At 66.5% G+C, this 106,145-nt stretch carries 99 protein-coding genes, 1 tRNA gene and 1 riboswitch; of the genes, 51 read left to right on the top strand and 49 right to left on the bottom strand.

All coding sequences use genetic code 11. The features are described from left to right. On the top strand, positions 1-338 hold a 338-nt coding region (locus LI953_RS09335), incomplete at its 5' end, for a YidB family protein (RefSeq protein ID WP_227075803.1). A 66-nt stretch (positions 339-404) separates the two neighbouring features. Here LI953_RS09335 and LI953_RS09330 read toward each other — a convergent pair. From LI953_RS09330 to LI953_RS09290, 9 genes are all read right to left on the bottom strand, one after another. Further along, positions 405-767, bottom strand: a complete 363-nt coding sequence (locus tag LI953_RS09330; protein WP_227075802.1) for a hypothetical protein — start codon at positions 765-767, stop codon at positions 405-407. Then, positions 767-1,396 (bottom strand): cytochrome c oxidase subunit 3, encoded by a 630-nt coding sequence (locus LI953_RS09325; RefSeq protein ID WP_227075801.1) that lies wholly within the window; start codon positions 1,394-1,396, stop codon positions 767-769. The genes LI953_RS09330 and LI953_RS09325 overlap by 1 nt, the downstream gene beginning before the upstream one ends. Next, positions 1,396-3,462: a cbb3-type cytochrome c oxidase subunit I gene (locus LI953_RS09320; RefSeq protein WP_227075800.1), complete on the bottom strand. Its 2,067-nt coding sequence runs from the start codon at positions 3,460-3,462 to the stop codon at positions 1,396-1,398. Before LI953_RS09320 ends, LI953_RS09325 begins: the two co-directional genes overlap by 1 nt. A 15-nt stretch (positions 3,463-3,477) precedes the next feature. Further along, entirely contained in the window at positions 3,478-4,419 is a 942-nt protein-coding gene (locus LI953_RS09315) for a cytochrome c oxidase subunit II (protein ID WP_227075799.1), read from the bottom strand. A gap of 236 nt (positions 4,420-4,655) precedes the next feature. After that, on the bottom strand, positions 4,656-5,468 hold the full coding sequence (locus LI953_RS09310) for a DUF2189 domain-containing protein (protein ID WP_227075798.1): 813 nt from the start codon (positions 5,466-5,468) through the stop codon (positions 4,656-4,658). A 157-nt stretch (positions 5,469-5,625) separates the two neighbouring features. Beyond that, on the bottom strand, positions 5,626-6,888 hold the full coding sequence (locus LI953_RS09305; protein ID WP_227075797.1) for a DUF4010 domain-containing protein: 1,263 nt from the start codon (positions 6,886-6,888) through the stop codon (positions 5,626-5,628). After that, positions 6,885-8,063 carry a cystathionine beta-lyase gene (metC, locus tag LI953_RS09300; protein WP_227075796.1) on the bottom strand — a complete coding sequence of 393 codons (1,179 nt, stop codon included), beginning with the start codon at positions 8,061-8,063 and terminating at the stop codon, positions 6,885-6,887. Before metC ends, LI953_RS09305 begins: the two co-directional genes overlap by 4 nt. After that, the gene (sseA, locus tag LI953_RS09295) at positions 8,064-8,897 is read right to left on the bottom strand and encodes a 3-mercaptopyruvate sulfurtransferase (protein ID WP_227075795.1); all 834 of its coding nucleotides are present in this window, start codon (positions 8,895-8,897) and stop codon (positions 8,064-8,066) included. It abuts the gene before it with no gap. After that, positions 8,894-9,772, bottom strand: a complete 879-nt coding sequence (locus LI953_RS09290) for a helix-turn-helix domain-containing protein (protein ID WP_227075794.1) — start codon at positions 9,770-9,772, stop codon at positions 8,894-8,896. The genes sseA and LI953_RS09290 overlap by 4 nt, the downstream gene beginning before the upstream one ends. 199 nt (positions 9,773-9,971) lie before the next feature. On the opposite strand from LI953_RS09290, the gene LI953_RS09285 reads away from it, so the two are divergent. Beyond that, on the top strand, positions 9,972-11,012 hold the full coding sequence (locus tag LI953_RS09285; protein WP_227075793.1) for an AI-2E family transporter: 1,041 nt from the start codon (positions 9,972-9,974) through the stop codon (positions 11,010-11,012). Between the two features lie 36 nt (positions 11,013-11,048). Next, complete coding sequence (locus LI953_RS09280; RefSeq protein ID WP_227075792.1) at positions 11,049-11,447, top strand: YraN family protein; 399 nt, start codon at positions 11,049-11,051, stop codon at positions 11,445-11,447. Here LI953_RS09280 and LI953_RS09275 read toward each other — a convergent pair. Continuing rightward, the gene (locus LI953_RS09275; RefSeq protein ID WP_227075791.1) at positions 11,442-12,824 is read right to left on the bottom strand and encodes a dipeptidase; all 1,383 of its coding nucleotides are present in this window, start codon (positions 12,822-12,824) and stop codon (positions 11,442-11,444) included. The genes LI953_RS09280 and LI953_RS09275 overlap by 6 nt on opposite strands. A 76-nt stretch (positions 12,825-12,900) precedes the next feature. Between LI953_RS09275 and cysS the strand changes: the two genes are divergently transcribed. Together cysS and LI953_RS09265 are read left to right on the top strand one after the other, a co-directional pair. Next, a complete protein-coding gene (gene cysS / locus LI953_RS09270) occupies positions 12,901-14,247 on the top strand; it encodes a cysteine--tRNA ligase (protein ID WP_227075790.1) in 1,347 nt (448 codons plus the stop codon). Next, on the top strand, positions 14,247-15,014 hold the full coding sequence (locus tag LI953_RS09265) for an RNA methyltransferase (RefSeq protein ID WP_227075789.1): 768 nt from the start codon (positions 14,247-14,249) through the stop codon (positions 15,012-15,014). Before cysS ends, LI953_RS09265 begins: the two co-directional genes overlap by 1 nt. Positions 15,015-15,067: 53 nt before the next feature. On the opposite strand, the gene LI953_RS09260 is transcribed toward LI953_RS09265, so the two are convergent. The 6 genes from LI953_RS09260 to carA form a co-directional block, all read right to left on the bottom strand. Beyond that, positions 15,068-16,264, bottom strand: a complete 1,197-nt coding sequence (locus tag LI953_RS09260) for a threonine ammonia-lyase (RefSeq protein WP_227075788.1) — start codon at positions 16,262-16,264, stop codon at positions 15,068-15,070. A gap of 6 nt (positions 16,265-16,270) precedes the next feature. After that, the gene (gene greA, locus LI953_RS09255) at positions 16,271-16,744 is read right to left on the bottom strand and encodes a transcription elongation factor GreA (RefSeq protein ID WP_227075787.1); all 474 of its coding nucleotides are present in this window, start codon (positions 16,742-16,744) and stop codon (positions 16,271-16,273) included. An 82-nt stretch (positions 16,745-16,826) separates the two neighbouring features. Then, on the bottom strand, positions 16,827-20,069 hold the full coding sequence (gene carB, locus LI953_RS09250; RefSeq protein ID WP_227075786.1) for a carbamoyl-phosphate synthase large subunit: 3,243 nt from the start codon (positions 20,067-20,069) through the stop codon (positions 16,827-16,829). A gap of 9 nt (positions 20,070-20,078) precedes the next feature. Then, positions 20,079-20,381 (bottom strand): nucleotidyltransferase domain-containing protein, encoded by a 303-nt coding sequence (locus LI953_RS09245; protein ID WP_227075785.1) that lies wholly within the window; start codon positions 20,379-20,381, stop codon positions 20,079-20,081. Then, a complete protein-coding gene (locus LI953_RS09240) occupies positions 20,378-20,764 on the bottom strand; it encodes an HI0074 family nucleotidyltransferase substrate-binding subunit (protein WP_227075784.1) in 387 nt (128 codons plus the stop codon). Before LI953_RS09240 ends, LI953_RS09245 begins: the two co-directional genes overlap by 4 nt. Positions 20,765-20,769: 5 nt before the next feature. Next, complete coding sequence (gene carA / locus LI953_RS09235; protein ID WP_227075783.1) at positions 20,770-22,095, bottom strand: glutamine-hydrolyzing carbamoyl-phosphate synthase small subunit; 1,326 nt, start codon at positions 22,093-22,095, stop codon at positions 20,770-20,772. Between the two features lie 79 nt (positions 22,096-22,174). Here carA and LI953_RS09230 point away from each other — a divergent pair, with 79 nt between their 5' ends. The 7 genes from LI953_RS09230 to moaA all read left to right on the top strand — a co-directional run bounded on the left by LI953_RS09230 (position 22,175) and on the right by moaA (position 28,844). Beyond that, the gene (locus LI953_RS09230; RefSeq protein WP_227075782.1) at positions 22,175-22,633 is read left to right on the top strand and encodes a GatB/YqeY domain-containing protein; all 459 of its coding nucleotides are present in this window, start codon (positions 22,175-22,177) and stop codon (positions 22,631-22,633) included. Between the two features lie 3 nt (positions 22,634-22,636). Next, complete coding sequence (dnaG, locus tag LI953_RS09225) at positions 22,637-24,457, top strand: DNA primase (protein WP_227075781.1); 1,821 nt, start codon at positions 22,637-22,639, stop codon at positions 24,455-24,457. Positions 24,458-24,538: 81 nt separating this feature from the next. After that, positions 24,539-26,443, top strand: coding sequence for an RNA polymerase sigma factor RpoD (rpoD, locus tag LI953_RS09220; protein WP_227075780.1), 1,905 nt, complete (start codon positions 24,539-24,541; stop codon positions 26,441-26,443). After that, the gene (locus LI953_RS09215) at positions 26,443-27,039 is read left to right on the top strand and encodes a GNAT family N-acetyltransferase (RefSeq protein ID WP_227075779.1); all 597 of its coding nucleotides are present in this window, start codon (positions 26,443-26,445) and stop codon (positions 27,037-27,039) included. The genes rpoD and LI953_RS09215 overlap by 1 nt, the downstream gene beginning before the upstream one ends. Next, the gene (locus LI953_RS09210; RefSeq protein ID WP_227075778.1) at positions 27,036-27,671 is read left to right on the top strand and encodes an RluA family pseudouridine synthase; all 636 of its coding nucleotides are present in this window, start codon (positions 27,036-27,038) and stop codon (positions 27,669-27,671) included. The genes LI953_RS09215 and LI953_RS09210 overlap by 4 nt, the downstream gene beginning before the upstream one ends. After that, complete coding sequence (locus LI953_RS09205; protein WP_227075777.1) at positions 27,658-27,843, top strand: DUF3553 domain-containing protein; 186 nt, start codon at positions 27,658-27,660, stop codon at positions 27,841-27,843. Before LI953_RS09210 ends, LI953_RS09205 begins: the two co-directional genes overlap by 14 nt. Positions 27,844-27,872: 29 nt before the next feature. Beyond that, positions 27,873-28,844 (top strand): GTP 3',8-cyclase MoaA, encoded by a 972-nt coding sequence (gene moaA, locus LI953_RS09200; RefSeq protein ID WP_227075776.1) that lies wholly within the window; start codon positions 27,873-27,875, stop codon positions 28,842-28,844. On the opposite strand, the gene LI953_RS09195 is transcribed toward moaA, so the two are convergent. Further along, on the bottom strand, positions 28,841-29,443 hold the full coding sequence (locus tag LI953_RS09195) for a TetR/AcrR family transcriptional regulator (RefSeq protein WP_227075775.1): 603 nt from the start codon (positions 29,441-29,443) through the stop codon (positions 28,841-28,843). The genes moaA and LI953_RS09195 overlap by 4 nt on opposite strands. 160 nt (positions 29,444-29,603) lie before the next feature. Here LI953_RS09195 and LI953_RS09190 point away from each other — a divergent pair, with 160 nt between their 5' ends. The 4 genes from LI953_RS09190 to radC all read left to right on the top strand — a co-directional run bounded on the left by LI953_RS09190 (position 29,604) and on the right by radC (position 36,201). Beyond that, positions 29,604-31,100, top strand: coding sequence for an efflux transporter outer membrane subunit (locus tag LI953_RS09190; protein ID WP_227075774.1), 1,497 nt, complete (start codon positions 29,604-29,606; stop codon positions 31,098-31,100). Positions 31,101-31,113: 13 nt separating this feature from the next. Beyond that, a complete protein-coding gene (locus LI953_RS09185; RefSeq protein ID WP_227075773.1) occupies positions 31,114-32,256 on the top strand; it encodes an efflux RND transporter periplasmic adaptor subunit in 1,143 nt (380 codons plus the stop codon). 5 nt (positions 32,257-32,261) lie between these two features. After that, the gene (locus tag LI953_RS09180) at positions 32,262-35,330 is read left to right on the top strand and encodes an efflux RND transporter permease subunit (RefSeq protein ID WP_227075772.1); all 3,069 of its coding nucleotides are present in this window, start codon (positions 32,262-32,264) and stop codon (positions 35,328-35,330) included. Positions 35,331-35,445: 115 nt separating this feature from the next. Next, entirely contained in the window at positions 35,446-36,201 is a 756-nt protein-coding gene (gene radC, locus LI953_RS09175; RefSeq protein ID WP_227075771.1) for a DNA repair protein RadC, read from the top strand. Here radC and LI953_RS09170 read toward each other — a convergent pair. Next, complete coding sequence (locus tag LI953_RS09170; RefSeq protein WP_227075770.1) at positions 36,196-36,972, bottom strand: methyltransferase domain-containing protein; 777 nt, start codon at positions 36,970-36,972, stop codon at positions 36,196-36,198. The two genes, radC and LI953_RS09170, sit on opposite strands and share 6 nt — an antisense overlap. Here LI953_RS09170 and LI953_RS09165 point away from each other — a divergent pair, their 5' ends adjacent. Genes LI953_RS09165 through hpnK form a run of 4 tightly spaced genes read left to right on the top strand, consistent with a single transcriptional unit; the run spans position 36,973 to position 39,221 of the window. Next, positions 36,973-37,707, top strand: coding sequence for a ComF family protein (locus LI953_RS09165; protein ID WP_227075769.1), 735 nt, complete (start codon positions 36,973-36,975; stop codon positions 37,705-37,707). It begins immediately after the preceding gene. 26 nt (positions 37,708-37,733) lie between these two features. Next, positions 37,734-37,991: a glutaredoxin 3 gene (grxC, locus tag LI953_RS09160; protein ID WP_227075768.1), complete on the top strand. Its 258-nt coding sequence runs from the start codon at positions 37,734-37,736 to the stop codon at positions 37,989-37,991. Then, positions 37,988-38,440: a DUF1178 family protein gene (locus tag LI953_RS09155; RefSeq protein ID WP_227075767.1), complete on the top strand. Its 453-nt coding sequence runs from the start codon at positions 37,988-37,990 to the stop codon at positions 38,438-38,440. The genes grxC and LI953_RS09155 overlap by 4 nt, the downstream gene beginning before the upstream one ends. Next, positions 38,430-39,221 (top strand): hopanoid biosynthesis-associated protein HpnK, encoded by a 792-nt coding sequence (gene hpnK, locus LI953_RS09150; protein ID WP_227075766.1) that lies wholly within the window; start codon positions 38,430-38,432, stop codon positions 39,219-39,221. Before LI953_RS09155 ends, hpnK begins: the two co-directional genes overlap by 11 nt. On the opposite strand, the gene LI953_RS09145 is transcribed toward hpnK, so the two are convergent. The 13 genes from LI953_RS09145 to LI953_RS09085 all read right to left on the bottom strand — a co-directional run bounded on the left by LI953_RS09145 (position 39,160) and on the right by LI953_RS09085 (position 51,140). Continuing rightward, positions 39,160-40,392 carry a glycosyltransferase family 87 protein gene (locus tag LI953_RS09145; protein WP_227075765.1) on the bottom strand — a complete coding sequence of 411 codons (1,233 nt, stop codon included), beginning with the start codon at positions 40,390-40,392 and terminating at the stop codon, positions 39,160-39,162. The two genes, hpnK and LI953_RS09145, sit on opposite strands and share 62 nt — an antisense overlap. Before the next feature lie 96 nt (positions 40,393-40,488). Continuing rightward, positions 40,489-40,974, bottom strand: a complete 486-nt coding sequence (rpsI, locus tag LI953_RS09140) for a 30S ribosomal protein S9 (RefSeq protein ID WP_227075764.1) — start codon at positions 40,972-40,974, stop codon at positions 40,489-40,491. Positions 40,975-40,977: 3 nt separating this feature from the next. Then, positions 40,978-41,442, bottom strand: a complete 465-nt coding sequence (gene rplM, locus LI953_RS09135; protein ID WP_227075763.1) for a 50S ribosomal protein L13 — start codon at positions 41,440-41,442, stop codon at positions 40,978-40,980. Positions 41,443-41,497: 55 nt separating this feature from the next. After that, on the bottom strand, positions 41,498-42,415 hold the full coding sequence (locus LI953_RS09130) for an NAD-dependent epimerase/dehydratase family protein (RefSeq protein WP_227075762.1): 918 nt from the start codon (positions 42,413-42,415) through the stop codon (positions 41,498-41,500). 4 nt (positions 42,416-42,419) lie between these two features. After that, positions 42,420-42,845, bottom strand: coding sequence for a hypothetical protein (locus LI953_RS09125; protein ID WP_227075761.1), 426 nt, complete (start codon positions 42,843-42,845; stop codon positions 42,420-42,422). A 24-nt stretch (positions 42,846-42,869) separates the two neighbouring features. After that, complete coding sequence (gene purH / locus LI953_RS09120) at positions 42,870-44,426, bottom strand: bifunctional phosphoribosylaminoimidazolecarboxamide formyltransferase/IMP cyclohydrolase (protein ID WP_227075760.1); 1,557 nt, start codon at positions 44,424-44,426, stop codon at positions 42,870-42,872. A 28-nt stretch (positions 44,427-44,454) separates the two neighbouring features. Next, positions 44,455-44,534: riboswitch (ZMP/ZTP riboswitch) on the bottom strand. Between the two features lie 114 nt (positions 44,535-44,648). Continuing rightward, positions 44,649-45,134, bottom strand: coding sequence for a CreA family protein (locus tag LI953_RS09115; protein WP_227075759.1), 486 nt, complete (start codon positions 45,132-45,134; stop codon positions 44,649-44,651). Further along, on the bottom strand, positions 45,131-46,270 hold the full coding sequence (locus LI953_RS09110; RefSeq protein WP_227075758.1) for a glycosyltransferase family 4 protein: 1,140 nt from the start codon (positions 46,268-46,270) through the stop codon (positions 45,131-45,133). The genes LI953_RS09115 and LI953_RS09110 overlap by 4 nt, the downstream gene beginning before the upstream one ends. Further along, the gene (gene galE, locus LI953_RS09105; RefSeq protein WP_227075757.1) at positions 46,271-47,284 is read right to left on the bottom strand and encodes a UDP-glucose 4-epimerase GalE; all 1,014 of its coding nucleotides are present in this window, start codon (positions 47,282-47,284) and stop codon (positions 46,271-46,273) included. A gap of 1 nt (position 47,285) precedes the next feature. Further along, positions 47,286-48,893 (bottom strand): heparinase II/III family protein, encoded by a 1,608-nt coding sequence (locus tag LI953_RS09100; protein WP_227075756.1) that lies wholly within the window; start codon positions 48,891-48,893, stop codon positions 47,286-47,288. Beyond that, positions 48,890-49,594: a ribulose-phosphate 3-epimerase gene (gene rpe, locus LI953_RS09095; protein ID WP_227075755.1), complete on the bottom strand. Its 705-nt coding sequence runs from the start codon at positions 49,592-49,594 to the stop codon at positions 48,890-48,892. The genes LI953_RS09100 and rpe overlap by 4 nt, the downstream gene beginning before the upstream one ends. A 48-nt stretch (positions 49,595-49,642) precedes the next feature. Then, positions 49,643-50,947, bottom strand: a complete 1,305-nt coding sequence (locus tag LI953_RS09090; protein WP_227075754.1) for a transcription antitermination factor NusB — start codon at positions 50,945-50,947, stop codon at positions 49,643-49,645. A gap of 117 nt (positions 50,948-51,064) precedes the next feature. Then, positions 51,065-51,140, bottom strand: a tRNA-Ala gene (locus tag LI953_RS09085). Positions 51,141-51,267: 127 nt separating this feature from the next. Between LI953_RS09085 and LI953_RS09080 the strand changes: the two genes are divergently transcribed. From LI953_RS09080 to LI953_RS09070, 3 genes are all read left to right on the top strand, one after another. Then, positions 51,268-51,576 (top strand): YggT family protein, encoded by a 309-nt coding sequence (locus tag LI953_RS09080; RefSeq protein WP_227075753.1) that lies wholly within the window; start codon positions 51,268-51,270, stop codon positions 51,574-51,576. Positions 51,577-51,640: 64 nt separating this feature from the next. Beyond that, on the top strand, positions 51,641-54,214 hold the full coding sequence (locus tag LI953_RS09075) for an MMPL family transporter (protein WP_227075752.1): 2,574 nt from the start codon (positions 51,641-51,643) through the stop codon (positions 54,212-54,214). After that, the gene (locus LI953_RS09070; RefSeq protein WP_227075751.1) at positions 54,198-54,404 is read left to right on the top strand and encodes a ribbon-helix-helix domain-containing protein; all 207 of its coding nucleotides are present in this window, start codon (positions 54,198-54,200) and stop codon (positions 54,402-54,404) included. The genes LI953_RS09075 and LI953_RS09070 overlap by 17 nt, the downstream gene beginning before the upstream one ends. Here the strand turns inward: LI953_RS09070 and pheT are convergent. Both pheT and pheS read right to left on the bottom strand, forming a co-directional pair. Further along, a complete protein-coding gene (gene pheT / locus LI953_RS09065) occupies positions 54,401-56,857 on the bottom strand; it encodes a phenylalanine--tRNA ligase subunit beta (protein ID WP_227075750.1) in 2,457 nt (818 codons plus the stop codon). The two genes, LI953_RS09070 and pheT, sit on opposite strands and share 4 nt — an antisense overlap. 3 nt (positions 56,858-56,860) lie before the next feature. Next, entirely contained in the window at positions 56,861-57,928 is a 1,068-nt protein-coding gene (pheS, locus tag LI953_RS09060) for a phenylalanine--tRNA ligase subunit alpha (protein WP_227075805.1), read from the bottom strand. 318 nt (positions 57,929-58,246) lie between these two features. Here pheS and LI953_RS09055 point away from each other — a divergent pair, with 318 nt between their 5' ends. The 5 genes from LI953_RS09055 to bfr all read left to right on the top strand — a co-directional run bounded on the left by LI953_RS09055 (position 58,247) and on the right by bfr (position 63,492). Then, positions 58,247-58,744: an OmpA family protein gene (locus tag LI953_RS09055; protein WP_227075749.1), complete on the top strand. Its 498-nt coding sequence runs from the start codon at positions 58,247-58,249 to the stop codon at positions 58,742-58,744. Positions 58,745-58,879: 135 nt separating this feature from the next. Continuing rightward, positions 58,880-59,767 (top strand): tol-pal system YbgF family protein, encoded by an 888-nt coding sequence (locus LI953_RS09050; protein ID WP_227075748.1) that lies wholly within the window; start codon positions 58,880-58,882, stop codon positions 59,765-59,767. After that, positions 59,758-60,912: a tRNA lysidine(34) synthetase TilS gene (gene tilS / locus LI953_RS09045; RefSeq protein ID WP_227075747.1), complete on the top strand. Its 1,155-nt coding sequence runs from the start codon at positions 59,758-59,760 to the stop codon at positions 60,910-60,912. Before LI953_RS09050 ends, tilS begins: the two co-directional genes overlap by 10 nt. A gap of 115 nt (positions 60,913-61,027) precedes the next feature. After that, positions 61,028-62,935: an ATP-dependent zinc metalloprotease FtsH gene (ftsH, locus tag LI953_RS09040; protein ID WP_227075746.1), complete on the top strand. Its 1,908-nt coding sequence runs from the start codon at positions 61,028-61,030 to the stop codon at positions 62,933-62,935. A 68-nt stretch (positions 62,936-63,003) separates the two neighbouring features. Then, on the top strand, positions 63,004-63,492 hold the full coding sequence (bfr, locus tag LI953_RS09035) for a bacterioferritin (protein WP_227075745.1): 489 nt from the start codon (positions 63,004-63,006) through the stop codon (positions 63,490-63,492). 2 nt (positions 63,493-63,494) lie between these two features. On the opposite strand, the gene panB is transcribed toward bfr, so the two are convergent. The 4 genes from panB to LI953_RS09015 are packed head-to-tail and all read right to left on the bottom strand — an operon-like array spanning position 63,495 to position 66,761. Then, positions 63,495-64,277 carry a 3-methyl-2-oxobutanoate hydroxymethyltransferase gene (gene panB / locus LI953_RS09030; protein ID WP_227075744.1) on the bottom strand — a complete coding sequence of 261 codons (783 nt, stop codon included), beginning with the start codon at positions 64,275-64,277 and terminating at the stop codon, positions 63,495-63,497. Continuing rightward, on the bottom strand, positions 64,274-64,744 hold the full coding sequence (locus tag LI953_RS09025; RefSeq protein WP_227075743.1) for a CinA family protein: 471 nt from the start codon (positions 64,742-64,744) through the stop codon (positions 64,274-64,276). Before LI953_RS09025 ends, panB begins: the two co-directional genes overlap by 4 nt. Further along, the gene (locus LI953_RS09020) at positions 64,741-65,187 is read right to left on the bottom strand and encodes a phosphatidylglycerophosphatase A (protein ID WP_227075742.1); all 447 of its coding nucleotides are present in this window, start codon (positions 65,185-65,187) and stop codon (positions 64,741-64,743) included. Before LI953_RS09020 ends, LI953_RS09025 begins: the two co-directional genes overlap by 4 nt. Continuing rightward, a complete protein-coding gene (locus tag LI953_RS09015) occupies positions 65,184-66,761 on the bottom strand; it encodes a lytic transglycosylase domain-containing protein (RefSeq protein ID WP_227075741.1) in 1,578 nt (525 codons plus the stop codon). Before LI953_RS09015 ends, LI953_RS09020 begins: the two co-directional genes overlap by 4 nt. A 95-nt stretch (positions 66,762-66,856) precedes the next feature. On the opposite strand from LI953_RS09015, the gene dapA reads away from it, so the two are divergent. After that, positions 66,857-67,735, top strand: coding sequence for a 4-hydroxy-tetrahydrodipicolinate synthase (gene dapA, locus LI953_RS09010; RefSeq protein WP_227075740.1), 879 nt, complete (start codon positions 66,857-66,859; stop codon positions 67,733-67,735). A 38-nt stretch (positions 67,736-67,773) separates the two neighbouring features. Beyond that, complete coding sequence (gene smpB / locus LI953_RS09005; RefSeq protein ID WP_227075804.1) at positions 67,774-68,214, top strand: SsrA-binding protein SmpB; 441 nt, start codon at positions 67,774-67,776, stop codon at positions 68,212-68,214. Here the strand turns inward: smpB and LI953_RS09000 are convergent, their stop codons facing one another. Both LI953_RS09000 and LI953_RS08995 read right to left on the bottom strand, forming a co-directional pair. Further along, positions 68,215-68,847, bottom strand: coding sequence for a uracil-DNA glycosylase (locus tag LI953_RS09000; RefSeq protein WP_227075739.1), 633 nt, complete (start codon positions 68,845-68,847; stop codon positions 68,215-68,217). After that, positions 68,844-69,416 (bottom strand): NYN domain-containing protein, encoded by a 573-nt coding sequence (locus LI953_RS08995; RefSeq protein WP_227075738.1) that lies wholly within the window; start codon positions 69,414-69,416, stop codon positions 68,844-68,846. The genes LI953_RS09000 and LI953_RS08995 overlap by 4 nt, the downstream gene beginning before the upstream one ends. 122 nt (positions 69,417-69,538) lie before the next feature. Between LI953_RS08995 and folK the strand changes: the two genes are divergently transcribed. The 6 genes from folK to LI953_RS08965 all read left to right on the top strand — a co-directional run bounded on the left by folK (position 69,539) and on the right by LI953_RS08965 (position 75,214). Beyond that, complete coding sequence (folK, locus tag LI953_RS08990) at positions 69,539-70,042, top strand: 2-amino-4-hydroxy-6-hydroxymethyldihydropteridine diphosphokinase (RefSeq protein ID WP_227075737.1); 504 nt, start codon at positions 69,539-69,541, stop codon at positions 70,040-70,042. Between the two features lie 75 nt (positions 70,043-70,117). After that, positions 70,118-70,531, top strand: a complete 414-nt coding sequence (rpoZ, locus tag LI953_RS08985) for a DNA-directed RNA polymerase subunit omega (protein WP_227075736.1) — start codon at positions 70,118-70,120, stop codon at positions 70,529-70,531. A gap of 5 nt (positions 70,532-70,536) precedes the next feature. After that, on the top strand, positions 70,537-72,798 hold the full coding sequence (locus LI953_RS08980) for a bifunctional (p)ppGpp synthetase/guanosine-3',5'-bis(diphosphate) 3'-pyrophosphohydrolase (protein ID WP_255643120.1): 2,262 nt from the start codon (positions 70,537-70,539) through the stop codon (positions 72,796-72,798). Beyond that, positions 72,795-73,205, top strand: a complete 411-nt coding sequence (gene acpS / locus LI953_RS08975) for a holo-ACP synthase (RefSeq protein WP_227075734.1) — start codon at positions 72,795-72,797, stop codon at positions 73,203-73,205. Before LI953_RS08980 ends, acpS begins: the two co-directional genes overlap by 4 nt. Before the next feature lie 64 nt (positions 73,206-73,269). Continuing rightward, positions 73,270-74,550: a diguanylate cyclase gene (locus LI953_RS08970; protein ID WP_227075733.1), complete on the top strand. Its 1,281-nt coding sequence runs from the start codon at positions 73,270-73,272 to the stop codon at positions 74,548-74,550. Between the two features lie 31 nt (positions 74,551-74,581). Continuing rightward, a complete protein-coding gene (locus tag LI953_RS08965) occupies positions 74,582-75,214 on the top strand; it encodes a flavin reductase family protein (RefSeq protein ID WP_227075732.1) in 633 nt (210 codons plus the stop codon). Positions 75,215-75,224: 10 nt separating this feature from the next. On the opposite strand, the gene LI953_RS08960 is transcribed toward LI953_RS08965, so the two are convergent. Then, positions 75,225-75,473, bottom strand: coding sequence for a DUF3297 family protein (locus tag LI953_RS08960; protein ID WP_227075731.1), 249 nt, complete (start codon positions 75,471-75,473; stop codon positions 75,225-75,227). Then, on the bottom strand, positions 75,470-76,741 hold the full coding sequence (locus tag LI953_RS08955; RefSeq protein ID WP_227075730.1) for a D-alanyl-D-alanine carboxypeptidase family protein: 1,272 nt from the start codon (positions 76,739-76,741) through the stop codon (positions 75,470-75,472). Before LI953_RS08955 ends, LI953_RS08960 begins: the two co-directional genes overlap by 4 nt. A gap of 130 nt (positions 76,742-76,871) precedes the next feature. Between LI953_RS08955 and lepB (LI953_RS08950) the strand changes: the two genes are divergently transcribed. From lepB (LI953_RS08950) to pnp, 12 genes are all read left to right on the top strand, one after another. Beyond that, positions 76,872-77,483, top strand: a complete 612-nt coding sequence (lepB, locus tag LI953_RS08950; protein WP_227075729.1) for a signal peptidase I — start codon at positions 76,872-76,874, stop codon at positions 77,481-77,483. Positions 77,484-77,552: 69 nt separating this feature from the next. Further along, on the top strand, positions 77,553-78,305 hold the full coding sequence (gene lepB / locus LI953_RS08945; RefSeq protein WP_227075728.1) for a signal peptidase I: 753 nt from the start codon (positions 77,553-77,555) through the stop codon (positions 78,303-78,305). Positions 78,306-78,310: 5 nt separating this feature from the next. After that, the gene (gene rnc / locus LI953_RS08940) at positions 78,311-78,973 is read left to right on the top strand and encodes a ribonuclease III (protein ID WP_370635780.1); all 663 of its coding nucleotides are present in this window, start codon (positions 78,311-78,313) and stop codon (positions 78,971-78,973) included. Next, positions 78,970-79,863, top strand: a complete 894-nt coding sequence (era, locus tag LI953_RS08935; RefSeq protein WP_227075726.1) for a GTPase Era — start codon at positions 78,970-78,972, stop codon at positions 79,861-79,863. The genes rnc and era overlap by 4 nt, the downstream gene beginning before the upstream one ends. Before the next feature lie 49 nt (positions 79,864-79,912). Continuing rightward, complete coding sequence (locus LI953_RS08930; protein WP_227075725.1) at positions 79,913-81,511, top strand: hypothetical protein; 1,599 nt, start codon at positions 79,913-79,915, stop codon at positions 81,509-81,511. Further along, complete coding sequence (locus LI953_RS08925; protein WP_227075724.1) at positions 81,508-83,151, top strand: hypothetical protein; 1,644 nt, start codon at positions 81,508-81,510, stop codon at positions 83,149-83,151. The genes LI953_RS08930 and LI953_RS08925 overlap by 4 nt, the downstream gene beginning before the upstream one ends. Continuing rightward, on the top strand, positions 83,144-84,415 hold the full coding sequence (locus LI953_RS08920; protein ID WP_227075723.1) for a hypothetical protein: 1,272 nt from the start codon (positions 83,144-83,146) through the stop codon (positions 84,413-84,415). The genes LI953_RS08925 and LI953_RS08920 overlap by 8 nt, the downstream gene beginning before the upstream one ends. Continuing rightward, positions 84,412-85,359 carry a glycosyltransferase family 2 protein gene (locus LI953_RS08915; protein WP_227075722.1) on the top strand — a complete coding sequence of 316 codons (948 nt, stop codon included), beginning with the start codon at positions 84,412-84,414 and terminating at the stop codon, positions 85,357-85,359. The genes LI953_RS08920 and LI953_RS08915 overlap by 4 nt, the downstream gene beginning before the upstream one ends. Before the next feature lie 32 nt (positions 85,360-85,391). Continuing rightward, a complete protein-coding gene (locus tag LI953_RS08910; RefSeq protein WP_227075721.1) occupies positions 85,392-86,222 on the top strand; it encodes a carbon-nitrogen hydrolase family protein in 831 nt (276 codons plus the stop codon). 3 nt (positions 86,223-86,225) lie between these two features. Beyond that, on the top strand, positions 86,226-86,984 hold the full coding sequence (locus LI953_RS08905) for an NAD kinase (RefSeq protein ID WP_227075720.1): 759 nt from the start codon (positions 86,226-86,228) through the stop codon (positions 86,982-86,984). A 42-nt stretch (positions 86,985-87,026) separates the two neighbouring features. Next, positions 87,027-87,497 (top strand): xanthine phosphoribosyltransferase, encoded by a 471-nt coding sequence (gpt, locus tag LI953_RS08900; RefSeq protein WP_227075719.1) that lies wholly within the window; start codon positions 87,027-87,029, stop codon positions 87,495-87,497. A gap of 278 nt (positions 87,498-87,775) precedes the next feature. Further along, positions 87,776-89,932 carry a polyribonucleotide nucleotidyltransferase gene (gene pnp, locus LI953_RS08895; protein ID WP_227075718.1) on the top strand — a complete coding sequence of 719 codons (2,157 nt, stop codon included), beginning with the start codon at positions 87,776-87,778 and terminating at the stop codon, positions 89,930-89,932. A gap of 100 nt (positions 89,933-90,032) precedes the next feature. Here the strand turns inward: pnp and LI953_RS08890 are convergent, their stop codons facing one another. The 6 genes from LI953_RS08890 to LI953_RS08865 form a co-directional block, all read right to left on the bottom strand. Continuing rightward, on the bottom strand, positions 90,033-91,325 hold the full coding sequence (locus LI953_RS08890) for a glycosyltransferase (RefSeq protein ID WP_227075717.1): 1,293 nt from the start codon (positions 91,323-91,325) through the stop codon (positions 90,033-90,035). 16 nt (positions 91,326-91,341) lie between these two features. Further along, positions 91,342-92,238 (bottom strand): hypothetical protein, encoded by an 897-nt coding sequence (locus LI953_RS08885; RefSeq protein WP_227075716.1) that lies wholly within the window; start codon positions 92,236-92,238, stop codon positions 91,342-91,344. A 106-nt stretch (positions 92,239-92,344) separates the two neighbouring features. Then, positions 92,345-95,071 (bottom strand): glycosyltransferase, encoded by a 2,727-nt coding sequence (locus tag LI953_RS08880; protein ID WP_227075715.1) that lies wholly within the window; start codon positions 95,069-95,071, stop codon positions 92,345-92,347. Next, positions 95,068-96,816 carry a tetratricopeptide repeat protein gene (locus LI953_RS08875; protein WP_227075714.1) on the bottom strand — a complete coding sequence of 583 codons (1,749 nt, stop codon included), beginning with the start codon at positions 96,814-96,816 and terminating at the stop codon, positions 95,068-95,070. The genes LI953_RS08880 and LI953_RS08875 overlap by 4 nt, the downstream gene beginning before the upstream one ends. 5 nt (positions 96,817-96,821) lie before the next feature. Continuing rightward, positions 96,822-98,231, bottom strand: coding sequence for an HlyD family type I secretion periplasmic adaptor subunit (locus LI953_RS08870; protein ID WP_227075713.1), 1,410 nt, complete (start codon positions 98,229-98,231; stop codon positions 96,822-96,824). Continuing rightward, a complete protein-coding gene (locus LI953_RS08865) occupies positions 98,194-100,350 on the bottom strand; it encodes a peptidase domain-containing ABC transporter (protein WP_370635781.1) in 2,157 nt (718 codons plus the stop codon). The genes LI953_RS08870 and LI953_RS08865 overlap by 38 nt, the downstream gene beginning before the upstream one ends. A 345-nt stretch (positions 100,351-100,695) precedes the next feature. Between LI953_RS08865 and LI953_RS08860 the strand changes: the two genes are divergently transcribed. Next, entirely contained in the window at positions 100,696-101,187 is a 492-nt protein-coding gene (locus LI953_RS08860) for a GNAT family N-acetyltransferase (protein WP_227075711.1), read from the top strand. Between the two features lie 37 nt (positions 101,188-101,224). On the opposite strand, the gene LI953_RS08855 is transcribed toward LI953_RS08860, so the two are convergent. Both LI953_RS08855 and LI953_RS08850 read right to left on the bottom strand, forming a co-directional pair. Next, entirely contained in the window at positions 101,225-102,391 is a 1,167-nt protein-coding gene (locus tag LI953_RS08855) for an iron-containing alcohol dehydrogenase (protein WP_227075709.1), read from the bottom strand. A gap of 4 nt (positions 102,392-102,395) precedes the next feature. Continuing rightward, entirely contained in the window at positions 102,396-103,757 is a 1,362-nt protein-coding gene (locus LI953_RS08850) for a glutamine synthetase family protein (protein WP_227075707.1), read from the bottom strand. Between the two features lie 145 nt (positions 103,758-103,902). On the opposite strand from LI953_RS08850, the gene LI953_RS08845 reads away from it, so the two are divergent. Both LI953_RS08845 and kdsA read left to right on the top strand, forming a co-directional pair. Then, entirely contained in the window at positions 103,903-105,447 is a 1,545-nt protein-coding gene (locus LI953_RS08845; RefSeq protein ID WP_227075705.1) for an amino acid permease, read from the top strand. A 114-nt stretch (positions 105,448-105,561) separates the two neighbouring features. After that, on the top strand, positions 105,562-106,145 hold a 584-nt coding region (gene kdsA / locus LI953_RS08840), incomplete at its 3' end, for a 3-deoxy-8-phosphooctulonate synthase (RefSeq protein ID WP_227075703.1).

The following is a 106,145-nucleotide window of genomic DNA, read 5'->3' as shown; positions in this document are numbered from 1 at the left end:
ATCTGATCCATAGCGCGCTGGGGGCTGAGGCGGGGCAGCTGGCGGGGCCGTTGCTGCAAACGCTGGAGGAACAGGGCATGGGCGGCCTGGACGGGCTGACGGCGCAGTTTGAGCAGAGCGGGTTTGGCCAGCATATCGCCGCCTGGACCGGCGGCCAGGGGCTGCCGATCGATGCCGGCACAGTGCAGCAGGTGCTGGGGATGCCGGCGGTGCAGGCGGTGGCGGCGAAGCTGGGCATCGACCCGCAGCAGGCCAGCCAGCTCATCGCCCAGCATTTACCGGCCATCACCCAGCATCTGGCGCAGAATGCGCCGCAGGATGGCGGTGCCGCGAGCTGAGCGCCGGGCATAAAAAACGCGGCCCCTTGCGGGGCCGCGCGATCGTTTCCGCCGTGGCGGAGGGCCTTACATGGCCATCGAGTTCATGATCGCCGGGTCCGGCATGGTGCGGTTGTAGAGCGAGGCGAAGGCCCATACCGTGATGCCGATCATGATGATGAACAGCGGCACGGTGAGGATCAGCGAGACGCTCTTCCAGATCTGGGCACGCGAGATGTCGAGCCCGAAGAACAGGGCCGCCTGGGTGAGCAGGCTGAACAGCAGTGCCCCGGCCAGGATCTCCAGCAATTCCACCACCGGCGGTTTGCCAAGGGCTTCGACATAGGCGAAGTACATCGCCGCGCCCGAGGCAATAAAGCCGAGAACGTAGCGCAGGACCGAGCCCTGACGGACTTCGGGATGCGCGAGCGGGTCGTTGTGAGCGGCCATTAGTGGGCACCTCCGAACAGGTAGACGTAGATATAAACCACAACCCAGACCGAGGCCTGGAACTGCCAGAACATGCGCAGGTTCAGCAGCCGGGCCACGACGTTTTCGGTGAAGCCGAACACGCCGATCTGCACCAGCATCACCAGCATCCAGAGAATGCCGAAGCCCATGTGCAGGGCGTGGGTGACGATGAGGGTGAAGAAGCAGGAGAGATAGCCGCTGCGCGCGAAGCCATTGCCCGCGGCGCTCAGCGCCGCGAGATCGCCCATCCCGATGCCGAGAAACAGCACCGCGAGCAGGATGGCGCCGACCATGCCCAGGCCGACCCCCAGCTTGTTGCCGCGCTTCAGCGCGACGGTGGCGAGGCTGTAGGACAGCACGCTGCCCAGCACCAGGAAGGTCTGCACCAGCCCCTTGGAGGCGCTGAGGAACTGGTTCCCCAGTGGCCCGCCGGCCGCGTTGAGCGGGTTGTCGAGCACCGCGTAGCAGGCGACGACCGCCGCGATGATCAGCGCGTCGCTGAGCAGATACAGCCAGAACCCATAGGTGCGGGCCGAGATGTTGTCATGCGCGTCGGCGCTGGCGTTCCACAGCACCACATCGGCGCCGGCTTGAGTATGGCTAGCCATTAATGAGCCTCCACCTGCCCGCCCACCGGCAGGACTTTGGATTGTTCAGCAATCAGGCTGACCGTGTGGAGCTTGCGCTCCATCTCCGCGATGGTGTCGGCGGAGAGCACGTAGCCCTCGTTCTTGTCGAAGGAGCGGATGATGACCAGCAGGATCACCGCCAGCAGCGAAGCCCCGGCCAGCCACCAGATGCGCCACACCAGCGCAAAGGTGCAGACGAAGCTGAGCATGCCGATGATGAAGGGCAGGCCCGAGCTGCTGGGCATGTGGATCGGCACATAGCGCTCCGGCTGCGCCTTCTCCAACCCATTGGCGCGGCGCCAAGCGAGCTCATCCAGCGCGTGCACCTGCGGGGTGACCGCGAAGTTATAGAACGGTACCGGCGTATGGGTGAGCCATTCCAGCGAACGGGCCGTGCCCCAAGGGTCTTGCCCGGCCGGCTCACGCTTGACGAGCGAGACGACCAGCATGGCGAGGAAGCAGAACAGCGACACGAAGTACATGCCCATGCCCGTGACCTCGGCCAGCATCAGCGGGCGCAGCGAGGTATCGAACAAATAGTCAAGGCGGCGGGTTTCGCCATCCAGCCCGGCCTGGAACATCGGGATGAACACCAGCACGCTGGCGAGCACGAAGGTCCAGAAGAACCACTGGCCCAGGGTTTCGTTCAGCTTGAAGCCAAACACCTTCGGCCACCAATAGGTGACGGCGGCGAAGATGCCCGCGCCGATGACCAGCACCATGCAGTGGAAATGCGCGACCACGAACACGGAGTCATGCACCGTGTAGTCGACCACCGAGGCGGAGAGCATCATGCCGGTGATGCCGCCAAGCAGCAGCAGCACGATGGCGGTGATCGCCCACAGCATCGGCGTGGCCAGCGTGATGCGTCCGCGATACATGGTGAAGATCCAGTTGAACGCTTTCACGCCCGTCGGGATGCCCACGATCATGGTGGCGGCGGAGAAGAAGCCGATCAGGTTCGGTCCCATGCCCATGGTGAAGAAATGGTGCGCCCACACCACCCAGCCCACGCCCGCGATGCCGAGCGAGGCGGCGATCATGGTCGGGTAGCCGAACAGCGCCTTGCTGGAGAAGGTGGACACGATCTCCGAGATCAGGCCGAAGGCGGGCAGCATCAGGAAGTAAACTTCCGGATGGCCCCAGGTCCAGAACAGGTTGATGTAGAGCATGTAGTTGCCGCCCATGCCGGCGGTGAAGAAATGCGTGCCGACGTAGCGGTCCAGCCCCAGCATGCACAGCGCCGCGGTGAGCACGGGGAAGGCGGTGAGGCCGATGATGGCGGTCGCCATCGTCGCCCAGGTGAATACCGGAACGCGGAACCAGCCCATGCCGGGGGCGCGCATCTTCACGATCGTGGCGATCATGTTGATGGAGTTGAACGTGGTGCCGAGTGAGGACACCTGCAGCGCCCACATCCAGTAATCGACGCCAACGCCCGGGTTGGAGGACATTTCGGCGAATGGCATCAGCCCGACCCAGGTGGCGTTGGAGAACTCGCCAACGAACAGCGAGATCATGCACAGCAGCGCGCCCGCCACGGTCAGCCACAGACTCACCGCGTTGAGGTAGGGGAAGGCCATGTCGCGCGCGCCCACCTGCAGCGGCACGATCACGTTGCCCAAACCGGTGAGCAGCGGCGTGGCGGCGAAGATCAGCATGATCGTGCCATGCGCGGAGTAAATCTGGTCGAAGTGATAAGGCGGCAGATAGCCATGCGCGGCGCCCAGATAGCCGGGGCTGTTGGGGCCGATGGCGATGGCCTGCTGGGTGCGGATCATCACGCCGTCGATGAAGCCGCGAAACAGCATCACCAGGCCGAGGATGATATACATCACGCCGATGCGCTTATGGTCGACGGAGCACAGCCACTCGCGCCAGATGTAACCCACCTTCTTGAAGTACAGTACACTGCCGACAACCACGAGGCCAACAATGGCCGCGATGGCGAAGGTGAAGATGAGGATGGGATTGGTGTAGGGGATGGCCTCAAGGCTCAAGCGCCCGAGCAGGGGCGTCCAGGGGCCGTCAACAGCAACTTGCACGATACAAATCCTTCCTTATTTGGCGGCGGTGGAGGCCGGGGCCTCGCCTTCATTGGAGGCGACGCTCTTGGTCAGCGAGTCGGGAACCGGATAGGTCTTGCCGTTCATCGCGTCCATCACGACCTTGCCGAAGATGCCGGTATCGGCGACGGAGAAATAAGACGGGGTAGCCCCGTAATTCACCTGGGCGGGCGCGATCTTTTGCGTGAACACGCCATAGGTGAGCTGGTCGGGGTTGGCTTGCACGCTCTTCACCCAGGCATCGAAATCGCTCTGCGCGACGATGCGGGTCTTGAACTGCATCCAAGAGAAACCGGCGCCCGAGAAATCGGTGGAGAAGCCGGTGAATTCGGCCGGATGGTCGATCTCGAATGCGTCCTTGCTGATCATCGCGGGCATCACGTCAACCATCGGCGCGACCTGCGGGATGTAGAAGCCGTTCATCACGTCGGTCGAGGTCATGGTCAGGTTGATGCGCCGGCCGGCGGGCACCACCAGATCGTCGATCGTGGCGATCTTCTGGTCGGGGTAGATGAACACCCACTGCCAGTCGGTGGTGATGACCTGCACGTTGATCGGCGGCTGCGCGGCGCCGGGGGCGCTGGCCAGGGCCGGCGCGGTCCAGGGGTCGATGCGGTAAATGGCGGAGACGGACATATAGGCTAGCACCACCACCATGCCGAGCGGGATCACCCAGGCCAGGATCTCGATGGGGGCGGAGAAATGCCAGTCCGGTGTGTACTTGGCGTTGCGCGTGTGATGGTAGCGCAGCGGGAAAATGATCGTCATCAGCAGCGTTGGCACGATGATGAGCAGCATGATGCCGGTGATCCACAGCGTGTAGTGGAACTCCAGCCCACCCATTACGCCGTCGGGGTGGAACAGACGGATATTATCCGTCGAGCAGCCGGCTAGTGCCAGCGGGGCCAATAAGCCGAGTTGTCGCCAGTGTCTCAATTACTTATCCTCCCCCAGATCGATCACCCGGGATAATGCACTCACCAGAAACCACTTCCCCCGCTCGGCCATTGGCAACTCTTTTTGTTTTTCATACAGGCTGCTCGGACCATAGCCGGGCCGGGGATAAGATGATTTTTCGCGCCGCGCAATAGCGTGACGGGCATGGCAAAACCCCGGGGTGGCGGGCCTCCCCGGGGCGTGACAAGCGACTTATATAAAAACGAGCGTGCGCGTTATGCGACCAGGCGGCGGTAGATGTGCCAAGTCGCGTGACCCAGCACGGGCATCACCACCGACAACCCGAGAAGCGCCGGCACGGTGCCCGCCGCCATCAGCGTGGCCACCACGAAGCCCCAGGCCAGCACCACCACCGGGTTGCGGATCACGGCGCGGGCGGAGACAGTGATCGCCTGCCAGGTGCTCACGTCCTGGTCCAGCGCCAGGGGAAAGGACACGAGGCCGATGCACAGGGTCACCAGGGCGAAGGCGGCGCCGGTGAGGTAGCCGAGCACGATCATCTCCCATCCCGCTGCGGTGGTGAACACGCGGACGAAGAATTCCAGCCCGCGGGCCGGGCCGGTTTGCCCGAGCGTGTGTGTGTAAACCACGCCCGCCACCGCCAGCCAGGCCAGAAACAGCACGATGCAGAGCAGGCCGAGCGACTGGATGGTGTTGAGGCGCGAGGAGTCGAACACCGCGGCGGCCTGCTCGGCCGAGGCGACGCCGCTGCGCTCGCGCTCGCGCGAGAGCGCGACGAACCAGAGCGTGACCATCGGCCCGAGCAGCGCCAGGCCCGCGCAGACCGGGAACAGGAAGGGCAGCAGATTGGGTGCGGCGGTGACGGCGCCGAGCATGATCGCCGCCACCGGCAGCAGCACGGCCAGCACCATCACCTCGGTGCGGCAGGCCCGCCAATCGGCGATGCCGAGGCGCAGCGCCTCCCACAGATCGTTGAAATGGATCTGCCGGATCTCGAATTCGCGGCGGGCGGCGGGGCCGCTCGTGGTGAGGAGGGTGGAATCGCCGGCACTTGGAACTGCGTTCATCTGTCTTCCCCTTTGCTGCGTCGTCCATATCGCCCGTGCGCGGCAGCCGTGGCGGGCGAAAATATTATTGTTATGAACGAACTATAGTGCGGCTTTTGGGGGGTTGCCAGCGCCAATTCCGGTCCGGCATGAAAAATCTTGCCACCTGACAGGCGGGTCAGACCAGCGCCCAGGCCAGGGTGAGCAGGGCCGTGACCGTCAGCCAGGCGGCGGCGGGCAGCATGCGGCGGCTGCGCGAGAAACCCAGCGCGTAGCCGGCTTTGAGCAGGTTGTTGCTGGCGCTGGCGATCAGCACCGCCGCCACTACGGCCGGTTGGCCAACCTGAAACTTGCCGTCGAGCAACGAGAAGATGAACGGGTCGATATCGGAAAATCCAACCGCGAAGCTGAGTGCATGCAGGCCGGAGGCGCCGAAATGCTGGGTGACGAAATTGGTCACCGCCGCGAAAAACAGGAACAGGACGGCGAACAGGAAGGCAACCTGAAGATCGAGCGGGTTGGCGCTGACGGTCTGATGCGCGAGTGTGGTCCCGCCATTGGCCCGCCAGGCGAGCAGCAGCCCCACCAGCACCGAGGCCGCGAACAGCAGGCCGAAGGGCAGGGCGAGGGCGAGGGCGGCGTCGAGATGGCCAAGCAGCACGATCACGGCGAGCAGGCGGGCATACATCATGGCCGTGGCCAGCACCACCGCCGCGGGGGCATAAGCCGAGGCGCCGGGCAGGCCGCGCACCGCCCGCGCCAGCACCACCGTGGCGGCGGTGGAGGAATACAGCCCGCCCAGAATGCCCGTGAGCAGCGCGCCCGCGCGGGGAAAGACGTAGCGATGCGCGAGATAACCAAGATAAGAGATGCCGGAGATGACCAGCACGGTCATCCACACTTTGGTGTAGGTAATGCCGGCGAGATCCGGGACCTCGGCATCGGGCAGCAGCGGGTAGATGAGCCCGGCCAGGATGAAGAATTTGGCGAGCGTCACGCCTTCTTCGGCGGGGAAGGCGTCGGAGAGGCGGCGGATCTGCTCCTGTTCGCCCAGGGAGAGTAGGATCAGGATGACCAGCGCCGCCAGCAGCGCCAGCGGCGCCACCAGCACCACCGGGCCGAGCGAATAGGCCATCACCCCGATCACCGTCGGCAGCAGCGAGGAATCGCCGGCCTTGAGGCGTTTGCGGTAGTCATAAAGCAGCATCAGGCTCAGCCCGCCGAGCCCGATGCAGAAGGGCAGCACCGGCGCGATGATCCACAGGCTGAAGCCCAGCGCGGCCAGCAGGGTGACGGTACGGGTGGTGCCGAAACCCAGCGCCTCGGGCTTGAGATTGCCGGAATCGCGCCGCCGGTAGGCGTGCAGTTCCAGCCCGATGATGAAGGCGAGCCCGATGGTGCCCAGGAACGCCGACAGCTCGGGCGGGATGGCCGCGCTCATGCGCCCCGCAACGCCGCGAGGCCCTGGTCGAGATCGGCGATCAGGTCGTCCACATTCTCCAGCCCAATCTGGAAGCGCGCGAGCGGGCCCTCGAACACGCCGGTGCCCTCGGAGCGGCGGATGGCGCCGGTGGTGGGCAGCACCAGGCTTTCATAACCGCCCCAGCTGGCGCCGATGCCGAAATGCTGCAGGGCATCGACCATGCGCACCACGTCCTCGGGCGTGAAGCGCGGCTGGAAGACGACGCCAAACAGCCCGCTGGCGCCGGTGAAGTCGCGCCGGAAGATCTCATGCCCAGGGCAGGAAGGCAGCGCCGGGTGCAGCACGCGCGCCACCTCGGGGCGGGCAGCGAACCACGCGGCCACGCGCAACCCCGCCGCCTCTTGCGCCTTGAGCCGCACATGCAGCGTGCGCAGCCCGCGCAGGGCCAGCCAGCAATCATCGGGGCTGGCGTAATTGCCCAGCTCCAGCGCGCCCAGGCGCAGCCAGCGCCAATCCTCCTCGCTGTTCACCGTCACCGCGCCGAGGATGATGTCGGAATGCCCGCCAGGATATTTGGTCAGCGCCTGGATGGAGACATCGACGCCGTGACTGAAGGGCTGGAAGTGGTGAATGCCCCAGGTGTTATCGAGAAACACCTTGGCGCCGCGGGTATGGGCGAGTTTGGCCAGGGCCGGGATGTCCTGCACCTCGAAGGTATGGCTGCCGGGGCTCTCGGTGAATAGCACGCGGGTGTTGGGGCGGAACATCGGCGCGAGGGCCGGGGGCGTGAGCATCGGGTCGTAATAGCTGGTCTCAACGCCGTAGCGGCGCAACGTGCCGTCGCAGAAGGAGCGGGTGGGGCCGTACACCGAATCGGGCACCAGCAGATGATCCCCGGCCTTGAGATAGGCGAGCAGCGGCACGGTGATGGCCGACAGCCCCGAGCCGGTGACCTGGGTATGGAGGCCGCCCTCGATCTCGGCGATCGCGGCCTCAAGCGCGAAATGCGTCTCATTGCCGTAGAGGCCGTAGATCTCGACCGGCTCCAGCACACGCGGGCCGGTGGCGCGCTTGGCCGCCATGTCCGGGTAGAGCACGGTGGAGCCGCGCACCAGCTTGGGGTTGACGAAGCCGTAGGATTTCACCGGCTTGCGCCCGGCCTGTGCCAGCGCGGTTTCGATCTTTCTGACCATTTATACCTCGACCGGGGTATCGTCGCGCGATCCCCATTCAGCCCAAGAGCCATCATAAATCGCGGCCTCGGGCAAGCCCGCCAGGGTCAGCCCCAGCGCCAGCACGCAGGCGGTGACGCCCGAGCCGCAGGAGGCGACGGGCTGGCTGGCAGCGGTGATGCCGAGCCCGGCGAAGATGCCGCGGAGCTTGGCGGGAGGCAGGAATTTGCCGTCGCGCAGCAGGGCGGCGAAGGGCAGGGAGAGCGAGCCGGGGATGTGCCCGCCGCGCATCCCCGCGCGCGGCTCGGGCACGGCGGCGGCGAAGCGCGCGGCGGAGCGGGCGTCCAGCACCAGTTCCTCGCGCGTGAGCAGATTGCGTTTCATGTCGTCCAGCGCCCGCACCATTCCGGCGCGATAGCGGGCGGTGAAATGGCCCGACGCGGGGGCTTCCGGCTCGCCATGCGCCACCACGCCGCCCGCCGCCATCCAGGCCGGCAGCCCGCCATTGAGCACCTGCACCTTGTCATGGCCAAACACGCGGAACATCCACCACAGGCGCGGGGCGGAGAAGATGCCACGCTGGTCGTATACCACCACCCGGCTGCCGGAGCTGACGCCCAGTTTTTCCATCGCCGCGGCGAACTCGCCGGGGATCGGCAGCATGTGCGGCAGGCCGGAGCTGTGGTCGCAGACCTCGTCGAGATCGAAGAAGCGCGCGCCGGGGATATGCATGGTGGCGAAGATGCTGCGCGCGTTCTCGGCCTCGTTCGGCAGGTAATAGGTGGCGTCCAGCACCACCACGCCCGGCCGGCCGAGCAGCTTTTTCAGCGCCGCCGGGGTGATGAGGGGCGTCACCCGCGCGCCGCCGCGACCAGGGCGCGCAGGCGCTCGGCCGCCGCCGCGCCCTTCACCGCCTCGCGCCAGGCGAGTTCGGCGACGCGCTGATGCGCGGCCACGGCGTCTTCGGCATTGGTGATCATGGCCACGCCCGATTGCGCGCTAGGTAGAGCGTCAGCCGGGAAGGGGTTGATCGCCAGGGTGGCGCGGTCGCGCGCGCGCAGCAGGGTGAAGGCGCCATTGGGCTCGCCCTCGGCCATCAGCCCGAGTTGCAGGCCGATCGGCTCGCTCTCCATCAGATTGGCCATCGTCTCGATCTCGCGCAGCGCCATCTCGCGCGCGGCGACGCGCAGCCGGTCGCTCACCTTGGCCTGGGGGCAGATGCCGTCGGCCAGGAATTTCTGAATCGCCGCAGCGGTGAGGATGGCGATGATCGAGGGCTTGCGCGATGCATACATCTGCTTGCGCGCGATCATCACGTTCATCAGCTGCTCGGCGCTGGCGCGCGCGGCCATGCGGTCGGCGCCCATGGCGTCGGCGTGTTCCTCCAGCATCTGCGCCATCAGGGCGTCGTAATGCTCGGAGGTGATGAGATAACAAAGCGGCCCATGCACCTGCAGGATCTGGTCGGAGGTTTCCTCGATCTGGCGCAGGCGCTCGGCGTAGCCGACAGGCTTGCTGTAATATTCGACGCCGATGCCGAGCAGGGTGAGCGGCGAGATCTTTAGCAGCTCCGCCAGGCGGTTCACGGTGTCGAGCTTGATCACCTCGCCCTTTTCATACCGGTAGAGGGCGGCGCGGGAGACGCCGAGCCGGGCCGAAATCTCCTCCGCCTTGAGGCCCGACTCCATGCGGTAGGCGCGCAATTGCTGGCCGATTTCGTTAAAGCGCATCCTCGTCATCCTTGCTGGCGCGGCGGTTAGCCGCGGGGAAATCCATATTTCGGGACAATTTCTCAGAAATCCGTCCAATTTACAAATGAAAATCATACATGCCGGAATGTCGCGTAAAGGCGAGCCGTCTCCGGCGGGTGAGAATTGTCCCAGAGGTGCCGGGCTTGCGGGGCGCCTGAGGCTCGTGCATCAACCGCGCATGAGAGCTGACAGGATCATCCTGCTTACCCTGGCGATCGCGCTTGGCCTTGGCTGCCTGCTCATCCTGCTGCCCTTTGTGCCGGCGATGCTGTGGGCGGGGATCCTCGTTTACTGTTTATGGCCGCTATATGCTTGGTTTTGCCGTTTCGTGCGGCCCGGCATCGCGGCATTCGTGATCACGCTGGTGGTGGCGCTGATGGTGCTGGTGCCGCTGGTGCATCTGGCCCTGCTGGCGGCGCGCGAGGTGCGGCAGAGCGAGCATTGGGTGCAGGCGGTGATCCAGAACGGGCTGCCGCCGGCGCCGGCATTCTTCCAGCACATCCCGCTCATCGGCGGGCTGCTGACGGATTTCTGGAACAACTCGGCCGATGATCTGGGCGGCGCGGCGAGCACGCTGCAGCCAGTCCTGGGCACGCTCGCGCATTCGGGGCTAAAGCTGGTGCTGCGCGCGACGCATGGGCTGGTTGGCACCGTGGTGGCGCTGTGCTTCGCGTATCTATTCTTTCTCTCGGGCGAGGCCATCGTGTCGCGCATCCGGCTGCTGCTGGTGCGGTTGATCAATGAGAGCCGGACCGATGAGTTGCTGACCCTGGTGGCGGGAACGGTGCGCGGCGTGGTGTTTGGCATCGTCGGTACGGCGCTGTTCCAGGGTGTGCTGTATGCGGTGGGGTTCGAGGTGGCGCGCGCCCCGCAACCCTTGCTGCTGGCGGCGCTGGCGGGGCTGATCTCGATCGTGCCGGCGGGGGCGGTGGTGGTTTATGTGCCGCTCAGCCTCTACCTGCTGGGCGTTGGGCATCCGCTGGTCGCGCTGCTGCTCGCGGCTTATTGCTTCATCGTGGTCGGCGGGGCGGATTCGATCCTGCGCCCCTGGCTGATCGCGCGCGGCGCCTCGCTCTCTTACGCGGTGACGCTGATCGGCGTGCTCGGCGGCGCGATCACCTTCGGCGCGCTGGGGATCTTCCTGGGGCCGGTGCTGCTGGCGCTGGGGCTGGCCCTGGCCGAGGAATTTGCCGGGCAGCCGCGCGGCGCATGGCGGTAGCAACATTTTAACGAATTTTTGATGAAAGATCGGGGTATGAGATCCGCGCCGCTGGCTCCGAATCTATCTCCGGTTAAGGGGCTCGCGCGTCGCCGGGCGGCCCAGGCGCTGGGGTGCGGCGCCGAGGATCTGGTCGCTGAGCGCCTGGTGGCAAAGGGCTACCAAATCCTGGCACGGCGGCTGCGGACGAAGGCCGGGGAGATCGATCTCGTCGCCGCTAATGCCGGGCGCTTGTTGTTTGTTGAGGTGAAGGCGCGGGCGAGTTTCACCGAGGCGGCTTATGCTGTCTCCGCCCGCCAGCAGGCGCGTCTATTGGCCGCCGCCGAATTGGCGCTGGCGCTGCACCCGGATTGGGCGCGCGAGGAGACGCGGTTCGACGTGGCGCTGATCGCGGCGGGCGGCGTGGAGATGATCGAGGACGCGCTCCGCTTATAGCTGGCCGGCGAAGGCCGCGAGCATGCGCGCATGGGCGCGGGTGCCGCGGTGGAAGCAGGCCAGTTCGAATTTCTCGTTGGGGGAGTGGATGCAATCGTCATCCAGCCCGAACCCGGCGAGCAGCGTATCCAGCCCCAGATGTGTCTTGAACGCCTCCACCACCGGGATCGACGCGCCGCACCCGGCCAGCGCCGCCGGCTTGCCGAATTCGGCGGCCAGCGCCGCCTGGGCCGCACGCAGGAACGGGGCGTCCGGGCTCAGGCTGAAGCCCGGCGCGGCACCGCCACGGGTGAACTCCACCCGCGCATCCGGGGGCAGCCGGCTCGTCACGAAATATTCGAAATTCTCCAGCACCTTCTGCGGGTCCTGCCCGGCGACGAGGCGGAAGGTGAGTTTGGCCGTGGCATGGGCGGGGATGACCGTTTTGCTGCCCTCGCCCTGATAACCGCCATAAATGCCGTTCAGCTCCGCCGTCGGCCGTGCCCAGAGCTGCGCCAGGGGGAGCTGATCAGCCTCGCCCGCCGGGGCTGAGAGGCCGACATCGCCGAGGAACGCGGCCGGATCGAACCCCAGCCCGGCCCAATTCTCGGCCTGCGCGGCGGAGACCGGGGCGATGCCGTCATAAAAGCCGGCGATCTGGATGCGGCCTTGTGCATCCTTGAGCTGGCCAAGGATATCGACCAGCGCCTGGATCGGGTTGAGGGCGATGCCGCCGAACAAGCCGGAATGCAGGTCGCGCTTGGGCCCGTGCAGCCGGACATCGATCGCCGCCAGCCCGCGCAGCGAGGTGGTGATGGCCGGGGTGGTGAAATTCCACATATTCGTGTCGGCGACGTAAACGAAATCAGCCGCCAGGGCCGCGCGCTCATTGTTCAGCAGTTCGGCCAGCGAAGGGCTGCCGTTTTCCTCCTCGCCCTCCAGCAGCACGGTAAGGCGCGCCGGCAACCTGCCATTCACCGCCAGATGCGCGCGCACGGCTTCGAGGAAGCTGATCACCTGGCCCTTATCGTCCACCGCGCCGCGGGCGACGATGCGCTTGCCGCGCGGGCCGTCCACCAGCTGCGGGTCGAACGGGGCGGAATTCCACAATTCCAGCGGGTCGGCGGGCTGCACGTCGTAATGGCCGTAGAACAGCACATGCGGGGCCTCCGGCCCGGCGCCGTGATGGGTGGCGATCACGCCCGGCAGGCCTGAGGTCTCGCTCAGCCGCGCGGCGAAGCCCATCTCCGCTAGCAGATCGCGCGCCCATTCGGCGGCCTTGCGGCAATCGCCCTGGTGCGCGGGCTGGGCGCTGATGCTGGGGATGCGCAGGAAGGCGAACAGCCGCGCCAGAGAGTTGTCGAGCTGGGCGTCTACGGTGTCGAGAATCTTTTGCATGCGGGTATTTGGGCCGTGGCGGCGGAAAATTGCAACATGGCTTGATTTACCCCTCAAACAGGCCAAAAGAGCCGCCATGACCCAGTTGACGCTCTACAATACCCGGACCCGGACCAAGGAGGTCTTCACCCCGCTCGATCCCACCAATGTGCGGGCCTATCTGTGCGGGCCCACCGTGTATGACCGGGCGCATATCGGCAATGCGCGCAATGTGATGATTTTCGACGTGCTGATCCGCCTGCTGCGGCGGCTATATCCGCGCGTCACCTACGTACGCAACATCACGGACATTGACGACAAGATCAACGCCCGCGCCAAGGAGCGCGGCCTGCCGATCGAGCAGGTCACGGAAGGGCCGATCCGCTGGTATCACGAGGACATGGCGGCGCTTTATGCCCTGCCGCCGGATATCGAGCCGCGCGCGACGGAGCATCTGGGCGAGATCATCGAGATCATCCAGCGCCTGATCGCCAATGGCCATGCCTATGTGGCGGATGGGCATGTGCTGTTCTCCGTCCCTTCCGACCCGGATTACGGCAAATTCTCCGGCCGCACGCCCGATGAGCTGATCGCCGGGGCGCGGGTGGATGTGGCGCCGTATAAACGCGATGCGGGGGATTTCGTGCTGTGGAAGCCCTCCACGCCCGATCTGCCGGGCTGGGACAGCCCGTGGGGGCGCGGGCGGCCGGGCTGGCACATCGAATGCTCGGCGATGAGCTGGAAGCATCTGGGTGCGGATTTCGACATTCATGGCGGCGGCGATGATCTGATCTTTCCGCATCACGAGAACGAGATCGCGCAATCATGCTGCGCCTTTCCCGGCTCGCACTTCGCCCGGACCTGGGTGCATAACCGGATGCTGCTGGTGAACGGCGAGAAGATGAGCAAATCGCTCGGCAATTTCCTGTTCCTGCATGACGTGCTGGATAAGGCCCCCGGCGAGGCGGTGCGGTTGATGTTGATGCGCGCGCATTATCGCTCGACGCTGGATTTCTCCGATGCCGGGCTGGCCGAGGCGCGCAAGGAGCTGGACCGCTTCTACCGTGCGCTGGAGCGGCACCCCGGCGTGGCGGCGGCGCAGCAGACGCCCGATTGCGTGCTGGAGCCGCTGCTCGATGACCTCAACACCCCCGGCGCGCTGGCGGGCATGCACGGCCTGGCCGATGCCGCGCTGGCTGGCGATGCCAATGCCGCTGCGGCGCTGCGTGCGGCGGGGCAGGTGATGGGATTGTTGAACGTGACGCCGGAGGAGTGGTTCGCCGGAGAGATTCCCGCCGAGGTGAACGCGCTGGCGGCACAGCGGGTCGCGGCGCGCAAGCGCAAGGATTTCGCTGAATCCGATAGGCTGCGCGAGGCGATCTCGGCGCTGGGCTATGCCGTGGAGGATGGCCCTGGCGGCACTTATAAACTGCGGAAATCGTAATGACCGGGCGTAGTGGCGGGGCAGAACTCGCCCCCATCGAGCCATCGCCGGTGGTGATTCTGGTGCGGCCCCAAATGGCCGAGAATATCGGCGCGGTGGCGCGGGCCATGGGCAATGGCGGGCTGTTTCATCTGCGCATCGTGGCGCCGCGCGATGGCTGGCCGCTGCACCGTGCCTGGATCACCGGCTCGGGCGCGCATCGCATCCTCGACAATGCCCAGGTCTTCGGCACGGTGGCCGAGGCGGTGGCCGATCTGCACCGCGTGTTCGCCACCTGTCCGCGTCCGCGCCATATCATCAAACCAGTGCTCACCGCGCGTGGCGGTGCTGTGGAAATCGTGGCCGCGGGGCAGCGGGGTTTGAAAACCGGCGTGTTGTTTGGGCCGGAGCGCACCGGGCTTGACAATGACGACATCGCCAATGCGGACAGCCTAATCCGTTACGATCTCAACCCGGATTTCATGTCGCTCAATCTGGCGCAGGCGGTGATGGTGTTCGGCTATGAATGGTGGCTGGCGCGCATGCCCGAACAGCCGCCGCGCGAGTTGCAGGTGAACGAAACCGCGCCCGCGACCAAGGGCGAGCTAGACAATTTCATGGCGCATCTGGTGCGCGCCTGCGATGAGAGCGGGTTTTTACGCAATGAGCAGAAGCGGCCGGGCATGGTCCGCAATCTGCGGCATTTCTTCACGCGCGGCGAGGTGACGCGCCAGGAGCTGAACACCCTGCACGGAATCATCTCCGAGCTGGGCAGGCGGCGCGGATAAGTTATAAACGTTTTGGGTGCGGCTTTTCAAAAAGCTGCACCCAAAAAAACTTTTTAAAGTCTTCTCAGCGTGAACACCTCGGCGAGCGAGGCTTCGATGGCGGCGCCATGATTAGGGTCGCGCGCCTCGATCATGATCTCCAACTGCGCATCCTGCACATGCGGGCTGGAGAACAGGCGGTGATGCGAAACCTCCAGGATATTGCCACCGAGCGCGCCGATGCGCGTCGCCACCTCGGCCAACATGCCGGGGCGGTCGGGCATCTCGATGACTAGGCGCAGGATGCGGCCGTCGCGCAGCAAATGGCGCATGAGCGTGTTGGAGAGCGTGCGCAGATCGATATTGCCGCCGCAGATCGAGATGCCGATTTTCTTGCCCTTGAACCGCTCGGGGAAGGAGAGCAGCGCCGCCAGTCCGGCCGCGCCTGCGCCTTCCGTCACCTGCTTGGCGCTTTCAACGAAGGTGGCGATGGCGCGCTCGATGGCGTATTCGGCCACCACCATCACCGGCACGTTCAGCGCCTTCAGGATCGCCAGCGGCATCTGGCCGATATCGCGCACGGCGATGCCCTCGGCGATGGTCGGGCCGCCGACATGGATTGTCTCGCCCGCCAGGGCCTGGGAGAAAGCAGCGTAATTCTCGACCTCAACGCCCAGCACTTCGCATTGCGGGCGCAGATGCCGCGCCACCACGGCGGTGCCCGCGATCAGCCCGCCGCCGCCCGTGGCCTGCACGATCATATCGAGATCGGGCTGGTCCTCGAACATCTCCAGCGCCATGGTGGCCTGGCCCGCGATCACGCCGGGGTCGTCATAAGGGTGCAAGAAGAACAGGCCTTCCTCCTCCTCCAGCCGGTGCGCCTCGGCGGCGGCTTCAGCCAGGGTCTCACCATGTAGCACCACATTGGCGCCCCAGGCGGCGGTGCGCGTCACCTTGGTTGCGGGGGTGTGGCGGGGCATTACGATGCTGGCCTTGATGCCAGCGAGCTGGGCGTGGCGGGCCACGGCCTGGGCATGGTTGCCGGCAGACATCGCCACCACCCCGGCCTTGCGCTCCTCGGGGCTCAGCAGGGCGATGCGGTTGGCCGCGCCGCGCTCCTTGAAGGCGCCGGTGGCCTGCAGATGGTCGTATTTAATATACACCTCCGCGCCGGTCAGGCGGGAAATCCCGTCCGCGCGCAGGAAAGGCGTGCGCAGCACCGCCCCCTGGATCCGCTTGGCCGCGGCCTGGACGTCGTCGAAGGTGATCATGATGATTTAACCGTAAGTGATCTTGAGGATTTCGTAGGATTTGTCGCCGCCCGGGGCGGGCACGGAGACAGTCTCGCCGACGCGCTTGGAGATCAGCGCCTTGGCCAGCGGCGAGGTGATGGACAGGCGCGCGCGCTTGATGTCCGCCTCATGCATGCCGACGATCTGGTAGGTGACCTCCAGCTCCGTGTCCTCGTCCACCAGCAAAATGGTGGCGCCGAACTTCACCGTGTCGCCCGAAAGGCTCGCAGGGTCGATGACTTCGGCCGCCGAGGTAATCTCCTCCAGCTCGGAAATTCGCCCCTCGATGAAGGATTGGCGTTCACGCGCGGCGTGGTACTCGGCGTTTTCCGAGAGATCGCCATGGGCGCGGGCCTCGGCGATGGCACGGATGATCGCCGGGCGCTCCACCGCCTTCAGGTGCCGCAATTCATCTTCGAGTGCCGCGAGACCAGCCGCGGTCATGGGGAATTTCTGCACTTTTTCTCCTCAAGGGCCGAGGCCCCCGATGGGCTTGGGGGTAAACAGGGGAAACCCTGCCGGCGGTTAAGCCGGCAGGGCCTTAGAAAGGCTTGGCAAAGTACGACTGAAGCGGCGCGACTTCAAGAGTACCCGCGATCATCGCCGCGATGGCATGGGCGGTGGCCCGGGCGGCGGCGATGGTGGTGAAATTGGGGACACCATGAGTCAGCGCCGAGCGGCGGATGTCGAAGCTGTCGGCCACTGATTGCGCGCCATGCGCGGTGTTGATCACCAGCTGGATCTCGCCCGAGCGGATGGCGTCCACGCAATGCGGGCGGCCTTCCAGCACTTTGTTCACGCGCTTCACCGGAATCCCGGCCTCGGCGATGCATTTGGCGGTGCCCGAGGTGGCCATGATGGAGAAGCCCAACTCCGCCAGCCGCCGCGCCACCGGCACGATGGCCGCCTTGTCGCTGTCCTTCACCGAGACGAAGGCCGTGCCCTTGAGCGGCAGCGAGACGCCTGCGCCCGCCTGCGCCTTGGCGAAGGCGCGGGCGAAATTCGTGTCCAGCCCCATCACCTCGCCGGTCGATTTCATTTCAGGCCCGAGCAGCGTGTCCACGTTCGGGAAGCGCGCGAAGGGGAACACCGCCTCCTTCACCGCGACATGCGGGAGGGAAACGGAATCATCGAGCTTGAAGCTGGCGAGCTTCGCCCCGGCCATGACCAGCGCGCCCAGCTTGGCCACCGGCACGCCAGTCGCCTTGGCGACGAAAGGCACGGTGCGCGAGGCGCGCGGGTTCACCTCAAGCACGTAGATGGTGTCGTTCTGGATGGCGTATTGCACGTTCATCAGCCCGACCACGCCGAGCGCCTTGGCCATGGCCACGGTCTCGGCGCGCAGCTCGGCCACGATGGCGGGGGAGAGCGAATAGGGCGGGATGGAGCAGGCGGAATCGCCGGAATGGATGCCGGCTTCCTCGATATGCTCCATCACCCCGGCGACATAAACGGTCTCGCCGTCGCAGATGCAGTCCACATCGACCTCGCTCGCCTCGTTGAGGTAGCGGTCGATCAGCACCGGGTTGTCGCCGGAGACGCGCACGGCCTCACGGATGTAGCGGGTCAGCCCGGCGCGGTCATACACGATCTCCATCGCGCGTCCGCCCAGCACGTAAGACGGGCGGATGATGACCGGGTAGCCGATGCGCTCGGCGATCGCCTCGGCCTGTTCGGCGGAGCGGGCGATGCCGTTATCCGGCTGGCGCAACCCGAGGCGCTTGAGCAGGGCCTGGAAGCGCTCGCGGTCTTCCGCGACGTCGATGGCGTCGGCCGAGGTGCCGAGGATGGGGATGTCCGCCGCCTCCAGCGCCAGGGAGAGCTTGAGCGGCGTCTGCCCGCCATATTGCACGATGCAGCCGAGCAGCGTGCCTTTCTCCTGCTCCTTCTTCAGCAGCGAGATCACGTCCTCGGCGAAGAGCGGCTCGAAATAGAGCCGGTCGGAGGTGTCGTAATCGGTGGAGACGGTCTCCGGGTTGCAGTTGACCATGATGGTCTCATACCCGGCATCACGCAGCGCATAGGCGGCATGGACGCAGCAATAATCGAACTCGATGCCCTGGCCGATGCGGTTCGGCCCGCCGCCGAGAATGACGACCTTCTGGCGGTCGGACACATCCGCCTCGTCCAGCGGCTGGCCATAGGCGCCTTCGTAAGTGGAATACATATACGAGGTGGCGGAGGCGAATTCGCCGGCGCAGGTGTCGATGCGCTTATACACCGGCGTGACGCCGAGCTTGAGCCGCGCGGCGGTCACGGCGCTTTCCTTCTGCCCGGTCAGCTCCGCGAGGCGCTTATCGGCGAAGCCCATCGCCTTGAGGCGGCGCAGCCCGTGCGCGTCGCGCGGCAGGCCATGCGTCTTCACCTCGCGCTCGGCCTCGATGATGTCCTGCATCTGGCGCAGATACCAGGGGTCGAACTTGCAGGTGGCGTGGATTTCCTCAACCGTCAGCCCGGCGCGCAGAGCCTGCGCGGCAATCAGCAGACGGTCAGGGCGCGGGGTGGAGAGGGCGGCGCGGAACGCATCCGCCGTGCCATCGCCCGGCGGGGGGATTTCATCGAGGCCGGAGAGCCCTGTCTCCAGCGAGCGCAAGCCCTTTTGCAGCGCCTCGGCGAAGTTGCGGCCGATCGCCATCGCCTCGCCCACCGATTTCATCGAGGTGCTCAGCAGCGCCGGGGTGCCGGGGAATTTCTCGAAGGTGAAGCGCGGGATCTTGATCACCACGTAATCGATCACCGGCTCGAAGGAGGCGGGGGTGGATTTGGTGATGTCGTTCTGCAACTCGTCCAGCGTGTAGCCGACGGCGAGCTTGGCCGCGATCTTCGCGATCGGGAAGCCGGTGGCCTTGGAGGCGAGCGCCGAGGAGCGCGACACGCGCGGGTTCATCTCGATCACGACCAAGCGGCCATCCACCGGATTGATGCCGAACTGCACGTTGGAGCCGCCAGTATCCACGCCGATGCGGCGCAGACACGCGATGGAGGCGTCGCGCATGATCTGGAATTCTTTGTCGGTGAGCGTCAGCGCCGGGGCCACGGTCACGCTGTCGCCGGTGTGCACGCCCATCGGGTCGATATTCTCGATGGAGCAGACGATGATGCAGTTGTCAGCGGAATCGCGGACCACCTCGAATTCATACTCTTTCCAGCCGAGCACCGATTCTTCGACCAGCACCTCGTTGGTGGGCGAGGCCTCGATGCCGCCCAGGCAGATCTCGAAGAATTCCTCGCGGTTATAGGCGATGCCGCCGCCCGTGCCGCCGAGCGTGAAGCTGGGGCGGATGACGGCGGGCAGGCCGACAAGCTCCAGCGCCGCCGTGGCTTCCTCGCGGTTATGCGCGATCGCCGAGCGCGGGCCCATCACGCCGATCTCGGCCATCGCGTCGCGGAATTTCAGCCGGTCCTCGGCGCGGTCGATCACCTCGGCCTTGGCGCCGATCAACTCCACCCCGTGTTTGTCCAGCGTGCCGGATTTCGCCAGCGCCATCGCCGTGTTCAGTGCCGTTTGCCCGCCCATGGTCGGCAGCAGCGCGTCCGGCTTCTCCTTGATGATGATCTTCTCGACCATCTCCGGGGTGATCGGCTCGATATAGGTCGCATCCGCCAGCGACGGATCGGTCATGATCGTCGCCGGGTTGGAGTTGACGAGAATGACGCGGTAGCCCTCCTCGCGCAGCGCCTTGCAGGCCTGGGCGCCGGAATAGTCGAACTCGCAGGCCTGGCCGATGACGATCGGCCCGGCGCCGATGATCATGATGCTCTTGATGTCTGTGCGTTTGGGCATGGGGTGTCCTTATTCGAAGCCGGGAAACGGGATTTTATGCGCGTCGATGAGCGCGCGGAATTCATCGGAAATGTTGTGCAGATCTACAAGATCGACGTTGAACGGCAGCGCCGCCTCGTCCAGTGCCGCGGCCAGCTGCGCCTTGGCGGAGGAGGACAGAGGCGCGCCCGCGTCAATCGCGAGGTCGAGGTCTGAACCGCGCCGCGCGCCGCCTTTGGCACGTGAGCCGAAGGCCCAGATTTTGGCGCCGGGCAGATGGGCGCGCAAAATATCCCGCGCCAGAGCCAGCTCTTTTGGATCCGCCTGGATCACGATTGCCGCGCCTCGATTTGCGTGGCCAGAAAGACAGCAGCCTTGGCAAAGCCGGGAAGTTTCGCGATCACGGCGAGGGCCCTGTCTTCGTTATAGGCGCGGCTTGTGGCGTTGCGGGCGTCGCGGAAATCCGCCCAGACGTCCCAGCTTTCAGCCAGCAAGCTGCGATCATAGCCAAGCCGGATGAGCTGCGGAAAAGACAGCTCCGCCACGCTGTGCGGCTCCGTCGCCTCCAAATGGCGGCGCAGGGTTTTGTAGGCGAGCTCGTAGGAATACTCGAAACGCTGGATACAGGCGTCGCGGATGAATTTGTCCTCCGGCGCGCGCGCAAGCGCCGCCAGCGCTTCATCGAGCGTGGCCAAGGCGCGGCGCAGAGAGGACAAATCGATCAACCCAGCATCTCAACGAAGCGTGTGAACAGATAGGCGCTGTCGGACGGGCCGGGGCTGGCCTCGGGGTGGTATTGCACCGAGAATACGCGCTTGGCCTTGCAGGCGATGCCTTCGTTCGAGCCGTCGAACAGCGAGACATGCGTGACCTCGACACCCGCGGGCAGCGAATTTTCATCCACCGCGAAGCCGTGGTTCTGCGAGGTGATCTCGACCTTGCCAGTGGTCAGGTCCTTCACCGGCTGGTTGGCGCCCCGATGCCCGCGCTCCAGCTTGTAGGTCTTGCCGCCCAGCGCCGTGGCCAGAAGCTGGTGGCCGAGGCAGATGCCGAAAATCGGCACGCCCGCCGCCATCACGCCCTGGATGGCGGGCACGGCATACACCGCTGTCGCCGCCGGGTCGCCGGGGCCGTTGGAGAGGAACACGCCGTCGGGCTTGTGGCGCAGAATATCCTCGGCGCTGGCGGTGGCGGGCACCACCGTCACCTTGCACCCGGCCGAGGCCAGGCTGCGCAGGATGTTGCGCTTGGCGCCGTAATCCACGGCGACGATTTTTTTCACCGTCTCCGGCGTCGAATAGCCATGCTCCCAGCTCCAGGTGCCGCCGGTCCACTCATAGCTTTGCGTGCAGGAGACGTCCTTGGCCAAGTCCAGCCCCTCCAGCCCGCTCCAGGCGGCGGCGGTGGCGGCGAGGGATTTCAGGTCGAACCGGCCGTCCTCGGGGAAGGCCAGCACGGCATTGGGGGCGCCGAGATCGCGGATGCGCAGGGTGAGCGCGCGCGTATCCACCCCGGCGATGCCGGGAATGCCCATCTGGCGCAGCCAGGCGCCGAGATCGGCGGTGGCGCGGTAATTGGACGGCGCGGTGAAATCCTCCTTCACCACCAGCCCGCGGGCGAAGATGCGCGCGGCCTCCATATCCTCGCCATTGGTGCCGACATTGCCGATATGCGGGAAGGTGAAGGTGATGATCTGCCCGGCATAGGAGGGGTCGGTCAGCGTCTCCTGATAGCCGGTGAGGCCGGTGTTGAAGCACAGCTCGGAGGGCAGGCTGACCCCGTGCGCGCCAAAGCCACGGCCCCAGAACACGCTGCCATCGGCCAGCACCAGCGCGGCGGTGGCGCCGGGCGGCACCTCGCTCTCGGCGGGGGCGGAGAAATCCTCCAGGCTCAGCCCGGTGGCGGCCATGATCGCGGGCCAGTGGCGGGGCGGAATGGCCCCGGCGCTGCGCCATTTGCGCACGGCTTCGGCGGAGACGCCGGTGAGGGTTGCGGCGGCGTCCGAGCCACCCAGGCGGCGGAGGATTTCATCGATGGGCATTTGCATATATTATAGATAGCGGATTTTCCCTCCGGCCTCAACGACCTTCGGTGAGGCCGGAAATTTTTTCCGGAGAGTAGTAGAGATGAGCATTCGTGAAACCCTGACCGCCGCCGTGAAGGCCTCCATGCTGGCCCGCGACGCGGAGCGGACCTCCGCCCTGCGCATGATCCAGGCGAAGCTGAAGGATACCGACATCGCCGCCCGGCCCAAGGGGGTGGAGCAGGTCGCGGACGACGAAATCCTCGCCATGCTGCGCTCGATGATTAAGTCGCGCCGGGATTCGGTGACGCTCTACCGCCAGGGCGGGCGCGAGGAACTGGCCGCCAAGGAGGAGCAGGAGATCGCCGTGATCTCCGAATTCCTGCCGCAGACGCTGGAAGGCGAGGCGCTGGAGGCGGCCGTGAAGGAGGCGATCGCCGCCACCGGCGCGGCCTCGGTGAAGGATATGGGCAAGGTGGTGGGCGCGCTGAAGGCCAAGCATGGCGCGGCGCTCGACATGGCCGTGGCCTCGGCCGCGGTGAAGACGGCGCTGGCGGGCTGAGCCTTGGCGCTACCGGCGAATTTCCTCGACGAGCTGCGCGCGCGCGTCCCGATCCGCACGGTGATCGGGCGCACGGTCAAGCTCACCCGCTCCAGCCGGGACTGGAAGGGCTGTTGCCCCTTCCATGGGGAAAAGACGCCGTCCTTCTATGTATATGACGACCATTACCACTGCTTCGGCTGCGGCGCGCATGGCGATGTCATCACCTTCGTGATGAAGAGCACCGGCGCCGGGTTCATGGAGACGGTGGAAGAGCTCGCCCGGCAGGCGGGGCTGGAGGTGCCAAAGCCGACGCCGCAGGCGGCCGAGGCCGAGCAGCGCCGGGCCGGGCTCTCCGAGGTGCTGGAGGCGGCGGCACGGCAATACCAGCTCTGGCTCTCCGGCCCCGAGGGGCGGGCGGCGCTGGAGTATCTGCGCGGGCGCGGGCTGAGCGACGACACCATCCGCAAATTCGGCCTTGGCTGGTCCGGCGAGGGGCGGGGCGCGCTGGCGGCCGCCTTGCGCGGGCAGAACATCAAACCCGACCAGCTGATCGAGGCTGGGCTGATGAAGCAGGCCGAGCGCGGCCCGGTGGACATGTTCTTCGCGCGGGTGATGTTCCCGATCCGCGACAAGCGGGGCGCGATGATCAGCTTCGGCGGCCGGATCATGGGCGATGGCCAGCCGAAATACGTCAACGGCCCGGAAACGGCGGTCTTCGCCAAGCGCCGCGCGCTATACGGCCTGAATTTCGCCCGCGAGGCGGTGCGCAAGGGCGCGCGGCTGATCGTCGTGGAAGGCTATATGGATGTCATCGCCCTGGCGCAGGCGGGGTTTGGCGGGGCGGTGGCGCCGCTGGGCACGGCACTGACCGAGGAGCATCTGGAGGAACTTTGGAAGCTCTCGCCCGAGCCGGTGATCTGTTTTGACGGCGACGCCGCCGGGCAGCGCGCGGCGCTGCGCACGGTGGAGCTGGCGCTGGCGCATCTCAGCCCCGAGCGCTCGCTGCGCCTGCTGCGCCTGCCACCCAAGGACGACCCGGACAGCCTGATCCGCCGTGGCGGGGCGGCGGCCTTCCAGGCGGCGCTGGCGCAGGCGGAGCCGCTCTCCGAGGCGCTCTATGGCATGCTGACGGCCGCGCATCGTCCGCCCAACACGCCAGAGGGGCGCGCGGCGTTTCTGCACCGGCTGGACGAACTGGCCGGGCTGATCCCCGACAAGACCCTGGCCGGCGAATACCGCCAGCATCTGCGCGGGCGCTATTATGGCGAGCGCCGCCAAGCCCGGCCGCAGACAGCGTTCCGCCCCGGCCAGCCGGGCCGGCTGGCGCCGCCGCCCGTGAAGCTACCGCCGCGCCCGGCGCCCGACGCCTCGGCGGCTGATCTGCGCCGGGCGCGGCTGATGCTGGCGACGCTGCTGCGCCACCCGGTCCTGATCCACGATGTAGAGGAAGCCTTCGCCCATGTGCCGTTGCCGCCCGGCGACGAAGCGCTGCGCCACGCCCTGCACGGCTTCGCCGCCCAGGCCCGGCATCTTGACTCGGAGAATCTGTTAACCCATTTGGAAAGCCTCGGCCTGGCCGGGCAGGCGCGGGCGCTGTTGGCGCAAGCCGCGTCGGAATATCGCCTGGCCCCGGATGCCAGCCCGGCGGAAGCCGCGCAGTCTTGGTGGAGTTGGTATAGCCTGATGGATTTCAGTATCGACATGTTGCGGGCGCAGCGTGACGAGGCCCAGGCCTTCTGGCTGGCCCATCCCGAGGATCAGGCCGCCTGCGCGCGGCTGATGAAGTATAACGAATTACTGGCCGCGGCGCGTGCCGGAGAGACGGGAATCCCCGATTCCTGACCCTGGAAATGGTGGGCTTATTGCCTACCTGTCGAGTTGTAAAATATACGAGCCGCTTATCCCCCGGAGTACTGCCTGACCATGGCAATCAAGCCTGCGAACACCGCCGAGACCGCCGCCCCCGATACCGAAGCCGACGCCAATGTGCTGGACACCCAGTCCGCCGCCGTCAAGCGTCTGATCGCCAAGGGCAAGGAGCGCGGCTACATCACTTTTGATGAGCTCAACGCCGTTCTGCCCGCCGAGCAGAACTCCTCGGAGCAGATCGAGGACATCATGGCGATGCTCAACGAGATGGGCATCCAGGTGGTGGAATCCGAGGAGGGCGAGGAGGCCGAGGCCGCCATCGCGCCGAAGGAGGAGTTGGCCGAGGACGAGGAACAAGCTGGCAACATCTCCGAGAGCGCGGTCTCGCGCACCGACGACCCGGTGCGCATGTATCTGCGCGAGATGGGTTCGGTGGAGCTGCTCTCGCGCGAGGGTGAGATCGCCATCGCCAAGCGCATCGAGGCCGGGCGGGACATGATGATCCGCGGGCTTTGCGAAAGCCCGCTCACCTTCCGCGCCATCATCGCCTGGCATGAGGCGCTCAACAATGGCCGCGTGCTGCTGCGTGACGTGATCGACCTTGAGGCCATGCAGGCCGGGGGCGAGGTGGTCGAGGGTGATTTCGAGGCTAACGAGGAGATGGAGGAGGACGAGGAGGGCGAAGGCGCCGGCATGTCCCTCTCCGCCCTGGAGGAGAAGCTGAAGCCGGAGATCTTCCAGCATTTCGAGGAAATCGAGAAGCTCTACGAGAAGCTGGCCAAGCTGCAGACCAAGCGCCTGGAGAACCTGACCGCGGGCGGCGATGTGAACTCGCGCTCCGAGAAGACCTATGAAAAGCTGCGCGACGAGCTGGTGGCCAAGGTCGAGCAGATCCGCCTGCATAATAACCGCATCGAGGAGCTGGTGGCCCAGCTCAAGGTGCTCAACCAGCGCCTCAACGGGCTGGAGGGCCAGTTGCTGCGCCTGGCCGAGAGCAACAAGGTGACGCGCGACGAGTTTCTGCAGCATTATCGCGGCCGCGAGATGGACCCGAACTGGATCGCCTATGTCGCCGAGCTGCCGGGCAAGGGCTGGCGGGAGTTCGCCAAGAAGCACGAGGGCCAAGCCAATGAGCTGCGCGCGCAGATCGGCAAGGTCGCGGCTGAGGCCGGGCTGCCGATCGAGGAATTCCGCCGGGTTTACACCACCGTCTCGCGCGGCGAGCGTGACAGCACCCGCGCCAAGAAGGAGATGATCGAGGCCAATCTGCGCCTGGTGATCTCCATCGCCAAAAAATACACCAATCGCGGCCTGCAATTCCTGGACCTGATCCAGGAGGGCAATATCGGCCTGATGAAGGCGGTGGATAAGTTTGAATACCGCCGCGGCTATAAATTCTCGACCTACGCCACCTGGTGGATCCGCCAGGCGATCACCCGCTCGATCGCCGATCAGGCCCGCACCATCCGCATCCCGGTGCATATGATCGAGACGATCAACAAGCTGGTCCGCACCAGCCGCCAAATGCTGCACGAGATCGGCCGCGAGCCGACGCCGGAGGAACTGGCGGAGAAGCTCGGCATGCCGCTGGAGAAGGTGCGCAAGGTGCTGAAGATCGCCAAGGAGCCGATCTCGCTGGAGACCCCGATCGGCGACGAGGAGGACAGCCATCTCGGCGATTTCATCGAGGACAAGGCCGCCATCATCCCGCTCGACGCCGCGGTGCAGGCCAATCTGCGCGAGGCGGCGACGCGCGTGCTCTCCTCGCTCACCCCGCGCGAGGAGCGCGTGCTGCGCATGCGCTTCGGCATCGGCATGAACACCGACCACACGCTCGAAGAGGTCGGCCAACAGTTCAACGTGACCCGCGAGCGTATCCGCCAAATCGAGGCCAAGGCCCTGCGCAAGCTCAAGCACCCGAGCCGCAGCCGCAAGCTGCGCAGCTTCCTGGACGATTGATGGACGACGTGTTGTCCTACGCCCGCCCATTGCCGGGCGAGGCGACGGAGCGCGCGGTGGTGACCGTGGTGTTCCTGCGCATGCTGCGCGCGCCCGAGCGCCCGCCGGCCATTTTGCCGCCAGGGGTGACGCTGACGCGCGAGCGGCTTTCCGTGGCGCAATACCGCGCGTTGTATAACGATGTCGGCGGGCCGTGGCTGTGGTGGATGCGCCGGATGATGCCCGATGACATGCTGGCGCGGCATTTGGCCAGCCCGCAGGTGAGCACCTATGTGCTGCGCGTCAATGGCGAGGAGGCCGGGTTTTTCGAGACCGATGCCGGGTATTGGCCCTTCGTCAATCTCAACTATTTCGGGCTGAAGCCGGGTTTTGTCGGGCACGGGCTGGGGCGCAAATTCCTCGACGCGGCGGTGGATTCGGTGTTCCGTGGCGCCGCCGGGCTGGCGGGGATGACGGTGAATACCTGCTCGGCCGACCATCCGCGCGCGCTGCCCGCCTATCTCGCCGCCGGGTTTACCGAATACCGCCGCGTGCGCGAGGAGTGGGATATTCCGGTACGGCTCGGGCTGAAAGTGCCCGCGCATCTGCGCGGATGAACATCCTCTACCAGGACCGCCGCGCCCTGGTGATCGACAAGCCCGCCGGCTTGCCCGTGCATCCGGGCCGGGCGGGCGGGGCGAGCGTGGAGGATGAGTTCCCGCGCTGGCGCCAGGGCAAACAGGGGCCGTGGCTTGCGCACCGGCTGGATACCGACACGGCGGGGTGCCTCGTCATCGCGCTGAAAAAGAGCTTTCTGCTGGAGGCACAGGCCTTGTTCGCCGCCGGGCGGGTGGAAAAGATCTATTGGGCCGTGGTGGCGGGCGTGCCGGGCGTGCGCGCGGGCGTTATCGAGCAGCCCCTGGCCAAGTATACCCAGGGCCGCGCCTGGAAGATGGCGCCTGACCAGGCGGGCGAGAAGGCGGTGACGGAATACCGCGTGCGGGGCGATGACGGCGCCGTGGCGCTGGTCGAGTTCCGCCCCAAAACCGGGCGCACGCACCAGATCCGCGCCCATGCCGCCGCGCTGGGGCACCCGATCATCGGGGATGCCGTGTACGGCGGCGGGGTAGGGCGGCTACATCTGCTGGCGCGGCATATCCGGCTGCCGCTGGATGCGCCGGTGGAGGCCACCGCGCCCATCCCCGCGCATATGCACGAAAAAGTGGAGGCTTGCGGTGGAGCGCTCTGAATTCGCGCCCGGCGATTATGTGCGTCTGCCCGCGCGGCCCGATTGGGGGCTGGGCCAGGTGCAGAGCGCGATCGGCACCCGGGTGACGGTGATGTTCGAACATGCCGGCAAGGTGCTGGTGGATACCGGCGTCGCCCTACTGGTGCCGGCGGATGATGAAGAGGACTTGTAACGCCGGGTATTCCATCCGACCTTAAGGGCATGATCGACCCTTTTGGCCGTAAAGTCAGCTATCTGCGCGTTTCGGTGACGGATCGCTGCGATTTCCGCTGTGTGTATTGCATGGGGGAGGATATGACCTTCCTGCCCAAGGCCGAGCTGCTGAGCCTGGAGGAGCTGGAGCGGGTCTGCGCCGCGTTCATCCGCCTGGGCGTGCGCAAGATCCGTCTCACCGGCGGCGAGCCTCTGGTGCGGCGCGATGTGATGGACCTGATCAGGTCGCTCGGTCGCCGGCTGGGCGAGGGGCTGGAGGAGCTGACGCTGACCACCAATGGCTCGCAGCTGGCCCAGCACGCCAGCGGGCTGGCGGCGGCTGGGGTGAAGCGCATCAATGTCAGCCTCGATACGCTGGACCCCGATAAATTCGCCGCGCTCACCCGGCGCGGGTCGCTCGCGCAGGTGCTGACGGGGATCGACGCCGCGGCCGCGGCCGGGCTGCATATCAAGATCAACATGGTGGCGCTGCGCGGACGCAATGATGACGAGTTCGACGCCATGCTGGCATGGTGCGGGGCGCGCGGTTTCGATCTGTGCCTGATCGAGACCATGCCGATGGGTGAGGTGGAATACCGCGCCGTGACGCATTTGCCGCTGGCCGAGGTGCGCGCCGGGCTGGCCCGGCGCTGGACGCTGCTGCCCAGTACCTACGCCACCGGCGGCCCGGCGCGCTATGTGCAGGTGGCCGAGACGGGGCAGCGCCTGGGCTTCATCACCCCGCTCAGCCATAATTTCTGCGAGGCCTGCAACCGCGTGCGCATGACCTGCACCGGGCGGCTCTATATGTGTCTGGGGCAGGAGGATGCGGCGGATCTGCGCGCGCCGCTGCGCGCCGGAGGTGATGACGCGGCGCTGGAAGCCGCGATCCTGGCGGCGATCGCGCGCAAGCCGAAGGGGCATGATTTTGTCATTACCCGCACGGCGACGGCGCGCCATATGTCCGTGACAGGCGGTTAAGTGCCGGCGCGGCAGCACCCGGCGCAGAAGATATCCACCGCCCGGCGCACCCGCGCTTCCAGCGCCTGCCGGCCAGGCGGCGCGCGGAAGCCGATGAGCGCGCCGAGATGGAACTCCCCGATCGCCATGCCGAACAGCATGGCCGATAATTCCTTGGCCTCGGCGGGGGCGATACGGCTGCTGAGCGGCAGGCCGATGAGGCAGGATTCCAGCTTGTGCTGCGCCTTGCGCACCCGGTTGCGCAGAAATATCCGGCCGAAATCGGGGCTGTGCGTATATTCCGCCATGATCAGCCGCAGCATCGCGATCTGCGACGGCGCGAGCAGAAAGCGCGCCAGGCAGAGCAGATTGGCGACGAGAATATCCTTGGTCGTCCAGCCCGGTTCGGGGGCGGGGAATTGCAGCAGGGATTGGTGATGCGCGAGCAGGGCGGCGAACAGTTCGGTCTTGGAGGCGATCAAGGCATAGACGGTTTTTTTCGACATGCCAGCGGCCTTCGCCACTTCGTCCATGGTGGCGGCGTGATAGCCCTTGGCCAAAAACACGCTCTCCGCCGCCTCAAGCAGCGCTAAAACGCGCGGATCGGCCCCGGCATCCACATTTTGTTTTGCCGGTGTTAATTTTGTTTTTTTAATGGGATGCTGACCCGCCATGCCCTCTTATGCGGTGATGATTGGAAACTTTCAAGTTTTTGTTACGGCGAAATACGCCGCCGGAGTTGTGCTTGACGGCCCCTGGAAAGCCCGGTAGCTCGAAACCATGAAACCACAGAGTTTCCGCAGGGGGCTGATATATGCGGCGCTGTCGCTGGCGCTGCCGGGCTGCGCCGTGGGGCCGGATTATCATACCCCCAAGGCGCCTGACGCGCCGCTCACCCCATCGCCTTTGCCCGCCACCACGGCGGATGCCGGCGGTGTGGCGCAGCATTTCGCCGTTGGGGCGGATATCGCCGGGGATTGGTGGACACTCTATCATAGCCCGCAGCTGAACACGCTGATCGCGCAGGCGCTGGCCAACAACCCCAGCCTTGCCGCGGCGCAGGCGACGCTGTTGCAGGCCGAGGAAAATCTGCGCGCCGATGAAGGGGTGCTGGTGCCGTCCGTCTCCGGTTCGCTGGGCGCGCAGCGCAATCAGGGGTCCACGGCGGCGGGCGCGGCCTTTGGTAGCACACGCGCCAAGCCTTATGCGCCCTACACGCTCTATAACGCCTCGCTCTCCGTGTCTTATGCGCTCGACCTCTGGGGCGGGGCGCGGCGCACGGTGGAGGGCGCCGCGGCGCAGGCGGATTATCAGCGCAACCAGCTGGAGGCCGCGTATCTCACGCTCACCGCCAACATCGTCACCGCGGCGGTGAATCTCGCCTCGTTGAGTGCGCAGATCGACGCCACCAACCAGGTGATCGCCGCCGAGCGGCAATTATTGTCGATATTGCAGACCCAGGTGAGCCTGGGCGGGGCGGCGCAGGCGCAGGTGTTGCAGCAGCAGGCGCAGCTGGCCCAGGCCGAGGCGGCGCTGCCGCCGTTGCAATCGCAATACGCCCAGGCGCAGAACCAGCTCGCGGCTTATACCGGGACGTTGCCGGGCAATTTCCAGCCGCAGGATTTCACGCTGGCCAGCCTGACACTACCCGCCGATCTGCCGGTGAGCGTGCCCTCGGCGCTGGTGGCGCAGCGGCCCGATATCCGCGCCGCCGCCGCGCAGCTGCATGCCGCCACCGCCAATGTCGGCGTCGCCGATGCCAACATGCTGCCGCAGATCACGCTTTCGGCCCAGATTGGGCACGAATCGATCACCACCGGGGCGCTGTTCACGCCGCAGACGCTGCTATGGAACATCGTCGCCGGGCTGACCCAGCCGATCTTCCAGGGCGGGCAGCTCACGGCCCAGCGCAAGGCGGCGATCGCCGCGCTGCGCGCCGCCGGGGCGCAGTATCAGGCCACGGTGATCACCGCCTTCCAAAATGTGGCGGATGTGCTGGCGGCGCTGCAATATGACGCGATCGAGCAGCAATCGGCCGACGCCGCCGCCAGCGCCGCGGCGCAAAGCCTGAGTGTGACCGAGGCGCAGTATCAGCTGGGCGGGCAGCCTTTCACCGCCGTGCTCAGCGCCCAGACCGTTTATCAAAATGCCCTGCAAACCCAAGCCAAGGCCCGGGCCGCGCGCCTGGCCAACACCGCCGCGCTGTATCAGGCGCTCGGCGGCGGCTGGTGGCACCGCCAGGATGTGGCGCGCGAATGCTGCGGCGTGATTCCATGAGGACCAAGCCAGGATGAGCAAGCCCAACGTCAAATTCCGCATGGCCGTGATGCTGGCCGGGCTCGCCGTGCTGTTTGGCCTGGTGTTCGGCTATGGCGCGCTGCGCGGCTATTTCATCGCGCAATTTCTCAAATCCTACGCCAATCAGGTGCAGACCGTCGCCACCATCACCGCGGCGCCGAGCCCCTGGCAGCCGCAGTTACAATCGGTGGGCAGCCTCACCGCCTTCAATGGCGCGGCGCTCTCGGCCGAGATCGGCGGCATCGTCGATACCATCGATTTCGACTCCGGCGCCGATGTGAAGAAGGGGCAGTTGCTGCTCACGCTGCGCCCCAATAACGACCCTGCCGTGCTGGCCCAGCTTCAGGCCAACGCGCAGCTCGCGGCGCTCACCTATGCGCGCGACCAGAAGCAATTCGCGGCCAATGCCGTCTCGCGCGCCCAGCTCGACTCGGACCGCGCTAATCTCGACGCCGCGCGGGCGCAGGTTGCGGCGCAGCAGGCGCTGATGGCGGAGAAGCAGATCCGCGCCCCGTTCTCCGGGCGGCTGGGTATCCGGCAGGTGGATGTCGGCCAATATCTGTCACCCGGCACTGCGATCGTGACGCTGGAGCAGCTCAATCCGCTTTATGTCGATTTCTACCTGCCGCAGCAGGCGCTGGCGCAGGTGCAGGTGGGGCAGCGCGTGGATGTGAGCGTGGACGCTTATCCAGGCCAGGATTTCACCGGCACGATCAGCGCGATCGGCGCCAGTATCGACCAGGCGACGCGCAGCGTGGCGGTGCGCGCCACCATCACCAACGATAAATTGCAGCTGCGCCCGGGCATGTTCGCCAGCCTCAACATCTCGGTCGGCACGCCGGCGGAGTACATCACCCTGCCGCAGACCGCGATCGCCTATAATTCCTATGGTGACACCGTGTTCCTCGTGCGCCACGGCAAGGATGCCAACGGCAAGCCGACGCTGGTGGCGGATCAGGTGTTCGTGCAGCTCGGCGCCACGCGGGGCGATCAGGTGCAGGTGCTTTCGGGGCTGCAGCCGGGCGATGTGGTGGTCACCGCCGGGCAGATGAAACTGCGCAAGGGCGTTTTGGTGGCCATCAACAACACCATTCAGCCAGCCAATGACGCCAATCCGGCGCCGCCGAACGAGTAAGCCGGATGAAACGCTTCACCGATCTGTTCATCGCGCGGCCGGTGCTGTCCATCGCGGTCAGCATCTTGGTGCTGGTGCTCGGCCTGCGCGCGCTGCTCTCGCTGCCGGTGCAGGAATTCCCGCAGACCGAAAACGCGACCATCACCATCACCACCACTTACCCTGGCGCTTCGCCGGATGTGGTGGCCGGATTTGTCACCACGCCGCTGGAGCAGGCCGTCAGCCAGGTCAATGGCATCGACTACATGACCTCGGAGAGCCGCAGCAGCACCAGCACCATCACCATCAACCTGATTCTCAACTACGACGCCGACAAGGCGCTCACCGAGATCAGCGCGCAGGTGAATTCGGTGCTCAGCCAGTTCCCCAGCGGCGTGCAGCAGCCGGTGATCACGGTGCAGATCGGGCAGACCTTCGACGCGGTGTATGTCGGGTTTGAGAGCGATGTGCTTTCAGGCAATCAGATCACCGATTATGTGACGCGCGTCGTGCAGCCCCAATTTCAGGCCGTGCCCGGCGTGCAGACCGCCGAGGTGCTGGGCGCGCAGAATTACGCCATGCGCGTCTGGCTGAACCCGGACAAGCTAGCCGCCTATAACCTCACCGCCAGCGATGTATGGAACGCGCTCTCGGCCAACGACTTCATTGCGCCCATCGGCAACACCAAGGGGCAAATGACGGAGGTGACGCTGAGCGCGGATACTGGCCTGCACAATGTCGACCAATTCCGCAATCTCATCATCCGCCAGCAGAATGGCGCGATCATCCGGCTCAAGGATGTCGCCACCGTCGAACTCGGCTCGGATGATTACGACCTCAATGTCACGATGCGGAACAAGGCTGGTGTGTTCATGGGCATCAAGGTCGCGCCGTCGGCGAACCTGCTCAAGGTCATTGCCGGTGTGCATCGGGTGTTTCCGAAGATTCAGGCCAATCTGCCGACCGGCCTGCGGGCGACGATCGGGTTTGACTCGACGGATTTCGTTTACGCCTCGATCCATGAGGTGGTCGCCGCGCTGCTGGAGGCGCTGGTGATCGTCACCTTCGTGGTCTTCGCCTTTCTGGGCTCGCCGCGCTCGGTGCTCATCCCGGTGGTCGCCATTCCGCTGTCGCTGATCGGCGCCTTCGCCATCATGGCGCTGCTCGGCTTTTCCATCAATCTGCTCACATTGCTCGCGCTGGTGCTAGCCATTGGCCTGGTGGTGGATGACGCGATTATCGTGGTGGAGAACGTTAACCGGCATCTGGCGATGGGGCAGGGGGCGATGACCGCCGCCCGCGTTGCCGCGGCCGAATTGGGCGGGCCGATCATCGCGATGACCGCGGTGCTGATCGCCGTGTACGTGCCGATTGGCTTTCAGAGCGGCCTGACCGGCGCGCTGTTCACCGAATTCGCCTTCACTCTGGCCGGGTCCGTCACCGTTTCGGCGCTGATCGCGCTGACGCTGACGCCGATGCTCAGCTCGCGCTTTCTCAAGCCCCTCGACCGCGATGGGCATGATTGGGAGGCGCGGCTGATCACCTTCATCGACAACCGGATGGAGGAGGTGCATCACCTCTACACCCGCATGCTGCACGCCAGCCTGGAAACCGTGCCGGTCACCATCACCTTTGCTGGGGTCATCCTGGTCAGCATTTTCTTCCTGGCCAAGGGGGCGTCGAGCGAGTTGGCGCCGCAGGAGGATCAGGGCAATACCTTCGTGTTCGCGACCCCCGCGCCGGACGCGACAGCCACGCAAACCGCGATGTGGGACCATGAGGTCAGCCGCATCCTGATGCAGGACAACAAGGACGATTTGGAGCTGACATTCCATTTCGCCTTACCCGGCACCGACATTACCGGCGAGGTGCTCAAACCCTGGGGGAAGCGCAAACATAACGCCAACCAATTGCAGACCATGTTCCAAAACCAGCTGAATGCCGGGGTGGCGGGCGAGCAGGTGGTGGTTGGCCAGCCGCCGCCGCTACCGGGCAGCGAGGGGCTGCCGGTGCAATTCGTTATCAAATCCACCGATGATTTCTCGCGCATCAACCCGGTCTCGCAGGCGCTGCTGGCGGCGGCGCTGAAGAGCGGCAAGTTCATCTTCCTGCAAAGCGACCTCAAGATCGACCAGCCGCAGGCCAACATCATCATCGACCGCGACAAGGCCGCCGCGCTGGGCCTCAATATGAGCCAGGTGGGCGCGGTGCTGGCCGAGGCGCTGGGCGGCGGTTATGTCAATTATTTCAGCCTCGATGGCCGCTCCTACAAGGTGATCCCGCAGATGGAGCGGGCCGCGCGGCTCAACGTGGCGCAGCTCAATAATTATTACGTGACCTCCGCGAATGGCATCAACGTGCCGCTCTCGGCCATCGCCACCATCCAGACCAGCGTGATTCCGGAAGCCATCAACCATTTCCAGCAGCAGAATTCGGCCACGCTGCAAGGCGTGCCCGCGCCGGGCGTGACCCAGGCGACGGCGCTGAAGACTTTGCAAACCCTCGCCGCCAAGCTGCTGCCGCCTGGCGACACGGTCGATTATGGCGGGCAGTCGCGCCAATACGTGCAGACCTCCAGCGCCTTCGTGTTCACTTTCGTGTTCGCGATCATCATCATCTTCCTGGCGCTGGCGGCGCTGTTCAATTCGTTCCGCGACCCGCTGATCATCCTCGTCTCGGTGCCGATGTCGATCGCCGGGGCGCTGATCTTCATCTATCTCGGCCTCGGCGGGCTGACGCTGAACATTTACACCGAAGTCGGGCTGGTGACGCTGATGGGGCTGGTCTCCAAGCACGGCATCCTGATGACCGAGGTGGCCAACGAGGCGCGGCTCGGCGGCATGGAAAAACGTGCCGCCATCGAATACGCCGCCAATATCCGATTGCGCCCGATCCTGATGACCACCGCCGCCATGGTGCTCGGCGTGCTGCCGCTGATCTTCGCCTCCGGGGCGGGGGCGGCCTCGCGCTATGCGATGGGCATGGTGATCGCCACCGGGCTGTCGATTGGCACGATGTTCACGCTGTTCGTGGTTCCGGCGGTGTATATGCTGCTTTCCAGCGAGCATCACGCGGAGGCAGCACCGGACTCGTAACGGATTGATCTGACACGGTTTGGTAACGTCTGCCCCCCTGGGCCTGACGCCCCAGCGGTATGATTGTGCTATTAAGCTTCCCTTAAACCAGAAGTCGTGGCACGTTTGGCGTGTCATGGCGAAAAAACTTGCAACGCCCGGTTTTGCCGATGTCTCACTACTCGAGACATTGTCGCCCGAAATCCGCCCCGGCAAGCCGGCGGTGGGGGTCGAGGGGCATCGCGCCCGGCTGCGCGCGCGGTTTCTCGCCGGCGGGCCGGAGGCTGTGGCTGAGCACGAACTGATTGAGATGGTCCTGTTTCTCGCCTTGCCCCGGCGGGACACCAAGCCCATCGCCCGCGCGCTGCTCGCCCGGTTTGGCTCCTACGCCAATGCCATCTCCGCCTCGGTGGCTGACCTGCTCACGGTGGAGGGGCTGGGCGAGGCCGGGGTGTCGGCGCTGAAGATCGTGCAGGCTTCGGCCCAGCGTCTGGCCAAGGCCGAGGTGCTGTACCGCCCGGTGCTGAGCAATTGGGACCGGCTGATGGAATATCTGCAGGCGGTGCTGGCGCGCGAAAAGGTCGAGCAGTTCCGCGTCCTGTTCCTCGACAACCGCAACCGGCTGCTGGCCGATGAGCAGCAGGCCCAGGGCACGGTGAACCACACCCCGGTCTATCCGCGCGAGCTCGTGAAGCGCGCGCTGGAGCTGCACGCCACCGCCATCATTCTGGTGCATAACCACCCGAGCGGCGATCCCTCGCCCTCGGATGACGACGTGATGATGACCCGCGAGATCAAACAGGCCGCCTCGGCGCTGTCGATCGTGCTGCATGACCATATCATCGTCGGCAATGGGCGGTGGCTCAGTTTCCGCAAGGCGGGGTATTTATGATGCCCAGCCGGTCAGGATCGCCATGCGCAGCACCGCTTTAGTCCGCCCGTCCTGCACCGGCAGCGCGGCGAGCGCGGCCGGGAACAGCGCCCGTGGCGGGCAGCGCCGCGCGCGCGCCAGCAGCGCGTTGGCCTCGCCGGCGTTGCGCAGCTCGTGCAGCAGGTCGAGCGGGTTGGCGTATAGCAGCTCGATCTCCTCGGCATCCGCCACCGGATGCGCGAACCCGGCGCGTTGCAGCAGCCCGGCACAGTCGCGCAACTCGGGGAAGGGGGAGACACGCGGGCTGACGCCGCCAGTCAATGCCTCCTCGGCCTCCAGCAGCGCCTCGCGCAGCGTTTGCAGCGTGCCTAGCACCGGCATGCTGGCCAGCAGCAGCCCGTCGGGCTTTAGCGCGCGCTTCAATTGGATGAGCGCGCCGGGCAGGTCGTCCAGCCAATGCAGCGCCAGATGCGCCACCACCAGATCATACGCCTCGGCGGGCAGGTCGAAATCATCCGGTCCGGCCAGCATCAGCGGCATCCCGCCCGCCCGCGCCGCCATCTCGGGGGCGAAATCGGCGGAAGCCACCTCGATCCCGCGCGCGGCCAATGCCGGGGCGATGGCGCCGCGCCCGCCGAAATCCAGCGCCGTGGCGAAGCGTCGGCTGGTGTCGTCCAGCCGGTCGAGCAGCCGCTCGCCCAGATCCTCCAGCACCGGCAGCAGCGGGGCGATCCGCCCGGCGGCGCGTGCGCGGTGCATCCGCATGGCCTCGAAGTCGAATATGGGTTGCAAATGAAACCTCTCTTACGTTGGGTTCTGGATAGCCTGCTGCCGCCTTCCTGTCTCGCCTGCGAGACGCCCGTGGAGAAAGACGGGCAGTTCTGCCTCAACTGCTTCAAGGCGGCGAATTTCGTGACCGCCCCGATGTGCCGTGTTTGCGGCGTGCCAATGCCCTATGACATGGCGGATTTATGCGTGCATTGCGCGGCGAATCCGCCCGCCTTCACCGAGGCGCGCGCCGCCCTGCGCTACGATGAAACCGCCCGGAAACTGATCCTGCCGCTGAAATACGCCGACCATACGGAGGCGGTGAGCGGGCTGGCGACGCTGATGCGCCGCCCCGGCGAGGCGATGTTGCAGGCGGCGAATCTGCTGGTGCCGGTGCCGCTGCACCCCGCGCGGTTGCGCCAGCGCCGCTTCAACCAAGCCGCGCTGCTGGCCATCGCCCTGGGGCGGCTCACCGGCCGGCCATTAAGCGTGGACGCGCTGCAGCGCACCCGGCCGACGCAGCAACTGGAAGGGCTGGGCGCAGCCCAGCGGCGCGAGGAGGTGGCGGGCGCCTTCGCCGTCCGCGCCGGAGCGGGGCTGGCTGGCAAGCGCGTGGTGCTGATCGACGATGTGATGACCTCCGGCGCCACCGCCGATGCCTGCGCGCGCGCGCTGCTCGACGCGGGGGCGAAGCAGGTCGATGTGCTGACTGCGGCGCGCGTGGCTGACCAGCGTTTGGACGAGGCGGGCCTTGCATAGTTCGTGACCTCGGCTATTTGACGGAAATGGCCGAAATCGAAATCTACACCCAGCCCTATTGTCCCTATTGCGCCCGCGCCCTCGCGGTGTTGAGCGCGAAACACGCCAGCGTGCGCGAGATCGATGCCCCGCGCGGCACGCCCGAGCGCGAGGAAGCGATCCGCCGCTCCGGCGGGCGAACCACGGTGCCACAGATCTTCATCAATGGCGCGCATATCGGCGGCTGCGACGATCTGCTGGCGCTGGAGCGGGCCGGCAAGCTGGACCCGCTGCTGGTGTCATGATCCACTACCAGCTCCGCTGCGCCGCTGGGCACGAATTCGACGGCTGGTTCAAAGACAGCGCCGGGTTCGACAACCAGATCGAGGCCGGCCTGGTCGTCTGCCCGCATTGCGGCAGCGCCGAGGTCGGGCGGGCGCTGATGACACCGGGGATTCCACGCAAGAGCCGCCCCGAGCCGGACGTGCTGCCGCCGGAGCCGGTGGTCTCACCGGCGGCGGGCGGGCTGATCCCCGACTCGGTGCGCGTCGCGCTGCACAAGCTGCGTGAAGAAGTCGAGAAGCATTGCGATTATGTCGGCACGGATTTTGCCGAGGAGGCGCGGCGCATCCATAACGGCGAGACCGAAGCGCGCGGCATTTATGGCGAAAGCACCGACGAGGAAGCCGAAGCCCTGGCCGAGGATGGCATCGCCTTTGCGCGCATCCCCTGGGTGCCGCGCAGTGACAGTTAACGAGGTCGTTTTCTCCGCCGATGATTTCGGGCTGACGGAGCGTGTGAACGAGGCGGTGGAGCTGGCCCACCGCAATGGGCGGCTGACCCAGGCCTCACTGATGGTGGCCGCGCCTGCTGCGGCCGACGCCGTGCGCCGGGCCCGTGCGCTGCCGGGGCTGAGGGTGGGGCTGCATCTGGTGCTGGTGGACGGCGATTCGCTGCTGGGGCACGCGAAACTGCCTGACATCACCGGGCCGGATGGGCGCTTCTCCACCAACCAGGCGGCCCTGGGCGTGCGCTATTTTTTCTCGCCCGCCGCCCGCCGCCAGCTGCGCGCCGAGATCGAGGCGCAGTTCGCCGCCTTTGCCGCGACAGGGCTGGATCTGCACCATGCCGACGCGCATAAGCATTTCCTGCTGCACCCTACCATTGCCGGCATGATGATCGCGGTGGGACGCAAATACGGCCTGAAACGCCTGCGCGTGCCCGCCGAGCCGCCCGCTGTGATGGCGGCGCTGGGCGAGACCGTGAGGCTGGCCGACCGCGTGCTCTACGCCTGGACCAAGCTGCTGCGCTGGCAAGCGCGGGGGCTGGAGGTGCCGGATCAGGTCTTCGGGATCAAATGGTCAGGGCACATGACGCGCGCGCGGGTGGAGCGGTTACTAGCGGCGCTGCCGCCAGGACGCACGGAAATCTACACCCACCCCGCCACCGCGCGGGATGAAACACTGACCCGCCTCATGCCGGATTATGAGCATGTGGCGGAGTATGAGGCGCTGTTAGTTCCTGCCACCCAATGATGGCGCCCAAAACGGCGGCCACGGGCATGAAGATATGCTGGGTCAGGCCAGCGACGGTTGCGGAATGGCCGGCAAAAAGCCACAGCATCGCATAAAGCGGTTGGCGGCTCGGAGACGCGGTCAGACAAAGCGCGGCCATCCCTACGGAGAAACCAACCAGGTCATAAAGATACCCATAGGGTACAAGCAGGACGGTGAGCGCCAGGGTGACTGCCATGCGTGGAATTTCGGGTCGGCCGGGCACCCGCCAAAGCTGCCACAGCGCCAAGCTGGCGCAGAGCGAGCTGATGGCCTGAAGGGCGCTGGCCATTCGCACGCCTGCACCGAAGCTGCGGGCCATATAGAATGTTGTGCTGCCGGCTTCCGGGAAGATTCGTCCGAACGGAGAGGCCACAAGGCTCGATGAATTTTGCGGGCTATGGCTCAGGAACCAAATCCATCCATGCAGACCGAATAGTGGCAGGGTCGCTAGAGCCAAAGCGCCGAAGCCGGCGGCGGCGGTTATCAGCATTACTCGGGCGCGTGGCTGGACCAACGCGAAAATCATGGAGATGCCGATTTGTGGCTTGATGCTCAGCATGGCGGTTACCAACCCGGCCGCTTTCGGGGCTTTATCCGCCAGAAGCAAAGCGCTCGCGATCAAGCCTCCGGTGAGGGTTCCATTCTCTCCTTCGACGAGATCGATCATCGCGGCGGGGCCCGCCAAGCCCAAGATAATGGCTGGCCAAGCTAAGCCCGCACGACGGAGCAATGTGGCGGAGATGGCAAAATACAGCGCCCGCCAGACCCAAAAGCTAATGGGCAATGGCAGGGCGGCGTAAGACAGGGCGAGCAGACCCATTGTTGGCGGATAGAGCCAAGTGAGGTGGAAAAACGGAGTCTGGCTGGAGATTGGCATGTGCAGCGTGTGCGTCAGCCAAGGCGATGGCGGCCCAGCGATGCCAAGAGCGGCTGCAGCATGGTGCAGCGCTGCGTTGCCGGAGAACCAGAACATGGCGAAGAAGGCTTCGGGCAGTAGGTGGTGTTGATCCCAGATCCGCGAGGGATTGCTGGCCAACCGACCAGTGTAATTCATCCAGGATATCGCGGCGAAAAGCACGTAGAGCAGCACTGCGCCGCTCACCCAAAGGCTAAGAAATAGTTGCTTCGCCAGGCTCCCGTATTTCTTCATGCCGCCTCGTTTCCCATTGCACTTCCGATTTGTACAGTAGCCGAGGTGGCGAGGACCAATAAAAAACCCCGGCTTTCGCCGGGGTTTTCCGTAAGCTTAGCGCTTGGAGAACTGGAAGGAGCGGCGGGCCTTCGGCTTGCCGTACTTCTTACGCTCGACCATACGCGGGTCGCGGGTGAGGAACCCGGCGGCCTTCAGGATCGGGCGCAGCTCCGGTTCGTAGAGCTGCAGCGCGCGGGAGATGCCGTGGCGCACGGCGCCGGCCTGGCCGGAGAGGCCGCCACCGGTGACGGTGCAGTACACGTCGAACTGGTTGTAGCGGTCAGCCACCAGGAAGGGCTGAGTGATCAGCATGCGCAGCACCGGGCGGGCGAAGTAGACCGGAGCCTTCTTGCCGTTGATGGTGATCTCGCCCTTGCCCGGCTTCACCCACACGCGGGCGATGGCGTTCTTGCGGCGGCCGGTGGCGTAGGAGCGGCCGAGCGCGTCGCGCTTGGGCTCACGCTTGGCGGCGGCTTCCGGGGCAGCGGTACCGGCGGTCAGGTCCTTCAGACCGGCAAAAGCATTAGTGGTCTCGGACATGAATTAGGCCCTCTTGTTCTTCGGGTTCAGCGCGGCGACATCCAGCGCCTTCGGCTGCTGCGCGGCGTGCGGGTGCTCAGGCCCGGCATAGACATGCAGGTTCTTCATCTGCTGGCGCTGCAGCGGGCCGCGCGTGATCATGCGCTCAATGGCCTTCTCCACCACGGTCTGCGGGTTCTTGCCTTCCAGGCGCTCCTTGATGGAACGGCCCTTGATGCCGCCGGCATAGCCGGTGTGGTAATAGAAGACGCTGTCCTGCATCTTCTTGCCGGTCAGCTTCACCTTGTCGGCGTTGACGATGATGATGTTGTCGCCGCAATCGACATGCGGGGTGAAGGTGGGCTTGTGCTTGCCGCGCAGGCGGGTCGCCACGATGGCGGCCAGGCGGCCCAGGATCAGGCCTTCGGCGTCGATCAGGACCCAGTCCTTCTTCACGTCCGCCGGTTTGATGGAAAGCGTGGTTTTCATAAATTGCACCCAAATAACTCAGTGGGCGGGCTTATGCGGATTTGCGCCCGGAACGTCAAGGGGTTTTGTGTGTGGTAATATCATACCGTGCGGTGGCGCGCAGCGTTTCCGCCAGGGATTTCGCCGGGTTCCAGCCAAGTTCCAGCGCCGCGCGCGGCACCACGCGGAAGTTTCCGGCCAGCGACTCCCACATCGCGCCGCGCCCGAACAGCCGCGCCGCCAGTTCCAGCAGCGCCGGCGGAAAGGGGAACAGGCGGGCGGGCCGGCCCAATCCTTCCGCCAGGGCGCGGATCAGCGCGGGGGTGGAGATCGCCTGCGGATGCGCGGCCAGGGCCAGGGCGGGCGGGGTGTTGGCAAGCAGCACCAGCTCCACCAGCCGGGCCAGATCGTCGCGGGCGATGAAGCTGCGGGCGTTGTTGATGGAGCGGAAGGGCAGCGGCGCCCCGAGGCGCAACAGGCGCAGCAGCAGCTTAATATTCCCCGGGCAGCCGGGACCGATGATTGCCGCCGGGCGCAGGATGCTGAGCCGCTCCCCTAGAATCGCGCGCAGCCGCGCCTCCGCCGCGAGCTTGCTCTCGGCGTAAGGCTCGGCTGGGGCGGGGGGTGTGGCGTCGTCGGCAAGGCCCGGCAGCGCCCGTCCGAGCACGCCGATGCTGGAGATCAGCACGAAGCGCGGCACGCCGGCGGCGAGAGCCGCTTTCGCCAATGTCTCGGCGGCCAGCACATTGTTGCGGAAAAACGCCGCCGCCGTGGCGTGGCGGGCATGTGCCAGCCCGGCGGCATGCACCACGGCGTCCATGCCCGCGAGGTTGGGGGCCTGCGCGGCGAGGTCGCCGGTTAGCCAGGGGGTTACGCCGTCAGGCAGCGTGGCGGGGCGGCGCAGCCCGCCCCAAACCTCATGCCCCCGCGCCACCAGATGCCGGGCGATGCCGCTGCCGGCATAGCCCGCCGCCCCGGTGACGAGAACGCGCATGCGCTCAGTCGAGCCGCGGCTCGGTCCGGCGCGGGCGCGGCTGGTGCTGCGGCTGCGGCGTTGGCGTCAGCCGCTCGCGGAAGGCTTGCGGGGTGGGGATCGGCGCGCGGCGCGGCGCGGGTTCCTCAGGCTCCGGCGGTGGTGGCGCGGCCGGGCGCCCGCGCTTCAGCCGCCCGAAATCCGGCACGTCCTCATACGGTTCCAGGTTGCGCGCGGCCGGGGGCAGGGCGCCGGACATCCGCATGCCAAGCATACGGATATCGTCTTGCAGTGTGTCGACCTGCGCCTCCAGCGCCTCCAGCCGCGATTTCAGCCCGAACACGCTGAACGGCATCAGCAGGAAGGCCAGTGCCCAGAGCAGCGCCGGCAGGGCGAGCAGCAGCAGCGCCCAGCTTGGCAGCCAATCCGGCAAGGTAAAGGGCGGGTTCATCCTGCGTATCCTATCACGGCGCGCTTAGTGGCGGAAATGGCGCATATTGGTGAACACCATGGCGATCCCGGCCTTGTCGGCGGCGTCGATCACCTCCTGGTCGCGGATCGAGCCGCCCGGCTGGATCACGCAGCTCGCCCCGGCCGCGATCGCCGCCTCCAGCCCGTCGGCGAAGGGGAAGAACGCGTCGGAAGCCACGGCGCAGCCGGTGAAGTCGAGATTCGCCGCCTTGCCGCGCCAGGCGGCGATGCGCGCCGAGTCGACGCGGTTCATCTGCCCGGCGCCAACCCCCAGCGTCGCCTGGTTCTTGGCGTACACGATGGCGTTGGACTTCACATGCTTGCCGACGCGGAAGGCGAACAGCATGTCCTCGATCTCCGCAGCCGTCGGGGCGCGGCGGGTGACGACCTTGAGCTGCTCGGCGGTGATGCGCCCGGCATCGCGGGTTTGTAGCAGGAAGCCCCCAGCCAGCGACTTGAAGGTGATCCCCGCCTCGGTGGCCGAGGGCAGGCCGCCCGTGGTGAGCAGGCGCAGATTCTTCTTGGCGCCCAGCAGCGCCTTGGCGGCGTCGGTGGCCTCGGGCGCGATGATCACCTCGGTGAAGATGCTGGCGATCTTGGTGGCCGTCTCCTCATCCAGCGTGCGGTTCAGCGCCACGATGCCGCCAAAGGCGGAGACCGGGTCGCAGGCCAGGGCGGCATCCCAGGCTGCGGCGGTGCTGGCGGCGCTGGCCACGCCGCAGGGGTTGGCGTGCTTCACGATCACCACGGTCGGGGCGTCGAACTCGGCCACGCACTCAAAGGCGGCGTCGGTGTCGTTGTAATTATTGTAGGAGAGTTCCTTGCCCTGGTGCTGGGTGGCGGTGGCCACGCCGAACCGCGCCGGGCTGGAGGTATAGAACGCCGCGCTTTGATGCGGGTTTTCGCCGTAGCGCAGATCCTGCTTCTTGGTGCCGGAGAAGGAGAATTTGTCCGGGTATTCCACGCCGTTTTGCTTGGCGAACCAGGCCGAGATGGCGCCATCATAGGCGGCGGTGCGGGCATAGGCGGCGGCGGCGAGGCCGCGGCGGGTGGCGAGCGTGGTGCCGCCATGGGCCGCCAGCTCCTCCAGCACCTGGGCGTAATGCTGCGGCTCGGTCAGCACCGTCACGCTGTCATGGTTTTTGGCGGCGGAGCGGATCATCGCCGGGCCGCCAATATCGATATTCTCGATGCAATCCTCAAACGCCGCGCCGCGCGCCACCGTCGCCTCGAAGGGGTATAGGTTCACCGCCACCAGGTCGATCGGGGCGATGTTATGCTCGGCCATCTGCGCCACATGCGCCGGGTCGTTGCGCTTGCCCAGAATGCCGCCATGCACCTGCGGCACCAGCGTCTTCACCCGCCCCTCCAGGATCTCGGGGAAGCCGGTATGCTCGGAGACTTCCATCACCGGCACGCCCGCCTCGCGCAGCGCCTTGGCCGAGCCGCCGGTGGAGAGGATCTTCACCCCATGCGCCTCCAGCGCGCGGCCAAACTCGATGAGGCCGGTCTTGTCGGAAACGGAGATCAGGGCGGTGCGGATTTTGACGATGTCAGACACGAGGGGCGGCTCCGGTGTTGTTCAACCAAGGGAATGCCCAGGCGCGCGGCGGTAATGCTCCGCGCTCCCCGAGGGTACCCCTCTCTAACGCCAGTCACGCGGAATGCGCCGGGGTTTAGGACGGAAATGAGAGGGCGGCAAGGCGGGGCGGCGGTTACGAAACGGAGAGTTTCGCTGGCGCGCGCCTTGCCACAACCATCGGCGCCTGGCCTTGGGCGAGGCTTAATTGCCCGCCGGCACGGCGGAGACGGCATTGGCCGGCGAGCCGTGCAGCACCCGCGTGCTGATGAGCACATAAACGAGCGTGTTGGTCTGGCGGTCGACCATGCGGGTGATGATGAAGTGCTTGAACAGTAGCGAGGCGGAGATCGCGCCCATTTCCTCCTGCTCAGGCAGATCGGCGGGCAGGCTCACCGGCCCATGCGCCACGCAGTTGAGCGCGAACTGGCTCGGATCCTCGGCCACGCCGACACCGCCCGCCACGCCGCCCGTCTGCGCGAAGGACGCGTAGCAGGAGACATTCGCCACTTTCGGGTCGTCGAAACGCTGCACCAGCACTTTGTCATTGGGGCCGAGCAGGCGGAAATTCGTGCTCACCGCGCCGATCTGGTCGCCATGGCGACCGCTGAACGGGCCGAACACAAACAGCACGAACAAGATCAGTGCCAGGGCGATCGCGGCGGCCAGGGTGGAGAGGAGGGTTTTCATGCGGCACTCCGTGCGGGAACCAGGGTTTCATACACCTTCAGCGTGGCGGCGCAGATGCGGGCGTCGGAATAATTTTCCTCCACCCGCCGCCGTCCGGCCGCGCCCAGCCGCGCGCGCAGGGCCGGGTCGTCGATCAGCCGGGCCAGCGCGGCGGCCAGGGCCAGCGGATCGCGTGGCGGAACCAGAAAGCCGGTCTCGCCATCCACCACCGCCTCGCGGCAACCGGGAATATCGGTGGCCGCCACCGGGCGGCCGGCGGCCATCGCTTCCAGCACCGCCTTGGGCAGGCCCTCGCGATAGGTCGAGGGCAGGCAGAATATATGCGCGCCGGCGAGCAGGGCGGGCATGTCGGCCACCGGGCCGAGCCAGGTCACGATCCCCTCTTCCGCCCAGCCGCGCAGTTCGGCCTCGGTGTGGCTGTCCGGGTTGCCCGCATCCGGCGCCCCGGCCAGCAGGAATTGCGCCCGCCCGCGTAGCGCCCGCGCCGCCGCCACGAAATCGGCCACCCCCTTTTCGCGGATCATGCGCGCCGCCAGCACCACCCGTACCGGGCCGGAGGGCTCGGGGGTGGGGGCGAAGTGATCCGTATCCACTCCGGCGCCGGGGATGACCAGCGTTTTATCCGCCGCCACCAACCTCGTGCCGACCAGCGCCTCACGGTCATCGGGGTTCTCGAAGATCACCACACCGCGCGGCGGCGCCAGCGTGGCGCGCAGGGCGAGCCGCACCGCCGGGCGCAGCGCGCGGGCCAGCAGGCGGCGCGAGGAGAACACGAAGCCCAGCCCGATCGGCGCGTTGACGATGCTTTTCACCCCCGCCAGCCGCGCCGCCAGCCCGCCGAGGATGATCGGCTTGAGCGCGACGTGATGCGTGAGGTCCGGCTTGAGCCGCCGGTAGAGCCGGGCGAGCTGCCAAGACGCGGCGAGTTCCTTGAACGGGTTGAGGCGGCGGCGGTCGAAATCGGCGGGATGAAATTCGATGCCCGAGGCCTCGATCCGCCGCGCCGCCTCGCTCTCGCGCGCCACCAGCACCACGCGCCAGCCCGCTGCCCGTGCGGCCAGCCCCCGCGCCCAGAAATGCGAGGCGAAGAACCAATCCTCCATCAGCACGAAGACGAGGGTGCGAGGAGCGCGCATTCAGAGGTCGTTGATGCCGTCGCGCCTGGCCTGCCAGCGCCACGCGTCGCGGCACATATCCTCGACATTCAGCTTCGCCTGCCAGCCAAAGAGCCGCGCGGCCAGTGCCGGGTTGGCGTAGTAGCTGGCGACATCGCCGGGGCGGCGCGGGGCGAAGACGAGCGGGATCGCGCGCCTGGTGGCGCGCTCGAAAGCGTGGACCAGTTGCAGCACCGAAATGCCGTCGCCCGTGCCGAGATTGACCGTGACCGAGACATCCTGCGCGCAGATATGCTCCAGCGCCAGGGCATGGGCCTCGGCGAGATCCACCACATGGATATAGTCACGCACGCCGGTGCCGTCGGGGGTGTCGTAATCATTGCCGAACACGTTGAGATGCGGGCGCTGGCCGGTGGCCACCTGTGTCACATAGGGCATCAGGTTGTTGGGCACGCCGCGCGGGGTCTCGCCGATCATGGCGCTGGGATGCGCGCCGACCGGGTTGAAATAGCGCAGATTGGCCGCGCCCGTGAGCTTGCCGGTGCGGGCGAGGTCGCGGATCAGATCCTCCATCACCAGCTTGGTGCGGCCATAGATGTTCTCCACCCGCGTCGGCGCGTCCTCGGAGATGGGCGAGGACTCGGGCTGCCCGTATACGGTGGCCGAGGAGGAAAACACGATGCGCTCCACGCCGCATTCCTGCATGGCCTGCAACAGGCGGATCGTGCCGATGATGTTCATGTCGTAATACAGCAGCGGGTCGGCCTCGGACTCCCCCACCGCCTTCAGCGCGGCGAAATGGATCACCGCCTCCACCGGGTGCGCGCGCAGCGCCGCCGTCACCGCCGCGCTGTCGCGGATATCGGCCTCGATGACGGGCATGTTCTGGCCGGTGAGGCGTTCCAGCCGGGCGGGTACATCGCGCTCGGCATTGGCGAAATTGTCGAGGATCACCACCTCATGCCCGCGCGCGGCCAGGGCGGCGGCGGTGTGCGAGCCGATATAGCCGGCGCCGCCGGTCAGCAATACGCGCATCTCAAACCCTCGTGAGACTCCATTTGACGTGCTGCGGCCCGTCCTGATGCCCGGCGAGCACGATCTGCTCCGCCCGGCGCGGCTCGGCCTGGCCGAAATACACGCTTTCCTCGATGCGGATCGGCACACCCTCGGCCCGCAGGCGCAGCCCCAGCCCGCTCGGCGTGCGCAGCAGTACGGCCTCGTTATCCTGTTGCAGGCTGGCGGTGACGCTGGGATGCAGGTGGAAGCGGATGGTGAAGGGCTGCGCCGCCTTCGCCTCGATCAGATCCTCGCCCAGCAGCTCGTCGCCGGTTTCGGCCAGCACCAGGCGGCGGTGATGGATGGCGCCGAACAGCTTGCCCCAGCCGTCGTGATTGGCCTCGATGCAATGCACCCCGCCGAAATCCTGCCGTACCGCATGCACATGCGCGGGGCGGCGGCCCAGCCCGGTCTCGCGTAGCTCGGCCGAGGAGACATCGGCGATGGTCAGGGTGGAATGTGCCGCCGTGCCGCGCAGCGCCGCCTGCCATTCGCCGGCCAGGGCCGGGGCGGCGCCGCAATTCACGATGATCCGCTCCTTGCCGTAAGAGAATTCAAACCCCAGCGTGCCGGCATGGGCGAAACGGTCCAGCCCCGGCGCGGCGGGCGGCCCGGCATCGATGAACAGCAGCGCCTTGGCGGCGGCGATGCGGTATAGCCCGCAGGCGGAGAGCGGCGCCAGCGCCCCGCGCGCCCGCCCGGCCTGGGCCAAGACCAGGTCGATGAGGCTCGGCAATTCCTCCTTGGCGCCGTTAAACAGCGTCAGCCCGCCATCACCGTGGCGCAGGCTGCGCATGGCCGCTGCGGCGCGCTCAATGGCGCCGAGCAGCTCCGCCGGGGGCGGCACATTGGCCACCTGCAGCAATGCGCGCAGCTCCGTGAGGTCCTGCAACGCGGCCAGATGCGCGGCCGGGCTGCGCTCGGCATGGCAGCCATCGGCGAAGAATTGCCGCGCCAGCTCGGGGCCGAGGAATTTCAGCACGCGCGGCAGATAGGGCGCGTGCTCGGGCATGGCGATGGCGGCGGCGGCCAGCCCCTTGAGCGCGGTCAGCGCCCGCTGGTCCAGCACTTCCGGCGGCAGCATGGCCGAGAGGCTGCGCGCATCCTGCACTAGCCGGTGCATCAGCCGCTGGCGGAAATCGTCATCGGCCGAGGCGGCGAAGAAATCGTAATGCCCGAGCCAGGCGGCGAGGCGCGCGCCGATCGCATCCGGCGCGTTGCCCTGCGGGTCGAGCGGGTAGGTATCCATGAAATCGGAGACCAGGGCGCGGGCGCGCGAGCGGGCGGCGTCGGTGCCGAGGGCGCGCAGGTCGCGTAGCCAGGTGAAGCCGTGCAGATGCGCGCGCATCAGCACCGTGGCGTTGGCGGCGGCGAAAATCTCCGGCGGCATGGCCAGCACGGCGCCGCCGAATTCCACCTCCGCCTTCACCAGCCGCGCGCCACGGCGCGGATCGCCGGGCCAGGGGTCGCGCAGACTCAGCGCCGGGGCGTCCGGCGCGTGGGTGGTGCGCAGGTTTTGCAGCCGCGAGAGCAGGCCGCGCGCCTGCCGCCCCAAACTGCCGCTAGGGCGCTTTCCGCCTTGGCTCATCCGCCGCTGGCCAGCTGAGTTGGGGTCACGCGGCTTCCGGCGGCGCGCAAGGCGGTGATGGCGCCGGCGTAATCCGGCGCGCCATAAACGGCGGTGCCGGCGATCAGGCAATCCGCCCCGGCCCGAAGCACTAGCGGCGCGGTCTTGGGCGTGATGCCGCCATCGATCTGCAGGATGATGTCGCGCCCGCTATCGTCGATCATCTCGCGCAGCCGGGTGATCTTGGTGAGTTGCGACTCCAGGAAGGCCTGCCCGCCAAAGCCCGGGTTCACCGTCATCACCATGATGATGTCGGTGAGGTCGAGCACATTCTCCACCGCTTGCACCGGCGTCGCCGGGTTGAGCACCACGCCGGCCTTTTTGCCGAGCGAACGGATGAGTTGCAGCGTGCGGTGCAGATGCGGCCCGGATTCGGGGTGCACGGAGATGTTGTCCGCCCCCGCTTCGGCGAAGGCGGCGATATACGGATCCGCCGGGGCGATCATCAGATGCACGTCCATCGGCAGGCTGGTATGCGCGCGCAGGGCCTTCACCACCAGCGGGCCGAAGGTGATGTTGGGCACGAAATGCCCGTCCATCACGTCGAGATGCAGCCAGTCGGCCCCGGCCTGTTCGACGGCGCGGGTTTCCTCGCCCAGCCGGGCGAAATCGGCGGCCAGCAGGGACGGGGCGATGAGCGGACGATTCGCGGCGTTATTCATGCCTTGTGTTGTAGCTTCGCCCGGGGGTTGACCACAAGCGCAGCCGGACTAACGGAAATCCTCGCTCAGTTCGCCCAGCATGCAGGGCGGTGAGGCGTATTCAACCGATTCGTTGTCGCCCTGCGGGAAGGGCTTGATCAGCCGGGCGATGAAAAACCCGTCCATACCGCCTTTTTCGGGCCATAGACCGGGATGTGTGCGCACATCGCCCTCGGGCGTGACAGCCTCGGGCAGCTCCGGCAGGGTGAGCGCGGCGCGGCGCAGGCCGAGGCGGGCGCAGGCGGCGTCGACGCGTGCCGCGCCTTCCTCGGGTTGCAGCGAGCACACGGCGTAGATCAGCCGCCCGCCGGGGGCGAGCATCTCGGCGGCGGCGTCGAGCAGCTTGTCCTGTAGCGCGGTCACGGTCGCGAAATCCATGGGCTTGCGCAGATGCAGCAGCTCCGGGTGGCGGCGCACGGTGCCGGTGGCGCTGCACGGGGCGTCGAGCAGGATGGCGGGGAATTGTTCCTCCGGGCGCCATCTGGTGGCGTCGGCGAGCACCGTTTCGGCGGCGAGGTTCAGGCGGCTGAGATTGCCCTTCAACGTCGCCATGCGGCTCTTGTCGCGCTCCACGGCGGTAACGCGCGCGCCCAGCGCGGCGAGTTGCGCCGTCTTGCCGCCGGGCGCGGCACAGAGGTCGAGCACGCGCTCGCCGGGGCGGGGGGCGAGCAGCCGCGCGGGCAGGGTGGCGGCGGCGTCCTGCACCCAGATTTTGCCCTCCGCGAAGCCGGGAAGCGTCATGACCGGCGTGCCGACCGGGAAGCGGTAGGAACCGGTGGGCAGCGCCTCGCCGCCCTCGGGCGTGAAGCCGGGCAGGGCCGAGACATCGAGCGGCGCCTCATGCGCGTGCGCCCCGGCGATTACCCGCGCCTCCTTGCCCCAGGCGGCCCAGGCCCAGGCCGGGGTGTCCAGGCGCGGCATGTCCAGCTCGTCCAGCACAGCCGGGCCTTGCGCCACCACCTTGCGCAGCACCGCGTTGATCAGCCCGGCGAAGGGCTCCAGCTTGTGGCTGCGCGCCAGCGCCACGGCGGTGCCCACGGCGGCGTGCGGCGGGGTCTCCAGAAACAGGAACGCCGCCGCGCCCAGGCGCAGCATATTGCGCACGGCGGGCGGCGGCTCGCGGCGCAGAAAGGGGGAGAGCACCTCATCCAGCGTGCCGGCATGGCGCAGCACGCAGGCGGCCAGGCGGTGCGCGGCGGCGCGGTCGCGCGGCTCGATGGCGGGCAGGGCGTCGAGCGCGGCGTCCAGCGGCGTGTGGCGCGTGAGCACGGCCTGCAACAGGGCGAAGGCGGCGTCTCTGGTGGGGTCTGACATGGGGCGTTCCGTGAATTCGACTTTGGCGGCTTTGTTCTGCGCGCCATGGCGCTCGCGCCGCAAGTGGAGATCACCCGCCGCCAAACAAACCGCCGCGATTTTAGAGGGAAGGGGACCTGGTGGAGCTGAGGGGAATCGAACCCCTGACCTCGTCATTGCGAACGACGCGCTCTACCAACTGAGCTACAGCCCCGGCCGTGAACACCGGTTCATGGTCCGTGTGGGGGCGCGATGTGACGCATCTCGAACCAGAAGTCAACATTGCCAGCGCCATGTTCCGCCGGTACTTACGGGCGGCGCGCATTTTTTTGAGGTAAACCATGATTTCCGCGATTTTCTGGCTGGCGGGTGAACTCATCCATCTGATGATCCTCGCCATCATCGCCGCCGCGGTGATGAGCATGCTGATCGCTTTCGGCGTGGCGAATCCGCGCAACCAGATCGTCTACACCGTGGCGGATTTCCTCAACCGCCTGACCGAGCCGGTGCTGCGGCCGATTCGTCGCATCCTGCCCTACTTTGGCAATATCGACATCTCGCCCCTGGTCGCGATCCTGCTTCTGCAGGCGCTGCAGATGGTGCTGGCCGATGTCTATGGGCGGCTGGTACTCTCGGGCATGGCGTTTTAGCCGCCAGCCCCCATCTCGAGTGGCGTAAAGGGAGAAGCCGGTTTTGCAATTGATCGTCGCCACCGTGAGTGCGGTCAGACGCCATGCCCTGCTGGTGGTGCTGGGCTATCTGCTGCTGGCCGGGCTGGGCGGGTGGTATAGCGCCACGCATCTGGGCCTCGACACCGACACCGATAATCTCTTCGCGCGGTCGCTGCCCTGGCGGCAGGCCGATATCGAGGAGGCCAAGAACTTCCCGCAATTCGACAAGCTGATCGTGGCCGTGGTGCGGGCCAAGACGCCGGAGGAGGCGACCGAGACCGCCGCCGCGCTGAACGCGGCGCTCAACGCCGACAAGACGAATTTCATCGATTCGAGCTATCCTGGCGGCTCTGATTTCTTCGCTCGCGAGGGCTTGCTGCTGCTGCCCACGCCTGATCTCGCCTCGCTGCTTGGCGCCATCGTTTCGGCGCAGCCCTTTCTGGGCCAGCTGGCGGCTGATCCGTCGGCGCGCGGCCTGTTCACCGGGCTGGGGCTGATCGCCCAGGGCGTGCAGGCGGGTACCGATATCTCGCCCTATAATGGCGCCTTGGCCGGGGTGGAGCGCAACCTGCAAGCCGCCGCCGCCGGGCAGCCCGTCCCGCTCTCCTGGCAGGCGCTTATCATGCATGGCACGCCCGCCCAGAGTGACGCCGAGTTTGTGCTCGCGCATCCCCGGCTCGACCAGGGCAGCCTGCAGCCGGGCGGCGTGGCCACCGCGGCGCTGGTCAAGATCGCCTCTAGCCTGCCGGACGTGAAAGCCGGGCGCGCGACGGTGGATTACACGGGGCAGATCCCGCTCTCGGATGAGCAATTCGCCTCGCTCACGAAGGGTATGCTGCTGGGCGGTATCATCTCGGTGGCGCTGATCACGTTATGGCTCTACCTCGCCCTGCGGCAATGGAAGCTGATCGTGCCGGTGCTGCTCACCCTGCTGCTCGGGCTGGTACTCACCATCAGCTTCGCCGCCGTGTTCGTGCGGGTGATGAACCTGATCTCGGTGGCCTTCGCCATCTTGTTCATCGGCCTCGCGGTGGATTTCGGCATCCAATACTGCGTGCGCCTGCGTGACATCCGGCACAACACGCCGGACCCGGACATCGCCGTGCCCGAGACCGCGCGCCAGGCCGGGGCGCAGATCGCGCTCGCCGCGGCGGCCACGGCCTGCGGCTTCTTCGCCTTTGCGCCCACCGATTTCGTTGGGGTGGCGGAGCTGGGCGAGATCGCCGGGGCGGGCATGTTCATCGCCTTCTTCTGCACCATCACCTTCTTGCCGGCCTTGCTGCGCCTGCTGCGTCCGCCTGCCGAGCCGGCCTCGGTCTGGCTGCCCGGCGGCGCGGTGATGGACCAAATTCTCCTCCAGCGCCGGCGCGTGGTGGTGGCGCTGTGCCTGCTGGCCGGGCTGGCGGGCGGCTTCGCGATTCCCCTGGTTGGCTTCGACGCCAACCCGCTCGACACCAAGGACCCGAACACCGAGAGCATGCGGACCATTCACCGCCTGCTGGCCGACCCGGCGACCAACCCGTTCTACGCCGACGCGCTGGCCCCGAATCTCGACGCGGCGCGGGCGCTGGCGAAGAGGCTGGGGGCGCTGCCCGAGGTGGCGCAGGTACTCTCGGGCGGCACCTTCGTGCCCGAGGACCAGGACGCGAAACTGGCCATGCTGGCCCAGGCTCAGACGATCCTGGCGCCCACGCTGCTCGCCGCCGCCAGCCCGCCCCAGGCGGTCACCGCCGATGACATCCGCGCCGCCGCCGCCAAAACGCATGATGCAATCATGGGTGTGGCCGCCAAGCTGCCCAAGGACTCGCCGCTGCTCGGCATCGCCGCGGCGCTGGGCGAGCTTCAGGGCGCCAGCGATGCGCGGGTGATGGCGATGAACGCGGCGCTGACCCGTTTCCTGCCGCTGGAGCTGACGCGCCTTGGCCAGAGCCTGAGCGCGCAACCGATCACGGAGCGGACCCTGCCGCCCGAGATCGCCCGCGACTGGTTTCTGCCCGATGGGCGCGTGCGGGTGGAGGCGCTGCCCTCGGCGGCGGCGCAGACGACCAAGGGGCTCAAACGCTTCGTCAAGGCCGTGCAGGCCATCGCCCCCAACGCGGGCGGTCCGGCGATCTCGACCATGGCCACGGCGGCGACGATCCTTGGCGCCTTCCGCACCGCCGCGCTGCTGGCCTTCGCCGCGATCGCCTTCATCCTGATCGTCGTCTTCCGCAATATCCGTGACACCGCGCTGGTGCTGGCCACGCTGGCGCTCTCGGCGCTGCTCACCGCGCTCTTCGCCTGGGTCGCGGGGCTGCACATCAACTACGCCAACATCATCGCGCTGCCGCTGCTGCAGGGCGTGGGCGTGTCGTTCAACGTGTATTTCGTGATGAATTTCCGCGCCGGAATACGCCGGTTCCTGAACTCCTCCACCGCGCATGCGGTCCTGTTCTCGGCGCTCACTACCGGCACGGCGTTTGGCTCGCTCGCCTTCTCGGGCGACCGCGGCACGGCCAGCATGGGCGAATTGCTGCTGCTCAGCCTGCTGGCGGTGCTGATCGCGACCTTCGTGTTCCTGCCCGCGATGCTCTATGTGCTTGAGGAAGACGCCGGCGAAAATGCTGGAGAAACGTAGTTTCGCGCTCTCCGGCCATCGCACCTCGGTGGCGCTGGAGCCGGAGTTCTGGGCGGTGTTGGAAGAGATCGCCGGGCGCGAGGGCGTGGCGCTCTCGGGCCTGGTCACCCGGCTGGATGCCGCGCGCGCCGAGGGCCAGCCCTTGGCCTCGGCGCTGCGTGTGTTCGCGTTGCGGGGCGCGCGGGGTTAACCGCGCAGCGTGCCACCCGCCTTCTTGCCCACCTCGGCCACGATTTTGGCGCAGACGGCCTCAATCTCGGCATCGGTCAGGCTCTTCTCCGCCGGTTGCAGCGTCACCGCGATCGCCAGCGACACCATGCCCTCCGGCACGCCCTTGCCCTGGTAGCGGTCGAACAGCGCCACACCGGAGATGAGGTTGCGCTCGGCGCCCTTGGCGGCGCGCAGCACGGTCTCGGCCGGGGTGGTCTCGGGCACCAGGAAGGCGAAGTCGCGCCGCAGCGGCTGGAAGGGCGGCAGGGCGGGGGCGGCTTTCTTGCGCTTCTTCGGCTCGGGAATGGCGTCGAGCAAAATCTCGAACGCCACGCTGCCCAGCGGCAGGTCGAGCTTGGCGCACAGGCTGGGGTGCAGCGTGCCGAAGCGGGCCAGCACGGTCTTCGGCCCCTGCATCAGCGCGCCCGACTGGCCGGGGTGGTAATAATCCGGCCCGCCCGCGCTGGTGGTCACCGCGTCCAGCGGCACGCCGAGCGCGGCCAGCACGGCCAGGGCGTCGGCCTTGGCGTCCAGCGCGTCATAGCGCCGGGCGGGGGCGAGGGCTGAGAGCGGGGTCTCGCCCACGCGCAGCCCGGCCGCCACCAGGGCCTGGGAGCGGTCGGCGGCATAGGCTGGGCCGATCTCGAACAGCCCGAACGCGCCAAAGCCGCGCGCCACATTGCGCGCCCCGGCTTGGCAGAGCGTGACCAGCGGGGTGGGGCGCATCTGGTTCAGGTCAGCCGCGATCGGGTTGGCCAGACGCAGGCTCTCCGGCGTATCGCCAAACAGCGCGCAGGCGGCGTCGTCGGTGAAGGAGAATGTCACGCAATCCAGCATCCCGCGCGCCGCCAATACGCGCCGAGCCAGCGCCGTGCGCGCCTGTTTGGCAGTGAGGATGGGCGCGGGGACAACCGCCGCGTTGGGCAGGGAGAGGGCGGGGATGGCGTCCAGCCCTTTCAGGCGCAGCACCTCCTCGATCAGATCCACCTCCGGCTCGATCTCGGCCGCGCCCTCGGCCGCGGCTTGCGCGCCGGGCAGGTCGGGCGCCTGGTCCAGCGCCTGGGGCTGCGCCACGTCGTTGCGCCAGCTCGGCACCGCCACGGTCACGGAATGCTCGTCCTGCGCCTGCACGGCGAAGCCCAGCCGCTCCAGCGACGACACCGCCTCGCTGGCCGTGATCTCCGAGCCGCCGAAGCTGCGGATGCGCTCAAAGCGCAGCCTGGCCTCGCGGGTCCATTCCGGCCGCGCGCCCGCCTCGGTCACGCCGCTGGCGGTGCCGCCGCAGAGTTGCAGCACCATCGCGGTGGCGGCGTCGAGGAACTCAGGCAGGGCTTGGCTGTCGATACCGCGCTCGAAGCGCTGGCGGGCATCGGAGAAGATGCCGCTGCGCTGGCCGGTCTGCGCGATCTTCACGCGGTCGAACAGCGCGCATTCGATGAACACCTCGGTGGTGGCATCGTCGCAGCCCGTGCCCTCGCCGCCGGTGATCCCGGCGAGGGATTGCGCCCCCGCGGCGTCGGCGATCACGCAATCCTCGGCGCCGGGGCGGATCTCCTTGCCGTGCAGGCCGGGGAACACATCGCCCTCCTGGCCGCGCCGCAGGGTCAGGGTGTTGCTAGAAAGTTTTTTAATATCAAATACATGCAGAGGTCGGCCAAGGTCGTAGGTGAAGAAATTGGTGATATCGACCAGGGTGTTGATCGGGCGCAACCCGATGGATTCCAGCCGTTGCTGCAGCCAAGCGGGGCTGGGGCCGTTTTTCACGCCGCGCACGGTGCGGCCCAGGACCCAGGGACAGGCCTCGGGGAACTCGTTTTTCCAGACGATGGCGGAGGCGCCCTCGGCCTGGATCGCGGGCGCGGTGAATGGTTTCAGCCGCCCCAGCCCGGCGGCGGCGAGGTCGCGCGCGATGCCGCGCACGGCCAGCGCGTCGCCCCGGTTGGGGGTGATGGCGATCTCGATCACCGGCTCATCCAGCCCGGCCCATTGCGCGAAATGCGCGCCCACCGGGGCGTCGGCGGGAAGTTCGATAATGCCGTCGGCATCGCCCTCCAGCCCCAGCTCGCGGTAGCTGGTCAGCATGCCCTCGGATTTCTGGCCGCGGATCTCGCCCACCTTGATGGTGATGCCGCTGCCCGGCACATAGGCGCCCGGCGGGGCCATCACCACTTTCAGTCCGGTGCGGGCATTCGGCGCGCCGCAGACGATGCTGCGCTCATCCCCGCCCGCATTCACGCGGCAGACGCGCAGCTTGTCGGCGTTCGGGTGCGGCACGGCCTCCACGATCTCGGCGATCACGAAGGGTTTCAGCGTCTCCGCCTTGTTCTCCACCCCTTCCACCTCCAGCCCGATGGCCGAAAGCGCGGTGGTGATCTCGTCGAGAGAGGCGTCGGTATCGAGCCAGGTCTTCAACCAGGAAAGAGAAAATTTCATGCCTTAAATCCCCTCATGCAGGCTGGCGGGGGTGAGCGGAGAGAAACCGTAATGGCGCAGCCAGCGCACATCGCTTTCATAAAACAAGCGCAGATCATTGATGCCGTGCTTGAGCATGGTGATGCGCTCCAGCCCGACGCCAAAGGCGAAGCCCTGATATTTGCGCGGGTCGATGCCGCAATTGGCGAGCACGTTGGGGTGCACCATGCCGGAGCCGCCGATCTCCAGCCAATCCGTGCCGCCGCCGATCTCGCCGGTCTTCCGGCTCCAGCCGATATCCACCTCCATCGAGGGCTCGGTGAAGGGGAAATAAGAGGCGCGCAGGCGCACCGGCAGGTTCGGCACACCGAAGAAAGCCGATAGGAAGTCCGACAGACAGCCCTTGAGATGGGCAAGCGTGATGCCCTCCTCGATCACCAGCCCCTCGCATTGGTGGAACATCGGGCTGTGTGTGGCGTCATGATCGGCGCGGAAGGTGCGGCCGGGCACGATGATGCGGATCGGCGGGCGCTCGTTCAGCATCGTGCGGATCTGCACCGGCGAGGTATGGGTGCGCAGCACGGCCGGGCGTTCGTTCGGCTGGGCGGTTAGGTAAAACGTGTCCATCATCGCCCGCGCCGGGTGATGCGCGGGGATGTTGAGGGCGGAGAAATTGTTCCAGTCGCTCTCGATATCCGGCCCGTCCTTGATGGCGAAGCCCATGGCGCCGAAAATCGCGGCGATCTCCTCGGTCGTGCGGCTGAGCGGGTGGATCGCGCCTTGCGGCTCCGGGCGCGGGGGCTGCGTCACGTCGATGCGTTCGGCGGCGAGTCTGGCGGCCAGGGCGGCTTCGTCGAGCGTCGCGCGGCGCGCGGAAATCGCGTCGGTGATCTGCGTTTTCAGCAGGTTAATCTGGGTGCCGGCGGCCTTCCGGGCCTCGGGATCCATGCCGCCGAGCGATTTTAACAGAGTTGTCACGGAGCCGTTTTTGCCCAGCAGGGAGACGCGCAGGGCCTCGAGTCCCTCGGCGTCGGCGGTGCCGATCTCGCGCAGCGCGCCATCCAGCAAACTCTTCAAATCATCGCCTAACATCTGCATTCATCCCAGTTTCCGCGCTCAGGGCAGACAGCGGCGCGGGGCAAATGTCAAGCGCCTGGGCGCGGCCTTGGCGGCGCAGTAGCGCCCCCCTACAGCTTCGTAAGGTGTTACATAATCTCAACAGCCTACCAGAAAATTCGGCTTTGCAGGAAAAGCGCATGAACACGTTGAAAATGCATGATCATCCCGCTTGACCCTTGGCGCCGGAGAAGAGTATGGCCGATGCGGTGAGCGCAACCAAACCGGCTGCGCGGCCTCATCACTCGACTAAATCGCTCGTATTTCCTCTTCGGACAGGGATAGGTTAATCTCATGAAACTCAAAGCTCTGGGCGCTTTCGCCGGCCTCGCCCTGCTGGCAGCCTGCTCCTCCAATAACGCCAACACTGCCGCGACCGGCGGCACTGGCGCCGAGGCTACTGGGCCGGCTCCCGGCAGCGAGCAGGACCTGGTCGCCAACGTTGGCGATCGCGTGTTCTTCGCGTTCGACAAGTCCAACCTGAGCAGCGATGCCCAGGCCACGCTGGGCAAGCAGGCCGCTTGGCTGCAGAAGTACCCCTCCGTGAACGTGCTGGTGGCGGGTAACGCCGACGAGCGCGGCACCGAGACCTACAACCTGGCTCTGGCCAAGCGCCGTGCCGACCATGCCCGCGACGACCTGGTCGCCCAGGGCGTGGCCGCTTCCCGCATCCAGACCATCTCCTATGGTAAGGACTGCCCGGTTGCCGCTGGTAACGACGAGGCTTCCTACCAGCAGAACCGTAACGCCATCACCTCCGTGGTTGGCTTCAACCCGCAGAACTGCAAGTAATCTTCAGCCGCCTTCCGGCGTAAGCCGGAGCGCGTGAAAATTACCGCCGGCGGTGCCCATATGGGGGCCGCCGGTTTTGTTTTTGGGGGGTAGCGGTTATACCGGGGCAAATTGCTCTTCATTGGTGGAATATCCATGCGCCATAAACTTCTCGCCCTTGCCACTCTCGCCGCGCTGGCGCCGCTCGCGCCGGCGCTGGCCCAGCCCATGATTCAGAGCCAGGAAGGCATTGCCCTGCAAAATGAGATCGACCAGTTGCAGGCGCAGGTGCAGCAGTTGCAGTCGAGCGGCGGCGGTAATGGCAGCTCCGCGCTGGGCGGCAACGCGGCCCCGCCGCCGCCCGCCTATAGCGGCGGTGGTGGCGGCAACGGCGGCTCCAGCCAGGGGCTGGTGGCCAATCTGCTCAACCAGGTTCAGCAATTGCAGCAGCAGGTGCAGGATCTGAGCGGTCGGGTGGACCAGTTGCAGAACCAGGTGAACACCCAGCACGACGCCACCGAGAAGGAAATCGGCGACCTCAAATTCCAGATGGGCGGCGCCGGGGGCGCGGCTGGGGCCACCACCGCGCCGCAAGCGGGTGGCCCGCAGACGCTGAGCGCCCCCGCCGCGCCGGCAACCCCGCCCGCGGCCGCGCCGTCCTCCCCGCGCGACGCGCTAAAGGCGGCGGAACAGGCCTATGCGAGCAAGAATTACGCCGCCGCGCAAAGCCTCGCCCAGGGTATCGTAACGCAGAACAAGCAGGCGCCCGAGGCTTACCGCGCGCAATATCTGGTCGCGCAATCTCTGGCGGCGCAAGGCAAGCCGCAGGACGCGGCGATCGCCTTCGACAACACCTACAACATGAACCGCAACGGCAGCTACGCGCCGCAATCGCTGTTCGGTCTCGCCAGCTCGCTCTCCTCGATTGGCCAGAACGAGGCGGCCTGTGACACGCTGGCCTCGCTCAACAGCAATTTCCCCACCCCGCCGGCGGGGATGAAGCCGCGCATCGACGCGCTCAGCAAACACGCCGGTTGCCAGTAAGGGCGGCGTTCAACGCGGCGCTGGCGCGGCTGGGGCCGTTTGGCGCGGCGCCGCGCTTGGCGGTGGCGGTGTCGGGCGGCGCCGACAGCACCGCCCTGGCGCTGCTGACCCAGGAATTCTGCGCCGTCCAGGGCGGGCGCCTGCTGGCGCTGATCGTCGATCATGGGCTGCGGGCCGAGTCGGCGGCCGAGGCAGCGCTCACCGCGAGCCGCCTGAGCGCGCGCGGGATCGCCTGCAAAATTCTCACCCTCGCGGGCTTGCCGCGCGGCGCGGGGCTGCAACGCGCGGCGCGCGAGGCGCGTTACGCCGCGCTGGCGCGAGCGGCGTTTGATGCCGGGTATCTGCATTTGCTGCTCGGACATCACGCCGCCGACCAGGAGGAGACCGTGGCGATGCGCGCGGCGCGCGGGCAGGGCGGGCTCGAGGGCATGAGCGCCTGGAGCGCGCGCGAGCAGGTCCTGCTATTGCGTCCGCTGCTGGGCATCCGCCCCGCCGAATTGCGCGATTATCTGCGCCGGCAGGGGATGGCGTGGGTCGAGGACCCGTCCAACCAGGCGGAAAAATTCGAGCGCGTACGCATCCGCCAAGCCGGGCTGGGGCAGGCCCCGGCGGATCCTGCGGCGCGGGTAGCGCGTGAGCAGGCGGCGGCGGCCTTCCTGGCCCGCCATGCGCTGCTGCGGCCCGAGGGGTTCGCCGTGCTGGATGCCGCCGCAGCGCCGCCCGCCGCGCTGGCGGCGCTGATCCGCAGCCTTGGCGGCGCGCTCTATCCGCCGCGCCAGGCCAATTTGGCGACGCTGGCGGCGCGGCTGCGCCCGGCCACGCTGGGCGGGGTGCGCATCGCCCCGGCAGGGCGGCTCGGCCCCGGCTGGCTGCTGGCGCGCGAAGCCGCCGCCTGCGCCCCGCCCGTGGCGGCCGGGCCCGGTGCGCGCTGGGATGGCCGCTTCATCCTGCGCGACGCCGCGCCGGGCATGAGATTGGGCGCGCTGGGGGCGGAGGCGGCGATGTTCCGCGGCTATCGTGGCCTGCCGAGCCTCGTGTTGCGCGCCATGCCTGCCCTGCGCGGCGGCGGCGGTCACATTCTGTTTCCCGCCCCGGTCTGGTTTTCGCCACAACTGCCGGTTACGGCTTATCCATTCGCTGCATGAGGGCATTTTATTTTTGCACATATGGGAAAACGGTGCAGAATGCATATCTAGCGGCAATGAACGGCGCCGCTTTGGCCGCGTGGCCGCGTAAGCAAGGAAGAATGGACTAGTCTAGATGAACAATCTGGGTCGAAATATCGCGCTTTGGGTGGTCGTCGCCCTGATTCTCGTGGTGCTGTTCAATGTGTTGCAGCCCTCCAACGAATCGCCCAACACCTCGCAGATCGCTTATTCCAGCTTCCTGGACGAGGTGAACAATGCCCAGGTGGCGAAGGTCACCATCACGGGCCAGGACATTACCGGCACGACCAAGGACGGCAACAGCTTCGAGACTTATGCGCCGCAAGATCCGAATTTGGTGTCCAAGCTGGTCTCGGCGGGCGTGAATGTGACCGCCAAGCCCGAGGATTCCGGCAACCCGTATGTGCGGATGCTGATCTCCTGGCTGCCGATCCTGGTGATGATCGGGGCGTGGATTTTCTTCATGCGCCAGATGCAGGGCGGCGGCGGCCGGGCCATGGGCTTTGGCAAATCCCGCGCCCGGCTGCTCACCGAGAAGCAGGGGCGCGTGACGTTTGAGGATGTCGCGGGCATCGACGAAGCCAAGGGCGAGCTGCAGGAGATCGTCGAGTTCCTGCGCGACCCGCAGAAATTCCAGCGCCTGGGCGGCAAGATCCCCAAGGGGTGCCTGCTCGTCGGCCCGCCCGGCACGGGTAAGACGCTGTTGGCCCGCGCCATCGCGGGTGAGGCGAACGTGCCATTCTTCACCATCTCCGGCTCCGATTTCGTCGAGATGTTCGTCGGCGTTGGCGCCAGCCGCGTGCGCGACATGTTCGAGCAGGGCAAGAAGAACGCGCCCTGCATCATCTTCATCGACGAGATCGACGCCGTGGGCCGCCATCGCGGCGCGGGCCTGGGCGGCGGCAATGATGAGCGCGAGCAGACGCTGAACCAGATGCTGGTGGAGATGGATGGGTTCGAGTCCAATGAGGGCGTGATCCTGATCGCCGCGACCAACCGGCCGGATGTGCTGGACCCGGCGCTGCTGCGCCCCGGCCGCTTCGACCGCCAGGTGGTGGTGCCGAATCCGGACGTGGTCGGGCGTGAGAAGATCTTGCGCGTGCATATGCGCAAGGTGCCGCTGGCCTCGGATGTCGACCCCAAGACCATCGCCCGCGGCACGCCGGGCTTCTCGGGCGCCGATCTCGCCAATCTGGTGAACGAGGCGGCGCTGCTCGCCGCGCGCATCGGCAAGCGCGTGGTCGCCATGGCCGAGTTCGAGGCCGCGAAGGACAAGGTGCTGATGGGCGCGGAGCGGCGCTCGTTGGTGATGTCCGACGCCGAGAAGACGATGACCGCCTATCACGAGGGCGGGCATGCGATCTGCTCGATCTCGCTGCCGGAATGCGACCCGGTTCATAAGGCCACGATCATTCCGCGCGGGCGGGCGCTGGGCATGGTGATGAGCCTGCCCGAGGGCGACCGCTACTCGGTGAGCAAGCTCAAGCTGCTGCAACAGCTGATCATGGCGATGGGCGGGCGCGCGGCCGAGGAGCTGGTGTTCGGGCCCGACAAGGTCTCCAACGGCGCTTCGGGCGACATCAAGATGGCCACCGACACCGCCCGGCGCATGATCACCGAGTGGGGCATGTCCGAGAAACTCGGCATGGTCGCTTATGGCGATAATGGGCAGGAGGTGTTCCTGGGTCATTCGGTGACGCAGAACAAGAACGTCTCGGAGGCGACCTCGCGCGAGATCGACAACGAGGTGCGCGCCTTCGTCGACCACGCCTATGCCGAGGCCAAGCGCATCCTCACCGAGCGGCGCGATGACCTGGAAGCCCTGGCCAAAGGGCTGCTGGAATATGAGACGCTCTCGGGTGACGAGATCCAGATGGTGCTGCGTGGCGAGAAGATCGTGCGCAAGGTGGTGGACGAACCCGCCGCCGACGGGCGCCGCAGCTCGGTGCCGACCGCGACACCCAAGGCGCCTGACCTACCCTCCGGCGCGGTGCCGGCCTGACTTTCCGCTGCGCCCGCCAAGCCAGGCGGGCGCGGCCTCCCATCAAAGCCCATAGGAGATGCGGCGAGATGAAAGGGGATGCAAAAGTCGTAGGCTATCTCAACGAAGCCCTGAAGCACGAGTTGACGGCCGTGAACCAGTATTGGCTGCATTATCGGCTGCTGGATAATTGGGGCATCAAGAAACTGGCCGATAAATGGCGCGCTGAGTCGATCGAGGAAATGCGCCACGCGGATATCATCATCGCCCGCATCCTGTTCCTCGAAGGCAGCCCCAGCATGCAGACGCTGGGCAAGCTGCATATCGGCAGCGATGTGGGCGAGATCATCGGCAACGATCTGCGCGCCGAGATGGAAGCCCGCAGCCTCTATGTCGAAGCCGCGTTCCACGCCAACGCGGTCAAGGATTTCGTCACCCGCGACCTGTTCGAGACGCTGCTCTCCAGCGAGGAGGGCCATATCGACTTTCTCGAGACGCAGAACGACGTCATCGCCCGGATCGGCGTCGAGCGTTACATGGCCAGCCGGCTGGGCGAATTGGGCGGCGAATCGGCGTAGGGCTAGCCCGCGGGCGGGAAGCTGCCGCCGCGCACCTCCTCGGCATATTGGGCGAGGGCGGTCCGCACCAGATCGGCGCCATCGAGATAGCGCTTGGCGAAGCCCGGGGCGCGGTCGGGGTTCAGCCCCAACACGTCATGCATCACTAGCACCTGGCCATCGGTGCCCGGCCCGGCGCCGATGCCGATGGTCGGCACCGTGAGCTGGCGGGTGATCTCGGCGGCGAGCTCCGCGGGGATGGCCTCCATCAGCACCATGCGCGCCCCGGCCTCGGTCAGGGCGTGGGCGTCTTCAATCAGCTTGGCGGCGGCGTCCGGCGTTTTGCCTTGGCGCTTGAAGCCGCCAAGCTGTCGCACATGCTGTGGCGTCAGGCCGATATGCGCGCAGACCGGGATCGCCCGGCGCGAGAGGAAGGCAACGGTCTCCACCATCGGCGCACCGCCTTCCAGCTTCACCATATCAGCCCCGGCCTTGAGCAGCCGGGCCGAAGAGGCGAAAGCCTGGGCGGGCGATTCCTCGAAGCTGCCGAAGGGCAGATCGGCCATGACCAGCGCCCGGGTCACCGCCTTGGCGACGATGCTGACATGATACTCGGTCTGCTCCAGGCTCACGCGCAGCGTGTCGGCGTCGCCCGCGATCATCATTCCCAGCGAATCGCCAACCAGCACAGCGTCCATCCCCGCCGCCTCGGCCAGCCGCGCGAAGGGGTAGTCATAGGCCGTGATCATCGTCATCTTGCGGCCTTCGCGCTTGGCCTTTTCCCAAATGGCGAGATTTTTGCTCATAGCGGCTCTCCTTCTTGCTCCAGCAGGCCAAGGGCGAAGGCGGCGCTTTGCGCGCGCACGGCGTCGCGGCCGCCCTGGAAGATGTGGTGGTATGTGCGCTCGCCGCGCGGGCCCGCAAGTCCGAACCAGACCGTGCCGACCGGCTTCTCGGCGCTGCCGCCATCCGGCCCGGCAATGCCGGTGATGGAAACCGCGACATCGGCGCCCGATCGCGCCCGCGCGCCGCGCGCCATCGCCAGCGCCACCGGCTCCGACACCGCGCCAACCGCGGCCAGCAGCTCCGCCGGCACGCCGAGAAGCTCTGTCTTGGCCTCGTTGGCATAGGTCACGAAGCCATGGGTGAACACCGCGGAGGCGCCGGGGATGGCTGTGATGGCCGCAGCCACCAGCCCGCCGGTGCAGCTCTCCGCCGTGGCCATGCGCAGCCCCTTGCGGCGATAGAGCGCGACCAGCGCCGCCGCGCTCACAGCAGCGACACCAGATGCAGAGCGAGGATCACCAGCCAGGCCATCAACCCGGCGATGATGTCGTCGCCCATGATCCCGTATTCATCGGCGCGCTGATCAGCCCAGGCGACGGGGCCGGGCTTTAGGATGTCGAACAGGCGGAACAACACGAAGGCCACGGCCACGCCGCGCAGGCTGACGCCGGTGAGCGCCAGCAGCGGGATCATCTGACCCGCGATCTCGTCGATCACCACCCATTTCGGGTCGGCATTGGCCTCGGGCAGCTTGCCGACGGCGTAAAGCCCAAGCGCGGTGGCGATAACGATGCCCGCCAGCAGCGGCAGATGTCCGAGCGAGAGCAGCGCGCAGCCCAGCGCCAGCCCCACCAGCGAGCCAAACGTGCCCGGCGCCTTGGGGGCATATCCGGCACCGAGGCCGCTTGAGATGAGGGTCCAGAGTTTCATGATGTCTGCCAGGGATCGAGGGGCGAGGGGGCCGCGCCAGTCAGCAGGGCGCGGTAGATGGTGATGTTCTCCAGCACGCGCTGGACGTAATTGCGGGTTTCGCTGAAGGGGATTTGCTCGATCCAGTCCAGAATATCCGCCCCGCCCGCGTTACTGCCCAGCTCCGGGTCGCCATACTGCTTCAACCAGCGCGCGACATTGGTCGGCCCGGCATTATAGGCGGCGATGGCGAGCGGCAGGCAATTGCCGAAATTATCCACTTCATGCGCCAGATAGGCGCTGCCGAGCGTTATATTGGTTGATGGGTCGAACAGATTGCCCATCGGGAGGCCATCGTGCCGGGCGGTGAGTCTGGCCGTGCCGGGCAGCAGTTGCATCAGCCCCACCGCCCCGGCGCCAGAGACGATGTTGGGATCGAAGCTGCTTTCCTGCCGCATGATGCCATCCGCGACCGCCGGTTCCAGCGCGCCTTGCGGGGTGAAGGGGGTGGGCCAGCCGTCGTGCAGCAGGGTCTGCCCGGCAATGCCGGCGCTGCGGGCGATGGACACCGCCGATTGTGGCAGCCCTAACCCCAGGGCGAGGCGGGCGGCCATCACGCGGGTCTTGTCGTCATCGGCCACCTGGCCGAGCCGGTTGAGGAACATCACGGCGTCGCGCGTGTCGTTCATCTGCACCAGCAGCACCGCCGCGCGAGGCAGTTCCATAAGGCCGAAGCTGAGCGCGTCTCCGGCTGAGAAGTCAGGTTCCTGGGCGCCGAGGATGCGCGCCGCCATGTCCTGCGCCGAGCCGCCGAGGGCGAAATTGGCGAGCTGGCCGTAGAAGGTGCTGGGGTAGGCGGCGGCGCGGGCGTAATCGGCGGCGGCCTGGGGGCCAGTCTCGGTGCGGGCGAGCCAGTAATACGCGCGGGCCTGGGTGATCACGGCGGGCGAGGCCGCCGCCAGGGCACGGAACCAGGGCGCGGCTTGCTCCGGCTGGTGCAGGAAGCGCAGGGCGATGAACCCGGCCAGGAAGTCTTGGTCGAGAACCTGATCAACGGCGCCGGAGGTGGGCGGGCTGACCGCGGCGGCCACGGCATAGGCGTCGCGCGCGTCACCCGCGGCCAGCAAGGCGCGGGCGAGGCGGCTCTGATCGGGCCAGAACAACAGCCGCTGCGTGCTGTCGGCGGCGGCGAAGGCGGCTTGGCCCTGGGTGGTCCATAGCCGCGCGGCCTGGATGTCCTGCCCGGCATCGTGCAGCGCCTCCACCTGGGTCAGAAAATCTGGCGCTGGCTCCGCCGCCTGCGCTGGCAGCCCCGCCGCCTGGGCGGCGCGCAGGGCCAGTAGGCGCTGCTCCGGCCAGTCCGGATTCGCGGCGATGAACTGGTTGATCTCATCCGCCGTGCCGCCCCCCTGGGCGATGAGGCGGAAGAAGGTGACCAGCTTGCTCATCAGCGGATCGCCCGTCTGCGCGGCCAGGGCGGTGGCATCGGTGAAATCACCCGCCTGCACATCGGTCATGATCTGCGGGGTGGCGGCGGTCTGCGCGCAGGCAAAGGCGGGCAGCAACATCAGCGGCAAGGCGGCCAGGAACTTCATGCGCCACACTCTAGCAGCGTGGCACATGCGGGCCAAACCGCTTGCAGCATGGCGGTGCGCGGATTACGTGGGGAGCCAGCAGGAGAAAATTTGCAATGTTTCACGGCTCGCTGACCGCTCTGGTCACCCCCATGCACGCGGACGGGCGCATCGACGAGGATGCCTATGCCCGCCTGATCGACTGGCAGATCGCCGAAGGCACCACTGGGCTGGTGCCGGTGGGCACCACCGGCGAGTCGCCGACGCTGAGCCATGACGAGCATAAACGTGTGGTCGAGCTGGCCGTGGCCGGGGCCAGGGGCCGCGTGCCGGTGCTGGCCGGGGCGGGCTCCAACGCCACCGCCGAAGCCATCGGCCTTGCCCAGCACGCGCAGAAGGCCGGCGCCCAGGGCGTGCTGGTCGTCACCCCTTATTACAACAAGCCGACGCAGGAAGGGCTGTACCGCCACTTCAAGGCGATCGCCGAGTCGATCAGCATTCCGCTGATCATCTACAACATCCCCGGCCGTTCGGTGATCGACATGACCGTGGAGACGATGGCGCGTCTGGCCGAGATCAAGAACATTATCGGGGTGAAGGATGCCACCGCCAACCTGAGCCGCCCGCTGCACACGCTGCGCGCCTGCGGGCCGGATTTCATCCAGCTCTCGGGCGAGGATCACACGCTGCTCGGCTACCTGGCCAGCGGCGGGCATGGCTGCATCTCGGTCACCGCCAATGTCGCGCCGAGGCTTTGCGCCTCGCTGCATGAGGCTTGGGCGCGCGGCGACACCCAGGCCGCGCTGGAGATCCAGATGCGCCTGCTGCCGCTGCATGACGCGATGTTCTGCGAGAGCAATCCGGGACCGGTGAAATACGCGGCCTCGCTGCTGGGCTTCGGCACCAACACGGTGCGCCTGCCGCTCGCCCCGGTCTCGGAGGAGAGCGCCGAGCGCATCCGCGCGGCGATGCGGGAAACCGGCATTCTCTCTTGAGCAAGGATTCGAAAAAATCGGGCCTGATCTCGCACGGCATGGCCGCGCAGAATCGTAAGGCTCGGTTCGACTACAAAATCCTCTCGACTGTCGAGGCCGGAATCGTGCTGAAGGGGCCGGAGGTGAAGTCGCTGCGCATGGGCCGGGCCACGCTGAACGAGGCCTGGGCCGGTGAGCGCGACGGCGAGTTGTGGCTGTTCAACATGTATATCCCGGAATACCAGGGGGGCGTGCTGTCGCGCTTCGAGACCCGTGGCATTCGCAAGCTGCTGGTGAAGAAAAAGGAGCGCAACCAGATCTTCGGCGCGATCTCGCGCGACCGCCAGACCGTGGTGCCGCTGGATATTCATTTCAACCAGCGTGGTCTGGCCAAGGTCACGCTCGGCATCGCCGAGGGCAAGCAGAAGGCCGATAAGCGCCAAGCCGCCGCCGCGCGTGACTGGCAGCGCGACAAGGCCCGGCTGCTCAGGAACCGCTGATCAGGCCCCGCCCAGCCGGGCGCGGATCGCCGCCACCACGGCGGCGAACATCGCCGGGGTCAGCCGCCCCGTGTTCACGTTGTATTGCGAGGTGTGGAAGGAATCGGCCAGCATCAGGCCGCCGGGCAGCTGGTGCATCGCGCCGTGGGCGAATTTATAGGATGCCGGTTTCAGCCCCAGCACGCGCAAGATGCCCTCATGCGGCTCCCGCCCGATGGCGAGGCACACGCGCAGATTCGGCATGGCGGCGAGTTCCTCGGCCAGGAAGCGGCGGCAGGTATTGATTTCCTGCGTTTGCAGCTTGTGCTGGGGCGGGGCGCAGCGCACCGCGTTGGTCACCCGGCAATCATGCAGCGCCAGCCCGTCATTGGCACGCTCGGCATAGGTGCCGCTGGCGAAACCCTCTTTCAGCAGCGTGGCGTAAAGCAGCCGCCCGGCGACATCGCCGGTGAACGGGCGGCCCGTGGTGTTGGCGCCGTTGACGCCGGGCGCCTGCCCGACCACCAGCAGCCGCGCGGAAAGCGGGCCGAAACTCGGCACTGGCGCGTTGAAGCCATGCGGGATGGCGGCGCGGTTGGCCTCGCGATAGGCCACCAGCCTCGGGCAAAGCTGGCAATCGGCGGCTGGCGTCACGATTCGTCATCCTCGCGGTTGCGCGGACGCATATCCTGCTGGCGGCGGGTGAATTCCGGCGCGATCTCGGCGAGTTCGACAAACTGGTCAGCCTGCCGGCGCAGCTCGTCGGCGATCATCGGCGGCGAGGTGCGGATGCTGGACACCACCGACACGCGCACGCCCTTGCGCTGCATCGCCTCGACCAGCCGGCGGAAATCGGAATCGCCCGAGAACAGCACCGCATGTTCGATCGAGGGCGCGAGTTCCAGCATGTCGATCGCCAGCTCGATATCCATATTGCCCTTCACCCGCCGGCGGCCCATCGCGTCGGTATATTCCTTGGCCGGCTTGGTCACCAGGCTGTAGCCATTATAGGCCAGCCAGTCGGTGAGCGGCTTCAGCGGGGAGTACTCCTCGGTTTCCAGCAGCGCCGAATAATAATAGGCGCGCAGCAGATTTGTTTTTCCGGCAAAGTAATCGAGCAGGCGGCGATAATCTATATCAAAGCCAAGGCTGCGCGTGGCGGCGTAGAGATTGGCGCCATCGATGAACAGCGCGGTGCGCTCCTGGGATGAAAAACGAAACATGCGAAGTGCCTCTTCTGCGGGCAATAGACGTTAAGTAAGGATATGCAGGCCGGATAATAATGTTAAAACGGAGATAATTCAGTGGTGAACGACGGCGGGGCCGGGAGAGGTAGATACAGTCTATGATACTAATTGCGGTCGGTGCCAACCTGCCGGGGCCGGGCGAAAGTTCTCCGCTGGAGAGCTGCCAGGCCGCGGTGGAGGCGGTCCGCGCCATTCCCGGCTTGCGCTTTGTCGCCGTTTCGCGCTGGTACCGCACGGGCGCCATCCCGCGCGGGGAAGATCCGGATTACTGCAACGGCATGGTGCGGATGGAGGGTGAGATCGCCCCGGCCGAGCTGCTGGCCCGGCTGCACGAGATCGAGGCGCAATTTGGCCGCGCCCGCACCGTGCCCAACGCGCCGCGCACGCTGGATCTCGACATCATCGACCTCAACGGCATCATCCGCGCGGTGCCCGACCCGGTATTGCCGCACCCGCGGGCGCATCTGCGCGCCTTCGTGCTGCGCCCGTTGCTCGATGTCGCCCCCGCCTGGCGCCACCCCACGCTGCGCCAGAATGTGACCACCCTGCTGGCCGAATTGCCCATTCAGCCCTTGCGGCCCTGGCATGAAGACCCGGGCTGAACACTTGATAAGGCTTGCATCACGCCTGCGCGCGGGCTAAGGCAACCGTTCAATTTTCTGCCTGGAGCGTTTTGGATGGCCCGCGTAACCGTCGAAGACTGCGTATTGAAAGTGCCAAACCGGTTCGAGCTGGTGCTGTTGGCCGCGCAGCGTGCCCGTAACATCAGCCGTGGCGAGCAGCTGACCATCGACCGGGACAACGACAAAAACCCGGTGGTGGCCCTGCGCGAGATCGCCGATGAAACCCTGTCGCTGCCGGAGCTGGAGCAGGATCTGGTCAAGGGCCTGTCCCGCGTGCCCGAGCCGGAGCCGGTGGATGAAGAGGTGGTGGACCTGATCCCCACCGAGCAGAACATTTTCGGCCTGCAGGATGTTTCCGCCGAGGAAGAGGCCGCCGCCATGGCCGCCGAGGGCGAGGAGATCATGTCGCCCGAGGATATCCAGGCCGCGATCGAGGCCGAGCTCGGCGGCAAATCCTCCCGCCGGTAATCACCATGCCGACAGGCTGCCGTGGTTTGAGCCTGTCCTGGTCGCCTGAAGGGCTGTCCGCGAGCCCGCCGCAGTTCCACCCCGAACTGCGCGGGCTGTTGGCGCGTGTCGCGGCCTATGACAGTAAGGCCGATCCCGCGCTTATCGACGAGGCTTACGGCATCGCCGAGCAAGCCCACGCCGCGCAAAAGCGCGATAATGGCGAGCCCTACATCACGCATCCGCTAGCGGTGGCCAACATCCTGGCCGGCTACAAGCTGGATGCCGCCTCCATCATCACCGGGTTGCTGCACGACACGGTGGAGGACACCGCACTCACCTTGCCCGATGTGCAGAAGCGTTTCGGCGCCGAGGTGGCCTGGCTGGTGGACGGCGTCACCAAGCTGACGCGGCTGGAATTGCAATCGGACCGGACCAAGCAGGCGGAGAATTTCCGCAAGCTGGTGCTGGCGATGAGCAAGGATATCCGCGTGCTGATCGTGAAGCTGGCGGACCGGCTGCACAATATGCGCACCATCGGCGCCATCTCGGCCGCGCATAAGCGCCAGCGCATCGCGCGCGAAACGATGGAGATCTACGCCCCCCTGGCCGAGCGCATCGGCATGGAGGCGGTGAAGACCGAGCTGCAAAACCGCTCCTTCGCCGAGATCGACCCCGAGGCTTATGAAAGCATCCAGGCGCGTCTCAACTTCCTGCGCGGGCAGGGGGCTGATGTGATCGAGGAGGTCCGCAAGGAACTCACGCATGTCTGCCAAGAGGCCGGGGTGAAGGTGGTGGAAATCGCCGGGCGCGAGAAATCGCCCTATTCCATCTGGCAGAAGATGCAGCGGCGCAACGTCGCCTTCGAGCAGCTCTCGGACATCATGGCCTTCCGCATCATCGTGCCGACGCGGGCCGATTGCTACGTGGCGCTGGGCGCGATCCATGCCGCGTATCCGGTGATTGCCGGGCGCTTCAAGGATTACATCTCGACGCCGAAAACAAACGGCTATCAATCGCTGCATACCGGCGTCACGCTGCGCCAGCCGCGCAACCAGAAGATCGAGATCCAGATCCGCACGCCCGAGATGCAGGCGGTGGCGGAAGCCGGTGTCGCCGCGCATTGGCTGTATAAGCAGGCGGATGCGTCCTCGGGCGATGTGCAGAAATTCCGCTGGGTGCAGGATCTGCTGGAGATTCTGGAAAACTCCGCGGCGCCGGACGAGTTTCTCGAAAACACCAAGCTGGAACTCTACCAGGACCAGGTGTTCTGCTTCACGCCCAAGGGCCAGCTCATCCAGCTCCCGCGGGGGGCGACCTCGGTCGATTTCGCTTATGCGGTGCATAGCCAGATCGGCGATAGCTGCGTGGGTGCGCGCATCAACGGGCGGTTGATGCCGCTGCGCTACGAATTGCAGAATGGCGACCAAGTAGAAATCCTCACCGCGCGCGGCGGCACGCCCAGCCCAGCCTGGGAGCGTTTTGTCGTCACCGGCAAGGCGCGCGCGCGCATCCGCCGCTTCCTCGCGCAGCAGATGCGCGACCAGCACCGCGACGCCGGCAAGACCGTGCTTGCCAAGGCCTTCCGGCAGGAGGGGGTGGACGGCTCCGAGAAAGTGCTCGAGCCAGTGCTGAAGGCGCTGAAACAGGCGAGCGTGGACGATCTCTACGTCGCCGTCGGCACGGGTGCCCTTACGGCCAAGGATGTGATCCACGCCGCCTATCCCGAGCTGCGCGCCGCGCGCGCGCCGCGTGTGCTGCCCTCGTTCATCGGCGGGGGATTAGCGGCGCGCTCACCGCGCACCGGCGGTAAGGCGGAGTCCGGCCTGCCCATCACCGGCCTCGTCGCGGGGATGGACGTGCATTACGCCGGGTGCTGCCACCCGCTGCCGGGCGACAAGATCGTCGGCATCGTCACCACCGGCAAGGGTGTCACCGTGCACACCAAGGATTGCCCGACGCTGGAGACCTTCGCCGCGACGCCGGAACGCTTCCTCGACGTCGATTGGGACTCGGCCGCGCTCGCCCGGCTCGACCCGAAGACGCAGCGCTTCACCGGGCGCATCAGCGTCATCGCCGGCAATTCGCCGAGCGCGCTGGCCAACCTCACCAATGCCGTGGCGAAGCAGGATGGCGCCATCGCCAATCTCAAAGTCGTGCACCGGCAGCAGGATTTCTTTGAGATCATGGTGGATGTGGAGGTGCGTGACGCCCGTCACCTCAACCAGGTGATCGCGGGGCTGCGCGGCACGCCGGGCATCGCCCAGGTCGAGCGCGAACGCGCATGATCCTGGGGATGGGCTCGGATATCTGCGATATCAGGCGGATCGAGCAGGCGCTGGAACGGCATGGCGAGCGCTTCACCCTGCGCGTGTTTTCCGAGATCGAGCGTGCGCGTTCCGAGCGGCGGGCGCATTTCCGCGCCGCAAGCTACGCCAAGCGCTTCGCCGCCAAGGAGGCCTGCGCCAAGGCGCTTGGCACCGGCTTCCGCGACGGCGTGTTCCTCTCCGATCTGCGCGTGGTCAATCTGCCCTCGGGTCAGCCGACACTGGAGTTGCATGGCGGCGCGGCCGAGCGGCTGCGCGCCATTACCCCGCCCGGCCATCTGGCGCAGGTTCTGCTCTCGCTCACCGACGAATATCCCTACGCCTATGCCCAGGTCATCATTTCCGCCGCGCCGTTAGCACCCGCTTAACTTTGCCCGCGCATGATCCAGAAGGAATGGTTTGTTAACGATTTCTTCCGGCGTGAGGGGCGGCATGGTGGTCGATATAATGACGGAGATGGTGCTGGCGATCGCGTTTCTGGCGATGGCTTATGCGGTGAACGATCTTTACAGCGCGACGGAAGACAGCGTGTTGCGCGGCCAGCGGGCGACGCTAATGGGCGCGTTGCTCTGCGCGGCGCTGATGCAGACCCTGCTGATCGTTACCGCGCGGCTGCATGCGCCGGGTGTGGCGCCGCTGCTGCGCGGGGTGTCTGCGCTGTGCCTGCTGGCGCTGCCGGTGGTGTTTTGGCCGGTGGCGCGGCGGCTGCGCGCGGGGCAGGCGAGGGTGCTCAACCGGCGCCTGGCGCTGCGCGCGCAACGGGCCGAGGCGGCGATGCTGGAGGCGCGGTCCTGGCTCGCCATGGCCGAGCAGGCTGGGCATGTTGGGCATTGGCGGCTGAGCGTGCCGGGGCAGCGCCTCTCCTGGTCCGATGAGATGTTCCGCATCCATGGGCTATGGCACGAGCATTACCATCCGCGGCTGGACTCCGCCCTGGCCGCGCTGCACCCGCTGGATGGCGCGCGCGTCGGCGCATTGCTGCGCGAGATCATGGCCAAGGGCGGCGAGTTTGATGCCACGGCCAAGCTGCGCCGCCCGGATGGCGAGATCCGCGCCGTGAGCCTGCGCGCTCAGGCGCTGCGCGACCGCTTCGGCGAGGTCGAGGCGGTGCAGGGCGTGATGGTGGATATCACCGAAGCACGCCGCCCGGAGGTCCGCCCGCACGCCCATGCCGCGCAGGAGGAGGGCGGGGTGGATTCCGTTACCGGTTTGCCGGGGCGCAAGCCGTTCGATGCCACGCTGGGCTACGAGTTCAAGCGCGCGGTGCGCAGCCATAAGCCGCTCGGGCTGGTGCTGATCGAGATCGACCAGTTCGCCCGCTATGCCGCGCGGCACGGGCGCAAGGCGGCCGATGCCCGGCTGCGCCGCGTGGCGGAGGCGGTGAGCGCTGTTCCCCGTCGCACAGGCGATATCGTGGCCCGCTACGGCAAGACCGAGATCGCGGTGCTGCTGCCGCTGGCCGACGCGCCGGGGGCGGAATGCGTGGCGCGGCAGATCGCCGAGGCGGTGCGGGCGCTGGCGCTCAGCGATGACGGGCGCGAGGGTGGGATGCTGACCCTGAGCTGCGGCGCCGCCGCCTTCGCCGGGCCGGATGATCTGTATAATCCGCTCGAACTCACCCGCCGCGCCGGCAAGGCCCTGGCCGATGCCCGTCTGTTCGGCGGCGACCAGGTCGTGCGCTACCGAGAGGATGCACTGGCGGGCGAGGCTTGATCCCGCCCCGGTGGCGCGCATATTCGGGGACATGGAGGGCGCGCGGATGCAGCAGGAATATTTCTACGAACCGGCCAAGGGGCATGGGCTGAAGCATGATCCGTTCAACGCCATCGTCGGGCCGCGCCCGATTGGCTGGATCTCGTCGCGCGGTGCCGATGGCTCGGTGAATCTGGCGCCCTACAGCTTTTTCAACGCTTTCTGCTACCACCCGCCGATCATCGGCTTCTCCAGCATCGCCGCCAAGGACACGCTGCGCAATGTGCGCGAAACCGGCGAATTCGTCTGGAATCTGACCACGCGCCCGCTGGCCGAGGCGATGAACGCGAGCTCGGCCACCGCGCCTTACGGGGTGGATGAATTCACGCTGGCCGGGTTGGACAAGGCGCCCGCGCGCCTGGTGTCGGTGCCGCGCGTGGCGGCCAGCCCGGTGAATTTCGAGTGCAAGCTCGCCGATATCGTGCAACTCAAAGGCTGGCGCGGCGATCTGGCGCAAGCTTGGCTGGTGCTGGGTGAGGTGGTTGGGGTGCATATCGCCCCGCACCTCATCACCGATGGCGTGTTCGACACCTTCGCCGCGCAGATCGTGCTACGGGCGGGCGGGCCGACGGCTTACGCCGAGGTGCTGCCCGCGACCCGGCTGGACATGACGCGGCCTGGCTGAGCCTGCCGGCTCAGCCCTCGCCCTCCTCGCGGAGATATGGCTCGACCTTGCCCTTGAGCTTGATCGTCAGCGGCTTACCGCGGCGGTCCAGGGTCTTGCCCGCAGCTACACGCACCCAGCCCTCGGAGACGCAATATTCCTCGACATTGGTCTTCTCGGCGCCGTTGAAACGGATGCCGATGCCCCGCTGCAGCAGGGCCTCGTTGAAGAACTGGCTGTCGGGATCGATGGACAGACGGTCGGGCAGGGTGTCGCTCATAGCATCTTGCTCAGTTTGCGTTTCAGTTTGGTGAAGAAGGTGGCCGGCGGCGAATCAGCCAGCGCCACCACGGGAACATTGGCCAGGGTCTTGCCGTCAACGGTGTAGGTCACGCTGCCCAGCGTTTCGCCCTTGGTCACGCCGGGCGTGAGGTCGGCGGTGTAGGCGATGCTGTGCGTGATTCTGTTGACGGCATCAGCAGGCAGGGTCAGGGTCACGTCCTGCGCCGGGCCTACGGCCACGCTGCCGCTATCCAGCGCGTCGCTTTGCAGCGTGTCGATCTGCTGGTTGGCGCTGGCGATCTTGGCGTCGGTGAAGAATTTCTGGCCGTAATCCAGCAGCGTTTCGATCGCCGCGGTGCTTGAGCTCCAGGTTGGCCCGCCGGTGACGACGGCGATCAGACGCATATTTCCGCGCTGGGCGGTGGCGTCGATGCAATGGCCGGACTCGTTGGTCAGGCCGGTTTTCAGCCCGTCCACCGTGGGGTCCTTGGCCAGCACCGGGTTCCAGGTGGCCTGGGTGATGTTGTTATAGGTGTAGCTCGGCTGCTTGGAGATATCGAGGATCTCCGGCTCGTCCTGCAGGATCGCGCGCGACAGCTTCGCCACGTCCATCGACGAGGTGTGCAGGTTCGGGTCGGGCAGGCCGGTGGGGTTGGTGTAGTTCGTGTCGGTCAGGCCGAGGTTGGCCACTTCCTTGTTCATCATCTGCACGAAGGCGTCGGTCGAGCCGGCGATCTGCTCGGCCAGGGCCACGGCGGCGTCGTTGCCCGAATCGATGATCAGCCCATGCAGCAACTGGTCCACCGTGACCACCGAATTTGGGTCGATGAACATGGTCGAGCCCTGCTGATGCCATGCATTCACGGAGACCGGCACGGTCTGGTCCAGCTTCAGCCCGCCGCTATGCAGCGCCTTGTAGGCGAGATGCGCGGTCATCAGCTTGGTCAGGCTGGCGGGCGGTACCTGCAGATGCGGCGCCGCCTCGGCGATGATGGCGCCGGTCGCGGCATCCATCAGCACATAAGAGGTCATGTCCGGCAGGGTGGGCGGGGTCGGCGTGTTCTTGTCCGCGATCGGGGAATCGGGCACCGGCGGCGGGCCTGACGGCGCAGGGGTGGCGCCGATCTTGTCGGCCACGGCGGCGGCGGTGTGCGGGCCGTTATCCACGGCCGCGCGGGCATGGTGCGGCGTTTTGGCCGCGGCGGCGTTGGCGAACACCAGCGCGGCGGCAAGCGCGACGCGAGACAAACCGGCAGTCTTGGGCATGGGCGAAAACATGGGCAAAGCGGTCTCCATGTGGTGGTCGGGCAAAACTGGGGGTCTGTCTCCCCCATTTGTTGACACGCCGCAAGCGCCGGGATTGATGAGTGCCGGTTGCAAACGGTGAATTAATGTAATGCGGCGCGCGAATCTGGCCGAACTGGCGCTGGTGCTGGCTGTGGCCCTGGCCGCCGCGCTGGCTCTGCGCGCCTGGGTCGTCACGCCCTATCTGGTCCCGTCGGGCAGCATGGTTCCGGCGCTGCGCCCCGGCGATTTGATCCTGGTCAGCCGGTTGCCTTATGCGCCGCACCGGGGCGATGTGGTGGTGTTCACCTCGCCCCGCGGCTCGGGCGAGGTGCTGGTCAAGCGCCTCATCGGCCTGCCCGGCGATACCGTGCAGATGCGCGCCGGCAGACTCATTCTCAACGGTGAAACAATGCCTTGCGCCCCGTCCGGATGGATTGAGGACGCCAGCGGCCTGGGCCCTGTGGTGGCCCGCGCCTGTGTCGAGACCCTGCCCAACGGGCGGGGCTATACGGTGCTAAAGGTAACGGCTGACGGCTTCGCCAATAACACGCCGCACTACACCGTGCCGCCCGGTGATCTGTTCCTGCTCGGTGACAACCGCGACGATTCCGAGGATTCGCGCTTCCTCGATGGCCCGGTCGGTTATGTGCCGGAGCGGGATGTGATCGGCCGCGCCGTGCTGGCGCTCGCCCCCTGGCGGGCGCCGCGCTGGCTGCGTTGAGGCGGGGGTTTTCTTGACAAGCCGCCAGTGCCGGGTTTGATGCGGCAGGCTCTAAGGATCAACAGGTAGATGGCACGGCAGACAAAGACTCCCGGCGGTTTTATCGAATTCGTCAAAACCATTTTCTATGCCGGGCTGATCGCCGTTGGCATCCACACTTTTCTGTTTGAGCCGTTTTACATCCCCTCCGGCTCGATGGTGCCCACGCTGCTGGTGGGCGATTATCTGGTGGTCAACAAATTCGCCTATGGCTATTCGCATTTCTCCTTCCCCTTCGCGCCGGATTTCTTTTCCGGCCGCTGGCCCGCGGGTGGGCCCAAGCGCGGCGATGTGGTGGTGTTCCGGCCGCCGGGTGATCTGAGCGAGGATTTCATCAAGCGCGTCATCGGCCTGCCGGGCGACACCATCCAGATGGTCAACGGCCAGTTGCTGATCAACGGCCAGCAAGTGCCGCGCCAGGATGCCGGCACCTATAGCGACGACAGCGACTCCTACGGCCCGCCCGTGCTGGCGCGCGATTACACCGAGACGCTGCCGGGCGGGGTGACGCATCAGATCCTCAAACGCACTGATGAGGGTTTCGCCAACAACACGCCGGTTTACACCGTGCCGCCCGGCGATCTCTTTATGATGGGCGATAACCGGGACAATTCCGAGGATTCGCGCTTCCTCGACGGCCCGGTCGGCTATGTGCCCATCGAAAACGTCATCGGCCCGGCCGATCTGATCTTTTTCTCCATCGATTTGCAGCATCCGTTCTGGCAGGTCTGGTACTGGCCCTTCGAAATCCGCTGGGGCCGGATGCTGCACGCGATTAAGTGAGCGGGGTGGACGCGGCCCAGGCCTTCCTGGGACACCAATTCGCCCGGCCCGAGCTGCTGGCCGAGGCCCTGACGCATCGCTCCGCCGCCGGGGCCAAGGGCGTGGGCTCCAACGAGCGGCTGGAATTCATTGGCGACCGTGTGCTTGGCCTCGTGGTGGCGGAATGGCTGATCGAGCGCTTCCCCGCCGAGCAGGAGGGCAAGCTCGGCCCGCGTTTGGCCGCTTTGGTCTCCAAGCCGGCGCTGGCGGCGGTGGCCGAGGCGCATGAGGTGAGCGAGATGCTGATCGTGGCGCCCGGCGAGGCCAAGCGCGGCGTGCGCACCCAGGCCAATGTGCTGGCCGACGCGCTGGAGGCGATGATCGGGGCGCTGTATCTCGATGCCGGGCTGGACGCGGTGAAAGCCTTCATCCGCCGGGTAATGGCCGAGGCTGTGCAGGCCCAGTCCGCGCCGCCGAAAGACCCGAAAACCGCGCTGCAGGAATGGGCGCTTAAGCGCGCCTTGTCGCTGCCCGTTTACACAGTGGTGTCGCAGAGCGGCCCCTCGCACGCGCCGTTATTCGTGATACGTGTGAGCGTGGGCAGCGCCAGCGCCGAAGCCAAGGCCGGCGCCAAGCGCGCGGCGGAACAGGAGGCAGCGCGGATGCTGCTGGAGATATTGCCAGAATGACGAAATGTGGATTCATCGCGCTAATCGGCGCCCCCAATGCGGGGAAATCGACCCTGCTCAACCGCCTCACCGGGGCCAAGCTCTCCATTGTCACGCCCAAGGCGCAGACGACGCGCGCGCGCGTGTTGGGGATTCTGGTCCGCGACGCGGCGCAGATGTTGTTCGTGGACACGCCCGGCATCTTCGCGCCCAAGCGGCGGCTGGACCGCGCGATGGTCGCGGCCGCCTGGGATGGCGCCTCGGAGGCCGATTACGTACTGCTGCTGGTGGACGCCAAGGCCGGACTGACCGAGCCGGTGCGCGAGATCGTGACGCAGGCCGCGGCATCAGGGCGCAAGATGGCGCTGGTGCTGAACAAGATCGACCTGATCGACCGCCAGAAGCTGCTGCCGCTGACCCAGGCCCTGGCCGAGTTGGCGAGCTTCGAGCAGGTGTTCATGATCTCCGCCCAGAGCGGTGACGGGCTGGATGCGCTACTGGATTACTGCACCGGAAAACTCCCCGAAGGCCCGTTCCTCTACCCCGAGGATGAGATGACCGACGTGCCGGAGCGGCTGCTGGCGGCCGAGATCGTGCGCGAGCAGATCTTCCTGCAAACGCGCGACGAAGTGCCCTACGGCACCACGGTGGAGACCGAGAGCTTCAAGGAGCAGAAGAACGGCGCCATCCGCATCGATGCGGTGATCTATGTCTCCCGCCCCGGCCACAAGGCGATCCTGATTGGCGCCGGCGGCAGCCGCATCCGTGAGATCGGCGCCCGTGCCCGTGCGGAACTGATGCGCCTGTTCGAGACTAAGGTTGATCTGTTCCTGCGCGTGGCCGAGCGGCCGGGCTGGGATGAAGAGGCCGCGCGCATCCGCGCCACCGGTTTGACCGACCCGAAAAGCTGAGCCGGTCATGGCGCGGATGCATCGCTGGTTCTGGCATGCGGGCGCGGTGGTGGTTTACGCGCTGTGCGCCTGGGCTGTGGTGGTGCATGGCGCGACGCTGCACGGCTTGATTTTGGGAGGCGGGTCGGACGCGCTGGCGTTCGTCTGGTTTCTTGGTTGGTGGCCTTATGCGCTCACTCACCACCTCAACCCGTTTTTTACACATCTGGTCTGGCAACCGCAGGGGCTGAATCTCGCCTGGGTCACCAGTGTTCCAGCGCTCGCGCTGCTGGCCCTGCCGGTCACCCAATTATTCGGCCCGGTGCTGAGCTTCAATCTTTTGACCCTGGCCGCGCCGATCGTCTCCGCGCTGGCCGCCTACGCGCTGTGCCTGTATGTCGCCCGCCGGCCATCGGCGGCATTGTTGGGTGGCTTCTTGTTTGGCTTTGGCAGCTACGCGATGGCGCGGCAAAACGAGCAACTCAACCTGGAGACCACATGTTTCGTGCCGTGCTTGGTGCTGTTGGTGCTCGCGCGGCTGGATGGCCGTATTGGCCGATTTGGCACGGTGGCGGCAGGTGTTGCGATGTTGGCGGCGATGGCGGGGGTCTCGCTGGAAATGTTCGCGACCACCGTGCTGAGTGGAGGCTTCGCGTGGCTCCTGGCATGGGGAATGCTGCCGCCCCGGCGGGTGGCGCTGGGAAGCTTGTTCGCTGATGCATTGTTCGCGGCGCCGTTGCTGTTATTGGCGCTCTTCCCGCTGTTATCGGCGTTGTTTGCGCTGCCGCACGATGTTTCGCTGCCTTCGTTCTGGCCGCGGATCTATGCGACCGACTTACTTAACCTGATCATCCCCACCGGTGCCGATAGGATCGGGGGATTATTCTTTGCCCCGGTTTCACAAAATTTTCCAGGAAATGTCAGCGAACAAAGCGGCTATCTCGGCCTGCCATTGATCATCTTGTTGTGGCTGGCGCTTCGTGGTGGCAGGGCCTATCTGCGCTGGTTGCTCGTGGCGATGGTCATTGCCAGCCTGGGGCCTCGGCTTTGGCTGGCGGGGCATAATACCGGCATTCCGCTGCCTTGGGCGCTGATTCAGGCTTTGCCATTGATGAACAAGGCGCTGCCCGCCCGCATGATGCTGTATGCCGATCTCGCCGCCGCTATTGCCGCCGCGCTGTGGCTGGCTGAGGCGATTGGATGGCGAGAGCAGCTTCTCCGGCTGGGGTTTGGGTTGCTGGCTGCCATCATGTTGTGGCCAGCGCCGCGCCCTGTGCAGAAAATTCCATACTCCACCTTCTTCCAGCCGGGGCGTGTCGAACAGGTGCTGGGGCAGAACCCGAGAATTGCGGTCTTGCCGTTCGGGTTCTACAGCCCGTCGATGTTTTGGCAGGCGGAGAGCGGTTTCGCCTTTGCGCAGACCGGCGGGTATCTGGGCTTTCCTCCCGCGCGGGTGCAGGACGATGGCGTATTGATGCGCATTTTCTTCGGGATTGATGATCCGGCGAAGGTTCAGGGCTTCGCGGCCTATTGCCATCGAACGGCCACGAACTTCGTCATCGCCGGTCCCGGCGCCCCGGCGGACATGGTGAGCGGCCTGCGGGCGCTCGGCTGGCCGGCGCGGCAGGTGGATGATGTGACGATACTCACGGTACCGGCGGCGCCATGATGGTTTCGCCAGCACGACGTCACGCGTCTGGCCATGTCTTTGCCGTATTATCCTACGCTCTCTGTGCGTGGATCGTTACGCAGCACGGTTTCCATCTGGGCCGCATGGTTGCCGGAGACGGTGCCGACCCATTCATCTATATCTGGTTTCTCTCCTGGTGGCCTTATGCGCTATCGCACCACCTGAACCCGCTATTCACGCATCTTGTCTGGCAACCCTCCGGGCTTAACCTGGCCTGGACAACCAGCATCCCCAGCTTGGCGCTCTTGGCGGCGCCGCTCACGCTCACGATTGGTCCGGTCGTTTCCTACAATTTACTCTGTCTCGCCGCGCCAATATTGAGCGCGGCGAGTGCATATGCCTTGTGTCTTTACATCACCCGCCAGCGTTTGCCGGCGTGGTTCGGCGGATTTTTGTTTGCCTTTTCGAGCTATGCGATGGCCCGGCAGAATGACCAGCTGAATCTCTCCTTCACTGCATTGGTGCCGCTGCTGGTTCTGCTGGCATTGGCGCGTATCGATGGGCGCATCGGGCGCCGGGGGGCGGTCGGGGGCACCGTGGTCCTGCTGGCGCTGCAGGCCGGTATCTCGCTTGAGATTTTCGCGACGTCGGTCCTGGCGGGCGGCTTCGCCTGGGCGCTGACCTGGCTCATGCTGCCTGCGCGGCGCTCCAGCATGCGGATGCTGTTGCTTGATTGTTTATGGGTCTTGCCATTTCTGTTGCTGGCACTTGCGCCTTTGCTATGGGCGATGTTCGCGTGGCGCCGGGATATCCATTTGCCCGAGGCTTGGCCGGATTTCTTCTCGACGGATCTTTTGAACCTCATCATACCCACGGCAACCACATGGCTGGGCGGACGATTTTTTCTGCCCCTCTCCCAGCATTTTCCCGGGCTGCCATGCGAGCAGGGGGGGTATCTCGGTCTGCCGCTCGTCACGATTTTATGGGTGTATTTGCGCCGGACTCATCGTTATTTGTCCGTATTGTTTTTGGGGCTGTTGCTGGCAATGCTGGGGCCGCATCTGTGGATCGGTGGCCGGCAAACCCCGCTTCCGCTGCCCTGGGCAGTGTTCCGCGCCATGCCTCTGCTTGGCAATGCCTTGCCCGCCCGGCTGGCGCTTTATGTCAGTTTGCTGGCCGCGATGATCGCCGCTTTATGGATGGCGCGCGCGCCAAATCGCTGGCGTCTGGTTGTTGCCGGGCTGGTGGTGCTGTTCATCTGGCCGATGCCTCGGCCGATGCAGACCATTCCCGCCACGCCACTTTTCGCTCCGGCCCGCTTTGCCGAGGTGTTTGGTAAAAACCCCAAACTTCTGATCCTGCCTTTCGGTTTCAATGGGCAGGCGACATACTGGCAGGTGCAAAGCCGGTTTGGTTTCGCGCAGACGGGGGGGTATCTGGGTTTTCCCCCTGTTCAGGCACAGCGCCTTGAGCCAATCATCAGACTGTATCTTGGCTATAATTCACCAAACCTGGCGCAAAGCCTCGCCGCTTATTGCCAGAGCACCGGAACAGATGTCATCGTCATCACGCCCGGCACCCAGCCCGATATTCGTGCGCAAATCATGACACTCGGCTGGCCGGCGCGGACGGTGGATGACGTGACGATCCTCACCGTGCCAAGTGTGAAACATGACTGACCGCTTCGGCCGTTTTGGTATCTCCCTGATCGCGCTGGCGGCGTTGGCGGTGTTCGCGGCGCTGCGCATGGGCGCACCTGCCGCCTATTCGGCCGTGCTGACCCTCTTTGACATCCCGCGCCTGCCGGTCACCTTCTCCGATCTCGGCGCCGTGGCGCAGGCCGTGCATTGCGCGGGGCAGGGGGTCAACGTCTATGTGGCGAATGCCTGCATGGGGGGCGGTAGATACAATTATTCCCCGCTGCTGCTGCATTTTGGTGGGCTTGGCGCGCTTGCGAGCCATCTCAGCGTCGCCGGTCTCGGGCTCGCGTTGTTGTTCATCGCCGCGCTCGCGGCACTGCCGTCGCCGCGTTCGCGCGTCGAGTTTTGGCTGCGCGCGCTGGCCAGCGTGTCGGTCAGTGTCGTGTTCGCGCTTGAGCGGGCCAATCTCGATGCCGTGGTTTTTCTGCTGGCGCTGGGCGGTATCTTGCTGATGCGCCGCTGCATCGTGGCGCGGCTGGCGGGGTATGCGCTGTTCTGCGGGGCGGCGGCGTTGAAATATTACCCGGTGGCGCTGCTCGCGCTGGCGTTGCGCGAGGCGCCACGCCGTCTGGCCCTGTTGACCGCGCTTGGCTTGGCTGCCTTGGCCGCGTTCCTGGCGCGCTTTGGTGCTGGCACGCTGGCGGCGTTGGCGGTGGTGCCGCACGGCCCGCCCTTCGGCAATTGTTTCGGTGCCATCGACATTCCGCTGGGCCTGGGCATCGGCATCGCCGCCGTGCATGGCGCCGCGGCGGATGCGCTGATGCGCTACCAGATGCCGCTGCCGCTGCATCTGGTTTATGGGGCGATGATCCTCGCGGCGCTCTGGCGCGGCTGGCGAAATGCGCCGCTCTATCAAGCCGGCTTCACGATCATCGAGGACGAGGCGCGGGTGCCGCTCATCGGCGGCGCGGCGCTGATCACCGCTTGTTTCTTCATGGCGCAGAATATCGATTACCGTGCCATCTTTCTGCTGCTGGCGCTGCCCGGCGCTTTTGCCGTGCGCCGCGCGGGGGTGGAGCGGAGCGGGGCGCTCGGCATCGCCATGGTGGCGCTGCTGTGGGAGAGTTTCTTCCGCATCACGGCGCTATCGGTTATGAAACATCTTGCCGGACCGGTGGCGGGCTATTCCGCCGCCATCATGGTCTGGCTGGGGCGCGAGGTGTTGTGGTGGTGGGTGGTCACGCAGTTTCTGGCCTTGCTGATCTGTCAAGCGCGGGCGGCGCTGGCGCGCATCCGGGCATGATGCGCCGCCTCTCCCTCGTGGTGCCATTTTATAACGAGGCTGCATCGATACAACCCTTCGCCGACGCGATTTTGCCGGCGCTCGACGCCATCCCCGGCACGAGCTGGGAGATCATCTGCGTCGATGACGGCAGCACGGACGGCTCGCTGCTCAAGCTTGTCGCCCTGGCACAGGCCGATCCGCGGTTCCGTGTGCTCGAATTCTCGCGCAATTTCGGCAAGGAGGCGGCGCTGACCGCGGGCATCGACGCCGCGCGCGGCGAGGCGGTGGTCCCGATCGACGCCGATTTGCAGGACCCGCCGGAATTGATCGCCCTGATGGTGCAGGCCTGGCGCGAGGGCGCCGAGGTGGTGTTGGCAAGGCGCAGTGACCGCTCATCAGATGGATTGCTCAAGCGCCAAACCGCGGCGTGGTTTTACCGGCTGCATAACCGTCTCTCGAAAATCCGCATCCCCGAGAATGTGGGGGATTTCCGGCTCATGGACCGCGCGGTGGTTGATGCCCTGAAACAACTTCCCGAGCGCCAGCGCTTCATGAAGGGGCTGTTCGCCTGGGTCGGGTTCCGTACCGTCACGCTCGACTACACCCGCCCCCCGCGCGCCGCCGGGCGCAGCAAGTTTTCCGGCTTCGCGCTGTGGAATTTCGCGATGGAGGGGGTGACCAGCTTTTCCACGGCGCCGCTGAAAATCTGGACTTATCTCGGCGTACTCAGCGCGGCCCTCACGTTATTTTATGGGCTATATATCGCCATCCGCACGCTGGTGTTTGGCAATCAGGTGCCGGGCTATGCGTCGCTGTTCGTCGCGGTTACATTCTTCGGCTCGGTGCAGCTCATCAGCGTCGGTCTGATCGGCGAATATATCGGGCGTATCTACATGGAGACCAAGCAGCGCCCCCCCTATATCGTGCGTAAAGCCTATGGCGGTGACGGAACGCCGGGATAACGCTATGCTGGCCGCGCAGTGAGGGGGTGAAGATGCGCGTAGCCGTGATTCAGATGTCGCCGGGGGCGGATAAGGGCGAGAACATCGCGCAGGCGCGCGCGCTCATCGAGGGTGTGGCCGCCGAGCAGAAGGTGGACCTGATCGCCCTGCCGGAGATGTGGACCTGCCTGGGCGGCAGCCGCGCCGATAAATTCGCCGCCGCCGAGACCCTGCCCAACCCCGGCCAGCCCGGCGGCGCGGCTTATGAATTCCTGCGTGAGATGGCGATGGCGCATAACGTGCACATCCATGGCGGCAGTATCGGCGAGCTGGCGGGGGAAAAAATCTTCAACACCTCCCTTGTGTTCAGCCCGGCGGGGCAGGAACTCGGCCGCTACCGCAAGATCCACCTGTTCGACATCACCACGCCCGACGGCCAGGGCTATCGCGAAAGCGCCATTTATGGTGCGGGCGACCAGGTGGTGACGGTGGACATCGCCGGCACCAAGGTCGGCCTGGCGATCTGCTACGACATTCGCTTCCCCGAGCTGTTCCTCGCCCTGCGCCGGGCCAATGCGGAGCTGATCGTGCTCCCCGCCGCCTTCACCCTGCAAACCGGCAAAGACCATTGGGAAGTGCTGCTGCGCGCCCGCGCGATCGAGACACAATGCTGGTTCGCCGCCCCGGCCACCGCCGGCACGCATAAAGAGGGCAATGGCGAGCTGCGCCAGACTTACGGCCATTCGCTGATCGTCGATCCGTGGGGGCATGTGGTGGCCAAGGCGTCGGACGGCCAGGGCTGGGCCGCCGCCACCATCAACAAGGCCTTCACCGCCCGCGTGCGGGCCAACATGCCGGTGCTCGACCACCGGCGGCTGGGATAAGCCATGAAACTGGCCTTTACGGCGGCGCAGACCGAAGGCGCCCAGGCCGCGCGCGCGCAACTTGTGGCGCTTTATGGCGAGGTCCATCCCAAGGATGCCGATGTGCTGGTGGCGCTGGGCGGCGACGGGCTGATGCTCGAATGCCTGCACCGCGTATTGGGCACCGAGCAGCCGGTCTATGGCATGAATCGCGGCTCGGTCGGCTTCCTGATGAACGAGTTTCACGAGGAGAACCTACCCGAGCGCATCGCCGCCGCGCACCCTGCCGTGCTGCACCCGTTGCGGATGCACGCCATCACCGCCGCGGGCGTGGTGGAGGAGGCGATGGCCCTGAACGAGGTTTCGCTGCTGCGCCAGGCGCGGCAGGCGGCGAAGATCCGCATCACCATCGACCACCGCGAGCGCCTCTCGGAGCTGGTTTGCGACGGTGTGCTGATCTCCACCCCCGCCGGGTCCACCGCCTATAACCTTTCGGCGCACGGGCCGATCGTGCCGCTTTCGGCCAATCTGCTGCCGCTCACGCCCATCTCCGCCTTCCGCCCGCGCCGCTGGCGCGGGGCACTGCTGCCCTCCAATGTCGAGGTGCTGTTCGAGGTGCTGGAGCCCGATAAGCGCCCGGTGGCCGCGGTGGCCGATTTCACCGAGGTGCGCGATGTCGTCTCCGTGGCGGTGAGCGAGGATAGGAGCCTCGGCGCCACCGTGCTGTTCGACCCCGACCGCGCGCTCTCCGAGCGGATCATCAACGAGCAGTTTACCGTCTGAGCGGGGCTTGCCCGGCCGGGCGCGGGCCAGTAATCCCGCGCCATGGCACAACGTTATTTCACTGTTACCTGGGACCAGCTGCACCGTGACGCCAAGGCGCTGGCCTGGAGGCTGCACGCCATGGGCCCCTGGGCCGGGGTGGTGGCGATCACCCGTGGCGGGCTCATCCCGGCGGCGATCATCGCGCGCGAGCTGGAATGCCGGCTGATCGAGACGGTCTCGGTGGTCACCTATCACGACGAGGAGCAGGGCCAGCCGCAGGTCATCAAGCCCCCGGCGGCGGCGGGCGATGGCGCGGGCTGGCTGATCGTCGATGATCTGGTCGATACCGGCACCACGGCGCGGATCGTGCGCGCCCTGCTGCCGAAAGCGCATTTCGCCACCGTTTACGCTAAGGCGGCGGGCAAGCCGCTGGTCGACACCTTCATCACCGAGGTCAGCCAGGATACCTGGATCCTGTTCCCGTGGGACACCGAGCCGCAATTCGTGGCGCCGCTGGCCAGGCAGTCCTGAGCGCGCTGATCGCGAGCCTAGCCATCCCCCCCGGAATCAGCTAAGGAGCCCCATCGCGCCATGGTGGCGCGGTGACAAATTGCGGCTGATCGGGGCGTGACAGCAACCGGATGACCGCGCCGCCGCCGGGCTTTGCTCCGGCGTTTCCGGCCACGGGGCCGTAAGGCAGGTGGGGCAACCCGCCGCCAGACCCCGCCGCCCGAGGCGCCGCTCCTTGACCGGCCAACGCGCCCATCCCCTTGCTCATCAGCTCCGGCGGCCGCGCCTGGAGTAAAAGCATGTTCGATAAATATTTCCGTAAAGAGATGGAATGGGGCGGCAAGACCCTGATTCTGGAGACCGGCAAGGTCGCCCGTCAGGCCGATGGCGCCGTGGTCGCGTCTTATGGCGATACCGTGGTGCTCGCCACCGTGGTCGGCGCCAAGACCGCCAAGCCGGGGCAGGATTTCTTCCCGCTCACCGTGAATTACCAGGAGAAGTTCTACGCCGCGGGCCGTATCCCCGGTGGCTTCTTCAAGCGTGAGGGCCGCCCGACCGAGCGCGAGACGCTGGTCTCCCGCCTGATCGACCGCCCGATCCGCCCGCTCTTCCCCGCTGGCTTCCGCAACGAGGTCCAGGTGATCGTCAACGTGCTGAGCCACGACCTGGAGAACGACCCGGATGTGGTCGCCCTGGTTGCCGCCTCGGCCGCGCTCACCCTGTCCGGTATTCCGTTCTTCGGCCCCGTCGGCGCCGCGCGCGTTGGCTACATCAACGGCGAGTATGTGCTAAACCCGACCGTGAGCGAGTGCGAGGAGTCGGCGCTTGATCTCGTCTTGGCCGGCACCACCGAGGGCGTGCTGATGGTGGAGTCCGAGGCTTCGGAGCTCTCCGAGGAAGTGATGCTCGGCGCCGTCACCTTTGGTCACGCGGGCTTCCAGCCGGTGATTCAGGCGATCATCGAACTGGCCGAAGTGGCCGCCAAGGAGCCCTGGGCGCTGCCCGAGGAATCCGAGGAGACCAAGACCCTGAAGGCGCGCGTGGACGCGCTGGCCCGTCCGGCGCTGGTCGAGGCCTATAACGAGACGCAGAAGCAGGTCCGTTACGAGAAGATCGCTGCCGCCAAGAAGGACGCCGCCGCGAAGCTGACCGAAGAGGGGCTGAACGCCGAGGCCGCCAAGGGCCTGTTCAAGGAGCTCGAGGCCGACATCGTCCGCAACGCGATCCTCGACACCGGCCTGCGCATCGATGGCCGCGACACCAAGACCGTCCGCCCCATCCTGGCGGAAGTCGGCGTGCTGCCGCGCACCCATGGCTCCGCCCTGTTCACCCGTGGCGAGACCCAGGCGCTGGTGGTGGCCACGCTCGGCACCGCGCAGGACGAGCAGATCGTCGATGCCATCGAGGGCGAGTTCAAGGAGCATTTCATGCTCCACTACAACTTCCCTCCGTTCTCGGTGGGTGAGACCGGCCGCATGGGTTCGCCCGGCCGCCGCGAGATCGGCCACGGCAAGCTGGCCTGGCGCGCGATCCACCCGCTGCTGCCGACTAAGGAAGCCTTCCCGTACACGCTGCGCGTGGTCTCCGAGATCACCGAGTCCAACGGCTCCTCCTCCATGGCCACTGTCTGCGGCACCTCGCTGGCGCTGATGGATGCGGGCGTGCCGCTGAAGCACCCGGTCGCGGGCATCGCCATGGGCCTCATCAAGGAGGATAAGGGCTTTGCCGTGCTGTCCGACATCCTGGGCGACGAGGATCACCTCGGCGACATGGACTTCAAGGTGGCGGGCACCGAAAACGGCGTGACCTCGCTGCAGATGGACATCAAGATTACCTCGATCACGCCGGAGATCATGCAGATCGCGCTGGAGCAGGCCAAGGGTGGGCGTCTGCACATTCTGGGCGAGATGGCCAAGGCGCTGACCGGCTCGCGCCAGGGCGTCTCCGCCAACGCGCCGAAGATCGTCACGATCTCCGTGCCCAAGGACAAGATCCGCGACGTGATCGGCACTGGCGGCAAGGTGATCCGCGAGATCGTGGAGCAGACCGGCGCCAAGGTCGACATCAACGATGACGGCACGGTGAAGATCTCCGCCAGCGACGACAAGAAGATCCAGGCCGCGATCGACAAGATCAAGGGCATTGTGGCTGAGCCGGAAGTGGGCGTGATCTATACGGGCAAGGTTGTGAAGACCGCCGATTTCGGCGCCTTCGTGAACTTCCTCGGCGCCAAGGATGGGCTCGTGCACATCTCCGAGCTGGCCCAGGGCCGTGTCGCCAAGACCACCGATGTGGTGAAGCAGGGCGACACCGTGAAGGTGAAGGTCATCGGCTTCGACGATCGCGGCAAGGTCAAGCTGTCCATGCGCGTGGTCGATCAGGAGACCGGCGAGGACATCTCCGACAAGGTCGGCGGCAAGGGCCCCAAGAAGGAAACCGCCGCGGCTGAGGAGTAAGCAAAGATTTTGGGGTGTGGGGGCGATTAAAAGGCCCCCGCATCAAACCGCCTAATTCAAACCAGGCGGCTCCAAAACCGATGCAATAAAAAACGGCGCCTCAGGGCGCCGTTGCTTTTTTCCGGGTTCGCGGCTTCGCCTTGGGGGGCAGCAGCGGCTTGCCAGTAATCTCCTCGATATAAGCGCGGTAATTGGCGATGTAATCGTCCATGCCCAGCCGCTCCTGGGCGAAGGCGCGCGCCCCCTTGCGCAGCTTGCTGGCGAGCTTGGTATCCTCCAGCGCCCGCAGCACGCTTTGCGCCAGCCGGGTGTGGTCCAGCGCCGGCGTGACCAGCCCGTTGACCTCGTGCCGCACGAATTCCGTCACCGTCTCGGTGTCCGCGCCCACCACCACGCAGCCGCAGGCGAGCGCCTCGCGCAGGCTCCACGAGGCGACGAACGGGTAGCTCAGATAGACATGCGCGTCTGAGCGTTTCAGCAGCGCCAGATGCTGGTCATACGGCACTTTGCCGAGGAAATGTACGCGCGAGAGGTCGAGTTGCCCGCCCAATTCGCGCAGCATCACCTGCCGCCAGGAGCCACCACCCGGCGGTGGCGCGCCGTAGCTGATCTCATCGCCGCCGACCAGCGACACCACCACTTCCGGCCGCTCGGCCAGGATGCGGGGCAGGGCGCGCATGAAGGTGTGAAACCCCCGGTAGGGCTCCAGGTTGCGCGCGACATAGGTGACAAGATTCTGCTCCGGCCCCACCGTGAGCGGTCCGATGCTCAGCGCCGCCTTGCGTGCCTGCGGGTCCGGCTTGCACAGATCCAGATCCACGCCTTCTTCGATGATGCGGATCTGCTTTTGCGCCCAGCCGGGATAAGTGCTGTGCTGCCAGCGCGTCGGGGTCTGGCCATATTGCTCCAGCGCCAGCGCCAGCAGGTTCACCGCGTTCTTGCCGCGCACGACGCCGAAATTTTCCTCCGGCATGGAGAATTCCGGGTCGAAATTCACATCTGTGCCGTGGATGCGGTAGTAAAACTCGAAATAGCCGAGCACCGGCACGCCGGGAAAAGCGTCAACCAGATGCAGCATCTCGCCCCAGCCGTGATGGCCGATGATGATATCCGGCTTGAAGCCCAGCGCCTTGATCTGCAGCGCGCCCCGATAAGCCGCATGGGCGCGCCGCGCCGCCATCTCATATTCGCGCGCTTCCAGCACCGTGCTGGCCGAGACCGGCGGGGGCTTGGCATAGGTTACCTTGCGCACGCCGTGCAGATGGTTCTGGTTCGGCTCGGTCATGAAGACGAGCTGATGCGTCCCCTCCTGCCTTTGGTTGTCAGCCTGCAGGCTGCGCAGCAAATGCAGGTATTGGCCAGGAAAATTCTGGTGGACGAACAGGAAGTTCACGGTGCCGCCCTTGCGATCAGCCCTTGGCCCGGCCGCTCTTGCGGGTGCGCGGGGTCAGCACGATCTGCATCGCCTCCAGCGGCGCCAGGGTTTCGGCCTCGCAGGTCTCGTCATTGCCCACCGGCCCGGCCAGCGCACCGCCGACGAAGCTGGCCGAGCAGCTCAGCTCATAGCGCTCCGCCGCCGCGCCGGTCAGGCGCACGCGCAGGCCCAGCAGGGGCAGGGCCATGCCGCGCGAGCCGCAATATTCACCGGCCTCCATCCAGGGTGAGAGCCAGCCGCGCCCCAGCACGGCCTGGTAAGTGATGTCCGCCGGGGCAATGCCTTCGGGCGCGGTAATCGAGAAGCCCTCGACCCACATGCCGCTGCCGCGCTCGCCGAGCCAATCGCCGAATTTGGCGCCGACATCACCACGGCTCTGAATATGCGCGACGATATCCAGCGTCTCCTGCGCCGGCTGCACCGGCGCGGCGGTTTGCGCCGGGGCGGGGGGCTGGGCGGGCATGGCGGGCGGCATGTCGTTGGCGGCGAGAAGCTGTCGCACCTGCAAGCGCGGCGCGGCTTCGGGCATGTTGGCGAGCTGGTAGATGGTGACCAGTACCTGCGCCGGCTGGTTACGGATTCGCACCAGCGTGGCGTCGCCCTCGGCATTCAGCCAGCCATCGGGGCGGAACCCGGCGATCTCGACATTCTGCCCGCCAATCGGTGGCGGCGATACGCGCACGCCCGGCATACCGTTATGGCTCGCCGCCCCCGGATTGGCTTCGTTGATGAAGCAAAACAGCCCCGGCGGCAGATGCATCAGATGCCCGGTGACTTTCAGCTCCTGCACCTGGGCATTGCGTCCTCCCTCTTGCGCGGCGGCCTCGGGTGCTTTCGGCGCGGGGTTCGAGGGAGATTTTGCAGCAGCCATGTTCACTCCTGATATTCGGGACAATGCGTTCGGTTCAGGTGTGGCAGGGTTAATTTAAAGACTGGTTTTTATCCAGCCCGGACACGCGTATTTGTTGTGCTGGCGATCAAAAACGGCAACCGAGCAAGATGTCGTTGAGCCGCGCCGCGGGCAGGCCGAGCGGCAGCGCCAGCCCGCGCCCCGCCGCCTTCACCCGCGCGCCCTGGGCGCCGATATTGAACACGATCGCGGGCAGCCCCGCCGCCCAGGCCTCGCTCAGGGTGAAGCACCAGGTTTCCGGGCAGATCGAGGGCAGGAAGGCCAGATTCGGCGCCAGCCGGCCGAGCAGCGCGGGCAGCTCTTCGCGCCGGTAGCCGCCGGTGACGAAGATGCCCGCCTCCAGCAATTGCGCCTCGTCGGAGGCGGTGCCGATGACCTGGAATTCCAGCCCCAGGCCGCGTGCCCTGGCGTCGGCGGCGCAGTCGAGCAGAATGTCGAACCCTTTGGCCGGGCCGATGCCGCCGATCACCGCGACGCGCCGCGCCGCGCCCGGCGGGGGCAGGGGCAGCAGCGGCGGCAGGGCGCTGTCATCCTCCCAGTTGCGCACGTGCGGCTTCACGCCCGGAAACTGCCGGGCGATGCGGTTCGCCGTGTCGGCCGAGGGGGCGATGACCTCGCGGGCGGCGGCGAATTCGGCGGCCGAGCGGGCGCGCAGCTTGCGGATCGGCAAGGCGGTGAACAGCGTGCCGCCCTCGGCACGGCAGGCGATGCACCCGGCCACATCCGGCTCGCCGCAATAGCGCAGGGCGCGGTTGGGGCCGGTGGGGCGCAGCAGATTCACGCGCGGGCAGAAGCTGGCGTAATCATGCACCACGATATCCTGCTTCACGCCAAGCTGCGCCGCCAATCCGCGCGCGCTGTCATCATGCCCGAGCGTGTGGTGCAGCACCACCTGCCGTGTGTTCAGCCGCCGCAGCAGCGCCAGCAAGGCGGGCAGCGTGGCGGGCAGGGGGAAGCTGAGATTGGGGTACTCCGCCGGTTCGCCCGCGCAAAGCAGGGTTGGCCACGGATAGGGCGTGCGCTTCGGGTTGGCGGGGAAATCCGTGGTGAGCAGCAGCGGCGCATATCCCGCCTCGCGCCATTGGCCGATCTCCGCCGCCACCTGCCGGGCCACGCCGCCGCCATGCGCGTGCGAGATCAGCAGCACCGCCGGGCGGTTGCCGCAGGCGGCGCGCAGCCGTGCCTCGTCGAGCGCCGCGCGGAACGGGCGTAGCGAATCGGCGGCGATCGAATCGCGCACCAGCGCGTGATAGCCGGGGTAAAGCCGTTCCAGAGCCTTACCGTTGCGCACCATCAGCCCGCGCGTGGCGGCGCGGAACGACACGCCCCCCTGATGCGCCACATAGGCCCCCGGCGCGGCCACATGCCGGTAGCCCAGATGCCGCGCGCGCAGGCAGAATTCGTTTTCCTCGCCATAGCCCTGGGCGAAGACCTCGCCCCGGAACCTGCCCGTGGCGCGCAGGCAGTCATGCCGCAGATACAGGCAGAAGCCGACCCCGGTGGGGATCTCCACCGCCGCCGCGCCATTGGCGGCGCGGGCGAGGGCGTTCAGCCGCGCCGTTTCACGCGCATCTGGCATGGCGTTGCCGCCCGCCCGCGCCGGGTAGCTGCATATCGAGGCCTCGTTGGAGTGCGGGGTAACGGTGCCGGTGGCGGCGTCGGCATAGGCGACTTCGCGCAGCGTCTCGATTGCCCCCGGCGGCAGCAGAACGTCGCTGTTCAGCAGCAGCACGTCATGCTCCCGCGCCGCCTCCAGCCCGGAATTCACCGCCGCGCAGAACCCCCGGTTGCGGGTGTGCCCGATCCAGATGACACGCGCGTCCGCCGCCGCCAGCGCCCGCACATGCCGGGCCAGGGCGGGTTCGGGCGAGGCGTCGTCCACCACGATCAGCCGCGCCCCGGCGGGCAGCGCCGCCAGGGCCGAAGTCAGCGCCGCCTTGGTTTCCTCCAGCCCGCGATACACCGGCATCAGCAGCGCCAGCGGGGCAGGGGGCGGGATCATCGCGGGTGGCTCGCCGCGTAGCGCGGCGGCTTTGGGCGCGGCTTCGAGCGCGCGCGGGTCCACCGGGCTGCCCATGATGTCCGCGCCATCCGGCCCATGTAGCGCGAAGGGCGGTTCCAGACCCGCCAATTCCCTCGCGGTCACGCGGAAGCCGTGCCGGGGCAGCAGCGGTGAAGCGTCATCCGGCGGCAGGATTTTGCCGAACCGCACGGCGCGGCGTCGTCCCGCGGCGTCGGTCAGGGTCAGGGCCGGGGCCGAATCTGGCCAAGCAGGGCGGCTGGCCCAGCCGCGCAAGGCCCCGCGCTCCCATTCCACCAGCCCCTCCACCCGGCGCAGCGCCGCATGGTCGGGGCGCGCGCCGAGCCACCGCGCCTGGCCGTGGCGGCGCGTTTCGGTCTCCGGCGAGACATACTGAAACCCGCCAAACCCGGCCGCCTCGGCCACATGGCGGGCGAAGGCGATGAAGCTCGCATCCGGCTCAAGGCAATGGCGGGTGAGCAGGTTTTGCAACGCTGCCGCCGCGCGCCGGGTGTCGCCCGCGCTCTGCACGGCCAGGGCCAGCCCGGTCCAGGCGCCGGCGATATCGTAACGCGCCGCCACACCCGCGAATTCCGCCGCCGCCTCATCCGCCCGCCCGGCCTCCAGCAAGGCGCGGGCGAGATCCAGCGCGATGCGCGGATCATCCGGGGCGAGGCGCCGCGCCCGGCCCAGCCAGAGCAGCCGGTCGTTTGCCCCGCTCAGGCCGCGCGCCCAGGCCGCGGCCGCGCTCTCCGGGCCGGGCTGGTGGCTCACTCTTGCGCGGGCATGGGCGGTTCCAGCGCCGCCAGCTCGGCTTCGGCCTCCGCCAGACCGGCCTTGGCCGCCACGCTCAGCCATTTGCGCGCCTCCTCGGCGTTTGGCGCGGTGGCGATGCCCAGGCGCAGATATTTGCCCAGCATCAGCGCCGCGCGCGCATGCCCCGCCTCGGCGGCCTGCCGGTACCAGCGCAGCGAGGCCGCGCGGTCGGTGGCGATCTGATGGCCCCCGCCATACAGCGCGCCCAGGGCAAACATTGCCTCCACCGCGCCATTGGCGGCGGCGCGCTCGAATAACCCGCGCGCCGCCTCGTCGTCGCGCGGCCCGCCGAGCCCCTGCAATTCGAGCGCCGCGAGGTCCATCAGCGCCTCGGTCTTGTTCAGCTCCGCCGCCTTGCCCAGCCACAGCCGCGCCTCGGTGAAATCCTGCGCCGTGCCCCGGCCCTCGGCCAGCATCCGCCCGAGCCGATGCTGCGCGTTGAGCACATTGCTGGCCGCGCGGCGCAGCCAATACACGGCGCGCGCCTCATCTTTTTCCACCCCCACGCCCTCGGCGAGGCAGATGGCGAAATTATACGCCCCGATCTGATCCCCAGCCTCGGCCGCCGTCTCGAACCATTCATGCACCGGCGCGGGCGGGGTGAAGCGCGGGTTGGTCTGGCGCTTGAGGAACAGCGTGGCGAGATCGGCCTGGGCGATCGTGTCGCCCGCCTCGGCGGCCTGGCGGAACCATTTGGCCGCCTCATCCGGGTCGCGCGGCACGCCCGCGCCGATCATGTGCAGCACGCCCAGCGAGCGCGCCGCGGCGCGGTGCCCGCCCTCGGCGGCGGCGCGGAACCAGTTCGCGGCTTCGGCGTAGTTGGGCGGCAGTTTGTCATCGCCATGGGCGTAGATATCGGCCACCAGCGCCGCCGCCTCGATATCCCCCGCCAGCGCGGCGCGGCGCAGCCAGGTTTCGCCCTCGGTTTTGTTAGCCTTCACGCCGCTGCCGTGCAGCAGCATCATGCCGTATTTCGCCTGCGCGTTTTGCACGCCCCCGCGCGCGGCATTGCCATAATGCTCGGCCGCCTGCGCCGGGTCGGCCAGCACGCCGACGGCGTTTTCATACATCATGGCCAGGTAATAATGCGCGAGCGGCAGACCGGCTTCGGCGGCTTTGCGGATATGCGCGAGGCCGGTGAAGGTCGGCTCATCCTCCACCGCGCCGCGCAGGGTGAGGATGCCAAAGCCCAGATGCCCGTAGGGGTTGTCGGCCTCGGCGGCGCGCTCATACCAGCGTTTCGCCGCCTCCTCGTCGCGCAAGGAGTCGGGGCCTTCCATATAGATGTAGCCCGCCAGGGATTGCGCGCGCGCATCGCCTGCCTCGGCCGCCCGCAAGGCCCAGCTCAGTGCCGTGGCGAAATCGGCCTCGCCGCTGCCGCCCGCGCCGAACAGTGCCGTTTCCGGCTGGTAGCCCGCGAGATAGATCCCGGCCAGCAGCGTCTGGCTCTCGACATCGCCTTTTTCCGCCGCGCGGGTGTACCAGCGCACCGCATCGCCCCGGCTGACATGCCCGGCCAGGCCCTTGTGGTAGAAATGCCCCAGCTCGCGCTCGGCCTCGGTGATGCCGCCCTCGGCGGCGACGGCGAACAGCTTGAACGCCCGCGAAGCCTCGCCCTGGGCCAGCAGCGCGCGCGCGCGCGGCAGCGCTTTTTCAGGGCTGCGCGCCGCCAGCTTGTCGGAGATTGCCTTTTTCAGCTTCATCGCGCTCAGGGCTCATGCAGGCTGTTATAGGCCACCGGCGCCATGCGCGAGAGGAAGTAGCCCAGGATCGAGCGCTTGCCGACCACGATATCCGCTTCCACCGGCATGCCCGGCACCAGCCGGAAGCCCTTGGGCACGTTATGCAGGTTCAGCACGTCCAGCGAGATCTGCGCCTTGTAATAGAGGTTTTGCGGCGCGCCGGGCAGAGGCGGGCCATTCACCGCCGCCTGCTGCTGGTCCTGCGGGTTAAAGCTCTCGGCGCTGATCGAGGTGACGGTGCCCTTGGCCGTGCCGTAGAGCATCGAGTTGAGCGTGGCGAATTTAATCACCACCTGGTCGCCCACCTGTACATAGCCGGATTCGGTGGCGTCGATATCGGCCTCGATGCTGAACGGCGTGTTCACGGGGGCGAGGTCCATGAGCTGCTGCCCTGGCTGCAACACCGAGCCATTGGAGACCTGAGCGATCGACTGCACCACCGAATCCTGCGGCGCGGTCAGCTCGACCAGATCTTTATTCAGCTTGGCCTTGGCCAATTGCTGCTGCGCCTGAGCCAGATTGTTCAGCGCGGTGGCGAGCTGGGTGGAGGTCTGCGCCTTGAATTGCTGGTCGAAGCTGTCGCGCTGGGCCTGCACGGCGGCAAGCTGGCGCTCATCGGCCTGCGCCTGCGACACCGCCGAGGAAAGCTGCGTCTGCATGCTCACCCGGTCATCGGTCGCGGCCAGGGTCTCCAGCTGGCTGCCCACCTGCAATTGCTGCAGCTTCTTGCGCATGTGCTCAACGTTGCTGGCGATGGCGAGGCGCTGGCGGTAATCGGCGGCCTGCGCCTGATAGCCCTGGATCTCGGTCTTTAGCTGCGCGATCTGCTGGTCGTAATTTTGCAGTGTGAAATTATACTGCCCCATCTGCTGGTTGTAGGTTTGCAGTTGCAGCGACGAATACGGGTTGCTGGGGTCGGGAACATAGGGTTTGCCGTCCTCCTGCGCCTGCAACTGCGCCACCTGGGCGGCGTAGTTCTGCTCCTGCTGCGTCAGCCCGGTGAGGTCGGCGCTGGCATAGGTCGGGTCCAGCGTCGCCAGTACCTGGCCCTTGGCGACGAAATCCCCCGCATGCACCTTGATCTCGCGGATGATCGAGGCGGTGTTGAAGGTCTGGATGCTGGAATCGGGCTGGGTGGCGTTGAGCGTGCCGGTGCCGACCACCAGCCGGTCCACCTTGAACACGCCGGAGACCACGAACAGCACCAGCACCAGCGCGCCGAGGATATAGGTGGTCGAGCGCGCCACCATCGGCAGCGGCGTGGCGATCACCGCCGCTGTCGGCGACTGGAACTCCAGCACGGCCAGCGGCAGCCCTTCCGGCTCCGCCGCCGCTTGCTCAGTGGCCTTGGGTAAGAGCTGGCGCAGACGCAGCATTGTTAAATCCTTCAGGCGCGAGATGGCGGTTTTGCTGGAACCAGAGGTGGCGGTAAATGGCGCAGCGCTCGACCAGCTCGTGATGCGTGCCGATATCCACGGTGCGCCCGCGGTCGAGCACCATGATCAGGTCGCAATCGAGCAGCGAGGACAGACGGTGCGAGACGATCACCATCGTCCGCCCCTTGGCGATGCGCAGGATGTTGGCGTTGACCAGGGCCTCGCTCTCGGGGTCCAGCGCCGAGGTCGCCTCGTCCATGATCAGCACTTTGGGGTCGGAGATCAGGGCGCGGGCGATGGCCAGGCGCTGCTTCTGCCCGCCCGAGAGGTTGGGCGAGCCTTCCTGAATGAAGGTGTCGTAGCCATTGGGCAGGCGCTCGATGAATTCCTCCGCCCCGGCGAGGCGCGCGGCGCGCACCGCGTCTTCAAACGATAGCCCTGGCCGCCCGGCGATGATGTTGTCGCGCACCGTGCCGCGGAACAGGAAGTTATCCTGCAGCACCATGCCGAAATTTTTGCGGATATGGCGCAGATTGATCTCGCGCATGTCGTTGCCGTCGATGCGGATGGCGCCCTGGTAGTCGCGGTTGATGCCCTGCAACAGGCGGGTGATGGTGGATTTGCCCGAGCCCGAGCGCCCGACCAGCCCGAGCATGGTGCCGGCGGGAATCTTGAAGCTCATCTTCTCCAGCGCCGGGGCTTTGGAACCCTCGTAGCGGAAGGTCACATCGTCGAACTCGATCGCGCCCTCGAAGCGCGGGCGCAGCCCGTGGGTGAGGGCGTGCTTTTCGTTCGGCCGGTTGAGCACCGAGGCGACTTGCCCGATGGCGGCCTGCGCCTTCTGCACATCCTCCATCAGCCCGGCCAGGCTGACCAGCGGCCCGGCCACGCGCCCGCCCAGCAGCATGAAGCCGGTGATGCTCCCGGCATCCACCGGGTTGTTAGTGTGCAGGGCGATATAGGCGCCGAGCGTGATGGCGCCATAGCCGCAATAACGCTGCAGCGGCATCGCCAGCGTTGCCGGCCAGTTGGCCAGCCTGCCGGCCTGCACGTGCAGATCCGCCACCTCGGCCACGCGTCGGTCCCAATCCGCCGCGCGGGCGGGTTCCAGCGCCAGCGCCTTCACCGTGCGGATGCCGTAAATCGACTCCACCAGCACCGAGCCCTTGCCCGATTCGGCGGCGATCATCCGCCCGGTCATCACCGATAGTGGGCGCAGGAAGGCGGCGATGATGGCCGCGATCAGCCCGGCGGCGATCAGCACCGTCCAGGCCAGCGTGGCATTCATGTAAAACAGCAGCGGCAGCAGGATGGTGAGCATGAACATGTCGATGAACGTGTTCATCAGCTTGCCGGTGAGGAACTCCCGCACCTGGTTCACCTGCGCGACCTTATAGGCGAGTTCGCCGGCCTGCTGGCGCTCGAAGAACTCGATCGGCAGCGCCAGCAGCCGGTCGAAGATCATCAGGTTCAGCCGCGAGTCGAGCTTGGCGGCGAGGATCACCTCCATCAGCTTGCGCCCCCAGCTGAGTATCATCTCAAACGCCACGGCGACGATCATCAGGATGATGACGAGGTTCAGCGTCGCGGTGCCGCGATATTGCAGCACGGTGCCGATCACACTCATCACCGCGAAAATCGGCACCAGGCTGAGCACGGTGATGGTGATTGAGGAAATGGCGATGTCGCGCAGGATGCGCTTATCCGACCAGACCAGCCGGGCGAGCAGGCCGAGGTTGAATACCGGCTCGCCCTCCGCCCCGCCGCGCTTGGCGCGGATCAGGAGCGCGCCGCCGCTCCACACCTGTTTCAGGCGCAGCTCGTCCACGGCGATTGCCGGCTCACCGGAGCTGGCGCGCGGGTCGCGCATAAACAGCACCTCGCGGTCGCGGTCGCGCCCGACCACCAGCGCGGCGCCGCCATCGTCGAGCAGCAGCACCACCGGCGCCGGGTCGTCGATCTTCATCAACTGGCGGAAATTCATCGGTACGCCGCGCACCCACAGCCCCGCCTCGCGCAGCCATTCCACCAGCACGGGCGGCGAGGGGGCGGGCTCATCCGGGCGCAGGCGCAGCGCCTCGAGATCCATTTCCACGCCATGATAGCGCGCGGCGAACATCACCGCGGCCAGGCGGGCCTGGGTCTGCGCATCGGCGCCGATGCCGGCATCGTTGAGCGCCGCGACCTCCGGGTTCGCGCCCGGATCTCCGCCAGGATGGGCTGCGGAGCTGCGCGTCGTATCGGTCATGTCGTCTCAACCCTTCTTACCAACCGCGTGGCGTCGCTGGCTCCAGGCAAGCCCCCCGAGCCGCGCCGCTTATGCCCGAAAACAACGCACTTGCACAACGTTTCCTCCGCCGCTGGGGCGGTATCGGGAAAACCCGCGTGAATGCTGGCCCGGACCGGGCGCTTTTCAGCCCGCGGTGGATTTGCCATCCTCGGCGCAACATGAATGGAGGGCAGAATGGAGATTTTCGACGCCGGCCCGGATGATTTGCCGGAGATCCAGGCGATTTACGCGCATCACGTGCTGCATGGCACGGGGTCGTTCGAGGATGTGCCGCCCTCGCTTGAGGAGATGTCCGCCCGGCTGGCCGCGCGGCATGAGGCTGGGTACGTCTGGCTGGTGGCGCGCGACGCTTCGGGCGTGCTCGGCTTTGGCTATTACGGCGCGTACCACCAGCGCCCGGCTTATCGCTATACCGTGGAGGACAGCGTGTATGTGCGCGAGGGGCTGCGCGGGCAGGGCGTGGGCAAGGCCATTGTCGGCGCCCTGGTCGAACGCGCCCGCGCCGCTGGGTTTAAGCAGATGCTGGCGGTGATCGGGGATTCGGAGAATGTCGCCAGCATTGGCGTGCATGCCAGTTTGGGCTTCCAGCATGTCGGCATTCTGCGCAAGGTCGGCTGGAAATTCGAGCGCTGGCTCGACGTGGTGATGATGCAGAAGGCGCTGTAACGCCAACGGGCCGGGGAGAGCCCCGGCCCGCTTTTGGTTAATCCCCGAGCCCGACCAGCGAACCGGCCATCGCGGCTTGCAGGATGCGCAGGTAATCAGCCTTGTTCGCGACGCGCGGATTATCCGGCGTGTTGGGGTCGGCCACGGCCTCCTCGGCCAGTTCCTCCAGCGCGTCCGGCGTCACTTTCAGTGCCTCCAGCGTATGCGGAATGTTCAGCGCGTCGCGCAGTTCCAGCACCCAGTTGAGGAACCCGTCGAACCCGTTCTCGATGCCGAGGGCGCGCGCGGCATGGGCGATCCTGGCCTCGATCACCGGGCGGTTATACGCCAGCACATAGGGCATCAGCACCGCGTTGGTGAGGCCGTGATGCGCATGGAAGCGCGCGCCGATCGGGTGCGACAGCGCGTGGATCGCGCCCAGCGCCTTCTGGAACGCGGTGGCGCCCATCGAGGCGGCGGCCAGCATGTTCATGCGCGCATCGGCGTTGTGCGGCTCGGCGAAGGCGGTCGGCAAATTCTCCTTCACCAGCCGCATGCCCTCGATGGCGATGCCGTCGGCGATCGGGTGGTAGAACGGGCCGTAATACGCCTCCAGCGAATGGGCGAGCGCGTCCATTCCGGTCCAGGCGGTGATGAAGGGCGGCAGGCCGAAGGTCAGCTCGGGGTCGAGAATGACTAGGCGCGGCAGCATCTGCGCATGCAGCAGGATGTATTTGCGGCGCTTCTCGGTGTCGATGACCACGCTGGCGCGGCCGACCTCGGAGCCGGTGCCGGCGGTGGTCGGCACCGCGAAGATCGGCGGCAGCGGGCGGTCGACGTCCGGCGTGGCCTGGGTGATCTCGAAATCCCAGAGCGCGCGCGAGGTGGAGACGGCGAGCGCGATCGACTTGCCGCAATCCAGCCCCGAGCCGCCGCCAATGGCGATCACGCCCTCGGCCCCATGCGCGTTGTAGGCGGCGGCGCCGGCCAGCACGTCGGCATGCTGCGGGTCGGGGTGCAGATCCTTGAACAGCGCCGGGGTGATGCCCACCGCCTCCAGCGATTTCAAGATGCTGGCCAGGAAGGGCAGGCCCGCCACGCCGGGGTCGGTGACCACCAGCACGCGCGAGAGCCCCGCCGCCTTCACCCGCTGGGGCAGTTCGGCGATGCGCCCGGCCCCGGCCAAAATCTCGGTGGGGATACGCCAATTACCTTTGAGCTGCATTTGCTTACATCCTTTCAAAGGAGCGGAAGCGCTCCCAGTCCGTCACGGCCGCGTTGAACGCGTCCAGCTCCACTTTCGCCATGTTGGTATAATGCTTCACGACATCGGTGCCGAACACCGCATGCGCAAACTCGCTCTGCGCGAACAGCTTGGCGGCATCGGCCAAAGTGTGCGGCACGCGCGGCAGATCGGCGGTGTAGGCGTTGCCGGTGAACATCGGCACCGGTTCGTAATCGCCCTCGATGCCCGCCAGCCCCGCCGCGATCATCGCCGCCAGCACCAGGTATGGATTGACGTCGCCGCCCGGCAGGCGGTTTTCCACGCGGATGGATTTGCCATGCCCGAGCACGCGGAACGCGCAGGTGCGGTTATCCATGCCCCAGGCCAGCGCCGTGGGGGCGAAGCTGCCGAGCGCGTAGCGTTTGTAAGAGTTGATGTTGGGCGCGAAGAACAGCGCGATCTCGGGCGTGTGGCGCAGCAGCCCGGCCATAAACTGCTTGAACAGCTTGGACGGCGAATGCCCGTCGGCGTCGAGGAATACGGCATCCCCCGCCTCGTTGCGCAGGCTGAGATGGGTGTGGCAGGAATTGCCCTCGCGCTCATTGAACTTGGCCATGAAGGTGATGGCCGCGTTCTCCTGCACCGCGATCTCCTTCGCCGCCTCCTTGTAGATCACGTGCTTGTCGCAGGTCTCCACCGCCGGGCCGTAGCGGAAATTGATCTCGTGCTGGCCGAGATTGCATTCGCCCTTGGAATTCTCGACCTGAATGCCTGCCGCCTCCATGGCGTTGCGGATGCGCCGGATGATCGGCTCCACCCGCGCGGTGCCGAGGATCGAATAGTCGTTATTATACTGGTTGGCCGGGGTGAGGCCGCGATACGCCTTGTTCCACGCATCCTCATAAGTGTTGCGGAACATGATGAATTCCAGCTCGGTCGCGGCCCAGGCCGAGAGCCCATGCGCCTTCAGCCGGTTGAGCTGCTGCTTGAGCATGGTGCGCGGCGAAACGCTGGCCGGCTTATGGCCTTTCAGTTCGATATCGCACAGCACAATGGCGGCGCCCGGCTGCCAGGGGGCAAGGCGCAGCGTCGACAGGTCCGGCGCGAAGATGAAATCGCCATACCCCTTTTCCCAAGAGGTCAGCTCATAGCCCGGCACGGTGCCGCATTCGATATCGGTGGCCAGCAGATAGGAGCACCCCTCGGCCGCCTCGGAGGTGACGGACTCGAAGAAGAATTTCGGCATCACCCGCTTGCCCTGCAGGCGGCCCTGCATGTCGCAGGCGGCGACGATGATGGTGTCGATCTCGCCGCGATCGGCCATGCCCTTGAGCTCAGGCAATGTCAGGTGAGGGGTTGCGGCCATAGGTTCAGCTCCCGGTGTTGTTTTGTCGATTATAATCACAATTTTTCGTCAGCAGGAATGGCGGAGCGTCAAGTTTTGCTTGGCGAACCGAAAACCAGAGTATAGGCTCCGTTTATAAAATCAATCACAACAGATGGGGGTCTTAATGACGGACCGGAGTGAACAGGACGTCCTGGCGGCGGATGCCGCTGCGTTGCACAAGATGGGTTATGCGCAGGAATTATCCCGGCGCATGCATGGCTTCTCTAATTTCGCCGTTTCGTTTTCCATTATCTGCATCCTGGCGGGGGGCATCACCTCGTTCCAGGTCGGCTACTCCACCGGCGGCGGACTGACCGCCATCATCGGCTGGATCGTCGGCTGCACCTTCGCGCTGATTGTCGGCTTGTCGATGGCGCAGATCGCCTCGGCCTATCCGACGGCGGGCGGGCTTTATCATTGGTCGTCCATCCTGGGCGGGCGCGGCTGGGGCTGGGCCACGGCCTGGTTCAACCTGCTGGGGCTGATCTTCGTCGTCGCCTCGGTGAATGTCGGCGTCTATAACCTGTTTGTCGGCCTCGTCCTCAATAATATTTTCAATATTAACACCTCGGCCTGGGGCTTCTGGCAGCAGACCATTGCGGTACTGTTGATCACCGGCACGCAGGGGCTGCTGAACCATTTTGGCATCCGCACCACGACCAAGCTGATCGATTTTTCGGGTGTGCTGATCTTCGTGATTGCCGTGCTGCTTACGGTGACGATGCTGTATTCAGCGCCGCATCTCGATTTCTCGCGCCTGACCACGTTCCATAATTTCTCCGGCGCGCCGGGTGGCAGCGTGGTGCCGCAGAGCAGCAGCCCGTTCTACCTGTTCTTGCTGGCTTTGCTCTACCCGCTTTACACAGTCACCGGGTTCGACGGCTCTGCCCACACCTCGGAAGAGACCGTGAATGCCCGCGTGAACGTGCCGAAGGGTATCCTCAACTCCATCATCTGGTCCGCGCTGTTTGGCGTGGTGATGGCCGCGTCCTTCGTGCTGGCGATGCCCGACCCGGTGAAGGCGGCCGGCGATGGTGGCAATGTCATCTTCAATCTGATGGCCAGCCTTGCGGTGCCGGTGGCGGTGAAGGACATTCTTTACATCGGCATCGTGCTTTCCAACTTCCTGTGCGCGCTGGCCGGTGTCACCTCCACCTCGCGCATGGTCTATGCCTTCGCCCGCGATGGCGGTCTGCCCGGCCATAAATGGCTGAAGCAGGTGGACCACAAGCACCGCTCCCCGGTTTACGCGATCTGGGGCACGGTGGTCGCCTCCATCGCCGCCACGCTGTATTCGCCTGCTTTCGCGGCGCTGGCGGCGGGTTGCGCGATGTTCCTCTACATCTCCTACTCCATGCCGGTGCTGGCCGGTTTGTTCGCCGAGGGGCGGACCTGGACGGAGTTCGGGCCGTTCCGCCTGGGCTTCTTGTCCAAGCCGCTGGCCCTGATCGTCACGCTGGGCGGCATTCTGATCATTTATATCGGCACCCGTCCGCCCAATGACATTCTGGACAGCTACTTCATCGGCCTGCTCGGGCTCATGGCCATCATCTGGTTCGGCATCGCCCGCACCCGGTTCCCTGGCCCGCCCATCAGCAAGGGCGAGATCGCGGCCCGCGCGGCCGAGATCGTGGCCGAGGAAACCGCCCTGAAAGGAGCGCAGGATTAAACCCCGGGCGTAGCCCGCAATCCCGAAGGCCCCGGAGCGATCCGGGGCCTTTTTTGCGGCCCGCGCCAAGGCCCGCTATATGCCAAGCCCACGCCATCTGCCGAGGATAAAACCATGACCCACACCCCAACCGCTCCCGCCGCCATCGTCTCCGTGGGCGGGGTGGATTTTGGCAATGCCCTGCCGATGTCGCTCATCGCCGGTCCGTGCCAGATCGAGAGCGCCGCGCACGCCTTTGAATGCGCCAGTGCGCTCAAGGAGATTTGCGCGCGCCTCGGCATCGGGCTGGTGTTCAAGAGTTCGTTCGACAAAGCCAACCGCACCAGCCTCTCCGGCGCGCGCGGCGTGGGGCTCGATGCCTCGCTGCAAATCTTCGCCGACATCAAGAGCCGCCTCGACCTGCCCGTACTCACCGATGTGCATGAGCGCGAGCAATGCGCCCCGGTGGCCGAAATCGTGGATATCCTGCAAATCCCCGCCTTTCTTTGCCGGCAGACCGATTTACTGATCGCCGCGGCCGAGACTGGCGCGGTGGTGAACGTGAAGAAGGGCCAGTTCCTCGCGCCGTGGGATATGAAAAACGTGCTTGCCAAGGTCACGCAATCAGGCAATCCGCGTGTGATGGCGACGGAGCGCGGCACCAGCTTCGGCTACAACACCCTGGTCTCCGATTTCCGCGCGCTGCCGATCATGGCCGG

This window comes from Acidocella sp. KAb 2-4, assembly GCF_020567705.1.
Taxonomy (GTDB): Bacteria; Pseudomonadota; Alphaproteobacteria; order Acetobacterales; family Acetobacteraceae; genus Acidocella.
The sequence above is the reverse complement of the archived record's forward strand: the minus strand, read 5'-3'. Positions and strand labels throughout refer to the sequence as shown.

What these genes read in the sequence shown, in the direction of transcription:
- LI953_RS09330 (WP_227075802.1), bottom strand. Translation starts at nt 767, where the DNA reads ATGGCCGCTCACAACGACCCGCTCGCGCATCCCGAAGTCCGTCAGGGC.
- LI953_RS09325 (WP_227075801.1), bottom strand. Translation starts at nt 1,396, where the DNA reads ATGGCTAGCCATACTCAAGCCGGCGCCGATGTGGTGCTGTGGAACGCC.
- LI953_RS09310 (WP_227075798.1), bottom strand. Translation starts at nt 5,468, where the DNA reads ATGAACGCAGTTCCAAGTGCCGGCGATTCCACCCTCCTCACCACGAGC.
- LI953_RS09305 (WP_227075797.1), bottom strand. Translation starts at nt 6,888, where the DNA reads ATGAGCGCGGCCATCCCGCCCGAGCTGTCGGCGTTCCTGGGCACCATC.
- metC (WP_227075796.1), bottom strand. Translation starts at nt 8,063, where the DNA reads ATGGTCAGAAAGATCGAAACCGCGCTGGCACAGGCCGGGCGCAAGCCG.
- LI953_RS09290 (WP_227075794.1), bottom strand. Translation starts at nt 9,772, where the DNA reads ATGCGCTTTAACGAAATCGGCCAGCAATTGCGCGCCTACCGCATGGAG.
- LI953_RS09285 (WP_227075793.1), top strand. Translation starts at nt 9,972, where the DNA reads ATGAGAGCTGACAGGATCATCCTGCTTACCCTGGCGATCGCGCTTGGC.
- LI953_RS09280 (WP_227075792.1), top strand. Translation starts at nt 11,049, where the DNA reads ATGAGATCCGCGCCGCTGGCTCCGAATCTATCTCCGGTTAAGGGGCTC.
- LI953_RS09275 (WP_227075791.1), bottom strand. Translation starts at nt 12,824, where the DNA reads ATGCAAAAGATTCTCGACACCGTAGACGCCCAGCTCGACAACTCTCTG.
- cysS (WP_227075790.1), top strand. Translation starts at nt 12,901, where the DNA reads ATGACCCAGTTGACGCTCTACAATACCCGGACCCGGACCAAGGAGGTC.
- LI953_RS09265 (WP_227075789.1), top strand. Translation starts at nt 14,247, where the DNA reads ATGACCGGGCGTAGTGGCGGGGCAGAACTCGCCCCCATCGAGCCATCG.
- LI953_RS09260 (WP_227075788.1), bottom strand. Translation starts at nt 16,264, where the DNA reads ATGATCACCTTCGACGACGTCCAGGCCGCGGCCAAGCGGATCCAGGGG.
- carB (WP_227075786.1), bottom strand. Translation starts at nt 20,069, where the DNA reads ATGCCCAAACGCACAGACATCAAGAGCATCATGATCATCGGCGCCGGG.
- carA (WP_227075783.1), bottom strand. Translation starts at nt 22,095, where the DNA reads ATGCAAATGCCCATCGATGAAATCCTCCGCCGCCTGGGTGGCTCGGAC.
- LI953_RS09230 (WP_227075782.1), top strand. Translation starts at nt 22,175, where the DNA reads ATGAGCATTCGTGAAACCCTGACCGCCGCCGTGAAGGCCTCCATGCTG.
- rpoD (WP_227075780.1), top strand. Translation starts at nt 24,539, where the DNA reads ATGGCAATCAAGCCTGCGAACACCGCCGAGACCGCCGCCCCCGATACC.
- LI953_RS09215 (WP_227075779.1), top strand. Translation starts at nt 26,443, where the DNA reads ATGGACGACGTGTTGTCCTACGCCCGCCCATTGCCGGGCGAGGCGACG.
- LI953_RS09210 (WP_227075778.1), top strand. Translation starts at nt 27,036, where the DNA reads ATGAACATCCTCTACCAGGACCGCCGCGCCCTGGTGATCGACAAGCCC.
- moaA (WP_227075776.1), top strand. Translation starts at nt 27,873, where the DNA reads ATGATCGACCCTTTTGGCCGTAAAGTCAGCTATCTGCGCGTTTCGGTG.
- LI953_RS09190 (WP_227075774.1), top strand. Translation starts at nt 29,604, where the DNA reads ATGAAACCACAGAGTTTCCGCAGGGGGCTGATATATGCGGCGCTGTCG.
- LI953_RS09185 (WP_227075773.1), top strand. Translation starts at nt 31,114, where the DNA reads ATGAGCAAGCCCAACGTCAAATTCCGCATGGCCGTGATGCTGGCCGGG.
- LI953_RS09180 (WP_227075772.1), top strand. Translation starts at nt 32,262, where the DNA reads ATGAAACGCTTCACCGATCTGTTCATCGCGCGGCCGGTGCTGTCCATC.
- radC (WP_227075771.1), top strand. Translation starts at nt 35,446, where the DNA reads ATGGCGAAAAAACTTGCAACGCCCGGTTTTGCCGATGTCTCACTACTC.
- LI953_RS09165 (WP_227075769.1), top strand. Translation starts at nt 36,973, where the DNA reads ATGAAACCTCTCTTACGTTGGGTTCTGGATAGCCTGCTGCCGCCTTCC.
- grxC (WP_227075768.1), top strand. Translation starts at nt 37,734, where the DNA reads ATGGCCGAAATCGAAATCTACACCCAGCCCTATTGTCCCTATTGCGCC.
- LI953_RS09155 (WP_227075767.1), top strand. Translation starts at nt 37,988, where the DNA reads ATGATCCACTACCAGCTCCGCTGCGCCGCTGGGCACGAATTCGACGGC.
- LI953_RS09145 (WP_227075765.1), bottom strand. Translation starts at nt 40,392, where the DNA reads ATGAAGAAATACGGGAGCCTGGCGAAGCAACTATTTCTTAGCCTTTGG.
- rpsI (WP_227075764.1), bottom strand. Translation starts at nt 40,974, where the DNA reads ATGTCCGAGACCACTAATGCTTTTGCCGGTCTGAAGGACCTGACCGCC.
- rplM (WP_227075763.1), bottom strand. Translation starts at nt 41,442, where the DNA reads ATGAAAACCACGCTTTCCATCAAACCGGCGGACGTGAAGAAGGACTGG.
- LI953_RS09130 (WP_227075762.1), bottom strand. Translation starts at nt 42,415, where the DNA reads ATGCGCGTTCTCGTCACCGGGGCGGCGGGCTATGCCGGCAGCGGCATC.
- LI953_RS09125 (WP_227075761.1), bottom strand. Translation starts at nt 42,845, where the DNA reads ATGAACCCGCCCTTTACCTTGCCGGATTGGCTGCCAAGCTGGGCGCTG.
- LI953_RS09115 (WP_227075759.1), bottom strand. Translation starts at nt 45,134, where the DNA reads ATGAAAACCCTCCTCTCCACCCTGGCCGCCGCGATCGCCCTGGCACTG.
- LI953_RS09110 (WP_227075758.1), bottom strand. Translation starts at nt 46,270, where the DNA reads ATGCGCGCTCCTCGCACCCTCGTCTTCGTGCTGATGGAGGATTGGTTC.
- galE (WP_227075757.1), bottom strand. Translation starts at nt 47,284, where the DNA reads ATGCGCGTATTGCTGACCGGCGGCGCCGGCTATATCGGCTCGCACACC.
- LI953_RS09100 (WP_227075756.1), bottom strand. Translation starts at nt 48,893, where the DNA reads ATGAGCCAAGGCGGAAAGCGCCCTAGCGGCAGTTTGGGGCGGCAGGCG.
- rpe (WP_227075755.1), bottom strand. Translation starts at nt 49,594, where the DNA reads ATGAATAACGCCGCGAATCGTCCGCTCATCGCCCCGTCCCTGCTGGCC.
- LI953_RS09090 (WP_227075754.1), bottom strand. Translation starts at nt 50,947, where the DNA reads ATGTCAGACCCCACCAGAGACGCCGCCTTCGCCCTGTTGCAGGCCGTG.
- LI953_RS09080 (WP_227075753.1), top strand. Translation starts at nt 51,268, where the DNA reads ATGATTTCCGCGATTTTCTGGCTGGCGGGTGAACTCATCCATCTGATG.
- LI953_RS09070 (WP_227075751.1), top strand. Translation starts at nt 54,198, where the DNA reads ATGCTGGAGAAACGTAGTTTCGCGCTCTCCGGCCATCGCACCTCGGTG.
- pheT (WP_227075750.1), bottom strand. Translation starts at nt 56,857, where the DNA reads ATGAAATTTTCTCTTTCCTGGTTGAAGACCTGGCTCGATACCGACGCC.
- pheS (WP_227075805.1), bottom strand. Translation starts at nt 57,928, where the DNA reads ATGTTAGGCGATGATTTGAAGAGTTTGCTGGATGGCGCGCTGCGCGAG.
- LI953_RS09055 (WP_227075749.1), top strand. Translation starts at nt 58,247, where the DNA reads ATGAAACTCAAAGCTCTGGGCGCTTTCGCCGGCCTCGCCCTGCTGGCA.
- LI953_RS09050 (WP_227075748.1), top strand. Translation starts at nt 58,880, where the DNA reads ATGCGCCATAAACTTCTCGCCCTTGCCACTCTCGCCGCGCTGGCGCCG.
- ftsH (WP_227075746.1), top strand. Translation starts at nt 61,028, where the DNA reads ATGAACAATCTGGGTCGAAATATCGCGCTTTGGGTGGTCGTCGCCCTG.
- bfr (WP_227075745.1), top strand. Translation starts at nt 63,004, where the DNA reads ATGAAAGGGGATGCAAAAGTCGTAGGCTATCTCAACGAAGCCCTGAAG.
- panB (WP_227075744.1), bottom strand. Translation starts at nt 64,277, where the DNA reads ATGAGCAAAAATCTCGCCATTTGGGAAAAGGCCAAGCGCGAAGGCCGC.
- LI953_RS09020 (WP_227075742.1), bottom strand. Translation starts at nt 65,187, where the DNA reads ATGAAACTCTGGACCCTCATCTCAAGCGGCCTCGGTGCCGGATATGCC.
- LI953_RS09015 (WP_227075741.1), bottom strand. Translation starts at nt 66,761, where the DNA reads ATGAAGTTCCTGGCCGCCTTGCCGCTGATGTTGCTGCCCGCCTTTGCC.
- dapA (WP_227075740.1), top strand. Translation starts at nt 66,857, where the DNA reads ATGTTTCACGGCTCGCTGACCGCTCTGGTCACCCCCATGCACGCGGAC.
- smpB (WP_227075804.1), top strand. Translation starts at nt 67,774, where the DNA reads ATGGCCGCGCAGAATCGTAAGGCTCGGTTCGACTACAAAATCCTCTCG.
- LI953_RS08995 (WP_227075738.1), bottom strand. Translation starts at nt 69,416, where the DNA reads ATGTTTCGTTTTTCATCCCAGGAGCGCACCGCGCTGTTCATCGATGGC.
- folK (WP_227075737.1), top strand. Translation starts at nt 69,539, where the DNA reads ATGATACTAATTGCGGTCGGTGCCAACCTGCCGGGGCCGGGCGAAAGT.
- rpoZ (WP_227075736.1), top strand. Translation starts at nt 70,118, where the DNA reads ATGGCCCGCGTAACCGTCGAAGACTGCGTATTGAAAGTGCCAAACCGG.
- LI953_RS08980 (WP_255643120.1), top strand. Translation starts at nt 70,537, where the DNA reads ATGCCGACAGGCTGCCGTGGTTTGAGCCTGTCCTGGTCGCCTGAAGGG.
- acpS (WP_227075734.1), top strand. Translation starts at nt 72,795, where the DNA reads ATGATCCTGGGGATGGGCTCGGATATCTGCGATATCAGGCGGATCGAG.
- LI953_RS08970 (WP_227075733.1), top strand. Translation starts at nt 73,270, where the DNA reads ATGGTGGTCGATATAATGACGGAGATGGTGCTGGCGATCGCGTTTCTG.
- LI953_RS08965 (WP_227075732.1), top strand. Translation starts at nt 74,582, where the DNA reads ATGGAGGGCGCGCGGATGCAGCAGGAATATTTCTACGAACCGGCCAAG.
- LI953_RS08960 (WP_227075731.1), bottom strand. Translation starts at nt 75,473, where the DNA reads ATGAGCGACACCCTGCCCGACCGTCTGTCCATCGATCCCGACAGCCAG.
- LI953_RS08955 (WP_227075730.1), bottom strand. Translation starts at nt 76,741, where the DNA reads ATGCCCAAGACTGCCGGTTTGTCTCGCGTCGCGCTTGCCGCCGCGCTG.
- lepB (WP_227075729.1), top strand. Translation starts at nt 76,872, where the DNA reads ATGCGGCGCGCGAATCTGGCCGAACTGGCGCTGGTGCTGGCTGTGGCC.
- lepB (WP_227075728.1), top strand. Translation starts at nt 77,553, where the DNA reads ATGGCACGGCAGACAAAGACTCCCGGCGGTTTTATCGAATTCGTCAAA.
- era (WP_227075726.1), top strand. Translation starts at nt 78,970, where the DNA reads ATGACGAAATGTGGATTCATCGCGCTAATCGGCGCCCCCAATGCGGGG.
- LI953_RS08925 (WP_227075724.1), top strand. Translation starts at nt 81,508, where the DNA reads ATGATGGTTTCGCCAGCACGACGTCACGCGTCTGGCCATGTCTTTGCC.
- LI953_RS08920 (WP_227075723.1), top strand. Translation starts at nt 83,144, where the DNA reads ATGACTGACCGCTTCGGCCGTTTTGGTATCTCCCTGATCGCGCTGGCG.
- LI953_RS08915 (WP_227075722.1), top strand. Translation starts at nt 84,412, where the DNA reads ATGATGCGCCGCCTCTCCCTCGTGGTGCCATTTTATAACGAGGCTGCA.
- LI953_RS08910 (WP_227075721.1), top strand. Translation starts at nt 85,392, where the DNA reads ATGCGCGTAGCCGTGATTCAGATGTCGCCGGGGGCGGATAAGGGCGAG.
- LI953_RS08905 (WP_227075720.1), top strand. Translation starts at nt 86,226, where the DNA reads ATGAAACTGGCCTTTACGGCGGCGCAGACCGAAGGCGCCCAGGCCGCG.
- gpt (WP_227075719.1), top strand. Translation starts at nt 87,027, where the DNA reads ATGGCACAACGTTATTTCACTGTTACCTGGGACCAGCTGCACCGTGAC.
- pnp (WP_227075718.1), top strand. Translation starts at nt 87,776, where the DNA reads ATGTTCGATAAATATTTCCGTAAAGAGATGGAATGGGGCGGCAAGACC.
- LI953_RS08885 (WP_227075716.1), bottom strand. Translation starts at nt 92,238, where the DNA reads ATGGCTGCTGCAAAATCTCCCTCGAACCCCGCGCCGAAAGCACCCGAG.
- LI953_RS08875 (WP_227075714.1), bottom strand. Translation starts at nt 96,816, where the DNA reads ATGAAGCTGAAAAAGGCAATCTCCGACAAGCTGGCGGCGCGCAGCCCT.
- LI953_RS08870 (WP_227075713.1), bottom strand. Translation starts at nt 98,231, where the DNA reads ATGCTGCGTCTGCGCCAGCTCTTACCCAAGGCCACTGAGCAAGCGGCG.
- LI953_RS08865 (WP_370635781.1), bottom strand. Translation starts at nt 100,350, where the DNA reads ATGTTCGCCGCGCGCTATCATGGCGTGGAAATGGATCTCGAGGCGCTG.
- LI953_RS08860 (WP_227075711.1), top strand. Translation starts at nt 100,696, where the DNA reads ATGGAGATTTTCGACGCCGGCCCGGATGATTTGCCGGAGATCCAGGCG.
- LI953_RS08855 (WP_227075709.1), bottom strand. Translation starts at nt 102,391, where the DNA reads ATGCAGCTCAAAGGTAATTGGCGTATCCCCACCGAGATTTTGGCCGGG.
- LI953_RS08850 (WP_227075707.1), bottom strand. Translation starts at nt 103,757, where the DNA reads ATGGCCGCAACCCCTCACCTGACATTGCCTGAGCTCAAGGGCATGGCC.
- LI953_RS08845 (WP_227075705.1), top strand. Translation starts at nt 103,903, where the DNA reads ATGACGGACCGGAGTGAACAGGACGTCCTGGCGGCGGATGCCGCTGCG.